Genomic DNA, 113781 nt, shown 5'->3' with positions numbered 1-113781 from the left:
CCGACACCCGTACTCACCGAGGATCGGGAGTGACAGGGTGGGCACCGGCCGTTCTACGAGAGAGGCGGGGCGGCTCAGCTCGCGGGAGCGTCGGAACTTCCGCCTGCGAAGAGCTGGAGGAGGATGGTCAGGAGGTCACCGAGTTCAGCAGACATACGAAATGCTCCTTGTTCGAGGGGAATTGTGCGCAGATCGGAAGTGACGGGCGTCACTCGATTACCTCTGCAAGAAGATTTCTACCCGAGCCGGTAACAATTTGTGGATGTATTCACGAGAAAAGTCGAATATCTTGGTGCGCTATCACAAACCGGTCACGGAACCGGCGAAGTCGCGGCCGCCCCCCGACGGCGACCGCGACAGTGACGGACGACTAAGCGGCGCTACCGGACGTCAACACGCCGACGATCTGATCGACGATCGCGTCGACGATGCCGTCGTACACGCCGGATGCGATGTCGGAAATGAACTGCGCTGCTGAACCCATGGGATCTCCTGATGCTCGTGTTCACGTACAGCCGTAGGTGGTACGACCTCCCTCGTTCCTACCGCACGCGCACCTCCGGTGCAGCACCCGGTACCAACTCGAGACACGGAAGAGGCCGCACCGCAAGGAATCACCGGTGACACGACCGAGTTCGCACCGAAAACTATTCGCCGATCACGTCTTTGGCGCGGCCGACGAGCAACGGGTCGGTTTCGCCGACGATTTCGGGATCCTTGTTCGCGTAGTCGAACTTGTTGAGCACGAAGCGCATCGCATTGATGCGAGCCCGTTTCTTGTCGTTGCTCTTGACGACCGTCCACGGTGCGACGTCGGTGTCGGTGGCGCGGAAGTTCTCTTCCTTCGCCGCGGTGTAGGCATCCCACTTGTCCAGCGAAGCAAGGTCCATGGGCGAGAGCTTCCACTGCCGCACCGGGTCGACCTGCCGGATGGCGAAGCGGGTGCGCTGCTCGTGCTGCGACACCGAGAACCAGAACTTGGTCAAGCTGATGCCCTCGTCGACCAGCATCTGCTCGAACAGCGGTGCCTGCCGAACGAACTGCGCGTGCTGCTCGTCGGTGCAGAAGCCCATGACCCGCTCGACGCCTGCCCGGTTGTACCAGGACCTGTCGAACATGACGATCTCCCCGGCCGCGGGCAGATGTGCGATGTAGCGCTGGAAGTACCACTCGGTCGACTCCCGAGCAGACGGCTTCTCCAACGCGACGACACTGGCACCGCGCGGGTTGAGGTGTTCCATGAATCGCTTGATCGTGCCGCCCTTACCGGCGGCATCTCGGCCCTCGAAGATGATGACGTGACGTCGTCCGGTCTCCTTGGTCCACATCTGCAACTTGAGAAGTTCGATCTGCAGGAGACGCTTCTCCAGGTCGTACTCGGCACGCGTCATGCGCTCGTCGTACGGGTAGTTCTCGCGCCAGGTGTCGACGACGTGCCCGTCGGGAACGGTCAGCAGGACAGGGTCGTCGTCATCGGAGTCGTCGACGACGAAGCCCGAGGTGTCGGCAAGATCGACCGCCTTGGTGATGTCGAGCAAGTCGCTCAGGTTCGTACGTGGAGCCTCACCGTTGCGGAGATCGTTGTCGGTCATGTGCCGAAAGTTAGTGCTCATCGGTGACCGATCGATGGCGATTCGGTGAACACCCGATGCATCCGGTGTCACAGCAGGCGCTACCCGGTCCGCAAGGGGGACGGACCGGGTAGCGCCGTTGTGCACTCGCCGATCGGTTGCGACGGTAGCGGCCCACGCAGCGGTAGGTCCAGGGCTCGGTTCGGAAAAGTCGACGATCTCGTTCGAGCGCCGATTTCGGACCGTTCGTTTGTCGGGGTCGATATGGGTGAAATCCCCGATGCGCCGAAAGGAGTTGCCGATGCAGACTTTTCAGCATGACATTCGAGAGCGGTTCCCCCAGAGAGTTCACCCGGTCCAGTTCACAGAAGATGATCGGAGGTGTATGCGGCGGAGTAGCCGAATATTTCGGCTGGGACGTCAACATCGTCCGACTCGCGACGGTTGCCGGCACGGTCCTGACCGGCGGCACCGTCGTACTGATCTACCTAGCGGCGTTGATGTTGATGCCGCTCCGATGAAGCCCGAACGCGACGAAGCCCCGGACCTCGACAACAGATCCGGGGCCCCGCGACCGACTACTCGGCGACGCTGGAGAGCCCTTCGGCGCTTCCGGTGAACAGCTCGGAGATCGCGTCGGAGATACCTGCGGCGATGCCGTCGGTGATGATTCCGCCGAGGCCGCCGCCTTCGGTGCCGCCGCCGAGCAGACCGGTGATGAGATCGAGAAGCATGGGGTGAGCACCTTTCGGAGAAACGACGAGGCCTGGTTGAAGATTGGACCAGGCGGCAGAAATATAGCGCGCCCGTTCTGTCCGATCCGCCGTTTGGCCGAAAAAGTCCTGCTCCCTGTTTGTTACCCGAAAAAACTCTCGAGTGCCCGCGAGTGAGCTACTCCTTCCCGGTGATCAACCAACCACACGGTCCTGCGAGCTCGTCGGCCTCGGCTGGTCCCATCGACCCGGGCGCGTAACTCTTCACCTCGGGCGGATCGCTCAGCAAGGGAGCGGCGACGTCCCAGACGTGCGCCAGGCCGTCGGGCCTGGTGAACAACGACCGGTCCCCGCTGAGCACATCGAGGATCAAGCGCGCATACGGGCTCAGCGGCTCGGCGTCGGGCACCGACTTCAACGGCAGCGCCAGATGTCCGACGGACAGATCGAAATCCGGGCCCGGCTCCTTGACCGTCATGGCGATATCGATGCTGCCGTCGCCCGACAGGTCGAACGAGAGCACTGCACCGTCGTCGGGCAGCTCGGTGAGCGGACTGTCGGCCGGCTTGCGGAACACCAACGAGACACGCTGCTGGCTCACGCCCAACATCTTTCCGGTGCGCAGCAGGAACGGAACCCCGCGCCAGCGGTCGGTGTCGACCCACAACGTGGCCGCGACGAACGTGTCGACCTTCGAATTCTCGTCGACACCCTCGACGTCGCGGTAGCCGTCGTATTGACCGAGAACCACTTCGGCGGTGTCGAGCGGCCGGAACTGTCCGATCACCGTCTCGCGAGCCGATTGCAGATCCTCGGCCTTCAATGACGCAGGCGGTTCCATCGCCACCTCGGCGGCAACCTGGAACAGATGCGTGACGAGCATGTCCAACACGGCACCGGTCTCGTCGTAGAACTCGGCGCGGTCGTCGATGTCGAGTGTTTCCGGGACGTCGATCTGCACCTGCGCCACGTGCTCGGAGTTCCAGATGCCACTGATCATCCCGTTCGCGAACCGCAGCACGTGCAGGTTCTGCGTCGCTTCCTTGCCCAGGAAGTGGTCGATCCGATAGACCTGCTCTTCTTCGATGACCTCGTGCACGGCTTTGTCGAGTTCCTCGAAGTTCTTCTGCGAGGTACCGAACGGCTTCTCGTAGACCACGCGGGAACCCTCGGCAAGATCGTGTGCACCCAGGGCCTTCGTGTAATCGACGAAGGTGCTCGGCGGCAGAGCGATGTAGTGCACCAGCTGGGCGTCGTCGCCGACGTCCTTCTTCACCTCGGCGATGACCTCGGGCAACTTACCGGGATCGTCGACGGTGAAGCCGTTCCCCGCGAAACGAATTCGCTCGGAGAACGCCGACCAATCGCCGTCGTCCACGTTCTCGGCGAACTCGTCGAGGACGCTGCGGACGTGATCGCGGAACTCGTCGTCGGAGGAGTCCTTGCGGCCGTTGCCGATCAGGACCCATTTCTCGGGGAGCAGACCTTCGAGGTGGAGTTGGTAGAACGACGGCAGGACCATTCGCTTCGCGAGGTCTCCGGTTGCGCCGAAAAGGACGAATACAGTGGGTTGCGAGGACGCCATGACCTCCACTATGCACCGCCCAGTTTGGCAGCGCACAGTGCCGACGAGGTGAGGGTGCATGATGAACAGATCACGGTTTCACGGTGAGATCTACGGGGTAGGTACAACGTCCGGTGTGCGGATCGTCGTCGGCCACTGGACTCGATCGCCGCTCGGGGAATTCACCGACGTCATGGTCCAGTTCGCGGACGGGCGACGCCTGCTTCTCGCACCCAACGGGGACGTACGCGACTTCGTCACCGCCACATACACCTTCGACTCCACCGAGATCGTGCCGGTGACATTCGCTGCGGAACCCGATGAATGGCGGTCGGTGCGAGCGGGTGACCTCACGGTCAGAATTCGAGTCGCCGGGCCAACGGTCCTGGGAAGAGCATTGAGCCTCGTTCCCGACGCGGTGTCCACGGCACCGTGGTTCTGCGCGATCAGCGACCCCATTGCCCGAGTGATACTGCAGGGAGTGCGCACCCGCGGCAGCGCCGGAGGCGGTCGACGCGAGTACTACGGTGCGCGAGGGCAACATCGCGTCACCGACGTCTCGGCATCGTGGCGGGGCGAGGATCTCGGATCGCTCACCCCCGTCACTCCCCCGGTGACCTTCGGCTTCGGCAGCACCCCGGCGGCGCCGTCGGTCACATCCATCACCACGACGATCGACAGTTAGACCACCACTGCGCCGGACGCCCGCAGATCGTCGAGGGCAGCCGCGGAGGTCTCGGGTGCAACTCCCGCAACGAGGTCGGTGAGAACGCGGACGTCGAGCTTCTCGGTCACCGCGTCTTTCGCCGACGCCAGAACGCAGTAGTCGGTCGCAAGTCCGACGACGTCGATGGCGGTGACCTCGTTGGCGCTGAGTACTTCCGCGAGCGGTGTTCCGTCCTCGGTGACACCCTCGAACGCCGAGTACGACGGCTTGCCCTGCCCCTTGTAGACGTGGACGTCCACGGAACCGGTCGCGTAATCGGGGTGATACTCGGCACCGACCGTGCCTGCGACGCAATGCACCGGCCACGTGGTGACGAAATCCGGTGCGGCCTCGGTGGCGAAATGTCCGCCGTTGTCGCCCACCGCGTCGTGCCAATCACGCGAGGACACCACGAGGTCGTACTCGTCGCCGTGGCGCGCCAGGTACGCACTGATCCTGCGCGCGACATCCGCACCGCCGGCCACCGCAAGCGCGCCGCCCTCGGTGAAATCGTTCTGCACATCCACAACCAACAGAGCACGAGTCATGGATCCCAGTATCCTCGACGGGTGCGCGTGTCGTCTCTGGTGACCTACCCCGTCAAGGGATGCGCAGGCTCGACGCTGCATTCGGCTCACGTGAGAGCCACCGGCCTCGAACACGATCGAGCATTCATGATCGTCGACTCCGACGGCGCATTCCGCAGTCAACGTAGCGACCCCGTTCTCGCGGTCGTTCGATGCTCGGTGACGGACGGGGCGCTGACCCTCACACACGCGTCGACCGGTTCGGTGACCGTGTCGGTCGACCGCGACTCCGAAGCGCGCGACATCACGATGTTCCGCGCGCCGATGCGCGGAATCGATCAGGGCGACGACGTCGCTGCCTGGCTCACCGACGTCATCGGAGAACCGTCGAGGCTGGTCGCCGCACCGCGCGACCTCGGCCGCATCACCGATGGAATCTCGCCCGGGTCAGCTCAATTCGCCGACAGCTCCGCCGTGCACATACTCTCGACCGCCTCGCTGGCCGACCTCAACTCCCGCCTCGACGTACCACTGCCGATGGATCGCTTTCGACCCAACATCGTCGTCGACGGCTGGGACTCCCCACACCGGGAAGACGAGGTGCGGGACGTGACCATCGGCTCCACCCGCCTCGCGTACAGCAAACTCGCCATCCGCTGCGCCGTCACCACCGTCGAACAGACAACCGGCGTGCGCACCGGCCCGGAGCCGCTGCGCACACTCGGCGACTACCGCCGCGGTCGACAGAAGGGCGTCGCCTTCGGCTCGAAATTCTCCGTGCTGCAAGACGGCACGGTGACCGTCGGCGACGAACTACACGTCGAGACCTGGGGCGAGTCGGAGCTGTAGCTCGTCAGTAGTGCGGTGGTTGTCCACTATTTGCCTCCGCAGACGCTTTCCTGCCTATGCGAAGGAATTGTGGACAACCACGTCAGTACTGCCTGATGCTATGAGCGCCGCCAACTGGATACGTGCCTGCCCCGCTCGCAGTTCCCGCGAGAACACCGCACCCGCATCGACCAGATCGTGACCACCCCCGCCGCCGCCGTACGTCGGCGAGGTCTCACCGAACGGCACCCGCGTCGTGACGACCACGTGCACCCCGGCAGCCACTGCTTCTTTCACCGCATGCACGACGCGGGCGTTGGTGTTGCCCGAGCCCAGCGCCTGAAGCACGATGCCCGACGCCCCGGCCTCGCGGCACGCATCGACCTGCAGGCCGTCGGCCCCGGGATACAGGGCGACGATATCGACCCGAATCCCGGCAACGGGCTTCCACTGCAACGGTTTCGGTCGCGGCAGCGCGGCAGACCGGAACGCGTCGAGCTCGGAGGTGTGCTTCTTGATCGCACCGCGCGCAGGCAGCAACCGTCCGCCGAAGGCAATCACCACACCGCGCTCGGACTGCGCCGCAGCCACTGCTGCAGCAATGTTGCCGGGGCCGTCCGGATCGGAATGATCGGCTGTGCGCTGCGCACCGGTGAACACCACCGGACGCTCGTCGTCGTGGAACAGATCGACGTACAACGCCGACTCCTCCATGGTGTCGGTACCGTGCAGCACCACCACTCCGACGCAGCCGTCCTCGGCGAGCGCGTCGACCACCGCGGTACGGATGGTGTCGAGATCCGCGAAGTCCAACGCCGAGCTGTCCTTCGACATCACCTCGCGCACCTCGACGCCGTCGACATCGATCCCCAGACCGGCCACCGGCCGAGACACCCCGTGCTCGTCGCGACTGCTGGCAATCGTGCCACCGGTGGTCAACAACGCGACGTGCTCAGTGCTCTCCGGCCGTTCCTGCAGGCCCCACTCTTCAGTCACTGCGCGCCGCCACCTCTCGAATTCTGTTGCGGCACAAGAACCAACCACCGATCAGCATCGGCGCGATGAGCAGGATCGACGCCACCGTCCAGGTACCGACCGGTTTGTCGAAGGCCATCAGCACGAGTACACACGCCAGGAAGCCTAGCGTTGCGTATCCGGTGTACGGAGCGCCGAACAGCTTGAACGCAGGTCGGGTGACCGCACCGGTCTTGGACAGCGACCAGAACTTGAGCTGACACGCGACGATGACGGCCCAGGCGCTGATGATGCCGAGAGCGGCGAGGTTGAGGACGATCTCGAATGCCTGCGCCGGTACCACTGCGTTGAGCACGACACCGAGCAGCGTCACCACCGACGTCAGTGCGATGCCGCCGTACGGCACACCCGACTTGTTCATCCGTGCAGCGAATGCGGGTGCCGAGCCGGCGACCGCCATGGAGTGCAGAATGCGCCCGGTGGAGTAGAGCCCGGCGTTGAGTGAGGACAGCGCCGCGGTGAGGACCACGAGGTTCATGATCGCGTCGGCGCCCTCGACGTCGATGGCTCCGAAGAACGTCACGAACGGACTCTCGCCGGCTTGATAGGCGGTGTACGGCAACAGCAACGAGAGCAACAGCACCGAGCCGACGTAGAACACGACGATGCGAACGATGACGGTGTTGATCGCCTTGGGGATGACCTTCTCCGGATTCTGGGTCTCCCCGGCAGCGGTACCGACCAGCTCGATCGAGGCGTAGGCGAACACCACGCCCTGGATCACCACGATCGCAGGCAACAGTCCGTTGGGAATCAACCCGCCGTTGTCGGTCAGCACGCTCAGCCCCGGCTCCTGGCCGTCGATGGGAGTGCCGAAGATGACGAAGTAGGTACCGATCACCAGAAACGTCACCAGCGCAACGACTTTGATGAGTGCGAACCAGAACTCGAGCTCGCCGAACACCTTGACCGACACCAGATTCAAGCCGAGCACGAGCAGCAGGCCCGCGAGTGCGAACACCCACTGGTCGATGTCACCGAGCGGAGCCCAGTACTTCTTGAAGAAGTTCATGTACAACGCCACGGCCGTCACGTCGACCACCGCCGTCATCGCCCAGTTCATCCAGTACAGCCAGCCGGCCGCGAAAGCGACCTTCTCGCCGAAGAATTCGCGCGAGTACGAGACGAACGATCCCGAGGTCGGCCGGTGCATCACCAGTTCGCCCAGTGCCCGCAGGATCAGGAAGGCGAAGAATCCACACAGTGCGTACACCAATACCAGCGCCGGGCCCGCGTCGCGCAGTCGGCCGCCGGCTCCCATGAAGAGGCCCGTGCCGATCGCGCCGCCGATGGCGATCATCTGAATCTGGCGCGGGGCCAGCTCTTTTCGATAGCCGGGGTCTTCTTCGGTGAAGGCCTTGCGGGTATCGACACTCCGATTCTCGGTGCTCATCGTGTCACCTCGTCGACGTTTCAGGAGCATCCGCATGCTCGACCGGAGCCACCCGCAGGTTGGCCAGATGCTCGGGGCTCAGGAGCCGATCGAGCTCGTCCCGGGCCAGCAGCCCCTTCTCGAGTACGAGGTCGACGACGTTGCGGCCACTGACCAACGCTTCCTGCGCAATCGCCGTCGATTCGACGTATCCGAGATACGGGCTCAGCGCGGTGATCAGGCCGATGGAGTTCTCGACACGCTCACGCAGCAGGTCCACATTGGCGGTGATGCCGTCCACGCAGCGATGCGCGACGGTACGGCATGCGGCGCTCAGATGCGCCATGCCGTCGGACAGGGATTTGACGATGATGGGCTCGAATGCGTTGAGCTGCAACTGTCCTGCCTCGGCCGCCATCGTGATCGTGACGTCGTGGCCGATCACCTCGTAGGCGACCTGGTTCAGTACCTCGGGGATGACGGGGTTGACCTTGCCGGGCATGATCGACGAACCGGCCTGCATCGGAGGCAGATTGATCTCGTTGAAGCCGGCCCGCGGACCGGACGACAGCAGCCGGAGGTCGTTGCAGATCTTCGACAGTTTCACTGCGACGCGCTTGAGCACACCGGACAGGTGCACGAACTGACCGACGTCCTGCGTTGCCTCGATCAGGTCTGTCGCAGTCACCAGCGGCAGACCGGTGATGGTGCGCAGATGTGCGACGGCCGATTCGGTGTAGCCGGCGGGGGCGTTGAGTCCGGTGCCGATGGCGGTGGCTCCGAGGTTGATCTCGTGCACCAGCAGCGCCGCTTCTTCGAGTCGCGAGCAGTCCTCGTCGATCATGATCGCGTAGGTACCGAACTCCTGACCGAGAGTCATCGGCACCGCGTCCTGTAGCTGCGTGCGGCCCATCTTGACGACGGTGGCGAACTCGCTCGCTTTGCGGCCGAACGAATCTCGCAACACCTTCATCGAGGCGATGAGCTCGTGCACGGCGAAGATGGTCGCGATGTTCACCGACGTCGGGTACACGTCGTTGGTGGACTGCGATGCGTTCACGTGCTCGTTGGGGTGCAGCATGCTGTACTCGCCGTGTGCGTGGCCGAGGATCTCCAGCGCGCGGTTCGCGATGACCTCGTTGGCGTTCATGTTGGTCGAGGTGCCCGCGCCGCCCTGAATGACGTCGACGACAAACTCCTCGTGCCACTGGCCGTCGAGAATTTCCTGGCACGCCGTGCGGATCGCTTCCCCGCGGGTGGCGTCGAGGATCCCGAGATCCTGGTTGGCCGACGCAGCTGCCCACTTCACCGCTGCGAGTCCGCGAACGAGGTGCGCATTGGTGGAGATCGGACGCCCGGTGATGGGGAAATTCTCGAGAGCGCGCAGGGTGTGGATCCCCCAGTACGCACTCGTCGGGATGTCGCGTTCGCCGAGAAGATCCTTCTCGATGCGGGTATCGGCCACGGTTGCGCTCCTTCAGGGGGTGTCCAGCTGTCCGGCTGTCTGACAGGTAGAGTGTGGCGCAGAACACCCCATCGGTCAACCCCAGGCTAGGATTGCTCCATGAACCTGTCGGACAGCTGGGCAGTCAGTGCGCCCACGAATGCCCGCATGAGCGCAGCCGAGGCGGTGTTCGCCGACCTCCGTTCGGCGATCGCGTCGGGCGATCTACCCGTCGGACAGAAATTGCCGTCCGAGGCCGCGCTCGCCACCCGGCACAGCGTCAGCCGCTCCGTCATCCGCGAGGCGCTGCGTTCCTGCCATGCCCTCGGCCTGACCGAAACCAAAACGGGGCTGGGCACTTTCGTCATTCGCGACCGTGTCGGAAACGACCTCGACATCGGCAACTACGCAGCCCGCGAACTCATGGAGGCCCGCCCTCACGTGGAGATCCCCGCAGCCGGCTGGGCCGCAGAGCGTCGTACCGACGAGGAGTTGACGGTGCTCGCCGGCCTGGCCGACGAGATGCGTTCCGAGGACGACCACGAGGCCTGGGTACTACTGGACGCGCAGTTCCACACAGCGATCGCGCGAGCGAGCAAGAACCGCGTGTTCGAGTCGATCATCGTCGACATCCGCGACGCGTTGACGCGACAGTCGGAGACCCTCAACCTCGTCGCGCACCGGCAACAGCAATCCAACCTCGAACACGACGCCATCGTCGACGGCATCCGATCCGGCGAGTACGACGCGGCTGCACGCGCCATGACCGCGCACCTCGATGCGGTCCGGAATGCAGTGGAGTCGCTCGCCGATCGGCCCAGCTGACCGTACGACTGGGCCGGGAGTGGAGCCTGCGGAACGCCCCCCGTCAGGCCGGGAGTGGAGCCTGAGGAACGACCCCTACTAGGCTGCTGCCGTGACGAAGGTATTGAACTCTCTCCCGGTCGGCGAACGAATCGGCATTGCATTCTCCGGCGGCCTCGACACCTCGGTGGCCGTGGCATGGATGCGCGAGCACGGCGCGGTGCCGTATGCGTACACCGCCGACATCGGTCAGTACGACGAGCCGGATCTGTCCGATGTGCCCGAGCGTGGCCTGGCCTACGGGGCCGAGCAGGCGCGGCTCATCGACTGCCGCGAACCGCTCGTCGAGGAGGGTTTGGCTGCACTGACCTGCGGCGCGTTCCACATCCGCTCGTCGTTGCAGACGTACTTCAACACCACCCCGCTCGGCCGCGCGGTCACCGGCACCATGCTGGTCCGCGCGATGCAGGAGGACGGAGTCTCGATCTGGGGCGACGGATCCACCTACAAGGGCAACGACATCGAGCGGTTCTACCGTTACGGCCTGCTCGCCAATCCGCAGCTGCGGATCTACAAGCCCTGGCTCGACGAGGCGTTCGTCGCCGAGCTCGGCGGTCGGCACGAGATGTCGCAGTGGCTCACCCAGCGCACCCTCCCCTACCGGGACTCGGCCGAGAAGGCCTACTCCACCGACGCCAACATCTGGGGCGCCACCCACGAGGCGAAGAAGCTCGAATACCTCGACACCTCGCTCGAGATCGTCAGCCCCATCATGGGCGTGAGGTTCTGGGACCCCGAGGTCGAGATCGCGCCGGAGGAGGTCACCGTCGAGTTCGAGCGCGGCCGCCCGGTGCGCATCAACGGCAAGAGCTTCGACAGCGCCGTCGACCTCGTCATGGAAGCCAACGCCATCGGTGGACGCCACGGCCTGGGCATGAGCGACCAGATCGAGAACCGCATCATCGAAGCCAAGAGCCGCGGCATCTACGAGGCTCCCGGCATGGCGTTGCTGCACATCACCTACGAGCGCCTCGTCAACGCCATCCACAACGAGGACACCGTCGCCTCGTACCACAACGAGGGCCGTCGACTCGGCCGTCTGCTGTACGAGGGACGCTGGTTCGATCCGCAGGCGCTGATGCTGCGTGAGGGCTTGCAGCGCTGGGTGGGCAACGTCGTCAGCGGCAGCGTGACACTGCGTCTGCGCCGCGGCCAGGACTTCACGATCGTCGACACCCAGGGCAGCAACTTCAGCTACCACCCCGAGAAGCTCTCCATGGAACGTAGCCAGGGCCAGGCGTTCTTCCCCGGCGACCGCATCGGCCAACTCACGATGCGCAACCTCGACATCGCCGATTCACGCAGCAAGCTCGAGCAGTACGCCGCGCAGAACCAACTCACGGCCTGGGGCGAACTGATCGGGGAACTGCCCGCAGGCGGAGCCGACGCCATCGCGGCCAGCGGCCCCGACGGTTCCGTGGACTCCTCGGCACTCGACCACGCCGCCATCGAGTCCGGCACCGACTGATCTCTGGTTGCCGAACTCGAAGTTATGGACGGATTTCAGCCGATTTCCGTACATAACTTCGAGTTCGGCTACTCCTCGGGTTCCGTCAAGCCCTGATGCTCGTCGCGCTCCGCCCACTCGAGTAACTCGTCGATCGCGAACACCGCATCGTCGATGCCCGCGTGCAGGTCACCCAAGTCGGCGAATCGGGCGGGCACCGTGAACATCGTGAACTCGCGCGGATCGACGTCGGCAACCTCGCCCCAGGAGATCGGCGTCGACACCGTCGCCTGCTGATTTCCCCGCACCGAATAGGCGCTGGCGATGGTGTGATCGCGGGCGTTCTGGTTGTAGTCGACGAACAGCTTCGACGGGTCGCGATCCTTGCGCCACCAGGTGGTCGTCACGTCCTCGGGTGCCCGACGCTCCACCTCACGCGCGAAAGCCAGTGCGGCCCTTCGTAAGTCCTTGAAGCCGTAGGCCGGGTCGATGCGTACGTAGATGTGCAGACCGTGGCCGCCGGAGGTCTTGGGCCAGCCGACGGCCCCGAGATCACTCAGCACCTCCTGAACCACCCCGGCGACGCGTCGTACCCGGTCGAAGGGGCAGTCGGGCATCGGATCGAGGTCGATGCGCCACTCGTCGGGCATCTCGACGTCGGCGCGGCGGCTGTTCCACGGATGGAACTCGACGGTCGACATCTGGACCGCCCAGGCCACGTGCGCCAGTTCGGTCACGCACAGCTCGTCGGCAGTGCGGTTGTAGCGGGGGAAGGTCACCTGCACCGTCTCGAGCCACGGCGGCGCACCGTTGGGCACGCGCTTCTGGTGCACCTTGTCGCCGGCGAGGCCCTTGGGGAAGCGATGCATCATGCACGGCCGCTCCCGCAGCGCCCGGACGATGCCGTCGCCGACGCTCAGGTAGTAGTTCACCAAATCCAGCTTGGTGGCTCCGCTTTCGGGGAAGTACACGCGCTCGGGGTTGGAGATCCGGACGCTGCGCTCGCCCACCGGAATCTCGATCGACGGTGAGCTACTGGCCATGAGGTCGAGAGTAGGCGATCAGGAACGAAGCTGTTCAGGAACGAAGCGTGATGCCGTATCGGTCGCGTTTGCGGTAGATGGTCGCGCGGCTCATCCCCAGTTCCTCGACCGCGTCGTTCATCGTGACGCCGGGGCGAGAGAGCACGCGGATCATCTCGTCGCGCTCGAACGTCTCGATGCGGGTGAGCCGGTGGGTGGTGCGCGAGAGCACCTCCGGCGGCAGATGATGGACCCCGATGACGTCCGCGCGGACGGCTGCCTTGTGCATCACCGTGGCCAGCTCGCCGACGTTGCCCGGCCATGGATGTTCGCGCAACGCTCGCTCGGCAGCGGGGGTGAGCGTGACCCGTCGGCCCCGCACCCGCCCGGCCAGATGGAGGGCGAGCGGGGCGATGTCTTCGGGCCTGTTGCGCAGCGGCGGTACCTCGACCACGGTGCGCAGCAGTCCCGCGAGTGCCGGGGGCACGTCGTCGTAGTTCGACGCCGTGACGGTGACGGGTACCCCGTGGCCGGCGCGACGGATCAGTTCGGCGAGCGCATCGGCCGCACGCGCGGGAAGCCGGTCGACATCACGAATGACCACTGCCGTATCGGGTTTCGGCAGCTCGGGCGTCCAGAGGTCGAGCCAGGCGTCGACGTCCCGGGCGGCCGGTGCTCCAGCACTGAGGATGCGGCCGCGTGGGCGTGCTGCGCGCAGTGCGCGAGCGAGCACGGTGGCCCGGCCCGATCCCGGCTCACCGACCATGAGAATCGAACCATGTTCGGCCAGAGCAGCTTCCGCAGACCCGAGTGCGCTACGCCAACCCGGAGAAAGATCGTCGAGGATGCCGGATCCCGGCCCGCTGTGCGCGGTTTCGACCCGGAACAACTCACCGCGCGGGGCCGGCCGCGGATGCTGGCCCTGCGACCGCGCGAGCATCATCGCCGAGGTGTTCCCCGCAGCCGACTGGGCAAGGGCCAGAAGCAGATCCGAGGACGACTCCGACCAGGTGGTCAGATTGACGCAGCCCTCCACCCGGCCGGTGAGTGGATCGAGAACCGGGGCTGCCGCGCACGTGTACCCGGCGAGCGAGAGCGAGTAGTGCTCGTCCGCCTTCACCACCGCGGGCACCTGATCCGCGAGCGCCAGCGCGAGGCCGTTGGTACCGGCCTGGTCCTCCGCGTACGAGAAGCCGGGTGCCAGATGCACGCGGTCGAGCGCAGCCAGCAGTTCGCGGTCGGCGCTGACCCTGTCCAACACGAGACCATCGGCATCGGTGAGCATCATCGACACCGGTTCGTTCGCCAACGTGTCGCGCAACCCGTTCAGCACCTCGCGGCCGCAACGATAGAACAGGGACTCGTCGTCGTAGGTTCCCGAGAACACCGGAGCAACCTCGTCGAGCGACACCCCGTACCGCTGGCTTCGGTGCCACGACGCGAGAAGGCGATGCGAGACGGCAGCGAGGGGCTCCGAATGGAGTCGGGCCCGCGAGAGACCCCCGGAATCTGCCATGTGATCCAGGTTACATTCGCATGTCGCCATCGTTGCCGGGACAGCGTCTCGAATTGAGACGCCGAGGCCGAGACGGCGGCTCGTCGCGGACCTACCGTCGTTCCCATGACGACGTGACGCACGTCACGTATCGCAACACCCGGGAGGCACACCGCATGTACACCAAGAACGGCGAGAACTTCTTCATCGTCGACGCCCACGTCGCACTGTGGGACGCGCGAGAGCAGAACCAACGCAACATCCACGGCAAGCAGTTCATCGACTGCTTCTACGACTACCACCGCAACCTCTCCCCCGAGAGCGAGCTGTGGACGTACGACGAGTACCTCTACCAGGGCGGCGAGCGCCTGATGCACGACCTGTTCGAGATCGGGTACGTCGATCACGCCATCTTCCAGCCCGCCCACCTCGGCGAGTTCTACAACAACGGGTTCGGGCAGACCGAGGAGGCGTCGGCGCTGGCCGCGGCGCACCCGGACAAGCTGACCTACAACCACCACTTCGATCCGCGCAACGGCGAACGCGGCCTCGACCAATTGCGGGCCGACGCAGAACGCTTCGGGCTGAAAGGCGTCAAGCTCTACACCGCCGAATGGCACGGCGACTCCCGCGGCTACAAGCTCGACGACGACTGGACGCGGCGCTACCTCGAGGTGTGCCGCGAGGTCGGCATCAAGAACATTCACGTGCACAAGGGGCCGACCATTCGTCCGCTCGACCGCGATGCGTTCGATGTCGCGGATGTCGACCACGTGGCGACCGACTTCACCGATCTGAACTTCGTCGTCGAACACTGCGGCCTGCCGCGCCTGGAAGACTTCTGCTGGATCGCCACCCAGGAGCCCAACGTGTATGCCGGCCTCGCCGTGGCCATTCCGTTCATGCACACGCGGCCGAAGTACTTCGGTCAGATCATGGGTGAGCTGCTGTACTGGCTGGGTGAGGACCGCATCTTCTTCTCCTCCGATTACGCATTGTGGACGCCCAAGTGGCTGGTCGAAGGATTCGTCGACTTCCAGATCCACGAGTCCCTCGACGAATACGCACCCATCACGCTCGAGCAGAAGAAAAAGGTGCTCGGACTCAACGCCGCCAAGCTCTACGACATCCCGGTCCCGGCAGAACTGCAGTTGCCCGACGCCGACGAGACCGAGACCGGACCGCGTCAGCCCGAGCGCGCCGATCTTGCGGCGGTGTGAGATGACGGTCGTTTCAACCCTGTCGAGGCACGACGAGGCCTACGCCGCGCTCGGCGTCGTCCTGGATCCCGAATTGGACGAGCCCATCACCGATCTCGGCTTCGTACGATCTCTCGAGGTCGACGACGGAACAGTGCACGTTCATCTTCGACTGCCGACGTCGTTCTGTTCGCCGAACTTCGCGTATCTGATGGCGGGAGACTCCAAGGACGTGCTGACGGCGTTGCCGTGGACCGAGCGGGTGCTGGTCGAACTCGACGATCACCACGACTCGGACAAGATCAATGCCGGCCTCGCCGCCGACGCCGGCTACCGCGGCACCTTCGGACACGAGGCCGAGGAGGATCTCGAGGAATTACGCGCGACGTTTCGGCGCAAGGCCTATGTGGCGGCGATGGAACGCTCGCTCATGGCATGGTTGCGCGCCAATCCCGACTCGACCGAGAACGACTTGGCCGCAGTGGTTCTCGGAGACCTTCCGGACGATCGCACCTCGACCGCACTGCTTCGTCGTCGAGAGGCGCTGGGCCTGAGGATCGATCCGGCCGCTCCCGCTCTGGTCGATCACACCGGCCGACCACACACCGGAGATCTGACGATGGTGATGCGGCGCGCCCGCGCCACCCGCGTCTCGATCGACGGCAACGCCCACTTCTGCCGCGGATTGCTGCAGACCCGCTACCCGGGGTCGGAGGAGCAGCAGGTACCGCGCGTCGAAGGCGCGTTCATCCCCCTCACCACTCTCACCGTCCAGCACAGCACTACACAGGAGTCACGATGAGCACGATGCGCGCCGTCCAGGTGGTCGGCTACCACAAGAATCTGGAGATGACCGAGGTACCGATTCCCGAGGTTCGAGGCCCTCTCGACGTGATCGTCAAGATCGGCGGCGCGGGCGTGTGCCGTACCGATCTGCACATCCTCGAAGGACAGTGGGCCGAGAAGTCCGGCGTCACACTGCCGTACACGATCGGGCACGAGAACGCCGGGTGGGTGCACGCGGTCGGCTCGGCCGTCACCAACGTCCGCGAGGGCGACAAGGTGATCCTGCATCCGCTGGTGACGTGCGGGTTGTGCCGGGCCTGCCGGTCCGGTGACGACGTGCATTGCGAGACGAGTGACTTCCCCGGCATCGACACCAACGGTGGGTACGCAGACTATCTGCGGACCAACGCCAGGACAGTCGTGAAGATCGACGACTCACTCGAACCGTCCGCGGTGGCCGCACTCGCGGATGCCGGCCTGACCGCTTATCACGCCGCAGCCAAAGCAGCCCGACGGCTGACTCCACGCGACAAGTGCGTCGTCATCGGTGCAGGCGGTCTCGGCCACATCGGTATCCAGGTGCTCGAGGCACTGTCGCCCGCGGAGCTCATCGTCATCGACCGCAACGCCGACGCCGTCAAGCTCGCCCTCACCCTTGGCGCCGATCACGCGGTGGTCGCCGACGGCAGTCAGGTCGATCAGGTCATGGAACTCACCGGCGGATTCGGTGCCGAGGTGGTACTCGACTTCGTCGGCGAAAATGGCTCCACCGCAGAGGGATTGGCGATGACCAGACGGGCCGGGGACTACCACGTGATCGGCTACGGCGAGAACGTCGACGTGCCGACCATCGACCTGGTGTCGGCGGAGAAGAACATCGTCGGCAACCTCGTCGGGTCCTACAACGACCTGTGCGATCTCATGTCTCTCGCCGCGCGCGGTGCCGTGAACCTGCATACGCAGACCTACGCACTGGACGACTTTCAGAGTGCCATCGACGACCTCGACAACGGACGGGTTCGCGGCCGCGCGATTCTCGTACCCTGAAATCGGGTAGTAACCACCGACACAACCCCAACAACGAGGAGCAACGTTGATCTTCATCACCGCCAAGTTCAAGGTCAAGCCCGAGCACGCCGACAACTGGCCCGAGATCTCACGCGACTTCACCGAGGCATGCCAGGCCGAGGAGGGATGCCTCTGGTACTTCTGGTCGCGCACCCTCGACGACCCCACCGAGTACGTCCTGGTGGAGGCTTTCAAGGATCCCGACGCCGGTGCCGCCCATGTGAATTCGGATCACTTCAAGCAGGCCCAGAAGGATCTCCCGCCGTACCTGCAGGAGACCCCGAAGATCATCAGCCAAGAGGTCGACGGCACCGACTGGAACGAACTGGGCGAGCTCGCAGTCGACTAGATCGTTCGTCTAGCCCCTTTCGCGATCCCGGACCACCTGGCCCAGCGTCACGACGGCGTCGGCGAACTGCCCGGGTAATTCCTGAGGCGGGTTGTGGCCGCAATCGACCTGACGAACGTCGATCAGGTCGGTGAAATGCGCCGCGTGGTCCGGGGTGCCGTACAGCGAGGCGACGGTGTCCTCGGTCGGATCGATCACGACCGTGGGCACCGTGATCCTCGGTTGCTGCGTCAGCAACTCCTGGGTGGCTGCATAGGCCGCGTCCCCTGACTCGAGACCGTATCGATGCCGGTAGGAATGCACGGACACGTCCACGAAGTCGGGGTTGTTGAACGACGGTGCGGTGGCCGCGAATTCAGAATCGCCGAACCTCCAGGTCGGCGACCAATCCGTCCACAGTGTCTGCGCGATCTCCGTGCGGTAGGCCGCGAGCCCGGCGCGGCCCCGCTCGGAGTGCAGGTAGTACTGATACCAGTACCGCTTCTCGAGGTGCGGCAGCACGGGCGTGGATACCGCCGCGGCGATGTTCTGCATCAGATATCCGGACACGCTCACCAGGCCGGACACCAACTCGGGCCACAGCGCGGCGACGACACACGCCGCTCGCCCGCCCCAGTCGTAGCCGGCGACGATGGGTTGGTCCAGTTCCAGCGCGAGGATCAACTCGCGCAGGTCGTGGCCGATCGCGGCCTGCTCACCGGAGCGCATCGTGTCCGCGTCGACGAACCGGGTGGGTCCGAAGCCGCGTAGGTACGGCACCACCACGTCGTAGCCGGATTCGGCGAGCAGCCTGCCGACGTCGTCATAACCGCGCGGGTCGTACGGAAACCCGTGCATCAGCACCACCGAACGACCGGACGGGTCACCGACGCGGTCGTAGGCCACATCCAGCACCCCTGCACGAATCATCATGGGTCCATGTTCGCATTGCGGCACCCGGGCTCGCCGAGGGTCAGCTGCTCAGCACATCCTGCATACCGGGAGCGAGGACATCCGAGAGATCCGACCACGGCACGGTGATCGTGATGAGGCCGATGCTGTAGGAACCCACCTGGTAGTCCCCGAAGTGAATCTTCATTCCCTCCGGCGATGCGGTCCAGTTCGCGAAGTTGGCCACCGTCGGCTCGATACCCGAGCGCTCGAAACTCTCGCCTGCGCGGGTGGTCGGAAGAATTGCCGCTGCTCGGTCCGACAGCCGGGCCAGGCCCGCGTCGAGATCGGTGAAAGCATCACCGAGGGAGATCGGCTGTGCGGTGTCGGCGTCGATCGTCACGGTCGCAATCAGTGAATTACCGTGCGCTCCTGGCGGCACGGCGATCCAACCGGTGATCTGTTCGGCACTGATCACGCGCCGCCCGACGTAGGTCGTACCCGTCGAGTAGCCGTCGCTGAGGGCGAAGTCGTTCCCGTAGTCACCATCGATCTGATCCTGGAGCGCGGCGCGCATCGACTCGTTGAACTCCGCCGTCACGGCGGGATTCCCGCCACTGAGCTGCGGAATCGCGACGTCGTAGGTCGCACGCACGGTTGATCCGGTGACTCGAGTGCTGCCGACGACGTACGGCTCGACGGCACTCGAGGTAGTGGTTGGCGTTGTAGGCGTCGGCTCGGCGCGCTGAGTGGTGACCGTGACCTCGGTGGTCGTCGGTGCCGACGCCGGCGTGGCGGTTCCCGAGGTGGAGCAGCCCGCCAAGGCCGCGGTCACGGCAAGTGCGGCGGCCATCGAGCGGATACGAGTCATGACCGACCCTAACCACTGCGCGGCGCCTCACTCAATAGGAAACAGCTGCGGAGCACAGACGCCGCAGCTACCGTCGAACCGTCCGGTTCGTGTCGACCGGCCACGTTTCGGAGGGAGTTCGATGAGAACGAGAAGCATCATCACTAATCTGCGCGTGCCGAACGTGGACGCGGCCAAGTCGTTCTACTCCGAGTTTCTCGGTCTGCGTTCGGAGGAGTTCGATATGGGGTGGGTTGCGCGGCTGACGTCGCCCGATCGCCCGGTCAGCGTTCAGCTGGTCACCCGCGACGAGAGCGCACCGGAGGATTCTGTGATGTCGGTGCACACCGACGATGTCGAGGGCGCGTACGCCGAAGCGCAGAAGCTCGGCTACGAGATCGTGTATCCGTTGACCACCGAGCCGTGGGGCGTGCGCCGCTTCTTCGTTCGCGCTCCCGACGGCAACGTCATCAACATCGCGTATCACCGGGACTGACTGCTTCGGAATCGGGTGCAGCTGACCGCGCCCAGCGCGGCCCACTGCACCGGATTCGAACACGAAAAAGCCCGACCCCCTCGAAAGGGAGTCGGGCTTGTTCAGCGAGGGGGTGGACTCAGAAGTCCATGCCGCCCATGCCACCGGTCGGATCGCCTGCGGGCGCTCCGGCCTTCTCGGGCTTGTCGGCGACGACGGCCTCGGTGGTGAGGAACAGAGCCGCGATGGACGCTGCGTTCTGCAGTGCCGAGCGGGTGACCTTGACCGGGTCGTTGATGCCTGCAGCGAGCAGATCCTCGTACTCGTTGGTCGCGGCGTTGAGGCCGTGACCTGCGGGCAGGTTCGAGACCTTGTCCGCAACGACGCCGGGCTCGAGGCCTGCGTTGAATGCGATCTGCTTGAGCGGGGCGGACAGTGCGACGCGAACGATATTCACGCCGGTTGCCTCGTCACCGTCGAGCTTGAGGTTGTCGAGTGCGGGCGCTGCCTGGAGCAGTGCCACGCCGCCACCGGCGACGATGCCTTCTTCGACGGCTGCCTTGGCGTTACGCACGGCATCTTCGATGCGGTGCTTGCGCTCCTTGAGCTCGACCTCGGTTGCCGCTCCGGCCTTGATGACTGCAACGCCACCGGCCAGCTTGGCCAGGCGCTCCTGCAGCTTCTCGCGGTCGTAGTCGGAATCGGAGTTCTCGATCTCGGCGCGGATCTGGTTGACGCGACCGGCGATGGCGTCGGAATCTCCCGAGCCCTCGACGATGGTGGTCTCGTCCTTGGTGATGACGACCTTGCGTGCCTGACCGAGCAGCTCGAGTCCGGCGGTCTCCAGGGAGAGGCCGACCTCTTCGCTGATGACCTCGCCACCGGTGAGGATGGCGATGTCGGCGAGCTGCGCCTTGCGACGGTCACCGAATCCGGGAGCCTTGACGGCGACGGACTTGAAGGTGCCACGGATCTTGTTCACCACGAGGGTGGAGAGAGCTTCGCCCTCGACGTCCTCGGCGATGATGACGAGCGGCTTGCCGGACTGGATGACCTTCTCCAGCAGGGGCAGCAGGTCCTTGACGGTGCTGATCTTGGAGCTGACGAGCAGGATGTACGCGTCTTCGAGGACGGCTTCCTGGCGCTCTGCATCGGTGGCGAAGTACGCCGAGATGTAGCCCTTGTCGAAGCGCATGCCCTCGGTGAGCTCGAGCTGCAGGCCGAAGGTGTTGGACTCCTCGACCGTGATGACGCCTTCCTTGCCGACCTTGTCCATTGCCTCGGCGATGAGCTCGCCGATGGACGGGTCGCCTGCGGAGATGCCAGCGGTAGCAGCGATCTGCTCCTTGGTGTCGATCTCCTTGGCGGACGCGAGCAGCGACTCGGTGACGGCTGCAACAGCCTTCTCGATGCCGCGCTTGAGGCCGAGCGGGTTCGCGCCGGCTGCGACGTTGCGCAGGCCTTCACGGACGAGTGCCTGAGCGAGAACGGTAGCGGTGGTGGTGCCGTCGCCTGCGACGTCGTCGGTCTTCTTGGCGACCTCCTTGACGAGCTCGGCACCGATCTTCTCGTAGGGATCTTCGAGCTCGATCTCCTTGGCGATGGAAACACCATCGTTGGTGATCGTGGGAGCTCCCCACTTCTTCTCGAGTACGACGTTGCGACCCTTGGGGCCCAACGTCACCTTTACTGCGTCGGCGAGGGCATTGAGGCCTCGCTCGAGGCCACGGCGTGCCTCTTCGTCGAACGCGATGATCTTGGCCATTGCGAAGTGATCCTCCGGATTGGGGGTGACACATTGCTGGCCGAGCTCGGTGCCCGCGACGGACGACCAGGGGTGTCGTTGATTCCCCGGCCTCACCGTGTCCCGACCTGGCACTCACGTGTCGAGAGTGCCAACTGCATTTCTAGCACTCGACCATGGCGAGTGCAAGGTCGGCCACCGGTGCCGACCGAGGGGTGAACCACGACTACACCCATTCCCGACGCCACCGCCCGAAGCACGCCTCGAGCAGATGCTCGGCCGAGACGCCATTCGTCACGCACTGTTCACACCCGTACGCGTTGTTAACATCCGAATACTGTGCATCGAACCATCGACGCCAATACCGTTGAGTGACAACAGCTTCGACGCCAAAAAATTCGGACAAAACCCTACAAATCCGACAGTAAGGATCGAAACATGTCCGATACGGTCGACACTTCGTACGACAACTCGGCGATGGACCACGAGGAAGAGGGCTACCACAAGGGCCTCAAACCTCGTCAGTTGCAGATGATCGCGATCGGCGGTGCCATCGGCACCGGCCTGTTCCTCGGAGCGGGCGGACGACTCGCCAGTGCCGGGCCCGGCCTCTTCCTCGCCTACGCCCTCTGTGGAATCTTCGTCTTCTTCATCCTGCGCGCACTCGGCGAGCTGGTGCTGCACCGCCCGTCCTCGGGCAGCTTCGTCTCGTACGCACGCGAGTTCTTCGGCGAGAAAGCAGCGTTCGTCGCGGGCTGGATGTACTTCCTGAACTGGGCGATGACCGCGATCGTCGACGTGACGGCCATCGCGACGTACATGCACTACTGGGGCAGCTTCGAGGTGATTCCGCAATGGGTCATCGCGTTGATCGCCCTCGTCATCGTCATGAGCCTGAACCTCGTGTCGGTCAAGTGGTTCGGTGAGATGGAGTTCTGGGCGGCGATCATCAAGGTCATCGCGTTGGTGACGTTCCTGATCGTGGGCGTGGTGTTCCTCGCGGGCCGCATCCCCGTCGGTACCCAGATGCCGGGCATCAGTCTCATCACCGACAACGGCGGCCTGTTCCCGTCGGGCGCGTGGCCGTTGGTCATCGTCATCTCGGGTGTCGTTTTCGCCTACGCCGCAGTGGAATTGGTGGGCACCGCCGCCGGCGAGACCGAGAACCCGGAGAAGATCATGCCGCGGGCGATCAACTCGGTCATCGCACGTATCGCACTGTTCTACGTCGGCTCGCTCGTACTGCTCGCCCTGCTGATGCCGTACACCGCATACCAGTCCGGCACCTCCCCGTTCGTGACGTTCTTCTCGAGCATCGGCCTCGGCGGCGCGGGCACCATCATGAACATCGTGGTGCTCACGGCGGCACTGTCTTCCCTGAACGCCGGGCTGTACTCGACCGGCCGCATCCTGCGGTCGATGGCGATGAACGGCAGTGCGCCGGACTTCACCAAGAAGATGACCAAGGGCGGAGTGCCGTTCGGCGGCATTCTGCTCACCTGCTTCATCACGCTGTTCGGTGTCGCGCTCAACGCCATCGCCCCCGGCGAAGCGTTCGAGATCGTGCTGAACATGTCCGCACTGGGCATCATCGCCAGCTGGGCCACCATCGTGTTGTGCCAGATCCAGCTGTACCGCTGGTCCAAGAAGGGCATCGTGGAGCGGCCCAAGTTCCGCCTGTTCGGAGCGCCGTACACCAGCTACGCGACGCTGGTGTTCCTGTTCGGCGTGCTGGTGCTGATGGCCTTCGACGCCCCGATCGGCTCGTGGACCATCGCCACTCTGGTCGTCATCATCCCGGCACTGATCGGCGGCTGGTTCCTGGTGCGCACCAAGGTGCTCACCGTCGCCGAGGAACGCCTCGGCTACACCGGCCAGTACCCGGTGGTGGCCAACCGCCCGACCGAACCGGAGGAGTAGCCCCCACGCGTGACGGGGCCCGAACACCGGTGCCCCGTCACGCGTTCAGGAAAATTTGAGCCAGCGCGACCTCGTGAACGGCGACCGCCGCGGCGGCGGTTCCGGAACTCCTGCGGCCACCGCTGCCGCCACCGCGTCGCTGAGTGCGACGCAGTTCTCGAAACGATCCGATGGGTCCTTCGCCAACGCCCGCGCGACCACCGCGTCGAGCCCCCGCGGCAACGAGCGTCGACGACGCGTGACCGACGGCGGCTCGGCCGTGAGATGCGCTGCGGTGATGGCCAACGGCGTGGCCAGTGGATACGGCGTCCGGCCGGTCGCCAGTTCGACCAGCGTCGCCCCCAGGCCGTAGACGTCGGTCTGCGCACTCAACACTCCCCCGCGAAGCAGTTCCGGTGCCGCGTACGGGATGGATGCCAGCACCGTCCCGCCTGCAGCGAGCGGGGTCGAATCACCCAGCAGGCGCGCAATTCCCCAGTCCGACAACAACACCTGCTCGTAACCGTCGATTCGCTCTGTGGAGATGAGGATGTTCGCGGGCTTGACGTCCCGATGCACGACGCCCTGCGAGTGGGCGTAGTCGAGCCCCTTGGCCACCTCGGCGACGATGCGCGCCACCCGGGAGACGTCGAGCGCGATCTGGCCGCGGGCGACGAGCCGCGCGGCGCTGTAGCCGTCCACGTAGTGCATGGACATCCACAGTTGGTGCTCGAACTCACCGTGCTCGTGCACCGACACGATGTTCGGGTGCACCAATTGGGTGGCGACGGTCGCTTCCATCCGAAACTTGTTGCGCAACCTCGGTGATCGCGACGCCTCCCGGTCCAGGATCTTGAGGGCCTCGAGCCGATCGTGGCCGCGCCCGAGAACCAGATACACCTCGCTCATACCGCCGACCCCGAGGCGGCGCTGAACCCGAAAGCCGGCGAACTCCGAACCCGGCTGCAATCGACTGGTCACCGAATCACCTGCCGCACAACATTGTTCACGCCACGAAATACGAGGGGTGACACAACCGGACATGTCCGCAGCATCGGCAGAACTGTAGTCCGTTCGACCGTTCGGGGCGACTCGGCAGAAACCACACGTTCGCCCGTTTCCCAGTTCGGCGGCCCTCACACGTTTCGCCACCTGCACCGATGTCGTTTATGGTGATTACCGGTACTTGACCGAAACAAGAGAAAAAGAACGGCAAACCGATAGTGGTCAGCCGATTACGGTGACTCGAGTTGTAAGGAAGTCAAGTAAGTGAAAGCAATAAAAGAAGCCTGGGGAGGCCTGCTCAAACCGGTTTTCGTCCCCGCATCGATCATCATCTTCGTGATGATCGCCTTCTCCGTGGTCTACGCGAGCACGGCGGCGGATTCGTTCGAGAAACTGAACGAGGCCATCACCGCAGGCGTCGGCTGGTGGTACATCCTGGCCGCGACCGGTTTTGTGCTGTTCGCCCTGTACTGCGGATTGAGCCGAGTGGGCAACATCCGCCTCGGCCGAGACGACGAGAAGCCCGAGTTCGGCGTCCTGTCCTGGTTCGCCATGCTGTTCAGCGCCGGCATGGGCATCGGCCTGGTGTTCTACGGCGTCGCCGAGCCGCTCTCGCACTACGTGACGCCGCCCGAAGCCGGTGGCATCCCCGGCAGCACCGACGCCTCCGCGCGTCAGGCGATGGAACTCACACTGTTCCACTGGGGCCTGCACGCATGGGCGATCTACGTCGTCGTCGGACTCGGCATGGCGTACATGACCTACCGCAAGGGTCGTCCGCTGACCGTCCGCTGGTTGCTCGAGCCGCTGCTCGGCCGCAAGCGCATCGAGGGTCCGATCGGTCACACCATCGACACCGTCGCCATCGTCGGCACCCTGTTCGGCGTCGCGACCTCGCTCGGGTTCGGCGTCCAGCAGATCTCGGCCGGGCTGGAGTATCTCGGCTGGGTCGAGACCACCAACTGGTTCGTCATCGTGCTCATTGCCGCGATCACCGGCATCGCCACCTTCTCTGTGGTCAGTGGCGTTTCCAAGGGACTGAAGTGGCTCTCCAACATCAACATGGGCCTCGCGGCTGCGCTGGCCCTGTTCGTACTGCTCCTGGGTCCGACGCTGTTCCTGATGCAGTCCTGGGTGCAGAACCTCGGCGGCTACGTTCAGGCGCTGCCCGAGCTCGCGCTGCGCACCTCACCGTTCTCCGACGACGGGTGGGCCGGCGGCTGGACCATCTTCTACTGGGGTTGGTGGATGAGCTGGGCACCGTTCGTCGGCATGTTCATCGCTCGCATCTCCCGTGGCCGCACCATCCGTGAATTCGTGTTCGGCGTGCTGCTGGCTCCGACCATCGTCGGGTCGCTGTGGTTCACCATCTTCGGCGACACCGGCATCCTCCGGCAGCGCAACGAGGGAGATCTGCTCGACGCCGAGGGCGCGGTGAACACCAACACCAGCCTGTTCCAGGTGCTCGACGGCCTCCCGATCGCCGCGATCACCAGCGTCATCGCCATCGCGGTCATCGTGTTCTTCTTCGTGACGTCCTCGGACTCGGGATCGTTGGTCATCGACATTCTCTCGACCGGCGGCGAACTGGAAACGCCGAAGATCACCCGGGTCTACTGGGCCGTACTGCAAGGCATCGCCGCGGCAGTGCTGCTGCTCGTCGGTGGAACGAGTTCACTGACGGCGTTGCAGACGATGTCGATAGCCACGGCCGTGCCGTTCTCGGTGGTGTTGGTACTCGCCTGTGTGTCGATGCTCAAGGCTTTCCGCTACGACGTTGCCACCACACCGCGGTACGTACGCGTGACCACCACCTCGGACGTCGCAGGCGACGAACCGACGGTTGCCACGCCTGCCGCGCCTCGAAAGCGAGCGACGGCCGGGATCTCGACGACGTTCTCCGGACTGGCACCCTCACGGGAGGGACTGACGTCCTCGCGCTCCGACGGAAGCGTCGTACTCGCGGTGCACGAGGTCTCCACCGAACAGCTCGAGGTTCATCCCGAGACCGGTGCAGTCGAGTACTCCGGAGACAACGCTCCGGTCGACCCACTCGGCGGCGAAGTGTTCGACACCCAGGAGTTCGCCGACTCGGCCGAGGGGCAGAACCAGAACAACCCCGGCTGACCCGTCTCCACCACTCTCTGACCCTCGCGAGCCTCTCGCGGGGGTCAGAGGTTTTTCGAGGACCACTCGGTCAGCGCCTGCAGTGACGGCAGCAGCGCCTCGCCGGATCGCGTCAGGCTGTATTCCACCGAGATGGGCGGCCCGTCGTCGACGGTGCGCGCCACCAGCCCTGCCTTGGCGAGTTCTCCGAGTCGATCGGACAACACCGAATCGCTGATACCACCGACGGCACGACGCAGGTCCGAGAATCCCATCGGCCCGTTCATCAGCGTCGCAAGAAGGATTCCGTTCCACCTCTTGCCGAGGAAGCCGAAGGCCTTCGTCAATGCTCCGTCGCAGGCACGCGGATCATCGATCTCTCCATTCGTTGCCATGGCTCCACCCTACCGAGGGTGCTACAGTCCGACTCGCTGCTTCTGAATTACTAGTGGCCTCAGAAATGAAAGCGGGACTCATGTTCATCGCAACCGTCATCGTCTCGGTGTTGCTCGCCGTGACACTCACGTTCTCCGCTATCGGGAAACTGACGAAGAACCCATCCGTCGTCCCGATGCTCGAGCAGGTCGGCGTTCCCGCCGAGAAGATTCCGTGGCTCGCCTACGCGGAACTACTCGGAGCCGTCGGCCTCCTGGTCGGCCTGTACGTCTGGCCCATCGGCGTCGCCGCTGCCGTCGGCGTCATCCTCTACTTCGTCGGTGCCGTCGCCGCGCACGTGCGGATCAAGGACAAGGAATTCGCGCCTGCCGCAGGCCTGGCCGTGTTCGCCGTCGTCGCCCTGGTCCTACGGGTGCTCAGCGCCTGACCAGTCGTAGTCCATCTGGCCCGCGGTGGCGAGAGCGTGATCCGCTCCCGCCCACCGCGCGACCAGATGCAACGCCAGATCCAGACCGGCACTGATTCCGGCGGACGTCGCCAGATCACCGTGGTCGACGTAACGAACACCCTCGTGCACGGTGAGCGCAGGCCATCGTTCCCGTAGCAATTCCAGGTCTTCCCAGTGCGTGGTGACGGGTCGAGCATCGAGCAGCCCGGCCGCCGCCAGTACGAAAACACCGGTGCACACCGACGCCACCAACTCGGCGTCGGACCGAAGTCGCTTCAACCACTGCAGAACACGACTGTCGACCGAGACCGCATCGACGACACCGCCCGGCACCACGACGACGTCGTATCCCCGCGGATCGTCGACCGTGGTGTCGACGCCGATCCTCATTCCGCCCCGAGCAACGACCGCCCTGTCGTCGATTCCGACGAGCGTCACCTCGAAAGGCGCAGCGCCACCGGCGCGTTCGGCCACCCGATTGGCAACCGAGAACACCTCGAACGGACCGCACGCGTCGAGTACCTCGACATCGTCGAACAAGAGAATTGCAACGCTTCTACTCATGACCTGGCCTTCAGCTGCTCGTGGTCGACACGATGACGGGCACCATCACCGCGGCCATCACCGCGGCGTTCACATCCGAGACGGCCTTGCGCACAGCCGCGCCGGCCCACTCTCCTTCGGCGATCTGCTTCGCGCGGTGCTTCAGCTGCTTCTTGTCCGCGTCCACGATCACCTTGTGCGTCAGATCGACCGCCGAGATCAACGAGATCAACGCGGCCGTGTGGGGCGACGGCGTCGTCCCGTCGACCAGCGCGCTGCGCAGGGCATCTCGCAACACCTTCTCGTGCGAGGTGTCACGAGCAGGCCACGTCGTCGTCGGGAACAATCCCCACACCTTGTCCTTCTTCTCGGTCACGAAGCCCTGTGCGACGAGACGCGCAGCCAGTTCCTTCGCCACATTCTTCTGCGATTTCTCGATCACCTTCTGGGGCTTCATCGGCCGCGACGCCGACGCGACGAGATCGAACACCCGACGCAACGCCGGGTCACTCGGAGATTCGGTCGTGGAGCCTGCGACGACCACATGGTCCTTCTTGATCTCCTCGTCGGGACCGGTGATGCGCAGCGATCCGCTCATCGCGAGCTCGACCACCAACGCACCCGCCAGTACCCGCGGCAACTTCGTGCTGTCGGCCAGCGGCCTGCCCGAGTCGTCGTCGAGCAACAACAGCAGCAGGTCCTCCGCGATCACGGTCATGACGCGAGGTTACCCAGTATGTACGGGTAGTTGTATGCCACCAGTTGCTCGAGAATCGCTATGTCCACATCGGCGAGCTTGTTCACGTACAGGCAACCTGCTCCTCGCTTGTGTTTTCCCAGCTGTTCGAGCAAGACGTCCGATTCGGGGGCGTACGTCGTGCCGTACAGCGACAGACTCGCCTTTCGCGGAGAGAACCCGACGACAAAACACTCGCCCCGACGACCACTGTCCGTGGCGTACCGGTAGGAACCGAAACCCACCATCGTCGGCCCCCACATCACTGCCGGCTCCCCGGTCACCCGACCCATCATCTCCGCAAGAACGAGACCGTCCGCACGGCGAACCGGGTGCTCCACAGCGGCGAGGAAATCCTCGGCCGACACCTCGGTGGGTCGCGTCAGGTTCGCGTTCAATTGATCAGACTCTGCCAGTTCGACGGTACCCGCTCACGCGGACCGGGAACGGTCTGATCGAGTGGATGATGTTGCGGTGGAGCCAATTCCGGCCCGTCGTACATCTGCTCGTCGGCGTAGTTGTAGAACCACTCCTCGCCGGGCTCGTAGCTCCGCACGAACTGGTGCCGGGTGGACTCGGCATGTTTGCTGGCGTGCTGGGACGGCGAGGAATCACAACATCCGATGTGCCCGCACTGCGCGCACCGTCTCAGATGCACCCACCAACCCTGCGTCTGCGTGCACTCCACGCACCCCGGGCCCGACGGTGGTACCTGCGGATCGATGCCTTCGATGGTCATGATGCCTCCTCTGTCGCCGGGTTGACGGGTAGCCGCACGATGAATCGCGTGTCACCGGGTTCGGACACCACTCGCAGCTCACCCTGATGCTTGTTCACCACGATGCGCCACGAGATGTCCAGGCCGAGACCGGTGCCTTCGCCGACCGGCTTGGTCGTGAAGAACGGCTCGAAAATGCGCGACCGAATCTCCTGCGGCACACCGGGTCCGGTATCACAAATCTCGATCTGGACCTGATCCTCGTCCAACGATGTACGCACCGTCAACGTGCCCTTCGCGCCCATGGCCTGCACCGCGTTGTCGATCAGGTTCGTCCACACCTGATTGAGCTCGGCGGCGTAGACCGGGATGGGCGGCACTGCGGGGTCGTAATCCTTCACCACCCGGATGTCGTCACCGATCTTGCGGCCCAACATGATCAGCGTGCTGTCGAGCAGTTCGCGCACATCCACCGTTCGGTACGGCGCACGATCCATCTGCGAATACTGCTTCGCGGCACCGACGAGCGTGGAGATCCGGGTGGTCGAATCTGCGATCTCGTTCATCAACAACTCGGTTTCGACGGTGTAGTTGAGCCACCGGATCGCACCCTCGAGCATCGTCGGATCGTCGACCGTCGCCGCGACCCGGTCGAGCCACGGAACATCGAGACCGGCCGAGACGAACGTCGGAGCCAGATCCCAACCGTCGCCGATGCCCTTGTCCTCGAACCATTCTCCGAGTTCGTCCTCGCGGTCCGACGCCTCCATCGCGGTCAGCTTCGGAGCCTTGGCCACCAGCTCCACGGCCTCGTTCTGCAGTCCGACCAGATGCGCCATGCTGCCGCGATCGAGAGTGCCGCCGGCGATCATCGCCAACTTCTGCCGCATGTGCGCCACCCGATCACGCAACGCCGATGTCGCCCGCACCGCAGCCGCCGCCGGATTGTTCAGCTCGTGCGTCAACCCGGCCGACAGAGAACCCAACGCCAACAAGCGTTCTCGCTGTTCGACTATCTGCTTGGTGTTCTGATTGCCGAAGAACAATCCCTCGAGCAGGTGCAGCGCCATCGGGAACCACTCCCGCACGATGGACGCGAAGCACTCGGCGTCGAGCACGAAGAACCGGGAGCGTTCGGTCACCCGCATCGAACCCTGGTACGTCTGCGGCACCCGATCACCCAGGTAGGCCTGCCACGCACCCGCGTACACCCCGCGCTGCGAGGTGCGATTGACCACCAGATCCTCCCCGCCCGAGAGCTTCGAGAGCACCACGGCTCCGTCCATCAGAACGTAGAAGCACGTAGCCGGATCACCCTCCGAGTACACCGGCCCCGGCTCGATCGTCTCGATACGCCCGTCTCGACAGAGTTCCGCCAACTGCGCGTCGGTGAGCTGCTCGAACAGGAACAGCGTCCGCAATTCCTCCGGATCACATATGGGTGTATTCACGGGTTCGCCAGATATCTGTGCACCAGCATCACGGCCATCGCTCCCTCTCCCACTGCCGACGCGACGCGTTTGGCCGAGTCGGACCGTACGTCACCGGCAGCGAACACACCGGGCACACTCGTCTCGAGGTGGTGTGGGAGCCGAGTGGGCGTCCACCCGGCAGGCCCACGACCGTCGACGACGAGATCCGGCCCGGTGACCACAAATCCATGGTCGTCCCTCACGAGCACTCCGTCGAGCCACTCGGTGCGCGGTGCCGCCCCGATGAACAGGAACAGATACTGCGCGTCGACGGTCGAGGTCTCGTCGGTTGCCCGGTTGCGCAGCGTGATCGACTCGAGGTGACCGTCGCCCGACACACCCACGACCTCGGTGCACGGCCGAACGCTGATCTTCGGATTCTCTTCGATCTGTTTGATGAGGTAGTACGACATCGACGCCTCGAGGGAAGACGCCCTGATCAGAATGGTCACCGACTTGGCCCCGCGCGAGAGATACACCGCCGCCTGACCCGCCGAGTTCGCGCCGCCCACGATGTAGACGTCCTGCTCGGCGCACCGCGCCGCCTCGGTCATCGCCGACCCGTAGAACACGCCTCGGCCGGTGAAGTCGTCGATTCCGGGTGCGTCCAGCCGGCGATAGGCGACACCGGTGGACAGGATGATCGTCTGCGCACTGATGCTGCGGCCGTCGGCGAACCGCACGGTTCTCGCGGCACCGTTGGTTTCCAGACCGACGACGTCCTGGGTGGTGACCACCTCGGCACCGAACTTCAACGCCTGCCGCCGAGCCCGCTCGGCGAGCTGCGCGCCCGACACCCCGTCGGGAAAGCCCAGGTAGTTCTCGATTCGAGAACTCTGACCGGCCTGGCCGCCGGTGGCGGTCCGTTCGATCAGGGTCGTCCGCAGACCCTCGGACGCGCCGTAGAGCGCAGCTCCGAGTCCCGCCGGTCCGCCGCCGATGACAACCAGGTCGTAGAACTCCTCGGACGGGGACACCGTCAACCCGAGCCGATTGCCCAGCTCGGCATCGGACGGTTCGATCAACGCATCGCCCTCGGTGGTGATGACCACCGGCAAGCGGCTTCCGTCCACGCCGGCGGCCGCCAGCAGCCGTGCACCCTCGGACTCGTCGGACATGTACCAGCGATACGGCAGCTGATTGCGAGCAAGAAACTCACGGATCTCCGACGAGCGCGCGGACCAACGATGGCCGATGATCTTGGTGTCCTCGACGGCCCGGTGGTCGTACGCACACCAGGCCTCGAGTTGGGCGTCGAGCACGGGGTAGAGCTTTTCCTCGGGCGGATCCCACGGCTTGAGCAGGTAGTAGTCGAGATCGATGACGTTGATCGCGTCGATCGCGGCGTCGGTGTCCGCGTATGCGGTGAGGAGGATGCGACGGGCCGTCGGGAAGATGTCCATGGCCTGCTCGAGAAATTCCATGCCGCTCATCTGCGGCATGCGGTAGTCGGCCAACAGAATGGCGACCGGGGTGCCGCGCAGCGCGAGTTCCTTCAGGGCGTCGAGCGCCCCGGCACCGGACTCGGCGCGCACGATGCGGTACTGCTCACCGTAGCGACGACGCAGATCGCGGGCGACCGATCTCGACACTCCGGGATCGTCGTCGACGCTGAGAATGACCGGTTTCATGACCCTCCAGGACTGGTGCTCGTCAACCCTTCGAGCATGCCACCACCGGGCCGGTTATGGGAGGCCAGTGGTGGCGTCGAGCCTGGGAACAGCGGGGTCAGATTCGGCCGCGTCGAATCAGATCGATTTCTTGCGGGGTGAGCAGCCGCTCGAGCTTCTCGGCCGGCCAGGTACGCGGGCTGCCACTCATCCTGGCGGTCTTCAACAGGGGCAGATCACTGCTGGTACGACGCATTATCGACTGTAATTTCACGGTGGATCACTCCGAACAATTTCTTCGTTGGTCCCGACACTCCGCTTGCTACATCGATCAGTGTCCGCCCGGTGTTAACGCCGCGGTGGGATCTCGTGCGGCGTTTTGCCGCGCGAGACAGTTTCCTCGGCCTACGGTCGGGGTAAACGGCTGCCCAATCTACTGATCGGGGAACGTTCGTGAACACGTCGGGAAATTCTGTGGCCAGTTCCGTGCAGAACAACGGAGCATTCGAGAAAGCTGCGCGAGGCGGCCACTTCGTCAGTGGAGTGCTGCACATCCTCATCGGCTACATCGCCATCCGGTTGGCGTTCGGTCAGGCAGGCAACGCAGACCAGTCCGGTGCACTCGCCGAGCTGGCCGAGAAGCCGGGCGGAAAGATCGCGCTCTGGGTGGCGGTGGTCGCCTTCGTGGCGCTGGCACTGTGGCGCATCGTCGAGGCGATCGTCGGCAAGAAATCCGACGCCGACGCCGGGAGTGCGATGGACCGTCTCAAAGCGGCCGCACTGGCCGTCGTCTACATCGCGTTCGCGTTCTCGACCTACGGATTCGCCACCGGCTCGGGCAAGTCCAGCGGACAACAGAACGCCGGCTGGTCCGCGCGACTGATGGAATCGGGCGGCGGCAAGCTCGTGCTCATCGCCATCGCGCTCGTGGTCATCGGAGTCGGTGGATATCACGTCTACAAGGGTGTTTCGAAGAACTTCCTCGACGATCTCGAAGGGCACCAGAGCGGGGCCGTCGTCAAACTCGGCATCGCCGGATACGCCGCCAAGGGCACTGCCCTGGTCGGAGCCGGACTCCTCGTCGTGGTGGCCGTTCTGCAATCCGATCCGTCGAAGGCAACCGGCATCGACGGTGCTCTCAAGACCCTCGGCTCGCAGCCCTACGGACAGGTTCTGCTGATCCTCGCCGGAGTGGGCATCGCGCTCTACGGGCTGTACGCGTTCGTCCTGGCTCGCTTCGCTCGCATGTGAGCGGGAGTGGAGCCTGCGGAACGACCCAATTGAGCGGGAGTGGAGCCTGGTCAATTGTGTCCGTTGACACATAGGATGCGCACGATTGAGTGTGACAGTCAGTTGCATTTACCTCACTACCTGGAGGCCCACGTTGAGCAAGACCCTCGAAGCCACGATCGACATCGCCGCGAGCCCCGAGACCGTGTGGTCCATCGTCTCGGACCTGCAGCGCATGGGTGAGTGGAGCCCGCAGTGCAAGAAGATGAAGGTCTTCGGCGGACCGATCGGCAAGGGCACCAAGACGCTCAACATCAATCGCAAGGGGATGCTCGTCTGGCCGACCACCTCCAAGGTCGTCACCTTCGAGCCCAACCGACAACTCGCTTTCCGCGTCGTCGAGAACAAGACGATCTGGTCCTACACCCTCACCCCCACCGCGACCGGAACGACCGTCGTCGAGAAGCGGGAAGCCCCCAGCGGCACGTCGGCGGTGTCGTCGTTGTTGGTCAAGCGGGTCCTCGGCGGAATCGACGAGTTCGATGTCGAGTTGATCGACGGTATGAACAAGACTCTGCGTCGCATCAAGACGGAAAGTGAAAAGTCCCGCTAAAAAATTTTTCTCAGGAATGTTTCAGGTTTGTTTCTCTCGGGCATCCGGCTGTTCGAACAGACCCGTTCAACAAACACGGAAAGAGGGGGCCCAACATGACACCCACACTCGGCTGGATTGCTTGGATCATCATCGGTGGACTCGCCGGCTGGATCGGCAGCAAGATCATGAAGACCGATGCGCAGATGGGCATCATCCTGAACATCGTCGTCGGTATCATCGGTGGATTGCTCGGCGGATTCCTGCTCAGCGCTGTCGGTGTCGACGTTGCAGGCGGTGGCCTGATCTTCAGCTTCATCACCTGCCTCATCGGCGCGTGCATCCTGCTGTTCCTGGTCAAGCTCGTGACGGGACGCAGCCGCGTCTGATCGACTCGCACCTCTCGTCTGCCGGGGCACCTCACGTACGCTGTGAGGGCCTCGGCAGTCGTGCGTTCGACGCATGATTCGCTTTCAGCACCATGAACTGCCAGCACCCGTTATTGCCGACAAGTACAGTCGCCGACAGTTAGAGGAGACCGTGGCACGCCGTCCCGCCCCGATTGGTCAACCGCCCCGCACCGGAGTGGCTCACATCGTCGATTTGGTTCGTGAAACGGTTCCACCGCTACACCCCGCAGGCCTGCCGTTCGTCGGCGGTCCGCTCGCCGTCGCAGTTCTCGGCCGCCGCTCCAAGTGGGTCCGCAACGCCGGTCTCGTCGCCGCCGGAGCCTGCGCCACCTTCTTCCGCCACCCGTCGCGAGTGCCGCCGAATCGCCCCGGCGTCGTCGTCGCTCCCGCCGACGGTCTGGTCACGCTCGTCGACACCGCCGTGCCGCCTGCCGAGCTCGATCTGGGCTCGCAGCCGGTCCCGCGCGTGAGCATTTTCCTCTCGGTCCTCGACGTCCACGTGCAGCGCGTTCCCGTTGCCGGTCGAGTGGTCGAGGTCGTACACCGCCGTGGCCAGTTCAAATCCGCGGACCTGGCCGAGGCCAGCGAGGTCAACGAGCGCAACAGCATGCACATCAGGACCGACTCGGGACACGACGTCGCCGTCGTGCAGATCGCCGGCCTCATCGCTCGACGCATCATCAACAACGCGAAGGTCGGCGACGCACTGTCGATCGGCGACACCTACGGACTGATCCGATTCGGGTCCCGCGTGGACACCTACTTCCCCGCAGGCACCACACTGCTGGTCGAACGCGGCCAACGTGCGGTCGGTGCCGAGACGGTCCTCGCCGAGCTTCCGCAGTAGAAGCCGACATGATCACCAGACGCGCCAAGCCGCCCGCTGCCATCCGTCTGCTGCCGTCCGTCGTCACGATCCTCGCGTTGTGCTCCGGCCTGTCCGCGGTCAAGTTCGCTCTCGACGGCCAGCTCGGCACCGCGCTCGCCATGATCGGTGCCGCGGCGATCCTCGACGCGTTGGACGGTCGCATCGCCCGATTGCTCGACGCCACCAGCAAGATCGGTGCCGAACTGGACTCGCTGTCCGACGCCATCTCGTTCGGTGTGGCCCCGGCACTGGTGCTGTACGTGACGCTGCTCGAGGGCAGCAGCGGCGGCTGGATCGTGGCGTTGGTCTACGCGGTGAGCATCGTGCTGCGCCTCGCGCGCTTCAACACTCTGCTCGACGAGGACGACACTCCTGCCTACGCGCGCGAGTACTTCACCGGAGTTCCCGCCCCCGCCGGTGCGCTCATCGCCATGGCACCGATCGCGGGCTTCGAGCAATTCGGTGACGGCTGGTGGGCCTCGTTCTACGTCGTTGCCGGTTGGGCGATCCTCACCGCCGGTCTGATCGTCAGCCGCATCCCCACGTTGGCGCTCAAGACCGTCTCGGTGCCGCCGCGGCTGGCCGCGATCCTGCTGGTGCTGGTTGCGCTGCTCGCTGCCGCGCTCATCACCTTCCCGCTGATTCTGCTGATGGGCTTGGTGCTGGCCTACCTGGTGCACATCCCGTTCGCGGTGCGCTCGCAGCGTTGGACCGCCGCGCGCCCATACACGTGGGACGCCAAGCCGGCCGAGCGCCGCGCCGAGCGTCGGGCCATCCGCCGCGCGCCGGGTAACAATCGCCGATCGCAGGCTCGTCTGGGACTGCGTCGACCTCGCAGTTAGTGTCTCGCCGCTACTGTTGACCGTGTGACCGAATCTCGCTCGACGACGCCTGAGCTCGTTCTCACTGCACGCCTCAACACCTCAGCGGCCGATGCCCGACGCGGCGTCGTGCGCCTGCATCCGGAAGTGCTCGCGGCTCTGGGCCTGAGGGAGTGGGATGCGGTGTCGCTCATCGGTTCTCGTCGCACGGCCGCCGTCGTCGCCGCGGCTCCCGACGGGTCACCTCAGGGCACCGCATTACTGGACGACGTGACCCTCTCCAACACCGGACTTCGCGAAAATGCTTCTGTCGCAGTCGGACCCGTCACGGTCTACGGGGCAAGGACCGTCACGGTGACAGGCTCGTCGCTCGCCACCGGTTCCATCTCCGACGCCACCCTGCGGCAAGCGTTGCTGGGCAAGGTGCTGACGGTGGGCGACACGGTCTCGCTCCTCCCCCGCGACCTCGGGCCCGGCACCTCGACCACTTCGGCGACGCAGGCTCTGTCGAGGACGTTCGGGGTTGCCTGGACCACCGAGTTGCTGACGGTCTCGGCCGTCGATCCGTCGGGTGGGCCGGTGAGTGTGCAGCCCAATTCGGCGGTCGGGTGGGGCAGCGGCACCGTCACCGCTGTCCAGGCACCGGCAGCGTCGGTTCCCGCGCCGAAGACCTCGGCACCACCGGTGAGCGTGGCCGATCTGGTGGGAGTCAGCGCCCAACAGTCCAAGCTCACCGAGTGGCTACGGCTGGCGTTGGACGAGTCGGAGTTGTTGGCGACGCTCGGCGCATCGCCGCATCTCGGGGTGTTGATCACCGGACCGGGCGGGGTCGGCAAGGCGACGTTGGCGCGGGCGGTCGTCGGCGAACGCGCATGCGTCGTGCTGGACGGACCGTCGATCGGTGCGCTCGAGGCGTCGGCCCGGGTCGATCGGGTCACCGCGGCCGTCGACCAGCTTGCGGGTTCGGGAGTTCTGCTCATCACCGATGTCGACGCGTTGCTGCCCTCCGAGCCCGAACCGGCGTCCACGTTCGTCCTCGACGTACTGCGCCGGGCCGTCGACACTCCCGGCCTGGCCCTGATCGCGACGACGGCTCATCCGGAGGCAACCGATCCCAGACTGCGCGGTCAGGACCTGTGCGATCGTGAGCTCACCCTGACCTTGCCCGACGCGGCGGGCCGCAAGGGATTGCTCGAGCACCTGCTGCGTAAGGTTCCGCAGGGCGACGTCGATCTGGGCGAGATCGCTTCACGGACACCGGGTTTTGTGGTCGCCGATCTGGCCGCACTGACGCGGGAGGCGGCGCTGCGAGCGGCGGCGCGCGCATCGAACGATTCGGCCGCGGCCTCGTTGACGCAGGAAGATCTGGTGGGCGCCCTTCAGGTGATCCGCCCACTGTCACGTTCGGGGAGCGAAGAACTGGCCATCGGCAGTCTCACGCTCGAGGACGTCGGCGACATGGTCGAAACCAAGCAGGCACTGACCGAGGCGGTGCTGTGGCCGCTGCGGCACCCGGATTCGTTCGCGCGCTTGGGAATCGAGCCGCCGCGAGGAGTTCTGCTGTACGGTCCGCCCGGCTGCGGCAAGACGTTCCTCGTACGGGCACTCGCCAGTTCCGGGCAGCTCAGCGTGCACTCGGTCAAGGGCGCAGAACTGATGGACAAGTGGGTCGGCTCCTCGGAAAAGGCTGTCCGAGAACTCTTTCAACGTGCCCGCGATTCCGCTCCGTCGCTGATCTTCCTCGACGAGGTGGATGCGCTCGTGCCCCGACGCGGCCAGAGTTCGGATTCCGGCGTCGGCGATCGGGTCGTCGCGGCGCTGCTGACCGAACTCGACGGCGTCGAACCGTTGCGCGACGTCGTCGTACTCGGGGCAACCAACCGACCCGATCTGATCGATCCCGCACTGCTCCGGCCCGGCCGACTCGAGCGCCTGGTGTTCGTGCCACCGCCGGATTCCGATGCCCGCGTGGACATCCTGAAGGCGTCGGGCAAATCCGTCCCGCTCGCCGAAGACGTGGATCTGGAGTCGTTGGCGCGCGATCTCGAGGGCTACTCCGCGGCCGATTGCGCAGCACTGCTGCGCGAGGCCGCGTTGACGGCGATGCGTCGGTCGATGGATGCAGCCGACGTCACCGCCGCCGATGTCGCCGCCGCTCGGGCGACGGTGAAGCCGTCACTCGATCCCGAGCAGGTGGCGCATCTGCAGGCCTACGGGAGTGCCTAGCGGCTCACTTCCAGCGGCCGAGGATCTCCTCTGCCCGCTTGGCCAGCTCCATCTGGAAGATCGGCCCGAAGCTGATACGTCCGACGCCGAGGGATGCGAAGTGCGACAGGTCGCCCTCGGCCGGGTTGGCGATGGCGTTGATGGGCAGTGGGAGTTCCTCGGCGAGACGCTTGTAGTCGGCGTCGTTGTGGAATCCGACGGGGTAGAGCGAGTCGGCTCCGGCTGCGGCGCACAGCTTCAGACGTGCGATGGCGCGCTCGACGCGGTCGCTCTCGTCGCCGATGGCCTTGACGAACAGGTCGGTGCGGGCGTTGATGACCACGTGCACGTCGGTGGCGTCGGATGCGGCGCGCAGTGCTCCGACGAAGTCGGCATGTTCCTGCGCTTCGCGGAGGCGTCCGCCTTCGCTGTGCACGGTGTCCTCGATGTTGAGGCCGACGGCTCCGACGGAGACGAGGCCGTCGATCAGTCGCTTGGGGTCCTCGCCGTAGCCGGATTCGATGTCGACCGACAGCGGCACGTCGACGGCTGCGGAAATCTGCGAGATGCGGGCGAGCAGTTCGTCGAAGGTCATGCCTTCGTTGTCGGGCTTGCCGATGGAATCGGCGACGGGGTGGCTTCCGACGGTCAGCGCGGTGAAGCCTGCGGACACTGCCAGGTTGGCGGACCAGGCGTCCCAGACGGTCGGCAGGACGACCGGGTTTCCGGGCTGGTGCAGCTCGAGCAGGGTGGTGGCTTTCTGGGACAGGTTCGTCATAGAGGACTCCTTCGCGGTGGCTGTGGAGAACGTACGTTCTCTCAACAACCAACATACGCGCTTCAGTCGATCAAATCGAGTGCTTTCATCCGGTCGAACACCATCAGCGATCCCGGAGCGACGTCGGACATGGCCGCGTACTCGTCGCGGGTGAAGTACCTGATCTCTGCGATTTCATTGGTCGGCGACGGCTCGTTCGCCAGGTCGGCGAGGAAACAGGTGATCTCGAGCGGGGTATTCGGTGGGTGCCCCCATGCCTGACACTCGAACACCCCGAGCAGCCGGACGTCCGTCACCGCCGCATCGAGCTCTTCTCTGATCTCTCGGTGCAGTGCCTGCTCGGGTGTCTCGCCGGGGTCGATCTTGCCGCCCGCCATGTAGAACGCGGATTTGCCGGCCGATCGCGTCTGGATCATTCGACGATCCCGGACGTAGGCCAATCCGGCGGTACGAATGAGCCTCGAATCGGTCACCGATGCGCTCCCCTCACTCACGGACTCGCAGCGTTCTGTACCGCTTGGCACGCCGCCTACCTCGCAAAGTAGGATGGAAACAGACAACTGGCGCGCTGCCGTTCGGCAGCCGCTTCGTTATTTCACAAAGACATACATCGAATTTCACACCGATTTCCAGACCCTACTCATCGCCGCCCAACGACCACCGCTCGGCCCAGTCGCCGACGCGACCGAGACGACGGAGTGATTCTTGCTCGCCATTCTTCTTGCGCACACCGCAGCCGCGCTGCTCGCGCCGCTGTTCGTCCGGTGGTGGGGTCGCAATGCTTTCTTCCCGCTCGCTCTCGTACCCCTGCTCAGCCTGATCTGGGTGTTCGGCAACTGGGGAACCGACCAGAAGCTGAACATCGAATGGGTCCCCGGGTTGTCGATGAACATCGACATGCGGTTCGACTCACTCGCCGCCATCATGTCGCTGCTGGTGTTGGGCATCGGCGCCCTGATTCTGCTCTACTGTGCGCGTTACTTCGAGGACGACGAGCCCCGGCTCGGATTGTTCGCCGCCGAAATGGTCGCGTTCTCCGGTGCGATGTTCGGCCTCATCACCAGCGACAACATGCTGGTGCTCTACATCTTCTGGGAAATCACGACGGTCCTGTCGTTCCTGCTCGTCGGCCACTACGCCGAGAGAGCGTCGAGCCGACGCGCGGCCACCCAGGCACTGCTCGTCACCACTGCGGGCGGCCTGGCGATGCTGGTCGGCATCATCATTCTGGGCCAGGTGTCCGGCACCTACAACCTCTCCGAGCTGGTCGCGAACGCGCCCGGCGGCTGGTTGCCCGGTGTCGCAATCGTGCTGGTTCTCATCGGCGCACTGAGCAAGTCGGCCATCGTGCCGCTTCACTTCTGGCTCCCCGGGGCCATGGCCGCCCCGACGCCGGTCAGTGGTTACCTCCATGCCGCGGCGATGGTCAAAGCAGGCATCTACCTGGTGGCGCGCCTGGCCCCTGGGTTCGCCGATTCCGGCCCGTGGCGCGCCACCGTGATCAGTCTCGGACTGCTGTCGATGATCCTGGCCGGCTGGCGAGCTCTGCGCGCATTCGACCTCAAGCTGATCCTCGCGTTCGGAACGGTCAGCCAGCTCGGCTTCCTCATGGTCCTGGTCGGCATCGGGTCGGAGAAGGCGATGCTCGCCGGCCTGACGATGGTGATCGCACACGCGATGTTCAAGGCGACCCTGTTCATGGTGGTCGGCATCATCGATCACACCACCGGCACCCGCGACATCCGCAAACTCGCCCACCTGGGCAAGAAGGCTCCCTGGCTCGCCGCGATAGCGGCGCTGGCCGCGGCCAGCATGGCCGGACTACCGCCGATGCTCGGCTTCGTCGGCAAGGAGACGGCGTTGTCGGCAGTGATCAGCACGCCGACACTCGATCCCACGGTCGCAGCCTTCGTCGTCGCAGGCCTGGTGATCGGCTCGATCCTCACCGTCACCTACAGCATCCGGTTCGTGTGGGGTGCATTCGCGCGCAAGCAGCTCAAGCGGGCGAGTCCGTCGGTCAAGGCGATGCACGCGCCGTCCGCACTGTTCCTGGCGGCACCCGCATTCCTGGCGGTGCTCGGCCTGGTCGCGGGGTTCGGATCCTCGGTCGTCGACCACATCGTCAGCCCGTACGCGCGCACCCTGCCGTCGTACGGCCAGGAGCCCTACCACCTGGCTCTCTGGCACGGTTTCAACCTTCCGCTCGCGCTCACGGTCGTCGTCGTCACCGGCGGTGTCGGGCTGTTCATCGCCCACCGGGTCGTCAACCGGCTCAAGTTCGAGCATCCGCCGCTCGGCAATGCCGACCGCATCTACGACAACGTCCTCAAGTACATGGATGCCCTGTCCATCCGCCTGACCGGCACCACGCAGCGTGGTTCGCTCCCCCTCACCCAGGGCACCATCCTGCTGACATTGGTGCTGCTACCGATGATCGTGTTGCTCGTCGGCCAGGATTCCGGCCTGGACTACACCCTGTGGAACTCCCCGTTGCAGTTGATCATCGGGGTGATCATGATCGCGGGCGGTCTCGGAGCCACGGTGATGCGCAACCGCCTGGCCAGCGTCATCCTCGTCGGGCTCACCGGCTACGGCTGCGGCGTCATCTTCGCCATCCACGGCGCACCGGACCTGGCACTGACACAGTTCCTGGTCGAGACCCTCACCCTCGTGGTGTTCGTGTTGGTGCTGCGCAAGCTGCCTGCCGAGGTCGACGATCGAGGCTCGGCCGGCTCCCGCGGACCACGCGCCGTTCTGGCCGTCGCCGTCGGAGCGACCGTCAGTGTGTTGGGCGCATTCGCGATGAACGCCCGCAACACGGCCCCGGTGTCGTTGCTCCTGCCGGACGCCGCATACGAACTCGGCGACGGCAAGAACGTCATCAACGTGATCCTCGTGGACATCCGAGCCTGGGACACCCTCGGCGAGATCTGCGTCCTGCTCGTCGCGGCGACGGGAGTGGCGAGCCTGGTCTTCCGCAACCGCCGGTTCGGCAGTGCTCCAAGGGTGTCCGACGCCCCCGCATCGAACGCCTCCTCGTCGAACTCGGACGCGAATTTCTCTGCGGAGACGACGTGGCTGCTCGGCGGCGATCTGATCGATCCGCGGCATCGGTCGTTGATCCTGGAGGTCACCACGCGATTGATCTTCCCGACGATCATGGTGCTGTCGATCTACTTCTTCTTCTCCGGCCACAACGCCCCGGGCGGCGGTTTCGCCGGTGGGCTCACCGCCGGACTGGCGCTGGTGCTGCGGTACCTGGCCGGTGGCCGCTACGAGCTCGGTGAAGCAGTGCCGATCGACGCCGGAAAGATCCTCGGACTCGGATTGATCTTCGCGGCCGGAACCGCAGTGGCGTCGATGTTCCTCGGAGCACCGGCGTTGTCCTCGGCCACGTTGGAGGTGACGTTGCCGATTCTCGGCGACATCAAGTTGGTCACCGCATTGTTCTTCGACCTCGGTGTGTATCTCATCGTGGTCGGGTTGGTACTCGACGTGCTCCGTAGCCTCGGTGCCCGTCTCGACGCACAGGTGGAAATGCAGAGCCAAGGCCGAGTGAGCGCCCCATGACCGCAGATCTCGGAATGCTGATCATCACCGGCGTCCTCGTCGCATCGGGTGTGTACCTGTTGCTCGAACGCAGTATCACCAAGATGCTGCTCGGACTGCTGCTGTTCGGTAACGGCGTCAACCTGCTGTTGCTCACGGTCGGCGGCCCCGCGGGAGCTCCGCCCATCGTGGGCCGCGACAACGCGGTCAACCAACAGATGGCGGATCCGCTGGCCCAGGCAGTGATCCTCACGGCAATCGTCATCACGATGGGAATCGCGGCGTTCGTGCTGGCCCTGGCGTACCGGTCGTTCACTCTCAACACCAAGGACGACGTCGAGAACGACCCCGAGGACACCAAGGTCTCGCGGCGTCGCTCGATGGCCGAGGCCCCCGACCGAGATCGTTCGGACGACCCGGTGACGGGTGAGCCGAGCTTCGGCGGCGACGCGTTCGACTCGAAGGGCAACCCGATTCCGATCGAACAACTCGTCAATCGCGAGGATCTCGAGTGCTACGAGGACCTGCACGACGGCGATTTCGACAACGACGACGACAACCCGCAGCTGCGCGGGCTGGACGGACTCGACACCGCCGAGAAGGACGACAGCCGACCAGATGAGAAGGGAGACCACGCATGACGATCTCCCCCGCAGTGATCGACGTTCTGACTCCGCTGCCGGTGCTGATTCCGATGCTCGCGGCGGCGTTGACCCTGGTGCTGGGACGACGGCCCCGCGCGCAGCGATTCATCACCCTCGTCGCGCTCACCGCGGTGGTCGCGATCTCGTCGATGATGCTCTACCTCGCCGACCGCGACGGCACCAGCGCGCTGCAGGTCGGTGGTTGGGACTCGCCGCTCGGCATATCCCTCGTGGTGGATCGCCTGTCGGCGATGATGCTCGTCGTCTCGTCCATCGTGCTGCTCGCGGTCATGGTGTACTCCATCGGCCAGGGCATCCGCGACGGCAGCGAGAACCAGCCCGTCTCGATCTTCCTGCCGACCTATCTCGCATTGACCGCAGGCGTCTGCAACGCGTTCCTCGCAGGCGACCTGTTCAATCTGTTCGTCGGCTTCGAGGTGTTGCTCGCCGCCTCGTTCGTGCTGCTGACGCTCGGTGCGAGTGCGGACCGGGTACGCGCGGGCGTGTCGTACGTGATGGTGTCGATGGTGTCCTCGCTGATCTTCCTGATCGGCATCGCGCTGGTCTACGGCGCAACCGGGACGCTGAACCTGGCCCACATCGCGGTACGGATGGACGACATCAACTCCGGAACCAGAACCGCGATCTTCGCGGTCCTGCTGGTCGCGTTCGGCATCAAGGCCGCGGTGTTCCCGCTCTCGACGTGGCTACCCGACTCCTACCCCACCGCCCCGGCACCGGTCACCGCCGTGTTCGCCGGCCTGCTGACGAAAGTCGGTGTGTACGCGATCATCCGCGCCCACACCCTGCTCTTCCCCGACGGCTCGCTCGACAACGTCCTGATGGTCTGTGGCCTACTGACGATGCTCGTCGGCATCCTCGGCTCCATCGCACAGAGCGACATCAAGCGACTGCTCTCGTTCACCCTCGTCAGCCACATCGGCTACATGATCTTCGGTGTCGCGTTGTCGACACAATCGGGATTGTCCGGCTCGATCTACTACGTCGCCCACCACATTCTGGTGCAGACGACGCTGTTCCTCGTCGTCGGTCTCATCGAGCGTCAGGCCGGTTCGTCCTCGCTTCGACGCCTCGGTGGATTGGCTGCGGCCAGCCCGGTTCTCGCGATCGTGTTCCTGGTGCCTGCCCTCAATCTCGGTGGCATTCCTCCGTTCTCGGGCTTCATCGGCAAGGTCGCACTGCTGCAGGCCGGTAGCGAACAGGGCAGTGTGTTGGCCTGGTTGCTCGTCGCAGGCGGAACCGTCACCAGCTTGCTGACGCTGTACGTGGTGGCTCGGGTGTGGACCAAGGCGTTCTGGCGCGCCCGCGCCGATGCGCCCGAGGGCGACCTGGCCGACAACAGCCCGTCCGCTCTTCTCGACGACTCGTCCGACATCCAGTTCGGTGACCGCGAGGACGTGGGCCGGATGCCCGCCTTCATGTTGCTCCCGACCATCGGGCTCGTTGCCGTCGGCTTGGCCATGACGGTGTTCGCAGGCCCCATCATCGACATCAGCGACCGCGCTGCGGCAGACCTTCGCGATCGTTCGGTGTACATCGATGCGGTGCGCGGTGCCGAATGGGTCGGCGATCAGGCCTACGAGCAGTCGCGCACGAACGAGGAGGGCACCCGATGAAGATGAACCGCTCCGTTCTGCTGCGCCTGTGGACGCTGGCGTGGCTGACGGCGATCTGGGTACTGCTGTGGGGCAACGTCTCTGCGGCGAACGTTCTCGGTGGAATAGCGGTGGGACTGCTCATCATGGTGCTGCTGCCGTTGCCTCGTGTTCCGGTCGAGGGCCGCATCCACGGGTTCTCGCTCGTCAAACTCGCCGTCGTATTTCTCTACTACGCAGGGGAATCCAGCGTCAGCGTGGCCTGGTTGGCGATCCGCCCGAAAGCACCGCCGGTCACCGGAGTGCTGCGCTGCCGCATCGCGATCAAATCCGATCTGGTGCTCACGCTGTTCGTCGACGCGATGAACCTCGTTCCCGGCACCATGGTTCTCGAGATCGACCGAACCAGACGGTTGCTCTACGTACACGTACTGGACATGGGCACTCAGAAGGCCGTCGACGGCTTCTACGCCTACGTCCGAAACCTGGAGAAGCTGTTCATCGCGGCATTCGAGCGAGATTCGGACTGGAAGCCCAGCCCCCTGCACTACCAGGAGTACGAGCAGTATCACGGGGTGCTCGGCGACGATCCTGCCGCACAGGATCCCGACACCCCTCGAGACGACAAGAAGACCGACGACAAGAGGAAGGGGGACTGGTCGTGACCGTCGTTCTCGCCATCGCCGGTGCCCTCCTGTTGGCCGCTGCAATCCTGACCGCGTACCGGCTGCTCGACGGCCCGAGCACGCTCGACCGTCTCGTCGCGATGGACACGATCCTCGCGGTCTCGATGTGCGGTCTCGGGGTATGGGCCGTCTACAGCCGAGACACCACCCTCGTACCGGCCATCGTTGCGCTGTCCCTGGTCAGCTTCGTCGGATCGGTCAGCATCGCACGCTTCAGAGTGAGGGACGAATGAGCACCGTAGCCCAGGTCATCGCATCCGTCTTCATCCTGTTGGGGGCATTGCTGGCGTTCACTGCCGCTGTCGGCATCGTGCGCTTCCCCGACACCCTGTCGCGGATGCACGCGGCCACCAAGCCACAGGTCGTCGGCTTGATCATGGTTCTGATCGGAGCCGTCATCAGCCTTCGCGGCAACGTCGACATCTGGATGCTCGTGTTGGTGGGTATCTTCACCCTGGTGACCGCCCCGGTGATCGCGCACACCGTCGGCCGCGTCGCCTACCGGGAGCAGCGCGGCCGCGACGGACTGCTGATCGTCAACGAGATGGAACCGAACGAAGCGGATCAGTAGCGCACGCGAATCAGGATCGAAGGTCGGTGACCAGCGATTCGACGACGGCTCGCAGGTCACCGTCGGATTTCGCGGCCACTATCCGTTGACGCTGGTACGACGCCCCGAGCCGAGGGATGTCGGCCACCGCTGCCAACTCGTCGACGCAACCGAGTCGCACCGCCGTCGGCGTCAGCTTCTCGAGCAGGTCGTTCAGATCGTCGGTGACCAGACGTTCGTTGCTGTCGGAGTCGAGAATGATCTCGGCGTCCAGTCCGTATCGAGCGGCCCGCCACTTGTTCTCCTGCACGTGCCACGGCGGTATCGACGGCAGGGTCTCCCCCGCTTCGAGACGTTCGTCGAGATGGACGATGAGGCAGTGTGTCAACGCGACGAGAGCCGCGAGCTCCCGCTTGGTCGACGCCCCGTCGCACACCCGGACCTCGATCGTTCCCCACTTCGGTGCAGGCCTGATGTCCCAGTGCATGCCGCCGAGTTGTTCGATGACGCCGGTCTTGAGCTGGTCACGGACGAATCCCTCGAACTGTGGCCAGTTCTCGAACTGGAACGGTAGACCGGCCGTCGGCAGCTGCTGGAACATCAGCGCCCGATTGCTGGCGTAGCCGGTGTCGTTGCCCGCCCAGATCGGTGAGGACGCCGAGAGCGCCAACAGGTGCGGGTACTGCAGCAGCAGCGAGTTGAGAATGGGAAAGACCTTGTCGGGAGACGACACTCCCACGTGCACGTGGACACCCCAGATCAGCATCTGCCGACCCCACCACTGCGTACGAGCGATCAACTCGTCGTAGCTCGGCGAACTGGTGAGCTGCTGGGTGGACCACTCGGCGAACGGATGGGTGCCCGCAGAGAACAGATCGATTCCCAGCGGATCCGCGGCACGCTCGACGAGCGAGAGCGACTCACCGAGGTCTGCCATCGCCTCACCGACGTTCTCGCACACTCCGGTGACGAGTTCGACGGTGTTGCGCAGCAGTTCCTTGGTCACCCGCGGGGTGTCCCCGGCCAGGTCGCGGACGCCGTCCATGACCGCCTCGGCGGAGTTGACCAGGTCCCGCGTGTTCTTGTCGACCAGCGCGATCTCCCACTCGACGCCGAGCGTCGGGCGCGGTGAACTCGCGAAGTCGATCCGGGGAGCGCTCAAACTACTGCAGTACCGCGCATGCCGCCCGCGAGCCGGCGTCGCCGGTCATCAGAGTCGTCATGTCCGGGACAGCGGCACCGTCGGGCAGGGTGTACCGCGGCGGGATGTTGGCGAAGTTGTCGGCACCCTCGTGCACGATCACCGAGGTTCCGGCACCGTCCGCACGCAGATCGTCGAGTGTGATCGCGTCGGTGGTCGTCATCAGCATCCCGGTGCCGTCCTCGCCGACCTGGATGGACGTCAGGTCGCCGCTGGCCGGGTGTTCGGTGCGGCCGTCGACCTGCAGGTGACCGCCTGCGGACAGGAACGCGCCCGGATCTCCACCGGTCGGTGCAACGGAGTTCGGCTCGCAGGCGGCGACGGCATGCACGTGGAAACCGTGGAAGCCGGGGGTCATGCCCTCGACCTCGGCCGTGACGGTGAGCTTGTCGCCCTCGGACGCGAAGGACACCGTGCCCACCTCGGCGCCGGAAGCGTCGCGCAGTGTGCCCTCGATGGTGTCGCCGGAGCCCGACTCGGCCGGGCTGTCACCTGCGACGGCTTCTGCCGACGGATCGGCCTCGCCGGTCCACACCGGCGGGACGGTGCCGGGGACATCGGACGGGACCTCGCCGTTGCTGCAGGCGGAGAGCCCGAGCGCTGCGATCGCGAGGACCGGGGCCACGTAACGCAATGAGCGGGTCGCAGCAGTGCGTCGCTTGAACATGTCCATCGGAAATCGCTCCTCTTTCAGGCAGTTTCGCCGGGCTCGGAAATGATAACGTGCCGACCGATTCAACCGAATCGGGCACGGAGGTCGACGCTGTGGGACTGGCCGCTGCAGGACTATTGGGTCACGATGACGACGACGCCTGCCGTGGATTCGAGCGAGGTCGGCTTCGGCTCGGCCGGGACGCCGAGCTGCGTGGCGATCGTCTGTGCGGCCTGTTCCTCGCCTGCCGTCGTGCCGTAGTACACCGCGGTCTGCGCGAACTGGGCTTCGCTGAAGTTGCCCGTCTCGGCGACGTTCCACCCCTCGGCGGTCAGCGTGCTCGCGGTACCGGCCGCCAGGCCGGAGACGTTGGAGTTGTTGAGTACCCGCACTTCGACGTCGGCGGGGGCACCCGAGGTGGTGGTGGCTGCAGAACCGGTCGACGCGTCGGCGGCCGGTGCCTGCGCTGCAGGGGCCTGCGCGGTCGGGGCGACTGCGGCCGGTGCACTCGTCGTCTCGGCGGCGGGCTCGGCGGCCGCCTCGTCGGAATCGGAACCCGTCAGCGACAACGCGCCGATCGCTGCGAACAGAATCGCGAGCGAGATCAACACCATGGCCAGGGCACGGAGAGGTGGCCCGGTCTGCTCCGGGTTCGGGCTGCTCACGTACTCGACCCTATCCGACCGTCGACGGCGACTCGGCACACGGAACGCAAGGACCTGCTCAGACGTCGAAACCCAGCCGACGCGCCGCACGCGCCTTCTGTCGGCTCGCACGCAACCGACGCAGGCGCTTGACCAACATCGGATCCGCAGCGAGTGCCTCGGGACGATCGACCAACGCGTTCAGAATCTGGTAGTAGCGGGTTGCCGACATGGAGAAGAGTTCCTTGATGGCCTCTTCCTTGGCACCGGCGTACTTCCACCACTGCCGTTCGAAGGACAGGATGTCGTGCTCTCGTCGACTCAGTCCGTCCGCACCGACCTCGTTCGGATCCTGAGAGCCGTCCGAACTTCCCGGTTGCTGAGACTGGTTCGAGTCACGCGCTGCTGCGCCGTCCATCCCACTCCTCGACTTCTCGACTCCCCAGGGTCTGCAGGATCACCTACCCCGAGAAATCTGCTTCCCCCAGCACTGCCGGTACCCGTAGGAGCACCGACCGAATTACACAGTTGTACTTCGGGAATCATTCAACCATGCTCGACGCCTCGAGCACGGCTCCCGCGAGGTACCGGCGCGTGGCGTGTTCCCCGCACCCGGCCACACGCACCAGGCCCTTGGGCCGTTCCGCAGGCTCCACTCCCGGCCCCCTTGGGTCGTTCCGCAGGCTCCACTCCCGGCCCCCTTGGGCCGTTCCGCAGGCTCCACTCCCGGCCCCCTTGGGTCGTTCCGCAGGCTCCACTCCCGGCCCACTATCCTTGTCGACCATGGCAATTCTTCCCATCCGGATCGTCGGCGATCCGGTGCTGCACACCGCAACCGCTCCCGTCACCGAGTCACCCGCCGAGCTGGCCGAGCTGATCGCCGACATGTACGAGACGTTGGCCGCCGCGAACGGCGTCGGCCTCGCCGCGAATCAGGTCGGAGTCGGTAAGCGCCTGTTCATCTACGACTGCCCCGATCAAGGCGAGGACGGCAAGATCTTCCGTCGCCGCGGCGAGGTCGTCAACCCGGTGCTCGAGACGTCGGAAATTCCGGAGACGATGCCCGACCCGGACGACGACGACGAGGGCTGCCTCTCCGTCCCCGGCGAGCAACACCCCACCGGGCGCGCCGAGTGGGCCCGAGTGACCGGTACCGACGCCAAGGGCGATCCCGTCGACATCGAGGGCCACGGCTTCTTCGCCCGGATGCTCCAGCACGAGGTGGGTCACCTCGACGGCTTCCTCTACACCGACGTGCTCATCGGGCGACATGCGCGGGCCGCGAAGAAGGCCATCAAGCGCGCCGGGTGGGGCGTGCCGGGGCTGAGCTGGACGCCCGGCACCGTCGACGACCCGTTCGGGCACGACGACGAGGACGAGGACTGACCGTCCCGGTGGGTACACGGGTGATGCTGCGCTACCGGCTGCCACCCGGCCACACCCACCCGATGACGGACGTGATCGGCGAACTGGTGGCCATCGACGCCGGTGCGGTCTCTGTGCGCGGCAGAGACGGCGCGCTGGTACAGGTCGCCGCCGAACGAGTCGTGGCGTTGAAACCCTTGGGCCCCAAGCCGATTCGAACGTCGGAGATCCGCTCGCTCGAGGCCGCTGCCGCCGACGGTTGGCCGGGCGTCGAGCGGGAATGGATCGACGGTTGGCAACTGCGGTTCGGTCACGGGTTCACCGGACGCGCCAACTCGGCGGCACCGCTCGAGCCGGGAGCGTCGATGACGGCCGAGACTCTGGCGGAGATCGTCGACCGATACGCCGCTCGCGGACTACCGCCGACGCTGTCGCTCCCCGACCGTCTCGGCAGCGCCCCGGCCGGCTGGTTGACCTACAACGAGAGCGCCGTCATGGCTGCGGACATCTCGAATCTCGCTCTACGCGATGGTGATTCGGCCATCGCCGTGACCGAGGAGCCGACGGCCGAGTGGTTGACTTCCCTCCACTACCAGGGCGGCAAGGCACCCGCGGGCGCAGCGGAGGTGGCCGCCGCAGTCCGGGGAGGAACCCTCGGTTTCGGCATGATCGGCGCTCGCTCGTCGTCGGCAGCCGTCGGTCGCGCGGCCGTCACCACCGCCCCGGACGGTCGTTGCTGGGTGGGACTGACCTCGCTCTGGGTCTCCCCGGATCATCGACGCAACGGCCTCGGCGCCCTGATGTGCGGCGAGTTGGTGCGATGGGGACGCGAGCACGGCGCGACACACGCGTACCTGCAAGTGGCCGTGGACAACACCCACGCCGTCGGCCTCTATCGAGATCTCGGTTTCGTCGACCACCACCACTATCGCTACGCCCGGCCCGAGAACGCGATCGGTCCGAACCCTGTCGGAGGCGTTCGATAGGGTTCCTTCCCGTGCGCTTGGCTACTTGGAATGTGAACTCCGTCCGCTCTCGTCAGGATCGAATCGTCGATTGGCTGCAGCGATCCGATGTCGATGTCCTGGCGATGCAGGAAACCAAGTGCAAGGACGCGCAGTTTCCGTACGAGCGGTTCACCGACATCGGGTACGAGGTCGCCCACGTCGGGCTGAGCCAGTGGAACGGCGTCGCGATCGCGTCTCGCGTCGGATTGGACGACGTGCAGGTCGGGTTCGAGGATCAGCCCGGGTTCAGCAAGGATCCCGAGGTCGATCCCGCTCAGGAGGCCCGCGCCATCGGCGCCACGTGCGCCGGGGTCCGCGTCTGGAGCCTGTACGTGCCGAACGGCCGCGAACTCGCAGATCCGCACTACACCTACAAGCTCGAGTGGCTCGCAGCACTGAAGGCCGACGCACAGGCGTGGGTGGCGGCGGATCCGCAGGCGCAGATCGCGCTCGTGGGCGACTGGAACATCGCGCCCACCGACGACGACGTCTGGGATCCCGCACTGTTCGAGGGCAAGACCCACACCTCGCAGCCCGAGCGTGATGCCTTCACCGCGTTCGGCGACGCCGGCTTCACCGAGGTGACGCGGCAGTTCACCCCCGAGCCCAGGACGTACACCTACTGGGACTACACGCAGTTGCGGTTCCCGAAGAAGCAGGGCCTGCGTATCGACATGGCGTTGACCTCACCTGCCCTGGCGGCTCGGGTGACCGGTGCGTCCATCGACCGCGAGGAGCGCAAGGGCAAGGGAGCCAGCGATCACGCTCCGGTGATCGTGGAGATCGGCTGAGCGGTCACTCGACGACGAGGTCCATGAACTCCTCGTGCTGCGCCAGGTATCGCCGGACGTAGGTGCAGATCGGCACGATGCGCCACTGCCGATCACGAGCGGTGTTCAGCGACGCCCTCACCAGCACGCCCGCCCACCCGCGGTCGCCGTACTCCTCCTTGACGACGGTGTGCATGAGCGCGACGACCGGGCCGACGCCGCCGTCGTCGCCCTCACCGAAGCGATACCCGAGAATGCCGACGAGTTCGTCGTCGACGAAAAGATCGAACCTGTTGTGATCGACGTCGTCCTCGATGCGAACGACGGGACGGTCGACCGGAGCGGGCCCATGGACCCGTCGTGGAAGTATGTGACTCATGTCACTCATGAGACCAGTGTTGTCCATGTGACGCGGGGAGAGTGCACCGATCGTCGCCGAGTCGTGCCCTTAATGTGACCGGGCGACGCTTGCAGGAAACAGAGGTCAGAGCGCGACGAGCATGTCGTTGTACTCCGGATTGGCCGCGGCGAAACGCTGCACATAGGTGCAGACCGGCTTGACCTTCCAGCCGTAGGACCGAGCACTGTCGAGTGCGCGCCGCACCAGAATGCCGGCCAGACCCTGATGACCGAAATCCTCGGTGACGACCGTGTGCATGAAGGACACGACATGAGTTCGCGTCGCACGCTTGCCGTTTCCCTCGACCTCGTAGAAGCCGACGATCCCGACGAGATCGCCGTTCAATCGAAGCTCGAACCGGTTCTGATCCTTGTTGATCGAGACATCAGCGCTAGGAGAACTTGCAAGCATGGGACGCCTCCTTCGCTGTGTGTGGAGTGGTGAACGAATGAAATCTTTTGTGACGTGCACCACTATTAAACATGCGCACGGTGGGTCTGTCACCTTTTCTACCAACAAACCTTCGGATGCGTAGGTTCGTCCGCCGAACCCGACTCGAATGCTGGTACGGATCATAAGTGACCCTGTTCGGCGTTGTGATACAACAACATTCAAGGCCCGCTCATGTTTTCGCCACGTACTCGGCATTCCGTTTCACCGGCAGCGACCCCCGTCTCCGCGCACGCCGGTACTGTCTTCTCTCGTGAAGTTCCTACCGCTCACGCCCAACGGCGAGACTCCTGTCCGCGCGCTGACCATCGCCGGAACCGACTCCGGTGGCGGTGCCGGAATCCAGGCGGACAGCCGAACGATGGCCCTGCTGGGCGTCCACGCCTGCGTTGCTGTCGCTGCGGTCACGGTCCAGAACACCGTCGGCGTGACGGGCTTCCACGAGATTCCGCCGGACGTCGTCGCAGCGCAGGTTCGCTCCGTCGTCTCCGACATCGGCGTCGGCGCAGCGAAGACCGGAATGTTGGCCTCCACCGCGATCATCGAAGCGGTCACGGCCGTCTGCACCGAGGTGGGCATCGGCCGAGATCAGCCGGTTCCCCTGGTCGTGGATCCGGTGTGCGCGTCGATGCACGGGGATCCGCTACTGCACGCCGAAGCCCTCGACGCCATCCGGCACACCCTGTTTCCCATCGCCTCGCTGGTGACCCCCAACCTCGACGAGGTTCGGCTCATCACTGGCATCGACGTCATCGACGACTCCAGCGCGCACCGCGCCGCCGAGGCCCTGCACGGATTGGGCGCGCAGTGGGCCCTGGTCAAGGGCGGTCACCTTCGGACGTCCACACACAGCACCGATCTGCTGTTCGACGGCGACACCTTCCTCGAATTCACCAGCGAACGCATCGACACCGGCAACGACCACGGCGGTGGCGACACCCTCGCCGCATCGATCGCCTCGGCCCTGGCGAACGGCTACTCCATGCCCGACGCGGTGGCGTTCGGCAAGGAGTGGGTCACTCGCTGTCTGGCCGCGTCCTACGACCTGGGCGCGGGCCACGGACCGGTGTCACCGCTGTGGCGACTGCACGAGTCGGAGGATGCGTAGGTCGTCGGGTGCGCCCTTGATCTTCGGAGCGAAGAAGCTGCGGCGATAGGGCTTGGACACCACGTGCAAGGCGTCGAGCACCTCCGGCGGGACCCCCTCGAGGGCCGCCGCGGAGATCATGATGTTGCCGTTGCCGCCGGTCTGCATCACCCGGGCGGCGACGGTGACGTCGACGCCCAGCCAGTCCGATCCCACCTGACGCGGGCTGCCGGTGTGGATGCCGACGCGCATCGTCGGGGTGTAACCGTCGACGTCGACACCCTTCAGTGCCTCGCGGGCCGCGAAGACCGCGTCGACTGCTTTGCCCGCATCGGCGAACACCGCCATGATGCCGTCGCCCAGTCTCTTGACGACGTGGCCGCCGCGGAACACGACCTCGGGTTCGACCGCTTTGGAGACCTTGCGGAGCAGCGTCAGGGTGGCGGTGTCGCCGGCGCGCAGCGACCACGACGAGAACCCGACGAGGTCGGTGAAGACGATGGTGACGTCCTGTTCGCCGCGCCCCCGGCCCGTCCTCTCGAGGATCGCCTGCCACACCTGCAAGGCACCGAGGCCGACTTCACGGGATGCGCCCGGCTCGTCGTCGAGTCCGTTGGCAACCAGAAAGCGATCGGCGACGCGGGCAACGGCCAAGGCTCGCCCCGGCCCGTCGATCGACAGGGGATCACCGAACGTGGGGTCGCCGGGTAGTGCGCGACGCACACGTCGTACCGCCCCGACCACCTTGGGCGCTCGGTTGGTGGTGCGAACCCACTCCACCACCGAGTCCACGACTGCGTTCACAGCATCGAGCGTAACTCACAGTTACACATACTCGCCCTTATCCTTCGGCGCGCGCGGCCTCGCGCTCGGCACCCACCGGAACCCCGTTGGGGCCCTCCACCGACTGCGCGTAGACGCCGATGCCGTAGGCCACTGCCGCACCGTTCTTCGCCAGTGCGGCGCGGTCGACGTTCGCCAGGGTGTCCTGGTCGGTGTGGTAGTTCTCGTCGAAGGTCTGATCGGCGGTGCCGCCCCACTTCTCGGCCTGCGCGGCGGTCTTGTTCTCGTCCGCTCCGCTGAACACACCACCGGCGGGGATACCCACCTCGATGAACGGGCCGTAGTCCGAGCGACCGTCGAAATCGGTACCGTCGACGGCTACGTCCTCGGCTGCCAGGTGCTCGACGAAAGTGCGCTCGATGGCGTCGGATCCGGCCGGGCCTGCGGGCTCACCCACCTGGTCGGAGTCGTCTCCGTCGTAGGCGAGGTAGCCGGCGTTGTGCGAGCCGATCATGTCGAAGTTCAGGTACAGCGCGATGTTCTGCTTGTCCTCGTCGGACAGGCCTTCGACGTACTTGGTGGAACCGACGAGTCCGTTCTCCTCGGCACCCCAGAACGCGAAACGCACCGCGTTGGTGACCTCGGGTGCACTGCCCATCTGCAGTGCGGTCTCGAGTACTGCCGCCGTGCCGGTTCCGTTGTCGTTGATGCCGGGGCCCTCGGGAACGCTGTCGAGATGCGCACCGGTGACCACCACGTTCTCGGTGGAACCGGTGGTGGTCTGCGCAATGATGTTGCGACTGGTGGTCGTTTCGGTTTCGGTGACGAGTGTCAGCGTCACCTCGGGTGCGGCCAGAACGGCCGCACCGTCCTCCTGGCTGACGCCGCCGGTCGGAATCCGGGCAGTGTCGGCGTCGCCGAGGGTGCCCGAATCGAGCGGCCCGGGTTCGTTGTTGACGATGATCGCGGCGGCCGCTCCCAGTTCTGCGGCAACGGTCTGCTTCACACCGAAGGCGCACACTCCTCGCGGCACGACCGCGACGGCTCCGGCCAGGTCGAGGCCGGTGTAATCGGTCGCCTCACAGCCGTCTGCACCGGCGGGAGCGCCGACGACGCGTGCGGTGATTCCCTCGGCGGTGGTGGTGGGCGAGTAACTGAGCGCGAACACCGGGATCTCCGTGCCCGCAAGCGACAGAGTTTGGGTCTGCGCCTCGAAGGTCTCGAATTCGAATTCCGGGGTGGTGACCTCGAACCCGGCCGATTCGAGTTGCGAGACAACATAATCGACACTCGCGTCATAACCGGCGGTGCCGGCAGCGCGATTTCCGTCGTTCTCGGCGGCGATGGCTTCCAATTGTTCGAGGTGCCCCACCAACGCGTCCTCGGTGACCGCGGCAGAGAGCCCCGGCCCGTCGGGTGTCGCGAAAACTCTGGCCGGTTCCTCGTCCGAGGTGGACGAGCAACCGGCCAGAATCAAGACAGTGACAGCGCTACCTGCAAGTAGGGAAATCCGCATAGCGGACACCCTACCGGCGAGCGGCGTCAGGCGTCCCGACGATTGACGACGAACACTGCCGCTCCGAAGATCACCGCGGTGAAGGCGACGAAGTAGATCAATCCGCCGATCGGACCCCAGTGGAAGTCGACACCGCCGCTGGATCCGAGGAAGTGATTGGCGTTGAGGAAGGGCAGGAACGGCTGGATCTTCTCGCCGACCGTCGGAATCACCCCGACGAGGTTCTCGATGAGCAGTGGCCACAGAAGCAGGATGGCGATTGCTCCGGCGGACTGCCGCATGAGAGCGCCGACGCCGATGGCCAGAACGACCTGGACGAACGCCAGGATGGCGGTCCCGTACAGGACGCGCCAGGTTCCATCGATGTCGAAGCCGAGCAGCGCACCTGCCTGCTCACCGGCGAGCGCCTTGGCGAGGTAGAGCCCGATGACGGCGAGCACGAACGACAGGATCGCACCGTAGACACCGACCAGCAGGGCCTTGGCCGCCAGTACCGATCCTCGGTTGGTCACGGCCTGGAACGTGGTTCGGATCAGACCGAACCGGTATTCGCTGGTCACGGTCAACGCGGCCAGGATCATCAAGACCATCGAACCGAAGGTTCCGACGCCGAGTCCTACGACGTCGGCTGCCGTCGTGGGCGGAATGCCCTCGGGCGCATCGGTTTCGGTGGCCAACTGAGCGGCCCAGCCCAGTATCGACGCGAATCCGAGACCGAGCACCACGATGATCGCGCTGCACCACCACGGCGATTTGGTCGAGGTGAACTTGATTCTTTCTGCTGCCAGTACGCCCATCAGAGTGAACCGCCCATCGCTTGCTGAGTGTTGGGGTTTTCGGCTCCCGCGCCGTGGTATTGCACTGTGTCTCCGGTGAGTTTCATGAAGGCTTCCTCGAGCGATCCTCGTTGAGAGGCCAACTCGTGCAAAGTGATTCCGGCTCGACCGGCGATGTCGCCGATCGTGTCGGTCGTGGAGTTCAGCACCACGAGCGAGGGCTGAAGTTCATCGGTCTTGTCCGGCTCGCGCACGGTGAGACCGGCCGTCGTCAACGCCTGACGCAGACCGTCGAGCTGCGGGCTGCGCACGCGCACCGATGCTTCGGAAGCGTGGTCGATGAATTCCTGCACCGAGGAATCCGAGATCAGCTTGCCGCGTCCGATGACGATGAGATGCTCCGCCGTCTGAGCCATCTCCGAGAGGAGGTGGCTCGAGACCAGCACCGTGCGCCCCTCGGCTGCCAAGCGCTGCATGAACTTTCGTATCCAGACGATGCCCTCGGGATCGAGTCCGTTGACCGGCTCGTCGAACAGCAACACCTTGGGGTCGCCCAGCAAAGCGCCGGCGAGTCCCAGCCGCTGCGACATACCGAGCGAGAAGCCACCGGCATTCTTCTTGGCGACCTCGGACAGGCCCACCAGACGCAGCACCTCGTCGACTCGCGACTTGGGGATGCCGTTGGAGGCAGCCATCCACTCGAGGTGTGCACGAGCCGATCGGTTGGGGTGCACCCACTTGGCGTCGAGCAGGGCGCCGACGGTACGCAGTGGTTGCTTCAGGTGGCTGTAGCTCTTGCCCTCGATGGTCGCCGTGCCCGAGGTGGGTCGGTCGAGCCCGAGGATCATCCGCATGGTGGTCGACTTGCCTGCGCCGTTGGGGCCGAGGAAGCCGGTCACGATGCCGGGTTTGATGGTGAAGGTGAGGTTGTCGACCGCCGTCACCGCGCCGTATTGCTTGGTCAGTCCTGTCACTTCGATCATGGGTACAACTGTCCCCCATCGACAGCGTCCGCACATCGACCCACAGTCGACTCTTCCATCATCCTTTCGGATGACACACACCCTGAGACAGTCGGTCACATGGGCGGCGTGGGGTCACACGGGCGCGGCCGCAAATGCGCGCGCGTTTGCCAGATGCGCGCGGAATCGCCTCGCATTCGCCACAATTCTGCGCGCGTTTCACAAATGCGCGCGCGTTTGCCGGATGCGCAGCACCACAGGCAAGGCAGCCGGTCACATGGGCGAGCTGGCCTGCGCCCAGAATCGTTTCGGAATTCGGCCGGCGTGCCGGGCCTGGTACCCCGCGGCAACAGCATGACGCATCGCCGACGCCATCAGCGCCGGATCCTTTGCCCTGGTCACCGCGGTCGCGAGCAGCACCGCATCGCAGCCGAGTTCCATCGCGAGGGTGGCGTCGCTGGCGGTGCCGATGCCCGCGTCGAGGATCACCGGAACCGAGGCGGCGTCGACGATCATCTCGATGTTGTGGGGGTTGGAGATGCCGAGCCCGGTGCCGATGGGCGAGCCGAGCGGCATGACGGCCACGCAGCCGATGTCCTCGAGTCGCTTCGCCAGTACCGGGTCGTCGGTGGTGTACGGCAGCACCTGGAAGCCGTCGTCCACGAGTTGTTCTGCGGCCTTGACCAATTCGATGGCGTCGGGCAGCAGGGTTCGCTCGTCGGCGATCACTTCGAGTTTGACCCAGTCGGTCTCGAGCGCCTCGCGGGCCAGTTGCGCGGTGAGCACGGCTTCGGCCGAGCCGCGGCAGCCCGCGGTGTTCGGCAGCGGCGCGATGTTCAATCGGCGCAGCAGATCCAGCACTCCCGTCCCACCTGCGGCGTCGACGCGGCGCATCGCGACGGTGGTCAATTCGGTTCCCGACGCGACGAGGGCCTCCTCGAGTACCGCGAGATTGGCCGCTCCCCCGGTGCCGGTGATGAGGCGGGAGGTGAAGGTGCGACCGGCGATGACCAGACCTGTCGTGACCTCAACCACCCTGAACCGCCGTGAGGACGTCGATGGTCCAACCCTTTTCGACGCTGGTGGTGTCCCAGCGACTCTTGGGCAGCACCGCTCCGTCGACGGCGACGGCGATGCCCTTCTCGGGCAGCCCCAGGAATTCGAGCAGCCGACGCATGGTCATGTCCTCGGTGAGCAGGTGGTCTTCACCGTTGACGGTGATACCGATCGCGACCTGTGTCATGGTGTCCTCTCTATGTGCGAAAAGCGTTCGGGTGTGGCGGCTTTCGCGTCCGGTAGCGCCTCGCCGGAGATGAGTGCGGCGACTGCGTCGGCGGTGATGGGCGCGAGCAGGATGCCGTTGCGGCCGTGGCCGGTGGCAACGATCACCTGGGGAGACAGCCTGCCGATGATCGGCAGTCCGTCCGGGCTCATGGGCCGCAGTCCGGCAGCGGTTTCGTACAGTTCGTATTCGCCGATGCTCGGCATGAGCCGTTCGGCGTCGGCGATGAGGTCTCGTACCCCGGCGACGGTGACCTGAGTGTCCTGGCCGGATTCGTATTGGGTTGCGCCGACGACCAATCCGTCGCCGCGCGGTACCAGGTAGATCGCGCGCCCGTGCACGGTTCCGCGAACGGTCCGGTTCGGCGGCGGCGCGGCACTCGGTCGACGACGCAGCCGCAGGATTTCGCCCTTGACCGGTCGGACCGGAAGGGTGGGCCACAATGCCGCCGACTGCGCCCCGGCGGCCAGGACCACCTGATCGGCGTCGGGAATGGTGTCGACCGACTCCGTGGAGAACTCCACTCCCGCATCCAGGCATCCCTGCTCGAGTGCGGCGATCAGCACCCGATTGTCCACCGACAACTCGGTCGGAGCCAGCAGGCCGAGTCGAATGTTCTGTGCCAGAGCAGGTTCGAGCTCGCGCAGCTGCACCCGTCCCAGAATCTCGAGCTCGTGCCCCTGTTCGCCGACCCATTCGGCGATGGTTCGTAGATCAGCGGCATCGGCGGAGTCGAGGGCAACCGTCACCGATCCCGCTGCGGAGAACACCGAGGGGCCGGGGAGGCGTCGGGCAAATTCCGGCCACCGCGCCAACGACGCAGCGCCCAGGTGCAGCAGTTCGTGTTCGCCGGGCCAGCCCTCGGACAACGGTGCCAGCATTCCGCCCGCGACCCAGGATGCGCCCTTGCCCAGAGCGGGATCGTGAACGACGACCCGGTGACCGTCCCGGCTCAGGCGCAGCGCCGTCGACAGCCCGATGACGCCTCCGCCGATAACGACGATGTGCACGCGATTCACGTCCTCACTCCCTGCGCCCGCATGATCGGGTTCAGGTATTGACGGTAAGGGCGGCGAACCCACTCTCAGCCCCACGATCCTCGGGACTCCCGCGATATCTCGGCCACTCCGTCGTCGGTGGCGGCCACCATGAGAATACAGTTCGCTTTGTGCATCCATCTCAGACCGCCCGCAACCAGACTCCCCGTGAGCGTCTTGCGTCCGCTCGCCTGTACCTGTGTACCGATGCCAGGCGCGACAAGGGCGACCTCGCGCAGTTCGCCGAGGCCGCGTTGTCCGGTGGCGTCGACATCATCCAGCTGCGCGACAAGAACTCCGCCGGCGAGCGCGAGTTCGGTCCCCTCGAAGCCAAGGACGAGCTCGCTGCGCTGGCGATTCTGCTCGCTGCCACCAAGCGGCACGGTGCGCTGCTCGCGGTCAACGATCGCGCGGATCTGGCGTTGGCCTCGGGCGCGGACGTACTGCATCTCGGCCAGGGCGATCTGCCGGTGCACTACGCGCGGCAGATTCTGGGACCGGACGTGGTGATCGGGCGCTCGACGCAGAACCGCGCTCAGTCCTCGCTCGCCGCGATCGAGGACGGCGTCGACTACTTCGCCGTCGGGCCGGTGTGGCCGACACCCACCAAGCCCAATCGCAAGGCCGCGGGGCTCGAGACTCTGCGAGCGACGGCGGACTCGCTCCCGGAGCGGCCGTGGTTCGCCATCGGCGGCGTCGACGCGACCAACGTCGATCAGGTCAGGGCAGCAGGTGCCGATCGCATCGTCGTGGTCCGCGCCATCACCGAGGCCAGGGACCCGCAGGCGGCCGCCCGTTCACTGGTGCAGGCGCTTCAGCCCTAGAACCCTGGAGCCCTAGAGCCCTAGAGCCACGACAAAACCGTGGACGGCGTCAGGACCTGCACCGAGGTGGGCAGCCGATTCTGCAGTCCGCGATCGGCGGTGACCAGCGCCGTCAGGTCCCCATCGAGGTCGGCCTGCTCGGCCAGGGTGTCGTCGCCACTGCCGTCGGCGAGAATCGTCCGGGTCCGCGGGTCGTCGACGACCGCGTCCCTGGCCTGGCCTTCGAGGACGGCTTCGATGCGGGTGAGCCAGCCGTACTGACCGCTGGGCAGTTCGACGGTGCGCGGCAGCGTCTCGGCGAGCGAGGTCAGCAGTGCGCCGGTGGATCCGGCACGGTCCTTCCACCATCCGTTCGGTCGCGAGCCCAGCACGTTGGCGGTATCGAGCAGCACTCGAAGCGGCACGGTGCGCAGCGACGGCCAGCTGGACGCGAAACCCGGGTGCAGCGGGAGTTCGTCGACGATCGACTCCGGCACCCAGCGCAGCTCGGTGCTCTCCCCGTTGGGCACGGTGGTCAACGGATGATCGGTATCGGCGACGACGGTGGTGTAAGACCAGCCGCTCTCGACGCTCGCGGTGACGCGCTCGCTGCGCACACTGACCTGTTCGGCCGAGATACCGGCTTCTTCGTGGGCCTCACGCACCGCCGCGTGCGCGGTGCTCTCGTGGGAATCGCGGGCTCCGCCCGGTAGCGCCCAGGTTCCGCCCTGGTGACTCCACAGGGCACGGTGCTGGAGCAGCACCACCGGTTCGCCGGCGTTCGACGGTGCACGCAGCAACAGTCCGGCGGCACCGTGCTTTCCCCAGTGCCGAGTGCCGTTCTCGCCGATCACCCAGCCGTCCCCGTCACCACGCATGCTCACCACCCTAGGTGAATCACCTGCCTGTAGTGGCTGCAGTACCGTCCGCCTACTTATATGCTCGGGTGCGTGATCGCGGCCGGTATTACCCCCTCCGCTGCCGTCCCCCCGACAACGGCTACGCACGTCGGTGTCGCTGCAGGCAAGCCACCGGTTCGATACACGATGCGTTCGACGCCTGCGCGGTTGGTCGCGATGGGAACCGCGCTGGTGGTGCTCGCGTTGACGGTCGGAAATCTCGCGTCAACGGCAGTGACCGATCGAGTCGACACCCTGGGCACCCTGTTGGTGCGCACCGAGCCGTTCGCGAACTCGGCACAGAATCTGTATGGGGCGCTGTCGGTGGCCGACGCGGCTGCGGCCACCGCGTTCATCGCCGGCGGTCTCGAGCCGCCCGAGGTGCGCGAGCGCTACTCGCAGGCGCTCGGCGAGGCGTCGTCCGAGCTGATCGCGGCCTCGGCCGGGGTGACCGAGAACGACGCGGCCACCAGCGCGGTGCTCACCCAGATCGCCGCCGGGTTGCCGGTGTACAGCGGCCTGGTCGAGACGGCGCGAGCCAACAACCGCAGCGGAAATCCGGTGGGCGCGGCGTACCTCGGCGAGGCGTCGACGATGATGCAGACGAGCCTGCTGCCGCTGGCCGAGAAGTTGTACACCGAGCAGGCGTCGCGGGTGTCGGCCGATCAGGAACGGTTCACCAGTCCTCCACTGTTCGCGATCGGCTCGCTGGTGTTCCTGTTGCTGATGACCGGCCTGGCCCAGTGGTACCTGTCGCGGACCACTCGCCGGACGTTGAACGTCGGATTCCTCACTGCCACAGTCGCTGTCGCCGGGCTGCTCGGCTGGATGCTGGTGGTGGGACTGGTTTCCTCGATCGCCACCGATCGCGCGATCGACCGCGGAGTGTCTCCGCTGAAGTCCTACACGACGGGTTTCATTCTGGCGCAACAGGCCAGAGCAGACGAGACACTCGACCTCGCCCGCCGCGGCGGCGGTCAGGATTACGGAGAATCGTTCGACGCCAACGTCTCTCGACTCACCGAGATGTTCCAGGGCGACACCGCGGTGATCGATGCACTGAACACGTGGTCGGTCTCGCACTCGAGGATCGATTCCGCACTCGAGGTCGGCGATTTCAACGGCGCGGTCTCCATTGCCACCGGCACCGGCGAGTCCGATTCGGCGGCCGCGTTCACCGCGCTGGACAGTGTCCTGGTCGACGGAATCGAGAATGCGCGAAGCGAACTGCGGTCCAACATCGACCGATCGGTGTGGGTGCTGTCCGGACTGCCGGACGGCGCGTACGTGCTCACCGTCTTCGCATCGGTCGCCTTCGGTGTCGGCCTGTTCCCGAGGCTGCGGGAGTACCTGTGAAACGTCTACTCGCCGTCGGCATCCTGGTCACCGCCCTGTTGGTCGGCTGTTCGCCGCCGGAGAACTCTGCGCCGCAGGTCGACACGACATTCACCGAACCGCCACTACCGGAAGGCGCGTCCGTCGCCGCTCGCCCCACCGAGAGCCCCGCCGACGACGAGTGCGCCCGCCCCACCGCCAGCCTGCGACCACTGCCGACAGGCACCGATGCTCCGCCACCGCCACAACCGACCATCGACGCACTGCGCGCCAAGGGCCGGTTGGTTGTCGGGTTGGACACGGGCAGCAACCTTTTCAGCTTCCGCGATCCGATGACCGGTCAACTGGTCGGGTTCGATGTCGACATCGCGCGGGAAGTCTCACGAGATCTGTTCGGCGATCCGAACCGGTTGGACTTTCGCATCCTCACCTCCGCACAGCGGCTCGAAGCTCTGCAGGATTCTTCGGTGGACATGGTGGTCAAGACGATGACCATCACGTGCGCTCGCCGCAAGGACGTCCAGTTCTCCACCGTGTACTTCCAAGCGCAGCACCGTGTTCTGGTGGTGCAGGGTTCGGGCATCCGCGGAGTCGAGGACCTGGCGAACAAGCGAGTGTGCGCCGTGGAGGGCACCACCTCGCTGCGACGCCTCCAACGCGTCCAGCCTGCCGCGACCGTGGTGACGGTACCGATGTGGTCGGATTGTCTTGTGGTGCTGCAGCAACGGCAGGTCGACGCCATCAGCACCGACGACGCGATCCTGGCCGGTCTCGCAGCACAGGATCCGTACCTCGAGATCGTCGGTGACAGCCTGAGCCCGGAGCCGTACGGGGTGGGAATCAACAAGGACAACGAGGATCTGGTCCGCTTCGTCAACGGCACGTTGGCACGCATTCGCTCCGACGGCACGTGGAACCGCATCTACAACCGGTGGCTGACCGTGCTCGGCCCCTCCCCCGGTCCGCCCAGCGCGACGTACAGCGATTAGGGACGCCGACATGGACGACGACGAACAGCAGCAGACGGCCCCGGCGGAGCGAACGCAGGCGGTCTCGCGCACCGACGACAGCGAGCGCACCCGGGCTGTGTCGAGAACACCGGCCGGATCGAACACGGACGGCGTCTCGGGAACGGACGGCATCGAGCGCACCCAGGCCGTCTCACGGTCACCGGTCGACGATCGGACCCCGACATCCGCTCCGTCACACCCTGCTTCCACCCGCTCCAAGACGGGTCGGTCGAGATCCGGTCGATCGCGCAGCACCGGCATTCGGCGGCGACTCGGCGGCGGTCTGGTGGATGTGCCACGCGTCGAACCGATCGATCCTGCCACCGCAGTGATGTCGGATCCGTCGGTGCCGCAGCACAAACGGTTCTGCTGGAAGTGCAATGCCAAGGTCGGCCGCAGTGAACCGGGCGGTCCCGACGTGGAGATGGGCATCTGCCCGCACTGCGGCGCAACGTTCGACTTCACGCCGTTGCTGGAACCGGGCGATCGCGTGGTCGGTCAATACGACGTGCAGGGCTGCATCGCGCACGGCGGACTCGGCTGGATCTACCTCGCCATCGACCGCAACGTCAGCGACCGCTGGGTGGTACTCAAGGGACTGCTGCACTTCGGTGACGAAGAGGCACACGCCGTCGCGGTCGCCGAGCGGCAATTCCTCGCCGAGGTCGCCCATCCCGGTGTGGTCAAGATCTACAACTTCGTCGAGCAACCCCGCAGCGACGGCTCGACCGTCGGCTTCATCGTCATGGAATACGTCGGCGGCCGCTCACTGCGCGACATCCTCACCGCGTGCGGTGACGGCACCCGGCTGCCCGTCGAACAGGCACTCGCCTACGTCCTCGAAGTGCTTCCGGCACTTGGCTACCTGCATTCGATCGGACTTGTCTACAACGACCTCAAGCCGGAAAACATCATGGTCTCCGACGACCAGATCAAACTCATCGACCTCGGTGCGGTCGCAGGTATCGAGGACTACGGCTACCTGTACGGCACGGTGGGCTACCAGGCACCGGAGATCGTCAAGACGGGACCGACGGTGGCGTCGGACATCTTCACGGTCGGCCGCACGCTCGCGGTGTTGACGCTGAACATGCCGTCGAAGAACGGCAAGTACCTCGACGGCCTGCCTTCGGCCGAGGAATCCGAAGTACTGCAACAGTTTCCGTCGCTGCACCGGCTGTTGCTGCGCGCGACGCACGAGGACCCCACTCGGCGATTCCGATCCGCGGACGAATTCGCCGGGCAGGCCACCGGCGTGTTGCGCGAGATCCTGGCCATCAGAACAGGCGTCGAGCGGCCGGGACTGTCGACGGTATTCAGCCCGCCGCGTACCACTTTCGGCACCGAGCATTCGGTGGGACGCACCGACACCTACGTGGACGGTACGGTACGCCACGAACGAATGACCGCAGCCGAAGTGGTTGCTGCGCTTCCGGTTCCGTTGGTGGACCCCAACGACCCGAGCGCCCCGCTGCTGGCGGCCGCCGTGCACGTCGAACCTCGACAGACCCTGGACTCGCTGCAGCACGCCAAACGCAACGGCATCGAACGCGTCACCTCGGGAGCCGAATCGAGCCGTTCCGGGGGCTCCTCCAGTCCCGTGGAACTGAGTCTCGAGATCACTCTCGCCGAGGTCAAAGCCCATCTGGATCTCGGGAACGTCGTCGAAGCAACCGACATTCTGGCCAAGGTGCAGTCGACCGACCACACCGCGGACCCGTGGCGAGTGCAGTGGTACGCGGGACTGATCGCACTGCTGCATCACGAATACGATTCTGCGTTCACCGATTTCGACAACGTGCTCGGCGCGATGCCCGGTGAACTCGCACCCAAGCTCGCACTCGGAGCCACCTCCGAACTGCTCGGGCATGTGGCCGCAGGCAACGGCGAGGAAGCCGAGAAGTGGCGCGCCCGCGCCGAGGGTCTGTACCGCGCGGTGTGGCGAACCAATCGTGGCATCGTCAGCTCGGCATTCGGCCTGGCCAGGCAGTTGCAGCGCCGCGGCGATCAGACCGGGGCCATCGCCGCGCTGGATCAGGTGCCGATCAGTTCGCGGCACTACTCCATGGCCCGCATGACGAGTGTGTTGACGTTGCTGATGGACCGCTCGCGAGCCGAGCTGTCCGAGTCCGATTTCCGTTCTGCTGCCCGGCGAGTGGCGTTGCTACCCAAGGCCGAGAGCCGGGCGCTGCAGATGCGGACGCTGGTGCTGGCGATGGCCCTGGACTGGATCGTCTCCGGCCACGCCGCCACCGCCGAGCGGGAGCCCATTCTCAGCGTGCCGTTCACCGAGGACGGGTTGCGGCGCGGCACCGAGAAGGGCCTTCGCGCACTGGCCCGCAACGCCACCGATCGCGCCCACCGCTTCTCGCTGGTGGATCTGGCGAACGCGATCAGGCCGCGTTCGTTGTTCTAGGCGACTTCTCTGACCAGGTCGTCCGCCGCACGCGCGATCGCCAGTTCCTCGTCGGTCGGCACCACCAACACCGTGACGGTGGACGAGTCGGTCGAGATCACCCGAGCCTGCTTGCTGCGCACCGCATTACGCTCGGCGTCGATCTCGATGCCGAAGCCCTCGAGATTCGCGAGGGCGTCCGCGCGCACCGCTGCGGCGTTCTCGCCGACACCGGCGGTGAACGTGATGGCGTCCAGCCGTCCCAGCCCGATCATGTACGCACCGATGTACTTGCGCAGACGGTGGATGTAGACGTCGTAGGCCAAGCGTGCGGAGGCGTCGCCGTCGTCGATCCGCTGCTGCAATTGCCTGAAGTCGTTGACCCCGCACAGTCCGATCAACCCGGAGCGACGGTTGAGCAGGGCGTCGATGTCGTCGACGCTCATGCCCGCACTGCGCCGCAGGTGCATGATCACGCCGGGGTCGATATCCCCACTGCGCGTACCCATCACAAGACCTTCGAGGGGAGTCAGTCCCATCGAGGTGTCGACCGCCTTGCCGCCGGCGACGGCCGAGGCCGAGGCACCGTTGCCCAGATGCAGCACGATCTGGTCGATGTCGGCGAGGTCGCGGCCGAGAAACTGCGCCACCTGCTCGGACACGTAACGATGCGAGGTGCCGTGGAAGCCGTACCGTCGGATGTCGTGCTCGGCAGCGACGGTCGCGTCGATGGCGTAGGTCGCGGCCGCGTCGGGCAGGGAATGAAAGAAGGCAGTATCGAACACTGCCACATGAGGCACGTTCGGCAGTTGCTTCCTGGCGACCTCGATGCCCAGCACGTTCGGCGGATTGTGCAGTGGTGCAAGGTTGCTCAGATCGGAGATCTGTTGCACGACGGAGTCGTCGATGATCGTCGGACGGTAGAAGACGGTCCCGCCGTGGACGACGCGATGCCCGACCGCGGTGACCGATTCCAATTCGACGCCTGCGTCGGCGAGCATCTCGAAGGCCAGGGCCAGACCGGCACCGTGGTCGTCGATGTGCTGGATGCGCTCGACACTCTCGCCCCGGTGGTCGAGTTCGACTCGACCGTCGGATTCACCGATGCGCTCGACGAGCCCACTGGCCACGGATTCCCCCGAGCCCGGGTCGACGAGTTGGAACTTGACCGAGGACGAACCGGAGTTGACGACGAGAATGCTCACTTGCCCTCCTGATCGGCTGCGTTGGCAATGCCCTGCGCCTGAATCGCCGTGATGGCGACGGTGTTGACGATGTCCTCGACCAGCGCACCGCGCGAGAGATCGTTGACGGGCTTACGTAGGCCCTGCAGAACAGGTCCGACGGCAACCGCGCCGGCGCTGCGCTGGACGGCCTTGTAGGTGTTGTTGCCGGTGTTGAGGTCCGGGAAGATGAACACCGTCGCTCGGCCCGCGACGTCGGAATCGGGCAGCTTCGACGCGGCGACGGACGGTTCGATCGCCGCGTCGTACTGAATCGGACCCTCCACGAGCAGTTCCGGATTACGTTCGCGCACAAGCGCTGTGGCTTGCCGCACCTTGTCGACGTCGGCTCCGGAACCGGACTCGCCGGTGGAGTACGACAGCATGGCCACCCGCGGCTCGATACCGAATTGGGCCGAGGTCTGCGCCGAGGAGACGGCGATGTCGGCCAACTGCTCGGCCGTCGGGTCGGGTACGACGGCGCAGTCACCGTAGGCGAGAACACGATCGGACAGGCACATCAGGAAGATCGACGACACCGTCGACACACCCTCGGTGGTCTTGATGATCTCGAACGACGGCTTGATGGTGTGCGCGGTGGTGTGCGCCGCGCCCGAGACCATGCCGTCGGCAATCCCCTTGTGCACCATCATCGTTCCGAAGTACGAGATGTCGGCCATGATCTCGCGGGCGCGGTCGATCGTCATCCCCTTGTGCTTGCGCAGCTCGGTGTACTCGGCCGCGAAGTCCTCGGCGTAGTCGCAGTTCTTGGGGTCGAGAACCGTGGCACTGTCGAGGTCGACGCCCAGTTCCGACGCGCGTCGTCGGATGGGACCTTCCTCGCCGAGGATCGTCAGGTCCGCGACCTGCCGCTGCAGCAGACGTCCGGCAGCCCGCAGGATGCGATCGTCGCCGCCCTCGGGGAGCACGATGTGCTTGCGGTCGGCGCGTGCCCGGTGGATCAGCTGGTACTCGAACATCTGCGGGGTCGTGATCGTGGGAATGGCGATGTCGAGACGACCAAGAAGGGTTTTCGCATCGACCCGCTGTTCCATCAGGCCGAGTGCGGTGTCCACCTTGCGCTGCGAACCCACCGCCACCCGGCCGCGCGTCTGCGCTGCAGCCGAGGCGGTGTCGAAGGTACCGAGCTCGGTGGTCAGGATCGGCAACCGGGGGCCGAGACCCGCCACCAGACGAGCGATCGCCGGATGGGGCTCGATGCCGCCGTTCATGATGATGCCGGCCAGGGACGGAAAGCCCTCCGCCTCATGGGCATTGACGAGGGCGAGCAACACGTCGGATCGGTCTGCGGGTGCGATGACGACGACACCCTCGGTCAGGCGTTCGAGGATGTGCTCGGCCGTCATGCCACCGACCATGACCCGCAACGCTTCTCGCTGCAGCAACGACGAGTCACCGGAGTACAGTGTGCCGTCCACCGCCTCGAGCAGTTCCGCCATCGTCGGCGCGACGAGGAGCGGAATCTCCGGCAGAGACCACGCAGGCACACCCACCGACGCCAATGCGTCGGTGACCGCATCGAGATCCTCGGGCGCGCAACGGTTCGCCACGATCGCAGCCAAGTGGGCGTGGTGCTGACGCAGCTCGCCCTGGCACAGAGTGGCCAACTGTGCGATCTCGTCGGGCGTACGACCGGACCCGCGCAGCGCAAGCAGCACGGGGGCACCGAGATTGACCGCGATGCGAGCGTTGAAGCCGAGTTCGCTGGGGCTGCCGACGTCGGTGTAATCGCTGCCCACGATCACCACGGCGTCGCACTGAGAAGCCACCTCGTGATACCGATCGACGATCTTGCTGAGCGCGGCATCCTGATCGGCGTGCACCTGCTCGTACGTGACACCGAGAGACTGCTCGTAGGTCAGATCAGCGGTGGTGTGCTCGACGAGCAACTCGAGGATGTAATCGGGCTCGTCGGTCGATCGGGCGATGGGACGGAACACCCCCACCCGGGCCGCGGACGCGGCGAGCATCTGCAAAACCCCGAGCGCGATGGTCGACTTCCCGGTATCCCCTTCCGGTGACGCGATGTAGATGCTCGAGGGATACATGTCCGACGCGTCGGTGCCGCTGGGCTCAGCCATGCCCGCCAGCCTAGTAGGGGTCGTTCCGCAGGCTCCACTCCTGCCTGATACGGGTCGTTCCGCAGGCTCCACTCCTGCTGGTAAGGGTCGTTCCGCAGGCTCCACTCCTGCCCAATGGTTCAGGTGTTGACACCGGGCGCGGTCGGGTTGTCCCATGAACCATGGCCGAATCACCGTTCCCGGATGTGCGCTGGGGCAGCGAAACCTCGTTCATCCGCAAGCCCGCCGTGAAGTTCGCGTCGACGAAGCCCGGTTCGTGGGTCATCCGGAACCTCGCAGGCGTCGACCGGTGGTTGCTGACCAAGTCCGACGGCCGTTTCACCGTCCTCGGACCGATCGCGGCTCCGGTGGTGTTGCTGACCACCACCGGCCGCAAATCCGGCAAACCCAGGACCAGCCCGCTGCTGTACTACCGGGAGGACGACAAGATCTACGTCGTCGGCTCCAACTTCGGTCAGCAGCACCACCCGGCGTGGACGTCGAACCTGCTCGCCGACCCGAAGGCCGTGGTGGCCATCGGCGGCAAGAAGATCCCGGTGCTCGCCACCCGCATCACCGGAGACGAGAAGGCTCGCATCTACCGGCAGTTCGACGCGATGGTCGAGGTGTACGGCGAGTACGAGACCCGGACCGACCGCGACATGCGATTGTTCGCACTCACGGCCGATCTCGGTGGTCCTTCGTAACTACCCGAGCTTGCGCAGGCGCGGTGCGAGGTCCTTCTCGAAGAGTTCGAGGAACCGCTTCTGATCGTGGCCCGGGGCGTGGAACACCAGGTGATTCAGGCCGGCATCGGTGTACTGCTTGACCTTCTCCACTGCCTCGTCCGGGTCCGATGCGACGATCCAGCGCTTGGCGACCTGCTCGATCGGCAGCTCGTCGGCGGCCTTCTCCATCTCGATCGGATCGTCGATCGAGTGCTTCTGCTCCGGCGTCAGCGACAACGGAGCCCAGAAGCGGCAATTCTCCAGCGCCAGTTCGGGATCGGTGTCGTAGCTGATCTTGATCTCGATCATCTTGTCGATCTCACCGGCGTCGCGCTCGGCCTTGCCCGCGCCCTCTTCCACGGCCGGAAGCAGCTTGTCGGTGTAGAGCTCCATGCCCTTGCCCGAGGTGCAGATGAAACCGTCGCCTGCGCGTCCTGCGTACCGCGCCACCACGGGACCACCGGCGGCGATGTAGACCGGGATGCCACCCTCGGGAACGTCGTAGATCGACGCGCCCTTGGTCGTGTAGTACTCGCCCTCGAAGTCGACGCGGTCGCCGAGCCACAGCTCGCGCATCAACCGCACCGACTCACGCAGGCGCGCGAATCGTTCCTTGAACTCCGGCCATTCGCCGGTGAATCCGGTCGCGATCTCGTTGAGCGCTTCGCCGGTACCGACACCGAGCATGATGCGTCCGGGGTACAGGCAGCCCATCGTCGCGAACGCCTGAGCGATGACCGACGGGTTGTAACGGAAGGTCGGTGTCAGCACAGAGGTGCCGAGCTGAATCGTGTTCGTCCGCTCGCCGACAGCCGTCATCCAGGCAAGCGAGAACGGCGCGTGCCCGCCCTCGTGCCGCCACGGCTGGAAGTGATCACTGACCGTCGCCGAATCCATACCGTGCTGCTCGGCGAGCACACCGAGCTCGACCAACTCCCGCGGTCCGAACTGCTCCGCCGATGCCTTGTACCCCAGCTTGAGACCCTGCGCCACGCCGAACTCCTGTCGTTGGTCGTCCTAGTTCTTCGATTGTGCACCTGTGGTGGTTCACGGCGTACCCCAAGGGTCGTTCCGCAGGCTCCACTCCGCCTCGAGGGTCGTTCCGCAGGCTCCACTCCTGGCCTGCTACTGGATCCCCAGAACCGTGACCACTGCAGCCAGCACCGCCACTGCACCGATACCGATCGCGAAGATCCACAGATCTCGTGATTCGGGCATCGGTGTACCGCTTTCGAGGGCATCTCGAACGCGCATCCACCGTCGCAGACCGATGATCGGTGCTGCTGCCGCGAGACCGATCAGAACCAGACCGAGGGTCGTCCGAACCCACCCGGTACTGAAATCGGGAACCAGGTGGACGATCGCAATTCCGCCGGCGAGCAGGCCGAGCGACGTCCGCAGCCAGGCGAGAAAGGTGCGCTCACTGGCGAGCGTGAACCGCTCGTCGGGGCGCGTCACGCGTGTGCGGTCATGCGCTCGCGAATCAGATGGGCAACCAGCTCAGGATCGTCGGGGGTGAATACCGGCGAGATGCGGCGGATGGTGAGCACCACTGCAGTGTCCTTCTTGGGACGCATCACGTCCAGCGGAAGCCACTGATCGATCCACGACGCACCCCACAGCCGCCACCGCCCGTTCCAATTGCCGAGGACGGCGGTGTCGACGGCGCGAATCCGGTCGTAGGGGACGAACTTCTTCGTGGCGACGGGAAAGTAGTAGTACCTCAGCGTGACGCCGGCTTCGTCGAGAAGGACCAGTCCATCGTCGTAGATGACGTCGCCATTTATTCGCATAGGTAACGGTATGTCTTCGAGCTCGGAGCACGCAACAGCGGATTCCGGAACTCATCTCGAGCTCGGCGCAGGCGTACGGACCAACGTCAGGTGCGAGGTTCGACGCAACTCGAATCCGATGGAGAGGTAGAGCTCGATGGCGCGCACGTTCGCGTCCGACGCATGCAGGAACGGCTCCTCACCGCGGGCCCGAATACCGTGACCGACCGCGCGAACCAGGTCGGTGGCCAGCCCTTGCCCGCGGGACGCCGGGTCGGTACACACGGCACTGATCTCCGTCCAGCCAGTGGGGTGCATACGCTCGCCCGCCATCGCGACCAGCGCGCCATCGCGTCGAACACCGAGGTACGTGCCGAGTTCGATGGTGCGGGGCAGGAACGGCCCGGGCTCGGTGCGACCGACCAGATCGAGCATCTCGGGGACGTCCGCTGCAGTCAGCTCGACCGCCTCGGCGAAGGGCCGCGTCTCGAGGTGCGTGCCGACGAGCTGCACCAGGCCGAAGGTCTCCAGGTGCGACCAGCCCTCGGGCAGTTCGCGTTCGGGGCCGGCGAGCCCGACGACGGTCCGCGACCCGAACAGGACCGCGATGTCGTCCCAGTCCTGGGACTCGAGAACATCGGGGTGCACCAGGAACGGAGACACCTCGGGATCGGCACGGATGATCCGTCCGCGCCGGACCGCGAACCGCGAGAGCGAGCCCTCGAGGGAATTACGAACGGGGTCGTCGAGAGGGTGAGCAGACACGACAGACAGCGTCGCACGAACCGACTCACGCCCCTGCGCACAGTCGGACTCGACACCAATACTTATACCGGTATCGTTGTTCGTCATACGGCGAAAGGCACCACATGATCGAGATTCTTCCCCCCACCAAGATCCCCCTCGCGCGCGAATCCGGCGCACTGGTGGCCGGGATTCTTCGGACCGTCCGCGAACGCGCCACAGTCGGCACCAATCTCCTGGAGATCGATCAGTGGACCAAGGAGATCATCGAGGGAGCCGGGGCGACGTCCTGCTACGTCGACTACGCGCCGTCCTTCGGCCGCGGTCCGTTCGGTCACTACATCTGCACCTCCGTCAACGATGCTGTGCTACACGGCCTTCCACACGACTACGCGCTGGCCGACGGCGATCTGCTGACGCTGGACCTGGCCGTGATCCTCGGCGGCGTCGCAGCGGATTCGGCCATCAGTTTTGTCGTCGGTGAGAACAAGCCAGCCCAGGCTCTCGCGATGATCGACGCCACCGAACGGGCGCTGGCCGCGGGAATCGATGCGGCTAGACCGGGCAACAAGATCGGCGATATCTCCCACGCCATCGGCACGGTGCTCAGCGCTGCCGGTTACCCGATCAACATGCAGTTCGGCGGCCACGGCATCGGCTCGACGATGCACCAGGATCCCCACGTCTCCAACTCCGGACGGCCCGGCCGCGGTTACCGCCTACGCCCGGGCTTGATGTTGGCACTCGAGCCGTGGGTCATGGAGGACACCGCCGAACTCGTCACCGACCCCGACGGCTGGACCCTACGAAGCACGACGGGCTGCCTCACCGCGCACAGCGAGCACACCGTGATCATCACCGACGACGGTGCCGAGATAATGACGTTGCCCGCGTAACTACAGCCGTTTCTCGAAGGTGTTCGAGAAGGGCAGCACCTCGTAGGGCGGGAACACCGGAATTCGGGTGTAGCCGCTCTTCTCGTACAGACGAACTGCGTCGGGCTGTCGGTCTCCGGTCTGCAGAATCAGCCGCGACAGGCCCTGATCACGAGCAGCGTTCTCCGACGCCACCAGCAGAGCGGTAGATACACCCGAGCCGCGATGGTCGGGGTGTACGAACATGCGCTTCAGCTCGAGGTCCGCCCCGTTCCACCGCAACGCTGCATGTCCGACGGCCTGTTCCGCACCCTCCTGGTCACGGCGATACACGAGGAACGTCCGGTGCACAGAGCTCTCGTCGACGGCGTTGGCCTGGGTCTTGGACATCAGAGCGGCCCGGTCGGCGTAACGGGGACCCACCTCGGCGGCCATCGACGCACGAAGGGCTTCGGCGTCGGGATGATCCCAGTCGACGCTGCGGATCGTGAGTTCGGTTCGTGGTCGGCATACATCGGTCACGCCCGATCGCAACAAGCCGAGGATCGTCGGGTCAACAGTTGCGCTCACGGTGAGCCGATCCATGGCGAACCTTCGATTCGTCGTCGACCATGTGACTGTGAACGAGAACTGTCGCTGCCACCACTGACCGATCGCCCCAGTATCTGCAGCACCATTGTCCCAGGAGTTCTCCAGCCATGACCACCGAAGCCACCGTCGTTGTCCGTATCTCCGATTCCGGAACGTCATCCCTACAGGGGTTGACCCGACCGCAGCTGCACGCACTGGCCGAGTCGCTCCGCAGCGCCGCCAAAAGCTATGCCCCGCATGCGAAAATCCTCACGCGATTCGATGTGAGGGTCAACGAACTGAACGCACCACTGGTCATCGATATCCCGGCCCGCGACGTGATCCTCGGCGGCAGGAGCGTCCGTCTCTCCCACACCGAGTTCGAGATCTTCGCCTACCTGGCGCGGCGCCCTCGGGTCGTGGTCGGACGATCCGAACTCAGCACCTCCGACGGCGGACGCAGTGTCGACGTCCACCTCTCCCGAGTGCGCACCAAACTCGGTCAGTTCGGTCGATTGATCACCACGGTCCGAGGAACCGGCTATCGCTTCGACCCGGAACCGGGAATCCGGGTCATCACGCACCCGACGGTATTGCGTAGCGCCTGACCGTTACTGCGACAGAGCAGCAGTTCTGCGGCGACGGTTTCGACGCACCACCACGAATGCCAGCAGAGCGACCAGAACCACGGCGATGATCGCACCCAGTGCGGTGGCACCGCGGAAGCCCGGCGCACTGGTATCGAGGGTGCGTTGGCCGGCATGAGCCGCGTTACTGGTCCCGAGGACGATGGTGAGGGTCAACAGGTTCGGAATCGCCGTGACGACGGCCAGGATCACCGACCCGATGGCGAGCTGCTTGCCCGCCCTGCCCTTCCGAACCGACCAGGCGCTCCAGAAGAACACCAGCGGCGCGAACGTGCAGACGATGCCGAACAGCAGGCCCCACAGAATGCCCTTGGTGAACGTGCGGTCGGCCAGGGTCTCCACCCGCAGACTCCACCAGCGCGGAAGGAACGCTGCCAAGATGAAGTAGGCGATCAACAGCAGGACGATGCCGGCTCCGACGAGAATGCCCCGCCTCTTCCAGTTCGCCGAGCTGGTCGACGGTGCGGGCGTAGTCGGATCGGCAGTCATGAGGACATCGTAGATCGTGTGTGGCCGTACCCCACTCGAGTCGAGACCCGATCGTTAGCTTCCATTGTCGACGCGCGTCTCGACGGCTCCGTGTGCGTGCCGAGTTCGAATCACGATGAGCCTAACCATTTTGCTTCGGTCGCCGAAGGGCCATCGTCGAAATTTATGACAACCAGCACTATTCGAACGTCCGTCGTTCCCTTCGTGATCAATGCCAGCGGTACCGGAGTTGCCCAGCACCTCGTCGCCGAGGGCGATGCAGGCCACCGCTTCGACACCGATGCCTATCCCGCATTCGGCGGTAAGGACGAGGCACCCAGCCCGTTGTTCTACGCGCTCGGTGCGTTGACCTCGTGCAACCAGGTGACGGCCGCCCTCGTCGCCAAGGACTTGGGAATCACACTCGGCGAGTTCACGTTTCGCATCCAAGGCGACCTCGACACCGCAGTGCTCGTGAACGGTGACGAAGGAAATGCGAACTTCGACGCCGTGAAGGTCGAGGCCACGGTTCAGACCGACGCCGACCAGGAGACCTTCGACAAGTTCGTCTCCGAGGTCGCTCGCCGTTGCCCGGTGACCCAGCTCTTCGTTCGCAGCGGCCTGGAATTCGTGAACGAATGGACACGCGCAGACCTCAGCTGAGCGCGGTCCGTATTCCGATCTGCTCGTAGGGCGCTTGGACGCGCCCTACGAGGCCTGGACCTGTGCCGACGCGGGCTCCTCGTCGAGACCGAGGTGCCCGCGCAACGTCGTCACCGTGTAGTCGGTGCGATATCCCCTCGCTCGTGACGAGCCGAGACCAGCTTGTCCAGGTCAATTCACGCTGACGTTACGAATGCATCATCAGCCGCGGATACCGAAGTCGACGGCCGCGTGGGTACACGCGGGCTGTGCTCCGAGACGATCGAGGATCGCTGCTACTCGTGCTTTCAGCCAGGTCATGGACCCGACGTTAGGCTCGACGCCCAGATTTGGCACCGGTTGAAATCACGCTGATTCGAACGACCCGAATTGGGATCATCGGCCGGAAGAGCATGTGCGTAGTTGCGCCCGAACAGTCAGGGAATCAGGACGAACTTTCCGCGCGGATGCGTCGATTGCAGTTCAGCGTGTGCCACGGCAGCCTCGGCGAGCGGGAAGGTCTTTGCGACCGTCACCTCGAACACTCCCGCACCGGCCTGCTCCAACAGCACCGGAGATGCGAGGCGTCGACGCTCCATGCTCGCCGGCCCACCTACGGTCGAAAATCCATCCGTCGAAGCCCGCCCGAAGGCTGCCGTGCTGACCAATCTCGATCTGTCCGTGAGTAATTCGAGCGATACGTCGACGGCCTCGTCGGTGCCCACCGTATCGATTGCCGCATCGATACCGTTCGGTGCGGCTGCTCGGACCCGGTCGATCAGTCCGTCGCCGTATTCGACGGGCTCGGCACCGTACGTCCGCAATGCATCGTGATTCTGTCGGCGCGCGGTCCCGATGACGGTTGCACCGCGCTCCAGGGCGAGCTGAGCCACCACGGACCCGACGCCGCCTGCCGCTCCGTGCACGAGAACAGTGTCTCCACTCTTGATTCTGACGGACTCCAGTGCGTCGTACGCAGTTCCAGCCACGGCGAGTACACCCGCAGCAACGTTCCAGCCCAAGGCTTCCGGCTTCGGAAACACGAACCGTGCGGGAACCAGAATCCGTTCGGCGTACGTGCCGTTCCGGCCGGACACGACAACCTCGTCGCCGACGGCGATCGGCCCGACCGGGCCCTCGACGGCTCCGCCGACCGCAACCACGGTTCCCGATGCCTCGCTACCCAACGCAATCGGGAGTTTGGATTCGTCGGTGCCGAACGCACCGCTGTAGCTCTTGTAGTCGAAAGGGTTGACGCCGATTGCCCTGACCTCGACCAGAACTTCGCCTTCGGACGGTTCGGGCAGATTTCGTTCGACGATCTCGATGGCGTCCGGTCCACCGTAGGACGCTGCAACTGCAACTCGTGTCATGCGCGGTACAACGGTCACCACGACGCGAATGTTCCGCTCAGACCCGCAGGCGCGGGAGTCCCCATTCCTTACCGAGCAATTCGTACGAGCGCAGCCGGTCCGTGTGGTCGTGCGTGGCCGAGGTGATCACCACTTCGTCCGCGCCGGTTGCTTCCTGCAGCGCCTCCAACTTGTCCGATGCCGTTGCCGCGGATCCGACGATCTGGGTGTCCACTCGATCAGCGACGAGCTCGTATTGCTCGCCGGTCAGCGGTGCCACGTTCTTCGGATCCGGGTACTCGATCGCGCCATGACCGCTGCGAATGCTGTGTACCCATTGCGGGTAAGACGCTGCCAGCTCTCGCGCCTGCGAATCCGTTTCTGCAACAACCACATCGGCCGACACCGCCACGTACGGCGAGGACAGCCGAGCCGACGGCACAAAAGCACGGCGATACTCGTCGATCGCTTCGAGAGTCGTCCCCGGGCTGAAGTGATAGCTCGCCGCGAACGGCAGACCGCGGGCACCGGCCTCACGGGCCGTCGGCCCTGCACTGCTGCCGAACAGCCACAGCGCCACGTCGGCCCCGACACCTGGGCGTGCCGTCAGAGCAATCCCGTCGTGCTCGTAGCTACCGGAAAGGAGCGCAGCAAGGTCGTCGAGCTGATCGTGGAAATCCGGGGCCTGAGCGTGCGGCTGCTGCAGCGCAGCCAAAGACGCAGCCAGCAGCGGGGTCTTCCGCGGGGCCGCCGCAGCGGGGGCCACTGGGAACAGTCCACCGGGCTCCGGAGACACCGCGCGCTCGGATCCAGCCTGCTGCGCGTCGGCCAGGTCTGCTGCTCTGCGCTGCCCGGACCTACCGACACCCAGATCGATGCGTCCCGGATACAGGGCGTCGACTGTCCCGAAGGATTCGACGACGGCAGCAGCTGTAGTGAATCCCAGCTGGACCGCAGCCGATCCAACGCGAATCCGGTTGGTGGCAGCGGCAATCAGACCGATCAACACTGCGGGTGACGAACTGGCCGCCGCCACGAAGTGGTGCTCGGCCACCCAATAGCGCTCGTAACCCCACTCCTCGGTCTGGCGCGCAAGGTCGACCGTGTTTCGCAGCGCCTGCTGGACGGTCGACCCCTCGCTGATCGGGGACAGATCGAGAACCGACAACGGAACTCGCGTCATCTCGGGTTCTTCTCCCCTGCCTCGACGGCGAAAGTCAGCCTGTTCTCAGCAGGCGCGACGGGGCACGTCGCGTAGTCGGTGAACGCACACGGAAGGTTGGAAGCGCGGTTGAAATCGAGAACGACGGTGCCGTCTACGGGAGCGGGCACTGCCAGGATCCGCGCAGCCGGATAGGTGGTCACCCCGCTCGTGGCATCGGTGAACAGGACCTTCAGACCGTTGCCGATGCCGCCGAACGCAATCAGCTGCTGCGCGGTGCCGGCCAACTCGAAGTCGAGAGTGCCCACCGCCGTGTGATGGTGTTCGAGTCCTTCCACCACGGCTCCGGTCGTGACGGTGACCGGCGAGTCGTACGGGGTGAACCTCCCGGTGACAACGAACTTCTTGCTCGGCTCGTAGGCGGGGATACCGTTGTAGGACTGGAGGGTCTGCGCTTTCGGGTCGTGTACCCGCAGCGCGACCGAACCGGTCCGCCGGATCACCTCGATACGCCGATCTCCGTCCTCGACCAGGATGCCGGGTGCGCCCTCCACAGGATTGAGCGTCGTCACGCCGTCGAACCCCTGGACAGTCACCGAATCGGCATCGGCCTTCCAACGGCCGGGAAGATCCGCGATGGTCTCGAATTCGTCCGTCAGCCAATACAAACCGGTCAACGACACCCAACCCAGAGGATCACCGTAGGACGCCTCTCGGTCGGCATGCCATTGCTTCCAGTCCTGCTCGAAATCGCTCATGATGCTCGCACTCCTTCACGCTGTTCGTACGGGTGCCGCAGACCGAGGTGGTCGCGCAAGGTGGTTCCGGCGTATTCGGTGCGGAAGCTGCCGCGGTCCTGAAGTTCCGGGATCACCTTGTCGACGAATTCATCGAGGCCTGCTGGGGTGATGTGCGGGACGAGGATGAAGCCGTCGCTTGCGTTGTTCTGCACGTAGCTGTCGATTTCCTCGGCCACCTGCGCAGGGGTTCCGACGAACTGCTGCCGCGTCGTCATCGCGATGATCAGTTCACGAATGCTCAGGTTGTCTGCTTCGGCGCGCTCGCGGTACTGCTGGGCAATGGTTCTGGGGTCGCCGTGTCGCGCACGACCACGGGTGATGGATACGTCGCCGCTGGGTTCTATATCCGGCAACGGACCGTCCGGGTCGTACGCGGACAAGTCCTGTCCCCACACCTGTTCGAGGAACGAAATAGCTGTCTTACCGCTGACCTGCTGATGCCGGATGTGGTCCGCCTTGTCGACCGCGTCCTGCGCAGAATCGCCGAGCACGAACGTCGCCGCGGGCAGTACCTTCAGGTCGTCGTGCTCGCGGCCGTACTTGGCGAGCCGACCCTTCACGTCAGAGTAGAACTTCTGTCCGTCCTCGAGCGTCCCGTGGATGGTGAAGATGGCGTCGGCCTTCGCTGCACCGAACTCTCGGCCCTCGTCGGAATCGCCCGCCTGCAGCAGAACCGGATGCCCCTGCGGACTGCGCGGCAGTGTGAAGCGACCCTGCACATCGAATTGCAAACCCGAATGCGAGACTGCGCGGATCTCGGACTCACGGCCGAAGATTCCCCGCTCCCGATCGACGACGAGCGCGTCGGACTGCCAAGAGTCCCAGAACTTTCGCGCGACGTCGATGATTTCGTTGGCACGCACGTACCGGTCGGCACGATCGAGATAGCCGCCTCGCCTGAAGTTCTCGCCGGTGAATGCATCCGAGGACGTCACCATGTTCCATGCCGCCCTACCGTCGGACAGGTGGTCCAGCGACGAGAACTGTTTGGCGAGCTCGAACGGTTCGTTGAACGTGGTGTTGATCGTCCCTGCCAGTCCGAGCTTGGTCGTCACCGACGCAAGCGCATTGAGGACGGTGAGCGTATCCGGTCGACCGACCACATCGAGATCGTGAATCCGGTTGCGATGCTCACGCAGTCGCAGCCCTTCGGCGAGGAAGAAGAAGTCGAACAGACCGCGCTCGGCCGATTCGGCAAGGTGCACGAACGAGTCGAACTCGATCTGGCTCTTCGATTCCGGATCGGCCCAGACAGTGGTGTTGTTGACGCCGGGGAAATGGGCACCCAGATGTATCTGCTTCTTCGTCACAGGCTCTTCCCTTCGAGTGCATAGCGATTGACGGGACGCGTCAGGCCGAGACGCTCGCGCAGAGTCGATCCGCTGCGGGTGTCGGTGGCCGGCAATGATCGGATTCCCGACGGCAACGCGAGCGGCACCAGCGTGACCCCGTCGAGGCCGGCCGCTTCGATCGATCCGAGCAGGAGATGCAGGCTCGAGAGATTACCGATATGCGACACGCTCTCAGCGGCTCTGACGTGGCCCGCCCAGTTGTCGAGCTGCGCGAGTTCTTGAGCGGCAGAATCGGATACCAAGGTCTCCACGTCCAGCAGGACGAACACCTCGGCCGGGTCCCGGCCTTCGGCAACGACGGCCCGTCGAATGCGGGCGGCGGTCGTTGCCGCCTCCTCGACCGTGTCGGCGACGATTCGGACGATGTCGGCACGCGCGGCGGCCACCGATACGGACTCCGCGGAGTTGCCGCGAATCACGACGAGCGACTGCCCCTGAGGAGATCTCGGGGTGATCGACGGGCCCTTGACCGAGAAGTTCTCGCCCTCGAAGTCGATGTAGTGCAGCTTGTCTCGGTCGATGAACCGCCCCGACTCGACATCGCGGATCTCTGCGTCGTCCTCCCAGCTGTCCCACAGCCTGGTGACGACCTCGATCGCCTCGTCCGCCTCACGCCACAGGCTTCCTTTGTCCTGCTCCGCTTTCCGACCGAACAGCGCTGCCTGCTCGGCACCCGAACTCACTTCGACCTGCCAACCGGCCCGGCCGCGAGAAGCGAAATCGAGACTCGCGATCTGCTTCGAGATGTGGAACGGCTCGGTGTGCGTAACGGTGATCGTGGGCACCAGCCCGATCTTCTCGGTGAGGGCGGCTGCCCGTGCCGCGACGGCTGCGGCCTCGAGCGTCCGGCTGGCGAACGAATCGCCCAGAAACGCGAGATCGATACCCGCTCGGTCTGCGGTCTGGAGCTGGTCGATCCAGAACCCTGCTGTGAACAGGTCTTCGGCGCGAGAGTCAGGCCGACGCCAGGCCTGCGGATGGGCGCCGGTGCCTTTCAGCTCTATCGCGGTCAGGAACAGCTTGTCAGACACTGGTACTCGCTTTCTCGTGCGCGCTTCCGGGAATGGCCCCGAGTAGCTCGCGGGTGTAATCCTGCTGTGGATTGTCGAACAGTGCTGCGGTGTCGCCGTATTCCACGATGACGCCGGATTGCATGACGGCCACGGTGTCGCTGATCTGCCGGACCACGGCCAGATCGTGCGAGATGAACAAGTAGCTCAGACCCAGCTCGGACTGCAGATCGTCGAGAAGCGTCAGGATCTGCGCTTGGACCGATACGTCGAGGGCCGAGACCGGCTCGTCGAGCACCACCAGTTCCGGTGCGAGAGCCAACGCGCGGGCGATGGCGACGCGTTGGCGCTGCCCACCCGAGAGCTCGGCCGGGCGTCTGGACAGATAGTCGCTGGTGAGTGCCACCTGATCCAGCAGCGTCCGGGCACGCTCGGAACGCTCGCGCGAGGAGCCGACCGTGAACGCGTCCAACGGTTCTCGCACGATCTCGCCGACGCGCAACTTCGGGTTCAGCGACGCGTACGGGTTCTGATCGACGATTTGAACACGCCGCCGCAGCTCACGCCTGGCCTTGCCACGCAGACCGGTGATGTCCACACCGTCGAACGTGACCGAACCCGACGACGCGGTCTCGAGACCGATCGCGATGCGCGCCAACGTGGACTTGCCGGACCCGGACTCGCCGACGAGCGACACCGTCCGCCCACGTTCGACGGTCAACGTGGCTCCCTTGACCGCATCGAGGTGGACGCCGCGGCCTATGGTGAACCGCTTCGAAACGTCACTGACCGTCAGGATGGGATCGGCTGCCGTCGTGCGCGCGGGTCGTACGGCCGTATTCAGCGACGGTGCCGCGGCCAACAGTTGACGCGTATATGCGTGCGTCGGATTCGCCAGTACCTCTGCGGTGGGGCCGGTTTCGACGATCCGCCCCGCGCTCATGACGATCAGGCGATCGGCTCTGTCCGCAGCCACGCCCAGGTCATGAGTGATCAGCAGGACAGCAGCACCGGTTTCGGCGATCCTGGCGTCGAGATGGTCGAGGATGCGTCGCTGCACGGTGACGTCAAGGGCGCTGGTCGGCTCGTCGGCGATCACCAGTTCCGGGCGGCACGCGAGAGCGATTCCGATCAACACGCGCTGACGCTGCCCACCGGACAGGTCCTGCGGATACTGCCGCGCCCGCACCTCGGGGTTGTCCAGACCGGCTTCGGTGAGGATGCGAATTGCCTCGACCTTCGCGGAGCGGCGATCTGCGAGGCCGTGCACCCGCAGCACCTCGGCAACCTGATCGCCGACGCGAACCACCGGGTTCAGCGAGGTGGTCGGGTCCTGCGGAACGAGCCCGATGTGACGGCCGCGCAACCGGTTCAACGTCTTGTCCGAGGCCGTGTCGAGCCGCTGTCCGTCGAACGTCACCGATCCGCCCACGATGCGGCCGGAACCCGAGAGCAGACCGATGAGGGCGTGGGCAGTCGTCGACTTTCCGGAGCCCGACTCACCGACCACGGCTACCACTTCACCGCGGTCGACGGTGAACCCGATGCCGGAGACGGCGGTCGTCTCACCGTAATTCACGTGCAAATTCTCTACTTCGAGAATGGGGCTCATTGTGATCGCCTCTCGAGTGCGTGCCCTAGGCGGTGCGCGGACACGACGACGGCCACGATCACCAATCCCGGCAGTGTGGTCATCCACCAGGCGGTGGCCAGGAAGTTGCGGCCCTCGGAAATCAGCGATCCCCACTCCGGGGTGGGCGGAGCAGCACCGAAACCGAGGAAGCTCAGCGCCGATACCGCAAGCACTGCCATACCGAATTCGACTGCAGCGAGCGCGATCACAGGGCCGTACGAGTTTCTCAGGATGTGTCTGCGGAAGACATCGAACCACCGCACACCCGAGGCGTAAGCCGCTTCGACGTACAGCGATCTGCGCACCCGCAGCACCTCCGAGCGCATCACTCTGGCGAAATTCGCGATCAATGTGACACCGACGGCGATAGCGACGTTGACGGTGCCGAAGCCCAGAGCGGTCACCAGCGCCAGCGAGAGCAACAGCGTCGGAATCGACAGCAGCACATCGACGATGCGCATCAGCACCGCGTCGACTACTCCGCCGACGGCCCCCGAGACCAGACCGATGATCGAGCCGACCACCAGGGCGATGCCGACTGCCAACAGCGTCGCCGTCAGAGACAGTCCGGAACCGTGGACCACTCGGGTGAAGACATCGCGGCCGATGTTGTCGGTGCCGAACCAGTGCGACGCGCTGGGTGCCTGGAGCTTGTCCGCCGGTGTACCGACCAGCGGGTCGCCGCTGGCGAAGACGGACGGGAACAGCGCGAACCCGAGAGCCAGCAACAGCACGACCACGGAGGCACCGAGCCAGATGTGTTTCAGCACGTCTCGGGGACCCCGGCGCCGCCTGGATGCCGGTGCTTCTTCGACTACCGGGGGAACTGCCGAATGGACGGCGGTCTCGCGAATCAGGATGTCAGACATGAGCTTTCTCCGGTTCTGCACTGGCCTGCACGGGCCGGTATTCGCGCACGATGCGCGGATCGATCAGCGGATAGAGCAGGTCGACTGCGAGATTGACCAGGACGAAGACCAGCGAGGTCAGAACGACGATGCCCTGCACAACCGGAATATCCTGGGCCAGCACCGATGTCTGGGTCAGCCTTCCGACTCCAGCGCGCGAGAACACCGTCTCGACCACCACCGATCCGGCCAGCAGTGTGCCCACCAAGACTCCGGCAATCGTGAAGGCGGGGATCGAGGACAGTCGCAGGACGTGTCGCGTCTGCACCCGAAGGCGTGAGACCCCCTTGGCGCGAGCCACATCCACGAACGCTTGCTTCCACGTGGTGGCCATGCTGGTAGCCAGGACCTGAGCGATGACAGCACCGGTCGGCAATGCCAGTGTCACCGCAGGCAGCACCAACGACGCTGCGCCTGCGTCACCGAACGCCGGGAACCAGCGTAGTCGGAACGAGAACAGTTGTAGCAGCAGTAGTCCTACCCAGAACGTCGGCACCGCCACCCCGAGTGGTGGGAGCGCGAGCAGCAGGTTCTTCAGCCATACGATCTGGGTGTACGTGGCGGCGTAGGCAACCGCGGATCCGAACACGACGGCCAGCACCAGAGCAGTCCCCGCCAAACCGAGTGTGCTGGGCACCGCGTCGAGAATGGCCGTCGTCACCGGCTGGCCGGTGGCGATGGACAATCCGAAGTCGCCCTGCACGGCCCCGACCAGCGAGTGCCAATACTGCACCAACACCGGCTGATCGAGACCGTAGCGGGCCTGCAGTTCAGCGATGGCCGCAGCGTCGGCCGGGGTACCCGAGCCTGCCGAGTCCACTGCGAGACTGACCGGGTCCGCGGGAAGGAGGAAGAGCACGATGAACGAGATGGTGAATGCAGCCCACAGCACTGCCAATGCCTGCAGTACTCGCTGTCCGATGTAGCGGGTCATCGCTCTACTGCCCGCTCAGCCAGGTGTCGAAGAACTGCAGGCGAGCGGAGGCCTCGAACTTCAGATCCTGCACTGTCGACGCCGCGCCGACGGCCTGCGAGAGTTCGATCGTGGGAATCCACAATCCGTTGTCCAACACCTGCTGCTGGGCGGTTGCGAGGATCTCGTTGCGCGCCTCGACGTCGGTGGTCGAGAGCTGCTCCGTCAACGATGCATCCAGATCCGGAATCGGGCCGCGCGCGTTCAAGTTCCGACCGTCCACGGCAAATGAGGTGCGCAGAATGTCACCGTCGGCGCGGGTGCTGTTGTAGTACGTCGCGTCGTAGTCCCTGGTGCCTTGCCGTGCCGTCGCCTCCGAATTGGGCACCAGTTCGAGCTGTAGGTCGACGCCGACGGCGCGCAACTGCTGCTGGGTCAGCTCCAGAATCGCCTGGTTACCGGCGAACACGGCCGAGTACATGACTTTGAAACTCAGCTTCTGCCCGTCCTTTTCACGGACCCCATCGGCACCGGGAACCCAGCCGGCCGCGTCGAGCAGCGACTTCGACTTCTCGGGATCGTAGGTGACATCGGCGAGTTCGACGTACCCCGGCGTGGCGCTGGCCAACGTGCTTGTCGCCGTGCGAAAGTCCGGTCCCAGCACCGTGTCGACGAGTTCCTGACGGTTGATCGCCGGTACGAGGGCGTTCCGGACGGCCGGGTCCTGTAGCGCACCACGAGTGACGTTGGGCTGAATGCCGAACGGAACGCCCGGGTTGGATGCCGTCAGGATCCGGCCACCGGTCGACTCGATCTGTGGCGCATCCTGCGGTAGCGCGTCGCTCACCGCGTCGAGCTGGTCGGAGGAAAGACTGCCGGTGCGTACACCCGATTCGGGCACGATGGTGAACTCGATGCGGTCCAGGTACGCCTCGCCCTGGTGACCGAATACCGCAGAGCCCCAGTTGTATCCGGTTCGCCTGGCCAAGGTGACGGAGCGGTCCTGTTGATAGTCCGCGTAGGTGAACGGTCCCGATCCGATGTTGGTACCCAAGCACCGCGACTCGGCCGACTGCGCCGAGGTCGCAACGGCCTGGATACCGAGCTGAGGCGTCGAACTCGCCTGCAGGAACTGCGCATTGGGTGCCGAGAAGTCGATGCGGACGGTGAGCGGATCGACCACCGTGGCACCGTCGTACCCGGTCAGGTAACTGGCGGCCAGCGGTGCCTTGGCGGCACCGAGAGTGCCGGTGATGGCGTCGAAATTCGCCTTGACGGCAGCGGCATCGAGCGGGGTGCCGTCACTGAACGTCACGCCGTCTTTCAGCTGGAAAGTGAACGACCTCGCGTCGGCACCGACTTCCCAGCTTTCGGCCAACCACGGCTCGATCGCCCCGGTTTCCGGGTTCTGATCGGTGAGCGAGTCGACCACTTGACGGGTGACGTAGATCGTCTGATTGGTGCCGGATTGTGCCGGGTCGGAGCAGGTGGGAGCCCCGGACAGGCCGTAGCGCAGCGTCCCTCCGGACTGCGGGGGTCCGGCGTCGGCGGCCGAGATGGGGGCGCTACCTGCGCACCCGGCGAGCAGTGTGGCGGTGGCGGCGATTACTCCGGCCACCAAAAGTACAGGGCGAGTGGACACGTGGGTGTCTCCGGTATCTGGTCGATCGCACGCGAACTCCCGCGTCCGAGCCATGTGTGCCCAGGAAGGAGTTCGTGCAGATGATGAGGTGTGGTGTCGAAAAGTACGGTGCCGAAATGTCAGCTAAGACAGGTCGAACCGTTCAGACGGCACAGATCGACATGAATCCGACGGCATCCGTCGACGAAACCTGAGGCGACTCGGGTGTTCACGTGCATTCCTCCATCGGTCCCGGCGGTAGCACCCTCACCCGACAAGCGGGGGGTTGCTGCGACGTCATAGAGCCAGGTCTCTCGGTCGCTCTGGATGGTCCTACGGATTCCGATACTACGAGAGGGTCGGCGCACTTGCCAACCGGGGTAGGGATCGTCGCGGAATTCGAGAGTGCAATCCCGCACCGATATGAGACCGTGAACCGATGAACGACGAGACCGGGGCGCCGCTGGAGGGAGGCAACCGAACCGTCGTGCATCGGGTAGGCGAGACTGCGCGTCGCGCAACGGGAGACCACTCCGCCGCCGTGCATGTACTCCTGAAACATCTCGAGCGCAAAGGTTTTCCCTGCGCTCCGCGATTCTTGGGAACAGACGATCAGGGCCGAGAAATACTGACGTATCGACATGGGATTGCCGGCAACTATCCGATGCCCGCCGCCGTTCGCAGCGTCGAAGCTCTGGAGAGCGCTACCCGGATCCTCCGCCGATTGCACGACCTCACCATCGGTCTGCGGTTGCCGGACGGCCATGCCCGACACCTACCCGACGACGTCGAACCCGAGGTGATCTGCCACTGGGATGCAGCTCCGTACAACTTCGTCTTCGAGGGTTCGGCAGCCGTCGCATTGATCGATTTCGACGAGGCCGGCCCGGGGCGACGCATCGACGACCTGGCCTATTTCGCCTATCGATTCGCACCACTCTGCAGTGCCGACAACTTCTCCGACGGAGGATGGTCCCCGGACGTCGATCGATGGGACAGGCTGCGCCGAATCTTCGGGATCTATCCCGACCCTCGGGCCACCGAACTCCCTGACATCATCATCGCGAGGCTCAGGGCAATGGAACTCGCGGTCGAGGCCGGTCCGAACCACGAGCATGCTGCCCTGTATTCACGCGATCAACTGTTCATCGATCGACATCGAGACGCAATTTCGCATGCTGTCTACCACCGGTTCCCGGCGAACAGCGTGAGCCGTATCTGACTCAGACGGCCATCGGCAGTTCAGAACTTTCGATGTCACAGCGGCCCGAATCCGCATGCTTTCGAGCAGCTTTCGACCCGTGGACATCCATGCGGTGCACCCAATAACCGATCGTGTCCTCGGCGGCGAATCGATCGAGTACTTCGATACACAGCCACGTCGCGACAGAAAGGTCCTCTTCCTCACCATCGAGACCGACGAGGGCAACTTCGTCGCCCACCGCGAGCAACGCACGGTCGACGTCCGAACTGCTGATCTTCAGCCATTCCAAGGCGCGACGGAGGAATCTCCAATCCGATTGGGGCACAGTCTCGGAGGCCGATTGTCTGCACAGTTCCGCCGTCGCAACGAGTGCGTCCACAACCGGTGCCGACAGTGCACAATCGAGTTCGACGAGCATGCCCCGATCGGAATCGATCAGGTCGGCCATGTAACCCCAACGGGCCGCGAGGGACGCATCCTCTGGCCACAGGTCCGTGGTACCGAACTGAAGCCGAGTGATCAGTTCCTTCGGCGATTTGCACGAAACGGCGAAGCGAAATGCGTCGTTCATGTCGATCATCCCCACTGGGTCAACACAACATTGGACACCGGCTCGACACTCGAGTTCGGAGATACAGCCAAGCAGTGGCTTTCGTCACCGACGCAAGCAACGCTGCTGCGGTCGTTCCGTCCGCCTTGGGGGATATTGAACGCCCCCACCAGCATCTACGCGACTCATCGTTACGTAAAATCGACAACGTCACACTTATGAGCAATGTGTAATCCGCCACACAGTTGACCGCTCCGACCACGACCAAGCTTTTCGACCTCCGATCACAGATGGGAACGTGTGTTCGAGAACTTGTCGGTGGGTCGCGATAGATTCTGTTCATGCTTTCGGGGGACGGCGGATCAGGGGTGGACGGCATCGAGACGGTGCCGCCTGCCCCTGAGGTGTCCGATCCGGAGTTGTCGTTGTTGGTGTATCGGGTCGAGTCCGCGGTGGCGGAGTTGGCGGGGCAGGCGTCGGTGTCGTGGACGAACGCCGACCGGCGTGCGGTGATCGAACGGATGGAAACTCTGACCCGGTCGCTGACGGCGTACTCGTATAACTGGCTCAACGAACTCATCGCTCAACACGGTCTCGATGTGTATGCGGGTTCGGTGCCGTCGTCGGTGGCGTGGATGCTGCGGATCACCCCACACGCCGCGGGTGCTCGGGTGCGTCTGGCTGCGGAATTGGGTGACCGCACTTCCTTCTCGGGCGAAGTTCTGCCGCCGTTGCTGCCGCACACCGCTGCTGCCTTGCGGGCGGGGTTGCTCGACGCCAAGCATGTGCAGATGATCCGGGAGTTCTTCCGCCATCTGCCCTCGAGTGTCGACCCGCAGACGCGGGAGCGAGCCGAAGAGCAATTGGTGGGTTTCGCCTCGACCAGACGGCCCGACGACTTCGCACCGTTGGTGGCAAACCTGGATTCGATCCTCAACCCCGACGGCGACCACGACGACGACGAAGACGAGGACGGGAAGCCGAGGCCGCGGAAGCGACGGGATGCGTTCTTCTACCTCGGCGAGCAAGGTGCCGACGGGATGTCGGAAGGAAAATTCTGCGTCGACCCCGAACTACGCGCCTACCTCGAAGCCCTGTTCTCCAAAGCCGCGAAACCCGGAGTGAACAACCCCGCCGACCCGACATCGGTCGTCCACGACGATGAACGTGACGACGAAACCGATGGCGACGACAACGATGGCGAGGACAACGGCGGCGACGGCAGCGCCACTGCGCCGCAACCCGAGTCGACGCCCAGCGATGCCGGGTCCAATGATGCAGGCCTGTGGGATGGAACGGACTGCAACAGTGACGACGGCTGCGATGACGACGACTGCGGTGACGGGACCGACTGTGGTTGCGGCACACAGTCAAACGACCCCGACGACCCCGACGACCCCGACGACACTGCAGGCGCTACTGAACCCGTCGGGCACTTCGGATCCGATACCGGCGACGACACCGCGGACAAGACAGCAGCGCGGGAGGCTGCAGTTGCTCGGGATCTCCGCACCCAACGTGAACGTCACCACGACGCCCTGAAACTGGCGCTGCGGCACACCCTTGCCTCCGGGACCCTCGGCACCCACCGAGGCCTGCCTGTCACCGCCATCGTCACCATGACCCTGAAAGATCTCGAAGCCGGCTGCGGATACGCCATGACCGGCACCGGATCCCGCGTCTCGATCCGCGACGCGATCCGCATGGCCTCCCACGCCCACCACTACCTCACGATCTTCGACGACAACGGCAGAGCGTTGTACCTCGGCCGCTCCAAACGCATCGCCTCCGCCGACCAACGCATCGTGCTGATCGCCCGAGACCGCGGCTGCAGCTTCCCCTCCTGCACCCGCCCCGCCACCTGGTGCCAAGCCCACCACCTCACCGACTGGATCGACGGCGGCACCACCGACATCGACGGACTCACCTTCGGCTGCGACATGCACCACGCACTCGTCGGCGACGGACCCGGCAAATGGTCCACCACCAAAACCGGAGCAGGACATCGCTATCCGGGCCGCACCCTCTGGCTCCCACCGACAGGGATGGACCCACGCAGGCGCGGGCTGATCAACCACGCACACCACCCCGAAGAAGTGCTGTACCCACCCGACCAGCACGACGACACCGGGGACGAGGAACCACGACAACCCGCATGACGACCCACGCAAGCGTCAGGGCACAGCTCTGCCTGCCGCACGTGCATGTCCGGCAACGATCTTCAGGCGAGCGCCTCCCAGACGAGCCGATCCCCTTCGACATAGGGCTGATACCGGTTCCAGCCCGACAACCGCATCGACATCGTCGTATTTCGCTCGAGTGCGAATGCCAGATCTTCCAGCATCGCACTCAGCGATCGCCATATCGGAGGCCGGCGCGCCACGTCCGCATCCGGCCACAAGTTGACGCAGCCATGAAACGGACCGGAACGCGCGTCCACGAACAAGGTGTCGGCATCGTCGTTGGCGAAAGGAATGAACCCGGGAAGCATCGCGCCGACAGCAGTTCCGGCCGGTTTGGCCATCTCGGCTTCTACGTCGATCGGACTTCCGAACGCAGGGTTCCTGGTCGCCTCGGCCCAGAATTCGTGCCGCTTCTCGACCTGCGCAACAGACAGCAACTCGAACTGTGGGGGCAGAAGCAGCATTCCTCTGCGCTGGTCGGCTCGCTCGACGCATCGGTACAGCTCTCGAAGTTCCGCGGGCCACCGACCCATCGAAGCCTCGGCCGCTGCGATTGCCTCGTCGCTCGCACCGAAGTACTCGACGCCCAGGTTTGCAGTGAATATCGAGGACAACCGACCCCATTGGCGCGTAACCGAACTCGGACGAGTCGCCTTGATCAATCGCTTGACCTCGGCTGCGCCGTAACCCGGAAGTAGATTCTTGATCTCGGCGGGATCGAGGTCGGCCTTCGTCACACGGCCAGTATGCCGAACCACGACCGAACAGCCCCGAAGCCAGATCCCATCCGTCCTCGAATCACGCTGATTCGAAGCGTTGTGCGCACTCGGGAATCCGGTGACGATCGGACGATGTCGAGGAACACCGCAATTGCCATGATCGAGCGCGGGATCTCCCCTGCCGTCGAATCCTGGGACTGGCAGGTCGACGCACTGTGCCGCGGGCAGGACTCGGAGATATTTTTCTCCCCGTCCGGCGAGGGCCGCTCCGCACGCCGCGCACGCGAGGACCGTGCGAAGCAGGTGTGTGCAGACTGCGGGGTCATCGAGGCGTGCCGAAAATTCGCTCTGGCCGCCAACGAACCGTTCGGAGTCTGGGGTGGGATGACCGTCCGGGAACGAGTGGTGCACCGCGCGAATGCGCGGCGTGCCGAAGAGCGGCAGGCGAGTTAGCGGCAGGAGTCAAGCCGGCGGAACGACCCGATAGTTCAGAGTGAAGCCGGCGGAACGACCCGATAGTTCGGTAGTCGAGCCTGCGGCGCGACCGGGTAGTTCACAATGGAGGGGTGAGCGAAACCGAGAAGCCTCAGCAGTGGACGTACCTGATGGACATGGACGGCGTGCTCGTCCACGAGGATCACTTGATTCCCGGTGCCGACACGTTCCTCGCCGAGCTGCAGGCCAACGAGATTCCGTTCATCGTGTTGACGAACAATTCGATTCGTACTCCACGTGACCTGCGGGCCCGCTTGGCGTTCACCGGTCTGGACATTCCGGAGAAGTCGATCTGGACCTCCGCTCTCGCCACCGCGACGTTCCTCGGCAATCAGCGGCCCGGCGGTAGCGCCTACGTCGTCGGCGAGTCGGGTCTGACCACCGCCCTGCACGACATCGGCTACACGCTCACCGACTCGAGCCCGGATTACGTGGTGCTCGGCGAGACCCGCACGTACTCGTTCGAGGCCATCACTACCGCTATTCGCCTGGTCGAGAAGGGCTCGCGCTTCATCGCCACCAACCCCGACGCCACCGGACCGTCCCGTGAAGGCTCGCTGCCGGCCACCGGTTCGGTGGCCGCTCTGATCACCAAGGCCACCGGCAAGGAGCCGTACTACGTGGGCAAGCCCAACGCGTTGATGATGCGTTCGGCGCTGCGCGCGATCGGCGGGCACTCGGAGAACACGCTGATGATCGGCGACCGAATGGACACCGACGTGCTCTCGGGTCTCGAAGCCGGACTGCAGACCATCCTGGTTCTCACCGGAATCTCGACGGTCCAATCCGTCGAGCAGTATCCGTACCGGCCGACCAAGGTTCTCGATTCCGTTGCAGACCTGGTGGGCCGCACGCAGAACCCGTTCTGATGACACTCGAATTCGTTCTCTCCCGGCAGGATCACCACGTTGTCGGGCGGGGTGTCCGGCACGCTTTTCCCGATATCGCCGACGCCGTGGCCGCGGTGCGGGAAGGCCGAAACGTGGTCGGCGCACTCCCGTTCGACATGTCGGACGCCACCGCCCTCATCGAGCCGGAGGAGTTCTATCGACTCGACGGGCCGTGGGCAACGGTCGATACTCTCCCTCCTCTGCCGACCGTCACCGTTGCGCGCCAGATACCCGACCCGGACGTTCACGTGCAGCGGGTGCGCGATGTCGTCGAGCAGTTGAAAGCCGGTGTGGCCGAGAAGATCGTGCTCGCGCGGGCCATCGAGGTGACCGCGGATTCGCCGATCGAACCTGTCTCGGTGTTGAGCGCGTTGGTCTCCCGCGATCCGATGGGCAACGGTTTTCTGGCGGACCTGTCCCCCACCGCGCCTGCCGGTCGACACATCGTCGGTTCGAGCCCGGAACTGTTGGTTCGTAAGCGCGGCAACATTGTCAGCTGTCATCCGTTCGCGGGGACGGCAGCGCGATCCACCGATCCCGACGAAGAAGCGCGTATTTCCGCGGCACTGGCGGCGAGTGCGAAGGATCAGGCCGAACATCGCTTTGTCGTCGACGAGATCCGGACTGCGCTGGCACCGTTCTGCGAGACGCTGGACGTACCCGACTCACCCCAGCTCAGCAGCACTCCGCAGCTGTGGCACCTGTCGACGCCCATCGTCGGAACCCTGGCCGATCCCGCGACCTCGGCGCTCGACCTCGCGCTGGCACTCCATCCCACCGCTGCCGTCGCCGGCGTTCCGCGAGCCGCGGCCATGGCTGCGATCGCAGACGTCGAGGGCTCCCGCGGCTTCTATGCCGGAGCCGTCGGATGGACCGACGGCAGCGGCGACGGCGAATGGATGGTGACCATTCGCTGCATCGAGCTCTCCGCGGATGGGCTGACCGGAACGGCGACTGCCGGCGGCGGCATCGTGGCAAATTCCGACCCCGACGCCGAGCTGGACGAAACCACGGCCAAGTTCCGCACGGTGCTCAGCGTCTTCGAGCACTGACCCTGCTACTTCAGTGCCTGGTCCAGGTCTCCGATCAGATCCTCGGTGTCCTCCAGGCCGATCGAGATGCGCACGACGCCGTCGGTGATGCCCACTGCTGCACGACCTTCCGGACCCATCGCGCGGTGCGTGGTGGTGGCCGGATGGGTGATCAGTGTCTTCGAGTCGCCCAGGTTGTTGGAGATGTCGACGATGCGCAATGCGTCGAGCACCTCGAAGGCGCGCTTCTTGCCCTCACCCCCGGGAGCGTCGAGCTCGAACGTGACGACGGTGCCTCCGCCCGACATCTGCGACTTCGCCAGCTCGTACTGCGGATGTGATTGCAGGAAGGGATATTTCACCCAGCGCACCGCCGGATGGCCTTCGAGGAACTCGGCGATCTGCAGCGCGGAGTTCACCGAATGCCGCACTCGCACCGGCATCGTCTCCAAGCCCTTGAGCAGCGTCCAGGCGTTGAACGGGCTCAGCGCCGGGCCGGTATGCCGCATCAAAGTCTGCACCGGTCCTTCGATGTACTCCTTCGATCCGAGGATCGCACCGCCGAGAACCCGACCCTGGCCGTCGATGTGCTTGGTGCCGGAGTACACGACCACGTCGGCACCGAGTTCGAGGCTGCGCTGCAGCAGTGGCGTCGCGAACACGTTGTCCAGCACCACCGTTGCGCCGGCCGCATGTGCCAGCTCGGAGACGCGTCGAACATCGACCAACGACTGCATCGGGTTGGACGGGGTCTCGAAGAACACCGCCGTCGTCGGCACCGACAGCGCCTGCTCCCACTGCTCCAGGTCCTCGCCGTCGACGAAGACGGTCTCGACGCCCCAGCGCGGCAGAATCTCATTGCAGACGACAAAGCAGGAACCGAAAAGGCTACGCGCAGCAACCAATCGGTCACCGGCCTTCAACAGTGCACCGAGCGCGGTGAACACCGCGGACATTCCGCTCGAGGTACCGAAGCATGCCTCGGCCCCCTCGATCAGGCGCAGCCGCTCCTCGAACATCTTGACCGTCGGGTTGCCGTAACGCGAGTAGACGAAATGGTCGATGTCCCCGGTGAACGCCTGTTCGGCAGCGCCGGCACTCTCGTACACGAAACCCGAAGAGAGATAGAGCGCTTCGGCGTTCTCGTCGAAGCCCGATCGCATCAGGCCGCCGCGAACTCCCAGCGTTGCCTGACCCACCCCCTCGGGCAAGGGCTTGTCGAATCCGCCGCCTTTGGGAATGTTCGTCACGACTGCCTCCAGGGCAACCCGACCGCACGCCAACCCACGGCTCCGCGATGGCCGTCGGCGTCGGTGGCACCTTCGAAGCCGTCGAGCACGTTGTAGGACGGGCCGATTCCCGCAGCCGTCGCGGCTTCGGCAGCACCGATGGATCGCTGACCGGAGCGGCACAGGAACACCACGGGCCGATCGCCGTCCACGCCTGCGGCTTTCAGGTCGTCGACGAAGTTGGTGTTCCGGGCACCGTCGGGGAAGCTGACCCACTCGATCAGGTGTGTCGGGCGTTCGATACCGGAGGTGTCGGGAACTCCGACGTACTGCCACTCGGCGCGCGTCCGAACATCCACGAGCACCGCCTCGGGGTTGCTCTGCAGCAACTCCCAGGCAGCTTCCGGGGTTATGTCACCTGCGTAGGTCACTGGATCAGCCTTCCGTCGCTTGCCGTTACGTCACACATACCAAGATCAGACATTGCACACCAGCCACTTGTCGTCCACGCGAACGAACTTCCACACGTCGTCGGTCTGCACTCCGGATTTCTCTTCCTTCAGTGGCACCGTGACCATTCCGCGGTCGCCGTTGACCTGGTACTCGGACGGCACACCGTCGATGGACGTCTCGCCGTTGCGCTCGACCTCGCCTGCTCGATCGGTTCGGTACTGCGCATCGTCACCGGGAATCAGACGCTCGACCTGATCGAAACAGGTGTTCTGGCGCAGCAGGTCCGCGTCGCCGGTGTTCTGCGCTTCGAGGAATCCGTCGAGGCTGTCGGTGAGCAACTGGGCCTGCGTCACGTTGTCCTCCGCGGGGGCGAACTTCGAGGCTGCGAAGATTCCGACGAGCAGAACGACGACGATGCCCGCGGCGATGATGAACGGCCACGCATTGGGCGGACGCTGCTCACCGGAGTCTGCGGCCGCTTGGGACGCGTTGTTGCGCGCTTCCTCACGACTGTCGACCCACTGCTGCCTACGTTCACTCCACGACGCCATGCGGCCAATCTTCCTCGATCCGACGGGCCCGGCACTATCGGGGTCCGACGGGAATGTCTCCTCGCAACGTGATGCGGTGCATCTTGCGGTGCTCGGTGCCGTAGTCGCGGTTGGCGTAGTGGGAGGTGCTGCGGTTGTCCCACAGCACCAGGTCGCCCAGCCGCCAGCGGTGCCGCACGATGTGTTCGGGTTTGGTCAGGTGCGCGTACAGCAGGTCCAGGATTCCCCGGCTCTCGGCTTCCGACACCCCCACGATGTGGGAGGTGAACCCCGGATTGACGAACAACCCCTTGCGGCCGGTTTCCGGATGGACCCGGACGACGGGATGTTCGACGGGGACCAGCGCGGTGACTTCCTTGCCGTCCCACACGTTGCCTTTTCCGCCGCGCTTCTGCGCGAGGTAATAGCCGAATTCGCGGTTGCCGTCGTGGATGGCCGTGAGTCCGTCGATCATTCGGCGGACCGGCGCGGACAGTGACTCGTAGGCGAGCTGACTGTCGGCCCAGTTGGTGTCGCCGCCGTGCGGGGGCAGGACGACGGGACGCAGGATCGAGCCCATCGGCGGCCGTTCCATGAACGTGACGTCGGTGTGCCAGACGTCGGCGAATCCGTTGTCCTGGCTGTCGAGCGCGTAGACCTCGGGGGCGACGTGGCCGCTGTCGTGTACCGGGTGACCGGCGGTGAGGTCACCGAGACGACGGCCGAATTCGACGTGTGCCGCGTCGTCGAGCGTCTGCCCGCGCAACACCAGAACCTTGTGTTCGACGAGGGCCAGGCGCACGGCATGGATCTGCGCGTCGGACGCCGAGGCGACATCGAGGCCGATGACCTCGGCACCGAACGATGGGCCGAGCTTGTCGACAGTGAGCGTGGAGGTCTGTTCCAGAGTGGTCATGTGTCCTCGAATCTGTGCACGGCCGGGCGCTGATCTTCGGCAACGCTGCCGTCGAGAGAGGGGTCCCGTCCTGCTGGAGGAGGGGAAGGGCGTCGGGTCTTGTCACCGACAACACATGTTGGTGCAGGTACGACAGAAGTCGACGGTGAACCGTCGGACCAGGTATGTCGTCTGCACAGAGCAATTCCTACCGGAAACCGGGAAATACGGCAAGTTGCCCTCTGCCCCAGCTCAGGTTGTCCTTAATTTATGCTGGGGTGTCCGCACTTCCCTCGAAGAAGGTAGCTCGCTGCACATGACCGATCAGACTCGTCCACTCCGCGTCGCCATCGTCGGTGCCGGACCGGCAGGCATCTACGCCGCCGACGCGCTCATGAAGTCCGACCACAATGTCAGCGGACCGGGCGTCAGCATCGACCTCTTCGAGCGCATGCCCGCGCCGTTCGGGCTGATCCGCTACGGCGTGGCCCCCGATCATCCGCGCATCAAGGGCATCATCACCGCCCTGCACAAGGTGCTCGACAAGCCCCAGGTTCGCCTGCTCGGCAACATCGACTACGGCACCGACATCACGTTGGACGACCTGCGCCGCTTCTACGACGCCGTCATCTTCTCCACCGGTGCCAACGCGGACCGCGCCCTGAACATCCCCGGAATCGACCTCGAGGGCAGCTACGGCGCCGCCGACTTCGTCTCCTGGTACGACGGCCACCCGGACGTCCCGCGCACCTGGCCCCTGGAGGCGGAGAAGGTCGCCGTCCTGGGCGTCGGAAACGTCGCTCTCGACGTCGCACGCGTCCTCGCCAAGACCGGTGACGAACTGCTCCCCACCGAGATCCCGGCCAACGTCTACGAGGGCCTCAAGGCCAACAAGGCGATCGAGGTGCACGTCTTCGGCCGTCGCGGACCGGCTCAGGCCAAGTTCACTCCGCTCGAGCTGCGCGAGCTCGACCATTCGCCGAACATCGAGGTCATCGTCTCCCCCGAGGACATCGACTACGACGAGGGCTCCGAGCAGGCCCGCCGCAGCTCCAAGCAGATCGACATGGTCGCCAACACCCTGCAGGACTGGGCCATCCGTGACGTCGGCGCTCGCCCGCACAAGCTGTTCCTGCACTTCTTCGAGTCCCCGCACGAGGTACTCGGCGCGGACGGCAAGGTCGTCGGTCTGCGCACCGAGCGCACCGAGCTCGACGGCACCGGCAACGTCAAGGGCACCGGCAAGTACAACGACTGGGACGTCCAGGCCGTCTACCGCGCCGTGGGCTACCTCAGCCAGAACATCAGCCAGCTCCCCTTCGACGAGCAGGCAGGCACCATCCCCAACGAGGCCGGACGCGTCGTCGAGTCCCCGCACTCGACCACACCTGTTCCCGCCACCTACGTCACGGGCTGGATCAAGCGCGGACCCGTCGGTCTCATAGGTCACACGAAGGGCGACGCCAACGAAACCGTCGCCAATCTGCTCGAGGATGCGCCCAGCTTCGTCGGCGCGGCCGAGCCCGATCTCGATGCCGTCACCTCGTTCCTCGAAGGCAAGCAGGTTCCCTTCACCACGTGGGACGGCTGGTACCGCCTCGACGCGCACGAGCGTTCACTCGGTGAGCCCGAGGGCCGCGAGCGCGTCAAGGTCGTCGAGCGCGAGGACATGCTGAAGGCTTCCGAGCCCGACAAGGCCTGAGTGCCTGCGGCAGTGGTGTGGTTGCGCCTGCGGGTCGTTCCGCAGGCTCCACTCCCGTGTGCCCTCTGCGGCACCTGACCACACCACTGCGCGAAGCGCTCTACACCCGCACTGCCAGCAGCTTTCCTTCGGTTTCGATTTTGCGCTGATGCTCGTTGAAATCAGGTGCAGCGCAGACGAACAGCGTCCGGCCGTCGGATCCGCCGAGTCCGCAGGCGAAGACCCCGAGATCGAAATCGAGCTGCTGAAGAATCTCCCCGCCCGGCGCCACGTGCAGCACTCGCTGCCCCAGCGCGTCGGCGATCCACATCGTGCCGTCGGTGTCGATGCAGCATCCGTCGGCGGCAACCTTCACCTCGCCGATGGCCGTAGCCATGTCCGTCGACGTCGGCAGTTCGCCGAATTTCGCCCAGTCACGCCGCTCCCCCAGGGATCCGTCCTCGGCGATGTCGAAGGCACTGACCCTGTTTCCGACCGTTTCGTCCACCAGCAGTTGGCCCGAAGCCGTGAACGCCATCCCGTTGGGGAAGTACAGATCCGACGCGACGACGTGCGCGGAACCGTCCGGGTCGACGCGAATCAGGTCGGCCGTCTCGACGGGCGCGAAGTTCATCAGATCGAAGCCGAAGTTTCCGATGTACGCGCGGCCCTGCGCGTCGACGAGCATGTCGTTGAGGTTCGCCTTCACGTACGTCGACAGATCGGCGTGCACGGTCAGCGAGCCGTCGTGCTCACGCAGTAGCAGCTTGTAGTCGCGCATCGACACGATCAGCAGCCGCCCGTCGGGCAACCAGCCCAGGCCCGACGGCTGATTGGGCACCTCGGCTTCGACTCGTACGTCGGAGCCGTCCTCGAGGGCGGACACGACGCGATGGGAGTAGAAGTCCGATACCCAGATCCTCCCCTCGTGCCATCTCGGACATTCGAAGTAGGTGTATCCATCGAGAACGACTGTGGTCTCCGGTTTCATGTTTCGAATTCAAACACCACGAACGGTGGCCGCGACGCCGAATGCGTGAGCTGGCATGCTGGGGACCGTGTTCGACGCCCACCTACACATCATCGACCCGAAGTTTCCGCTCATCGAGAACCACGGTTTCCTGCCCGATCCGTACACCGTCTCGAACTACCTCTACGACGTCGACGGGCTCGGTATCACCGGCGGCGCGGTGGTGACGGGATCGTTCCAGGGCTTCGATCAGAGTTTCCTGCTCGCTGCGTTGGAGACCCTCGGGCGCGGCTGGGTGGGCGTCACCCAGATCGATCCCGAATGTTCCGACGAGGACATCGTCGCGCTGAACGACGCGGGCGTGCGCGGTATGCGGTTCAATCTCAAACGCGGCGAGACGGATCTACAGATGCTCACCACCCAGGCGCGTCGTGTCCACGAACTGGTGGGCTGGCACGCCGAGCTGTACGTCGATGCCTCCCTGCTGCTCTCGCTCGAGCCGATCCTCGCGAAACTGCCCGCCGTGAGCATCGACCACCTGGGCCTCTCGACGCAGGGCCTGCCGTATCTGCTCGATCTCGTCGATCGCGGAGTACGCGTCAAGGCAACGGGATTCGGCCGGGTGGACCTCGACATCATCGACACTCTGCAGCAGATTCATCGCGTGAATCCGGCGGCGTTGATGTTCGGCACCGATCTGCCGGGCACCCGTGCCCCTCGTCCGTTCTCGGAGACCGACATCGACATCATTTCTCACGCCGTCGGTGGCGATCTCCCGGCGGTGCTCGACGGCAATGCCCGGGCTTGGTATCGCGTCCCTTAGACGAGTAGCGCTCCGCCGAGCCACACCGCCGAGGCGAGCAGGGCACCGAACAGCTCCACCAGAATGGACAACCCGGCAGCCTTGGTGGCGTGCACGGTGGATCTCCATGCCTCGGAATGGTTTCGATGCCTGGGCACTTCGGCGACATAGACGCCGGCGATGAAGCCGATGAACAGTCCGACGACGGGGATGACGAAGAACCCCACGATGCCGAGCAGTCCGCCGATCATCAGCGATCGCGTCGGCACGCCTGCCTCCCGCATGCGCCGCCCGGGCCAGGTGTATTTCACGACGCCACTGATCACCAGCAGCACCGTCGCGATCGCGAAGACCGTCCACGCGGCGGCTCCGCCGGTGACCCACGCCCACACTGCGACGGCCGCGAAGATCAAGATGGTGCCCGGCAGAATCGGGACGACGATACCGACGAGGCCGACCAGAATCACCAGGCCGACCAGGACTTCTCCGAGCGCGCTCATGAGCTCAGTGTGCCCTGTGTCGGGTCAGACGACAGGACGAACCTTGCCTGCTGCCTCGCGTGCCCGGCTCCGCGCCGTCTCGATGTCCGGCGCGGTCGACACCGCAACGCCCATCCGGCGCCGGACGAAACTCGTCGGCTTGCCGAACAGACGAAGATCGGTCTCGGGGACGGCCAGCGCATCGGCGACACCGTCGAAGTGGATGCCGTCCGCATCGACGCCGCCGTAGATCACCGCCGACGCACCGGGCGAGAGCAGCGTCGTGTCGATCGGCAGACCCAGAACGGCGCGGGCATGCAGCTCGAACTCCGAGAACCGTTGCGTCCGTAGCGTCACCAGACCCGTATCGTGCGGCCGAGGACTGACCTCGGAGAAGTAGACGTTGTCGCCCTGCACGAACAGTTCGACGCCGAACAACCCGCGGCCACCGAGTGCCGTCGTGATCCGCTCGGCAACGTCGCGCGCACCGGCGAGGGCCGCGTCGGACATCGGTTGTGGTTGCCAGGATTCGATGTAGTCGCCGGATTCCTGCAGGTGCCCGATCGGCTCGCAGAACGACGTTCCGCCGGTCGCCCGGACGGTGAGAAGCGTTATCTCGTAATCGAAATCGACGAATCCCTCGACGATGACGCGACCGAGATCGACGCGGCCACCCTTCAGTGCGTAGTCCCACGCCGCTTCGACATCGGCCTCGGTGCGAACGACGGACTGTCCCTTGCCCGACGAGGACATGACGGGCTTGATGACGGCGGGAAAGCCGATGGTGGACAATGCTTCTCGCACATCTTCGAGTGAATCGGCGAACGCGTACGGTGACGTCGGCAGCCCGAGCTCCTCGGCCGCGAGACGCCTGATGCCCTCGCGGTTCATGGTCAACTGCGTCGCACGAGCCGTCGGGATCACCACACTCCGACCCCGCGCTTCGACCTCGGCCAGGGCATCGGTCGCGATGGCCTCGATCTCCGGCACCACATAATCCGGCTGCTGCGAATCGATCAGCGCCAGTAGTTCTTCGGGGTTGCTCATGTCAATCGTGAACGCGTGATGGGCCACCTGATGGCCAGGGGCGTTGTCGTAGCGATCGACGGCGATCACCTCGACGCCGAGGCGCTGGAACGCGATGATCACCTCTTTGCCCAGCTCACCCGAGCCGAGCAGCATCACCCGGGTGGCCCCGGGAGTGAGCGGAGTACCGATACGGACGGGATCTGGGGCAGTCACAGCCCTATTATCCACACCCCGATCGGTTGGACGACCTAGTACAAGTTAGTCTCCATTCACATTCGCAGCTGACGAGTCGGAACGAGGCAAATAACGTGTCGAACACTGGTGGACCACTCGCAGGGCTCCGAGTAGTCGAACTCGCAGGAATCGGGCCCGGCCCACACGCCGCACTGCTGCTGGCCGACCTCGGCGCAGACGTCGTACGCGTCCAGCGCGCCGGGCAGATCTCCCCCCACGACCACCAGCTGCGCAGCCGCACCATCGTCGAGGCGAACCTCAAGGATCCGGCCGACATCGAGAAGGTCCTCGGCCTGATCGAGCGCGCCGACGTGCTGATCGAAGGGTTCCGCCCCGGCGTCACCGAACGCCTCGGCCTCGGACCCGACGACGCTCTCGCCCGCAACCCGCGCCTCGTCTACGGCCGCATGACCGGCTGGGGCCAGGAAGGTCCATGGGCGCAGACCGCAGGCCACGACATCAACTACATCTCCGTCACCGGCGTCCTGAACGCCATCGGCCGCGAGGGCGAGCGGCCCGTGCCGCCCCTGAACATGGTCGGCGATTTCGGCGGCGGCTCGATGTTCCTCGTCTTCGGCATCATGGCGGCGCTCTACGAGCGCCAGAGCTCCGGGCAGGGCCAGGTGGTCGACGCGGCCATGGTCGACGGCACCGCCGCGCTCTCGCACATGATCTGGTCCTGGCGTGGCGTCGGAGCCTGGAGCGACGACCGCGGCACCAACCTGCTCGACACCGGCGCGCCCTTCTACGACACCTACGAGACCTCCGACGGCCAGTACATGGCCGTCGGCTCGCTCGAGCCCCAGTTCTACGCCCAGCTGCTCACCGGATTGGGCCTCGCCTATGCGGACCTGCCGCCGCAGATGGACAAGTCGCGCTGGCCCGAGCTGCGCGAGAAGTTCACCGCGACATTCCTGTCCAAGACCCGCGACGAATGGGCCGCGATATTCGACGGCACCGACGCCTGCGTATCGCCGGTCCTCACCTTTGCCGAAGCCCCGAACCACCCGCACATGAAGGATCGCGACTCCCTCATCGACATCGGTGGAGTCACCCAGCACCGCCCGGCACCGCGGTTCTCCCGCACCGAGAACGGAGTCCCGACGCCACCGCCCGCCACGGCAACCGACATCGCGTCGGTCTGGAGCTGACGTGTGCCGAACTCGAAGCTGTGGACGCTTTTCGGCTGATTTCCGTCCATAACTTCGAGTTCGCGGTCAGAACACAGCCGCTCAGAACACCAGGGCCGGCTGTTCCGATTCGGCGCTGGGAGCGAGTGCGCGATACGCCGCAGCCGTGGCCATCACCGCGGCCCGAAGCTCTTGCGGCTCACGGGTGTACGGCAACCTGAGGTAGCGCTCGAACGCACCCTCGACGCCGAATCGCGGGCCTGCCGCCAGCACTGCCCCGAATGCAGGCGCGGTGGCGGCCAGCGCACTCGACACCGGTGCGGGCAGCTGCAACCACAGCGACATGCCGCCCTCGGAGCGGCGGTAGCGCCAGTCCGGAAGATGTTCTGCCAGAGCGTCTTCGAGCACCTCACGACGCTCACGTAGCTGCGATCGACGGAGCTCGAGCGCCGGTTCCGCGTCCTGCAGCAGGAACGACGACGCCAGCTGATCCATGATCGAGGTGCCGAGGTCGTGCGCTGCCCGCGAGCCTGCCAGCTGCGAGACGAGCGACGGATGCGCCCTGATCCATCCGATGCGCAGGCCGCCCCAGAACGATTTGGATGCCGAGCCGATCGTGACGATGTCGGACCCCGAGACCCGCCCGAACGACGCGACCGGCGGTGGCGGAGGGGCGTCGAGCCACAGGTCCACCATGGTTTCATCGACGATGAGCGTCATCCGGGTGTCGCGGGTGATGCGTGCGAGCTCGGCCCGGCCCTCGGCACCCAACACCTGCCCGGTGGGGTTGTGGAAGTCCGGAATCAGATACGCGACCTTGGCGGCCGTTTGCCTTGCGGCGCTGCGGATCCCGTCGAGATCCCAGTCGCCGTCGGCCGGGCGCACGGGTACCGGCACCGGCCGGGCACCCACCCGCCGGATGGCTTCGAGTGCGTTGGGGTAGGTGGGGTGATCGATCAGCACCCGGTCACCGGGCGAGGTCAGTGTGCCCAGCAGTAGCCGAACTGCCTGCTGTGCACCGGAAGTCACCATGATCTGATCGGCGGTCGTCGGCAGGCCACGCTCGACGAAGCGTTGCGCGATGGCCTCCCGCAGCACCGCCAGACCGATGGGCTCCATACCGTGCGTCGGTAGATACGTCGGAAGTGCCTGCAGCGCAGACTCGTACGCCGCGGTCATAGTGCCGTCCGCCGCGGCCATCGCTGCGTGAGACATGTCCACGACCGGACCCGAGGGCGATGTCGACTGAATCAACATTCCGTTGGGGGTGGGTGCAGCGGGGAGGGCAACGGTGCTGCGCGATCCCTGCTTGCTGATCAGATAGCCCTCGTCTCGTAGCACCGAGTACGAGGACGTGATGGTGGTACGACTGAGATCGAGGGCCGCCGACAGATCGCGCTCACTGGGCAGCCCGACACCGAGCGGAATGCGGCCGTCGTGAATCAGCAGTCGGACGCCATCTGCCAACGCGCGATACGTTGGACGCGACGCCTTGCGCCTACCGGATCCATCCGAGGACGCGTCGCCGCGCCAGCTGCCGAGATCGCGGGCCAGTGACGTTGCATTGAGGACTCTCGAAGCCATGCTCACCAGTATTCGCCCACTGGCCTTCAACTTTCAAGTCCATTGGGCTTTTCACTGGACTGCCGGCTGGGGTCAGGTGGATACTGGACCGATGCCGACCAGCACTGTCTTCGACACCGCCATCGGCCTGTGCGGCATCGCGTGGACCGACGACGGAGTGGTCGCCGTCGCCCTGCCCGAGCCGTCGGCCGAGGCGATGTTGGACTACCTGGCCGGCTTCGGTGCGACGAGGGGGCCTCTAGACGCGCTCGCGGCCGACGCGACCGAGCGAATCGTCGCCATGCTCGATGGACGGACTGTCGACATGAGGCCAATTCCCCTGGTCCTGGACGTCTCGGAGTTCGATGCCTCGGTCTACACCGTGTGTAGCGGGATTCCCCGGGGCTCGACTCTCACGTACGGCGACATCGCCCGCAGACTCGGCCACCCCGGTGCGGCCCAGGCCGTAGGCGGTGCGTTGGGACGTAACCCCGTGCCGATCATCGTTCCGTGCCATCGAGTGCTCGGCGCAGGCACGGAAGTCGGCGGCTTCTCGGCACCGGGTGGTACGAATACCAAACAAAAAATACTCGGTATCGAGGGAGTCCCGGGATTCGACGAGCCGACTTTGTTCTGAATTGACGCACAATTGATCGAAACTGCTCGTCCGAATAAACCTCCCGAAACAGGGAGTGAGTCCGGATTTTAGGCAGATATGCCGAGAGGCGCGATAGGAGCATCGACCGCTGACACCAATACAGCTTCCGGTCCTGGGCTCACATCGGATTCCTCCGAACGACCGCCGATCGTGAATGCACCCACATCGGGCAGCCACCCGATAGCGCCGCGTTGAAAGAGGTTGTATCGACCCGATCCGGTGGGCGTCGGGCGCTCGTTGCTGATCGGATACCCAAGTGCGCCATAGGGTCCCCCGTGACCGAGGTACCAGTCGAGGATCGGACCGTGCACTTCGTGCGCGCCGCCTTCGGGAAGAGCGAACACGGTGGCGTGCGTGAATTCGAGCATTCCCCCGCCCTCGGGACCGAGCATGAATTCACCGGCCTGAGCGCCGATCCAAGGATGTTCGTATGCGAAGCGATCGAATTGGTAGCTGAAAACTTCCAATCCGTTGTAATTTTCAGTCATCGCCCGACCTTTCGTCGCCCAACCTGGTCGCAATTATCCACGCCGACGACCAGCGGCGCCCTCCAATTTCGACATATATGTGAAAGAGCTAATTCAGGAGCGCGAGAATGTCGGCCGGAATTCGATCGGTGGCCGCCGGATCGATCACCGACCGCGACCACGAACCGCCGGCGCTGTCGAGACGAACGAGCTGATCGGGCCCGAGCAACCACAGCTGATCTCCCGCCGACCAGTTCACGCCGTAGCCATATGCGTCACTGGACGTGGCGGGACCGCTGTACTGGACTGCTCCGGTGGCGTCGACGATCTGCAGAGTAGGAGCGCCGTCGCTGTCGACGACCCGGGCAGACGACGCACCCGACGGGGAAGTCACCGGGGCGAGCAGAACCGCCGGAGCCGGCGGGATGGTCGTGGTGGTCGGTGGGACAGTCGTTGTTGTCGTTGCAGGAGGAACAGTCGTCGCCGGAACCTCGACCGGCGGCGGAACCGGGGACTCATCGGTGCGCGCGGGATCCGTTGTGGTGGGCACCGGTGCGAGTGTCGACTCCGGAACAATCGGCGACGTCATCGTGGGGGCCTGAGTTGTGGTTCCAGGAACGATCGCTCTCGGGGCGCTGCGAGCGGCAGCGGCGGTGCCTCCGCAACGAGCACTGGCAGCCAGGCCGAGAAGTAGACCGTTGCTCATGGTTATGTTCACGGTGGGACTCGGCTGTGAAAATCTGGTGCCCGATTTGGTTCGGATCGATGCGGTGTAGACGCCGTCGAGCACCGGAGCCAGGGGTAGCGGCAGCAATTCCAGGAGGGCTCCGTTTTCCACTGCTTGAGTTATGACTACCCCGGTAGCAGCGATCCCGGCTACCGCGAACTCACGGTCGTTCTCACCGGCCTTCTTCAATGTCAACTGGTAGGTGTACTGCGCCCCCCGCGATGGGAAGGTGAGATTCACGAAGCGAATAGCACCGAGAAGCCCCCGCTCGGCATTCGTACAAGTCAGTGAAAGCGGTGCTGGAATCGGCAAGGCCGTGGTGATGGTGCCGCTGAGGGCCGTTGCCGTATCTTGTCCCGCAGCAAGGGTTGTCGGAGTGTTCGAGGCACTGATGCCCACGGCCGAGATGGCAGCCAACGCGAGCACCACACCGAGGGTGGGCGTCCCGCGCCCTTGGGCGCTGTGCCGCCCACTGGGCGGTTCCTGCAGTCGATCGTCGTCGTCGGGCTGCGCAGGGGACTCCACAGCGGACCTGCGAAATCCGAACGCGGTCATGAGAAGTGCGCCGACGGCGATGCCGCCGATGAATACAGCGACAGGACCACTGAGCCAGGTGACCGCGTAACCGAGTTTCCCGACGCTGAAGAACACACGATCGGCCTCGGACACCACGTAGCTCTCGGCATCGGGCTCGGCGTTCGCGTCACCCTGAAGGAACAGCTGCGCGCTATCGGTTCCGACTGCCCCGATCTCGACCACGCGGTGGGTGATTCCCGTTCCCGACGCATTGGTGACCTTGACGATGTCACCGATCTCGATGTCCCCGACCGGAGTCGTCTTGCTCAACGCCAGAGCGCCGGTGTCGATGGCCGGGGCCATGGACCCGGAACGAAAGATCAAGGGAGTGATACCGAAGAACACGGCTGCGAGCGCAAACATCACGCAGATGACACCGGCGACAGCGCCGACGGTCAGAGCAATTTCGCGAAGCAGACGCGAGCGAGATCGGACGCGGGTAGCGGAGGCGGAGTGGGTAGCGGACATGATCTACGCCGACGTCGCGGTGATGGTGTAGGTGATGGTGCCGGTCGCGGCGGGGTTCGGCTGAGCCGTCCCGGTCGGCATCGTCACGCTGATGCACAGTTGGTCGCTGCCGTTGACGGCGAGCGGACGATTCAGAGCGGGGAACGGCTTCGAGGTTCCGAGGCCGGTGACCGTGCTGACGGGAGAGCCTGCGCACGCCACGCCGGATGATGGAGCACCGGTGTGCACCGACGAATTCAGCAGGTTCCCCAGCGCAGCGTTACTGGCCACCACGGAGATGGTGTACGTGTTGGCTACGGAACCGGCCGCGTTGGAGACCAGCAGTCCGGCAGCGACGGTGTCACCGGGAAAGATCGCAGTGTTGGTCAGCGTCGTGGTGAAGGCCGGCGGGTTGTTGTCGACCGCAGGGTTGCCCACTTTGATGTCGAGCCGTCCGGTGGTGAACACACCCGACGTCGCAGTCGCCGTATCCGACCATGCGGCAAGGGTTCCCACGGCACCGAGGCCGAGGACGATCCCGATCGACATGATCGCCCGAGCTCGTGCGCTGATCAGCGCGGAGCCTGTTCGGCGGAGAACCGCCCTCGGACCGGCGGTGTCACTGTGACGCGACATCAGGGCTGCGCCCCTTCCATATCCGTCCGCGCACCCGATGATTCCGGGCACTCGGCGCTGTTACTGTTGTCCCACTGCACAACGAGATCGACTGCAGCAGAGGACGAGCGGGTGTCGTTTCCGGCCGCTTCGGCCATCGCGATCGTGGCGTCGATGCGCTTCTTCTGTCCGGCCCCTAGGTCGATCCACGCACACGATTCGACCGGCTCGCCGCCGCCGATGGAGACGCTCAGGGCTCGCAGGAACGCCGGGTTGTCACTGTCGAAGGTCAGCCGAAGACGCCCGTCCCGGTCGGTGTCGTTGAACACGTGGAACCGCGATTCACGCGAGTCGCCTGGAACCCAACGAATATCGTTGTCGAAGAATGTGCTTCGAAAGCTCGTCGCCCAATTCTTCCCGTCGTCGCTGTACTTGACTGTGTGCACTCGGGGAGATCCAGCACCGAGGAACAACACCACTGCGACACCGGCGAAGATGGCCGTACAGGCGACAAAAGTGCTGTGCCTCAAGGCGACTCCTCCCTTCGGCTCCGGTAGCGATCGATGCCGGCACCGACGAACATCACCAGTGCGTAACCGAACAGGCCGATCACGATCACCGCGACCGTGATCTTGCGTTGTTCACCGTTGAGCCAGTTGTTGACGTAGCCCATGCACGGCACCGAGTACCAGACTTTTCCGCGAATCTGCCCGATCTGCACCGGGTTCTCGTCGTCGGACCCGTTGTTGTCCCCGCGAGTGACATAGGTGGTGATACCTCGTCCGCTCTGCCTGGTCGCCACGATGCGGTGAGTCACCACTTCGGGCTCACCCGATCGGATTTGATAGGTGATCGCAGTTCCGACTTCGAGCTCGTCCGCGGCTGCCGGCTTGACGACAACCAGACTTCCCGGTGGGTACGTCGGCTTCATCGAGCTGGTGAGAATCGTGTACGGCGTCGAACCGGTGACTTTCGGAATCACGACGGTCACCCCGAGAACGAACAACATCGCTGCCAGCAGTGTGTACGACGCGATCCGGCTCACCCACCACCAGACACCGGACCGGTTCTCCTCGGACATGTCAGTCACGGTTTCGATCGCTTCCGTGTCGTCGTCGGCGTTCATGTCTGGTCCGCCCGGAACGAGAACGTCACCGTCGACGACGCGCTCTGCGGTGGAGTGGCGCCGACGGCGAGCCGAAAGCACCACACTTCGCGGGCACCTGGGGCCAACAGCCTTGCCGCCGGTGGCACCGGAGCTTGCGCACCTCCGGCGTTTCCGCTGTACAACAGTGACGTCGTCCCTGTCGGCATCCCTGTCGCCGGGCAATTGTCCTCGGCCACAACAGTTGTCGCAGTCAGGAACAGAGGGACCGTTCCGGTCGCGGTGGTGCCCTGCAGCCGAAAGTTGAACGGCACGTTGCCGGAGTTTCGAATCGACAGCGGTGCCTGCGAGAAACCGTTCGGTCCGAGATCGGCCGAACCGAGCGCAGCGAGAACGTAATCGTTCACTTCTGCTCCGTTCGGGCCGACCTTGATGTCCAAGGTGCCGGAGTTGATGGTTCCGCCTCCGACGACCTCGTCGTCACGCCACAGCGCGCCCGTCGACTGTGCTGATCCGAAGACCACCACGACGACGGACGCGGCTGCGAGCGCCCAATAACGACCGTGCTTGTTCGTCACTGCTACCGGTCAGGGACGAACCTGGTCGAGCGTGAGGGTGAAGTCGTTGAGGTCGACGCTCTCGTTCTGTGCGATGAGATCCGCAGTCGCTTCATCGAAAGTGATGGTCACCTCGACGGAGATGGTTTGAGGCGATGTGGTCAACGGTAGGTCCACGGCCGAACCGTTCGGAAGGGACGTTCCACCGTTGACCGACACCTCGGTGTCGAGAGCGGCAGCAAGGTCGGCGTCGCCGGCGACATTGGTGAAGTCCGCGGTGATCGAAGCGCGAAGATTGTCTCCTGCCCAATTGACGGTGTACTGGGTCGAGTACTCGAGGACATCACCCGGCACGATGAGGAAGCCAGACGGGTCGGCTCCGAGAGGCGCATTCGGAGTGACCGACGTTTCGGTCCAGTTCGCCGTGCCGGCAATCGGAGCGAAATTCAGTTCGCCGGAGTTGATCTCGCCACCGGTGACCGTTTCGGTGTCACTCCACAGAGCGTAGGATCCCAAACCGCCGAGCAGCAGTACAGCTGCCGCCCCCGCGGCTATGGCGCCCTTGGTTGCCTTGTTCATACGTTGTCGCTTTCTTCGGTGGCCTTGTTCGTGAGGCCGAGGGGGAGGTGACCCGGGTTGGGTCGGTCGGCCGGAAGATGGGCCTCCGCAACTGGGTGCGATGTCCATTGTTTCGGCACGACTTCCTCACCTGTTACCCAAGTGATGGTAAAAGTCCGAGGGAATGTTCAGCCGCCTGATTCGTACTTTTGGTTTACACATGAACATGGTGTGTAAAGCTACTTTGATTACGGAAACCGCAGCTTTGTGGCGAATTTCCCCAGGTGGCCCCTCCGGTTACAGCGAACGCAGTGGTTATTCGCTCACTTATCCTGAACATTCCGCTGTTTTTGTTTTTGAGGACAATCGATTGTCGACGGCAGATCCGGACACGAAAAAGCCCCGAGGCCGTGGGCCTCGGGGCTTCGATTTTCGCGGAACCGTCTACCGCAGGATGTCTCGCCGAACGATGGTTTCGTCGCGGCCCGGTCCGACTCCGATGCACGACATGTACGCGCCCGAGAGCTCTTCGAGACGCAGGACGTAGTTCTGCGCGTTGATGGGCAGTTCCTCGAACGTGCGGGCACCGGAGATGTCTTCCCACCAACCGGGCATCTCCTCGTAGATCGGCTTCGCGTGATGGAAGCCGGTCTGCGTCATGGGCATCTCGTCGTGGCGGACGCCGTCGACGTCGTACGCAACGCAGATGGGCACCGTGTCCAGGCTGGAGAGCACGTCGAGCTTGGTCAGGAAGTAGTCGGTGATGCCGTTGACGCGGGTGGCGTACCGCGCGATGACAGCGTCGAACCAGCCGGTTCGCCGTGCACGCCCGGTGGTGACGCCCACCTCGCCGCCTTGCTTGGCCAGGTATTCACCGTGATTGTCGAACAGCTCCGTCGGGAACGGGCCCGAGCCGACACGCGTCGTGTAGGCCTTCAGGATGCCGAGGACGGTCCCGATCTTGTTGGGGCCGATACCGGAACCGACCGACGCGCCGCCCGCCGTCGGGTTCGAGGACGTGACGTACGGGTAGGTGCCGTGGTCGACGTCGAGCAAGGTGCCCTGCGACCCCTCGAGCAGAATCGTGTCGCCGCGCTCGAGTGCCAGGTTGAGCTGCAGCCTGGTGTCGGTGATGCGGTGCTTGAAACCCTCGGCCTGCGCGAGCACCTCGTCGACGACCTGCTGAGAATCCAGAGCCCGCCGGTTGTAGATCTTCGAGAGCACCTGGTTCTTGAATTCCAGTGCAGCCTCGACCTTTTGGGTCAGGATCTTCTCGTCGAGCACATCGGCAGCGCGGACGCCGACGCGAGCGAGCTTGTCCTGATAGCACGGCCCGATGCCACGGCCGGTGGTCCCGATCTTCTTGGCACCGAGGAAGCGTTCGGTCACCTTGTCGATGGCCACGTGGTACGGCATGATCAGGTGCGCATCGGCGCTGAGCAGCAGGTTCGTGGTGTCGACGTCACGCTTCTCGAGGCCGTCCAGCTCGGTGAGCAGCACACCCGGGTCGACGACGACGCCGTTGCCGATGACATTCTTCACGCCGGGCGTGAGAATTCCCGACGGGATGAGATGCAGCGCGAACTTGTCGCCGTTCGGAAGAACCACGGTGTGGCCGGCGTTGTTGCCGCCCTGGTAGCGAACGACCCACTGGAGGCGTTCGCCGAATAGGTCGGTGGCTTTGCCTTTGCCCTCGTCGCCCCACTGGGCGCCGATCAGGACTATCGCCGGCATGTGCTCTCCTACGTTGCTTTCGTGCGAGGACGTGCTGCAGATATTGCTCGATCGAACGCAGCCGTCACCATTTGTCGCAGGCGCGACAGTGGCCGGGGGAACAGTCTAGCCGAGGCGGTGAGCTGGCCCGCATGCCGCTACGGTGGAGCCGAAACGAAGGCACTATGGTCGTTCGAGGGTTCACCCAAGATCTAGGAGCGCCGTGACACCGTTCGTTCTGCACTGCGGAAACCCGCCGTTGCCGATCACGCTGACCGACGTCCCACTGCGCAACGCCGATGCCGTTCCGACCGACGACGACTGCAGCGCGTTGTTCGCCGACATCGAATCCGCCCCCGCACCACGCATCATCGTGCTGGGCGACGACGCCTCGCTGGCCGCCGTTCTCACCAGGCTGATGCGCACCGACCGTCTGCACGTCGAAGTCGCGTTCGTACCGGATACCGCGACCGCTGCCGCCCACATCTACAAACTCGGGACCGGATCCCGCGCGGCCAAGGTCGCACTGACAGGAAAGGCGTCGAGCACTCCCCTCATTCGCGACGACGCGGGCAAGGCCGTTGTCGGTCGGGCGCTGCTCGGCG

119 protein-coding genes and 1 riboswitch (1 of these 120 running past the window's edge) are annotated in these 113781 nt (G+C 65.0%); of the genes, 47 read left to right on the top strand and 72 right to left on the bottom strand.

All coding sequences use genetic code 11. The annotated features are described in order from the left end of the window. Positions 1 to 647: 647 nt before the first annotated feature. Positions 648 to 1592 (bottom strand): polyphosphate kinase 2, encoded by a 945-nt coding sequence (gene ppk2 / locus CH271_RS03390; RefSeq protein ID WP_170945901.1) that lies wholly within the window; start codon positions 1590 to 1592, stop codon positions 648 to 650. A gap of 296 nt (positions 1593 to 1888) precedes the next feature. On the opposite strand from ppk2, the gene CH271_RS03385 reads away from it, so the two are divergent. After that, a complete protein-coding gene (locus CH271_RS03385) occupies positions 1889 to 2092 on the top strand; it encodes a PspC domain-containing protein (RefSeq protein ID WP_037186789.1) in 204 nt (67 codons plus the stop codon). A 57-nt stretch (positions 2093 to 2149) separates the two neighbouring features. On the opposite strand, the gene CH271_RS28670 is transcribed toward CH271_RS03385, so the two are convergent. Next, positions 2150 to 2305 carry a hypothetical protein gene (locus CH271_RS28670; RefSeq protein WP_155292866.1) on the bottom strand — a complete coding sequence of 52 codons (156 nt, stop codon included), beginning with the start codon at positions 2303 to 2305 and terminating at the stop codon, positions 2150 to 2152. A 157-nt stretch (positions 2306 to 2462) separates the two neighbouring features. After that, positions 2463 to 3869, bottom strand: a complete 1407-nt coding sequence (locus tag CH271_RS03380) for a glucose-6-phosphate dehydrogenase (protein WP_094632758.1) — start codon at positions 3867 to 3869, stop codon at positions 2463 to 2465. 61 nt (positions 3870 to 3930) lie between these two features. Between CH271_RS03380 and CH271_RS03375 the strand changes: the two genes are divergently transcribed. Continuing rightward, complete coding sequence (locus CH271_RS03375; RefSeq protein ID WP_094632757.1) at positions 3931 to 4533, top strand: hypothetical protein; 603 nt, start codon at positions 3931 to 3933, stop codon at positions 4531 to 4533. On the opposite strand, the gene CH271_RS03370 is transcribed toward CH271_RS03375, so the two are convergent. Then, positions 4530 to 5102, bottom strand: a complete 573-nt coding sequence (locus tag CH271_RS03370) for an isochorismatase family protein (protein ID WP_094632647.1) — start codon at positions 5100 to 5102, stop codon at positions 4530 to 4532. The genes CH271_RS03375 and CH271_RS03370 overlap by 4 nt on opposite strands. A gap of 21 nt (positions 5103 to 5123) precedes the next feature. Between CH271_RS03370 and CH271_RS03365 the strand changes: the two genes are divergently transcribed. Beyond that, entirely contained in the window at positions 5124 to 5930 is an 807-nt protein-coding gene (locus CH271_RS03365) for an MOSC domain-containing protein (RefSeq protein WP_094632646.1), read from the top strand. Positions 5931 to 5984: 54 nt separating this feature from the next. On the opposite strand, the gene CH271_RS03360 is transcribed toward CH271_RS03365, so the two are convergent. Genes CH271_RS03360 through aspA form a run of 3 tightly spaced genes read right to left on the bottom strand, consistent with a single transcriptional unit; the run spans position 5985 to position 9781 of the window. Continuing rightward, a complete protein-coding gene (locus tag CH271_RS03360) occupies positions 5985 to 6905 on the bottom strand; it encodes an asparaginase (RefSeq protein ID WP_256986171.1) in 921 nt (306 codons plus the stop codon). Next, a complete protein-coding gene (locus CH271_RS03355) occupies positions 6898 to 8337 on the bottom strand; it encodes an amino acid permease (protein WP_037186784.1) in 1440 nt (479 codons plus the stop codon). Before CH271_RS03355 ends, CH271_RS03360 begins: the two co-directional genes overlap by 8 nt. Before the next feature lie 4 nt (positions 8338 to 8341). Further along, positions 8342 to 9781, bottom strand: a complete 1440-nt coding sequence (aspA, locus tag CH271_RS03350; protein WP_037186782.1) for an aspartate ammonia-lyase — start codon at positions 9779 to 9781, stop codon at positions 8342 to 8344. 99 nt (positions 9782 to 9880) lie between these two features. Here aspA and CH271_RS03345 point away from each other — a divergent pair, with 99 nt between their 5' ends. Together CH271_RS03345 and argG are read left to right on the top strand one after the other, a co-directional pair. Further along, a complete protein-coding gene (locus CH271_RS03345) occupies positions 9881 to 10585 on the top strand; it encodes a FadR/GntR family transcriptional regulator (RefSeq protein ID WP_037186779.1) in 705 nt (234 codons plus the stop codon). A gap of 91 nt (positions 10586 to 10676) precedes the next feature. Then, positions 10677 to 12092, top strand: coding sequence for an argininosuccinate synthase (gene argG / locus CH271_RS03340; RefSeq protein ID WP_037186777.1), 1416 nt, complete (start codon positions 10677 to 10679; stop codon positions 12090 to 12092). A 68-nt stretch (positions 12093 to 12160) separates the two neighbouring features. Here the strand turns inward: argG and ligD are convergent, their stop codons facing one another. Next, complete coding sequence (ligD, locus tag CH271_RS03335) at positions 12161 to 13114, bottom strand: non-homologous end-joining DNA ligase (protein WP_094632645.1); 954 nt, start codon at positions 13112 to 13114, stop codon at positions 12161 to 12163. Between the two features lie 34 nt (positions 13115 to 13148). Next, entirely contained in the window at positions 13149 to 14609 is a 1461-nt protein-coding gene (locus tag CH271_RS03330) for a GAF domain-containing protein (protein ID WP_094632644.1), read from the bottom strand. A gap of 155 nt (positions 14610 to 14764) precedes the next feature. On the opposite strand from CH271_RS03330, the gene CH271_RS03325 reads away from it, so the two are divergent. From CH271_RS03325 to CH271_RS03310, 4 genes are read left to right on the top strand one after another with little or no spacing between them, the layout of a single operon-like run. Continuing rightward, positions 14765 to 15808 (top strand): amidohydrolase family protein, encoded by a 1044-nt coding sequence (locus CH271_RS03325; RefSeq protein WP_037148819.1) that lies wholly within the window; start codon positions 14765 to 14767, stop codon positions 15806 to 15808. Between the two features lies 1 nt (position 15809). Next, positions 15810 to 16589 (top strand): iron-sulfur cluster assembly protein, encoded by a 780-nt coding sequence (locus CH271_RS03320; protein WP_094632643.1) that lies wholly within the window; start codon positions 15810 to 15812, stop codon positions 16587 to 16589. Between the two features lie 5 nt (positions 16590 to 16594). After that, complete coding sequence (locus tag CH271_RS03315) at positions 16595 to 17620, top strand: NAD(P)-dependent alcohol dehydrogenase (protein ID WP_094632755.1); 1026 nt, start codon at positions 16595 to 16597, stop codon at positions 17618 to 17620. Between the two features lie 46 nt (positions 17621 to 17666). Next, on the top strand, positions 17667 to 17990 hold the full coding sequence (locus CH271_RS03310; RefSeq protein WP_032382260.1) for a putative quinol monooxygenase: 324 nt from the start codon (positions 17667 to 17669) through the stop codon (positions 17988 to 17990). A 9-nt stretch (positions 17991 to 17999) separates the two neighbouring features. On the opposite strand, the gene CH271_RS03305 is transcribed toward CH271_RS03310, so the two are convergent. Together CH271_RS03305 and CH271_RS03300 are read right to left on the bottom strand one after the other, a co-directional pair. After that, positions 18000 to 18902: an alpha/beta fold hydrolase gene (locus CH271_RS03305; RefSeq protein ID WP_094632642.1), complete on the bottom strand. Its 903-nt coding sequence runs from the start codon at positions 18900 to 18902 to the stop codon at positions 18000 to 18002. A 40-nt stretch (positions 18903 to 18942) separates the two neighbouring features. Further along, on the bottom strand, positions 18943 to 19731 hold the full coding sequence (locus tag CH271_RS03300; protein WP_094632641.1) for an RsiV family protein: 789 nt from the start codon (positions 19729 to 19731) through the stop codon (positions 18943 to 18945). Positions 19732 to 19852: 121 nt separating this feature from the next. Here CH271_RS03300 and CH271_RS03295 point away from each other — a divergent pair, with 121 nt between their 5' ends. Beyond that, positions 19853 to 20206, top strand: a complete 354-nt coding sequence (locus CH271_RS03295; protein WP_094632640.1) for a VOC family protein — start codon at positions 19853 to 19855, stop codon at positions 20204 to 20206. A gap of 118 nt (positions 20207 to 20324) precedes the next feature. Here the strand turns inward: CH271_RS03295 and groL are convergent, their stop codons facing one another. After that, complete coding sequence (gene groL / locus CH271_RS03290; RefSeq protein ID WP_008713461.1) at positions 20325 to 21950, bottom strand: chaperonin GroEL; 1626 nt, start codon at positions 21948 to 21950, stop codon at positions 20325 to 20327. Between the two features lie 417 nt (positions 21951 to 22367). On the opposite strand from groL, the gene CH271_RS03285 reads away from it, so the two are divergent. Then, a complete protein-coding gene (locus tag CH271_RS03285) occupies positions 22368 to 23849 on the top strand; it encodes an amino acid permease (protein ID WP_037186771.1) in 1482 nt (493 codons plus the stop codon). 45 nt (positions 23850 to 23894) lie between these two features. On the opposite strand, the gene CH271_RS03280 is transcribed toward CH271_RS03285, so the two are convergent. Continuing rightward, positions 23895 to 24809: a serine/threonine-protein kinase gene (locus tag CH271_RS03280; RefSeq protein WP_256986170.1), complete on the bottom strand. Its 915-nt coding sequence runs from the start codon at positions 24807 to 24809 to the stop codon at positions 23895 to 23897. A gap of 288 nt (positions 24810 to 25097) precedes the next feature. On the opposite strand from CH271_RS03280, the gene CH271_RS03275 reads away from it, so the two are divergent. Further along, complete coding sequence (locus CH271_RS03275; RefSeq protein WP_179274744.1) at positions 25098 to 26960, top strand: BCCT family transporter; 1863 nt, start codon at positions 25098 to 25100, stop codon at positions 26958 to 26960. A 44-nt stretch (positions 26961 to 27004) separates the two neighbouring features. On the opposite strand, the gene CH271_RS03270 is transcribed toward CH271_RS03275, so the two are convergent. Beyond that, entirely contained in the window at positions 27005 to 27334 is a 330-nt protein-coding gene (locus CH271_RS03270) for a winged helix-turn-helix transcriptional regulator (RefSeq protein WP_094632638.1), read from the bottom strand. Positions 27335 to 27414: 80 nt separating this feature from the next. On the opposite strand from CH271_RS03270, the gene CH271_RS03265 reads away from it, so the two are divergent. After that, the gene (locus CH271_RS03265; RefSeq protein WP_094632753.1) at positions 27415 to 27762 is read left to right on the top strand and encodes a DoxX family protein; all 348 of its coding nucleotides are present in this window, start codon (positions 27415 to 27417) and stop codon (positions 27760 to 27762) included. On the opposite strand, the gene CH271_RS03260 is transcribed toward CH271_RS03265, so the two are convergent. The 7 genes from CH271_RS03260 to CH271_RS28665 form a co-directional block, all read right to left on the bottom strand. Continuing rightward, positions 27742 to 28347, bottom strand: a complete 606-nt coding sequence (locus CH271_RS03260) for a DJ-1/PfpI family protein (protein WP_094632637.1) — start codon at positions 28345 to 28347, stop codon at positions 27742 to 27744. The two genes, CH271_RS03265 and CH271_RS03260, sit on opposite strands and share 21 nt — an antisense overlap. 10 nt (positions 28348 to 28357) lie before the next feature. Further along, positions 28358 to 29044, bottom strand: a complete 687-nt coding sequence (locus CH271_RS03255; protein WP_094632636.1) for a GOLPH3/VPS74 family protein — start codon at positions 29042 to 29044, stop codon at positions 28358 to 28360. After that, positions 29041 to 29460, bottom strand: a complete 420-nt coding sequence (locus tag CH271_RS03250) for a DUF1801 domain-containing protein (protein WP_094632635.1) — start codon at positions 29458 to 29460, stop codon at positions 29041 to 29043. Before CH271_RS03250 ends, CH271_RS03255 begins: the two co-directional genes overlap by 4 nt. Next, on the bottom strand, positions 29457 to 29801 hold the full coding sequence (locus CH271_RS03245) for a UBP-type zinc finger domain-containing protein (RefSeq protein ID WP_032380273.1): 345 nt from the start codon (positions 29799 to 29801) through the stop codon (positions 29457 to 29459). The genes CH271_RS03250 and CH271_RS03245 overlap by 4 nt, the downstream gene beginning before the upstream one ends. Further along, positions 29798 to 31231 (bottom strand): ATP-binding protein, encoded by a 1434-nt coding sequence (locus CH271_RS29480; RefSeq protein ID WP_094632634.1) that lies wholly within the window; start codon positions 31229 to 31231, stop codon positions 29798 to 29800. Before CH271_RS29480 ends, CH271_RS03245 begins: the two co-directional genes overlap by 4 nt. Further along, positions 31228 to 32883 carry an FAD-dependent oxidoreductase gene (locus CH271_RS03235; protein ID WP_094632633.1) on the bottom strand — a complete coding sequence of 552 codons (1656 nt, stop codon included), beginning with the start codon at positions 32881 to 32883 and terminating at the stop codon, positions 31228 to 31230. The genes CH271_RS29480 and CH271_RS03235 overlap by 4 nt, the downstream gene beginning before the upstream one ends. Positions 32884 to 32980: 97 nt before the next feature. Next, the gene (locus CH271_RS28665) at positions 32981 to 33118 is read right to left on the bottom strand and encodes a hypothetical protein (protein WP_155288428.1); all 138 of its coding nucleotides are present in this window, start codon (positions 33116 to 33118) and stop codon (positions 32981 to 32983) included. 197 nt (positions 33119 to 33315) lie between these two features. On the opposite strand from CH271_RS28665, the gene CH271_RS03230 reads away from it, so the two are divergent. The 6 genes from CH271_RS03230 (at position 33316) to CH271_RS03205 (ending at position 39009) form a co-directional block, all read left to right on the top strand. Next, positions 33316 to 34113, top strand: a complete 798-nt coding sequence (locus tag CH271_RS03230; RefSeq protein ID WP_037186744.1) for a DUF1206 domain-containing protein — start codon at positions 33316 to 33318, stop codon at positions 34111 to 34113. Between the two features lie 133 nt (positions 34114 to 34246). After that, positions 34247 to 34705, top strand: coding sequence for an SRPBCC family protein (locus CH271_RS03225; RefSeq protein ID WP_094632632.1), 459 nt, complete (start codon positions 34247 to 34249; stop codon positions 34703 to 34705). Positions 34706 to 34800: 95 nt separating this feature from the next. Then, positions 34801 to 35073, top strand: coding sequence for a GlsB/YeaQ/YmgE family stress response membrane protein (locus tag CH271_RS03220; protein ID WP_094632631.1), 273 nt, complete (start codon positions 34801 to 34803; stop codon positions 35071 to 35073). A gap of 151 nt (positions 35074 to 35224) precedes the next feature. Next, complete coding sequence (locus tag CH271_RS03215; RefSeq protein WP_037188588.1) at positions 35225 to 35941, top strand: phosphatidylserine decarboxylase; 717 nt, start codon at positions 35225 to 35227, stop codon at positions 35939 to 35941. An 8-nt stretch (positions 35942 to 35949) separates the two neighbouring features. Continuing rightward, positions 35950 to 36804: a CDP-diacylglycerol--serine O-phosphatidyltransferase gene (pssA, locus tag CH271_RS03210; protein ID WP_037186737.1), complete on the top strand. Its 855-nt coding sequence runs from the start codon at positions 35950 to 35952 to the stop codon at positions 36802 to 36804. Between the two features lie 24 nt (positions 36805 to 36828). Next, the gene (locus CH271_RS03205) at positions 36829 to 39009 is read left to right on the top strand and encodes an AAA family ATPase (RefSeq protein WP_094632630.1); all 2181 of its coding nucleotides are present in this window, start codon (positions 36829 to 36831) and stop codon (positions 39007 to 39009) included. A gap of 4 nt (positions 39010 to 39013) precedes the next feature. Here CH271_RS03205 and CH271_RS03200 read toward each other — a convergent pair whose 3' ends face one another. Both CH271_RS03200 and CH271_RS03195 read right to left on the bottom strand, forming a co-directional pair. Then, a complete protein-coding gene (locus tag CH271_RS03200) occupies positions 39014 to 39766 on the bottom strand; it encodes an isocitrate lyase/PEP mutase family protein (protein ID WP_094632629.1) in 753 nt (250 codons plus the stop codon). A gap of 62 nt (positions 39767 to 39828) precedes the next feature. Continuing rightward, positions 39829 to 40239: an NUDIX hydrolase gene (locus CH271_RS03195; RefSeq protein ID WP_353955473.1), complete on the bottom strand. Its 411-nt coding sequence runs from the start codon at positions 40237 to 40239 to the stop codon at positions 39829 to 39831. Positions 40240 to 40471: 232 nt separating this feature from the next. Here CH271_RS03195 and CH271_RS03185 point away from each other — a divergent pair, with 232 nt between their 5' ends. Genes CH271_RS03185 through mnhG form a run of 6 tightly spaced genes read left to right on the top strand, consistent with a single transcriptional unit; the run spans position 40472 to position 46832 of the window. Beyond that, positions 40472 to 43336, top strand: a complete 2865-nt coding sequence (locus tag CH271_RS03185; protein ID WP_037186730.1) for a Na+/H+ antiporter subunit A — start codon at positions 40472 to 40474, stop codon at positions 43334 to 43336. Beyond that, a complete protein-coding gene (locus CH271_RS03180; protein ID WP_037186728.1) occupies positions 43333 to 43956 on the top strand; it encodes a Na(+)/H(+) antiporter subunit C in 624 nt (207 codons plus the stop codon). Before CH271_RS03185 ends, CH271_RS03180 begins: the two co-directional genes overlap by 4 nt. Beyond that, positions 43953 to 45596, top strand: a complete 1644-nt coding sequence (locus tag CH271_RS03175; RefSeq protein WP_037186727.1) for a Na+/H+ antiporter subunit D — start codon at positions 43953 to 43955, stop codon at positions 45594 to 45596. The genes CH271_RS03180 and CH271_RS03175 overlap by 4 nt, the downstream gene beginning before the upstream one ends. A gap of 2 nt (positions 45597 to 45598) precedes the next feature. Further along, complete coding sequence (locus CH271_RS03170) at positions 45599 to 46240, top strand: Na+/H+ antiporter subunit E (protein ID WP_306437403.1); 642 nt, start codon at positions 45599 to 45601, stop codon at positions 46238 to 46240. Next, positions 46237 to 46494, top strand: a complete 258-nt coding sequence (locus CH271_RS03165; RefSeq protein WP_037186722.1) for a monovalent cation/H+ antiporter complex subunit F — start codon at positions 46237 to 46239, stop codon at positions 46492 to 46494. Before CH271_RS03170 ends, CH271_RS03165 begins: the two co-directional genes overlap by 4 nt. Further along, positions 46491 to 46832, top strand: coding sequence for a monovalent cation/H(+) antiporter subunit G (mnhG, locus tag CH271_RS03160; RefSeq protein ID WP_094632626.1), 342 nt, complete (start codon positions 46491 to 46493; stop codon positions 46830 to 46832). The genes CH271_RS03165 and mnhG overlap by 4 nt, the downstream gene beginning before the upstream one ends. A gap of 10 nt (positions 46833 to 46842) precedes the next feature. On the opposite strand, the gene CH271_RS03155 is transcribed toward mnhG, so the two are convergent. From CH271_RS03155 to CH271_RS03140, 4 genes are all read right to left on the bottom strand, one after another. Beyond that, on the bottom strand, positions 46843 to 47973 hold the full coding sequence (locus CH271_RS03155) for a glutamate--cysteine ligase (protein ID WP_230596122.1): 1131 nt from the start codon (positions 47971 to 47973) through the stop codon (positions 46843 to 46845). Between the two features lies 1 nt (position 47974). After that, on the bottom strand, positions 47975 to 48685 hold the full coding sequence (sodC, locus tag CH271_RS03150) for a superoxide dismutase[Cu-Zn] (protein WP_052047257.1): 711 nt from the start codon (positions 48683 to 48685) through the stop codon (positions 47975 to 47977). 113 nt (positions 48686 to 48798) lie between these two features. Beyond that, positions 48799 to 49329 carry a LytR C-terminal domain-containing protein gene (locus tag CH271_RS03145; protein ID WP_170945899.1) on the bottom strand — a complete coding sequence of 177 codons (531 nt, stop codon included), beginning with the start codon at positions 49327 to 49329 and terminating at the stop codon, positions 48799 to 48801. A 58-nt stretch (positions 49330 to 49387) separates the two neighbouring features. Beyond that, positions 49388 to 49726 carry a DUF3263 domain-containing protein gene (locus CH271_RS03140; protein ID WP_032393769.1) on the bottom strand — a complete coding sequence of 113 codons (339 nt, stop codon included), beginning with the start codon at positions 49724 to 49726 and terminating at the stop codon, positions 49388 to 49390. Between the two features lie 365 nt (positions 49727 to 50091). On the opposite strand from CH271_RS03140, the gene CH271_RS03135 reads away from it, so the two are divergent. The 3 genes from CH271_RS03135 to CH271_RS03125 are packed head-to-tail and all read left to right on the top strand — an operon-like array spanning position 50092 to position 52471. Then, entirely contained in the window at positions 50092 to 50694 is a 603-nt protein-coding gene (locus CH271_RS03135; protein ID WP_094632625.1) for a peptide deformylase, read from the top strand. 8 nt (positions 50695 to 50702) lie between these two features. Then, positions 50703 to 51659, top strand: coding sequence for an N-acetylglutamate synthase, CG3035 family (locus tag CH271_RS03130; RefSeq protein WP_094632624.1), 957 nt, complete (start codon positions 50703 to 50705; stop codon positions 51657 to 51659). Positions 51660 to 51670: 11 nt separating this feature from the next. Continuing rightward, a complete protein-coding gene (locus tag CH271_RS03125; protein ID WP_094632623.1) occupies positions 51671 to 52471 on the top strand; it encodes an exodeoxyribonuclease III in 801 nt (266 codons plus the stop codon). 4 nt (positions 52472 to 52475) lie between these two features. Here CH271_RS03125 and CH271_RS03120 read toward each other — a convergent pair whose 3' ends face one another. Together CH271_RS03120 and CH271_RS03115 are read right to left on the bottom strand one after the other, a co-directional pair. Next, positions 52476 to 52829 carry a GNAT family N-acetyltransferase gene (locus tag CH271_RS03120; RefSeq protein WP_256986238.1) on the bottom strand — a complete coding sequence of 118 codons (354 nt, stop codon included), beginning with the start codon at positions 52827 to 52829 and terminating at the stop codon, positions 52476 to 52478. 105 nt (positions 52830 to 52934) lie between these two features. Next, complete coding sequence (locus CH271_RS03115; protein ID WP_037186711.1) at positions 52935 to 53261, bottom strand: GNAT family N-acetyltransferase; 327 nt, start codon at positions 53259 to 53261, stop codon at positions 52935 to 52937. A 292-nt stretch (positions 53262 to 53553) separates the two neighbouring features. Between CH271_RS03115 and thiD the strand changes: the two genes are divergently transcribed. After that, positions 53554 to 54408, top strand: coding sequence for a bifunctional hydroxymethylpyrimidine kinase/phosphomethylpyrimidine kinase (thiD, locus tag CH271_RS03110; protein ID WP_094632622.1), 855 nt, complete (start codon positions 53554 to 53556; stop codon positions 54406 to 54408). On the opposite strand, the gene CH271_RS03105 is transcribed toward thiD, so the two are convergent. The 7 genes from CH271_RS03105 to thiO all read right to left on the bottom strand — a co-directional run bounded on the left by CH271_RS03105 (position 54370) and on the right by thiO (position 60716). Then, complete coding sequence (locus CH271_RS03105) at positions 54370 to 55191, bottom strand: adenylate/guanylate cyclase domain-containing protein (RefSeq protein WP_094632621.1); 822 nt, start codon at positions 55189 to 55191, stop codon at positions 54370 to 54372. The genes thiD and CH271_RS03105 overlap by 39 nt on opposite strands. 37 nt (positions 55192 to 55228) lie before the next feature. Continuing rightward, on the bottom strand, positions 55229 to 56686 hold the full coding sequence (locus CH271_RS03100) for a M28 family peptidase (RefSeq protein ID WP_094632620.1): 1458 nt from the start codon (positions 56684 to 56686) through the stop codon (positions 55229 to 55231). Positions 56687 to 56712: 26 nt separating this feature from the next. Further along, positions 56713 to 57483: an ABC transporter permease gene (locus CH271_RS03095; protein WP_037186706.1), complete on the bottom strand. Its 771-nt coding sequence runs from the start codon at positions 57481 to 57483 to the stop codon at positions 56713 to 56715. Beyond that, complete coding sequence (locus tag CH271_RS03090; protein ID WP_037186705.1) at positions 57483 to 58445, bottom strand: ABC transporter ATP-binding protein; 963 nt, start codon at positions 58443 to 58445, stop codon at positions 57483 to 57485. The genes CH271_RS03095 and CH271_RS03090 overlap by 1 nt, the downstream gene beginning before the upstream one ends. A 252-nt stretch (positions 58446 to 58697) precedes the next feature. After that, a complete protein-coding gene (locus CH271_RS03085; protein ID WP_094632619.1) occupies positions 58698 to 59459 on the bottom strand; it encodes a thiazole synthase in 762 nt (253 codons plus the stop codon). Further along, positions 59452 to 59667, bottom strand: coding sequence for a sulfur carrier protein ThiS (thiS, locus tag CH271_RS03080; RefSeq protein WP_037186702.1), 216 nt, complete (start codon positions 59665 to 59667; stop codon positions 59452 to 59454). The genes CH271_RS03085 and thiS overlap by 8 nt, the downstream gene beginning before the upstream one ends. After that, entirely contained in the window at positions 59664 to 60716 is a 1053-nt protein-coding gene (gene thiO, locus CH271_RS03075; RefSeq protein ID WP_256986237.1) for a glycine oxidase ThiO, read from the bottom strand. The genes thiS and thiO overlap by 4 nt, the downstream gene beginning before the upstream one ends. A gap of 158 nt (positions 60717 to 60874) precedes the next feature. Between thiO and thiE the strand changes: the two genes are divergently transcribed. After that, a complete protein-coding gene (thiE, locus tag CH271_RS03070; RefSeq protein ID WP_094632618.1) occupies positions 60875 to 61567 on the top strand; it encodes a thiamine phosphate synthase in 693 nt (230 codons plus the stop codon). 20 nt (positions 61568 to 61587) lie between these two features. Here thiE and CH271_RS03065 read toward each other — a convergent pair whose 3' ends face one another. Then, the gene (locus CH271_RS03065; protein ID WP_037188572.1) at positions 61588 to 62424 is read right to left on the bottom strand and encodes an NUDIX hydrolase; all 837 of its coding nucleotides are present in this window, start codon (positions 62422 to 62424) and stop codon (positions 61588 to 61590) included. A gap of 72 nt (positions 62425 to 62496) precedes the next feature. Here CH271_RS03065 and CH271_RS03060 point away from each other — a divergent pair, with 72 nt between their 5' ends. From CH271_RS03060 to CH271_RS03050, 3 genes are read left to right on the top strand one after another with little or no spacing between them, the layout of a single operon-like run. Further along, complete coding sequence (locus CH271_RS03060) at positions 62497 to 63801, top strand: hypothetical protein (RefSeq protein ID WP_037188570.1); 1305 nt, start codon at positions 62497 to 62499, stop codon at positions 63799 to 63801. After that, complete coding sequence (locus tag CH271_RS03055; protein ID WP_094632617.1) at positions 63798 to 64769, top strand: glutamate ABC transporter substrate-binding protein; 972 nt, start codon at positions 63798 to 63800, stop codon at positions 64767 to 64769. The genes CH271_RS03060 and CH271_RS03055 overlap by 4 nt, the downstream gene beginning before the upstream one ends. A 10-nt stretch (positions 64770 to 64779) precedes the next feature. Next, on the top strand, positions 64780 to 67206 hold the full coding sequence (locus CH271_RS03050; protein WP_179274743.1) for a serine/threonine-protein kinase: 2427 nt from the start codon (positions 64780 to 64782) through the stop codon (positions 67204 to 67206). Here the strand turns inward: CH271_RS03050 and CH271_RS03045 are convergent. Continuing rightward, complete coding sequence (locus CH271_RS03045; RefSeq protein WP_037186695.1) at positions 67203 to 68390, bottom strand: acetate kinase; 1188 nt, start codon at positions 68388 to 68390, stop codon at positions 67203 to 67205. The genes CH271_RS03050 and CH271_RS03045 overlap by 4 nt on opposite strands. Continuing rightward, the gene (gene pta, locus CH271_RS03040; RefSeq protein WP_170945898.1) at positions 68387 to 70510 is read right to left on the bottom strand and encodes a phosphate acetyltransferase; all 2124 of its coding nucleotides are present in this window, start codon (positions 70508 to 70510) and stop codon (positions 68387 to 68389) included. Before pta ends, CH271_RS03045 begins: the two co-directional genes overlap by 4 nt. Positions 70511 to 70671: 161 nt before the next feature. Between pta and CH271_RS03035 the strand changes: the two genes are divergently transcribed. Further along, entirely contained in the window at positions 70672 to 71196 is a 525-nt protein-coding gene (locus tag CH271_RS03035) for a nitroreductase/quinone reductase family protein (protein ID WP_037186693.1), read from the top strand. Here CH271_RS03035 and fgd read toward each other — a convergent pair whose 3' ends face one another. The 4 genes from fgd to CH271_RS03015 form a co-directional block, all read right to left on the bottom strand. After that, positions 71197 to 72210, bottom strand: coding sequence for a glucose-6-phosphate dehydrogenase (coenzyme-F420) (gene fgd / locus CH271_RS03030; RefSeq protein WP_032401751.1), 1014 nt, complete (start codon positions 72208 to 72210; stop codon positions 71197 to 71199). A 132-nt stretch (positions 72211 to 72342) separates the two neighbouring features. Next, complete coding sequence (locus tag CH271_RS03025; RefSeq protein ID WP_094632616.1) at positions 72343 to 72675, bottom strand: YidH family protein; 333 nt, start codon at positions 72673 to 72675, stop codon at positions 72343 to 72345. Further along, the gene (locus CH271_RS03020; RefSeq protein ID WP_037186688.1) at positions 72672 to 73010 is read right to left on the bottom strand and encodes a hypothetical protein; all 339 of its coding nucleotides are present in this window, start codon (positions 73008 to 73010) and stop codon (positions 72672 to 72674) included. The genes CH271_RS03025 and CH271_RS03020 overlap by 4 nt, the downstream gene beginning before the upstream one ends. A 51-nt stretch (positions 73011 to 73061) precedes the next feature. Next, positions 73062 to 73754, bottom strand: coding sequence for a GNAT family N-acetyltransferase (locus CH271_RS03015; RefSeq protein WP_094632748.1), 693 nt, complete (start codon positions 73752 to 73754; stop codon positions 73062 to 73064). 104 nt (positions 73755 to 73858) lie between these two features. On the opposite strand from CH271_RS03015, the gene map reads away from it, so the two are divergent. Next, positions 73859 to 74629: a type I methionyl aminopeptidase gene (gene map / locus CH271_RS03010; RefSeq protein ID WP_037186686.1), complete on the top strand. Its 771-nt coding sequence runs from the start codon at positions 73859 to 73861 to the stop codon at positions 74627 to 74629. Here map and CH271_RS03005 read toward each other — a convergent pair whose 3' ends face one another. Next, positions 74630 to 75043, bottom strand: a complete 414-nt coding sequence (locus CH271_RS03005; protein ID WP_256986234.1) for a GNAT family N-acetyltransferase — start codon at positions 75041 to 75043, stop codon at positions 74630 to 74632. It lies immediately after the preceding gene. 263 nt (positions 75044 to 75306) lie between these two features. Between CH271_RS03005 and CH271_RS03000 the strand changes: the two genes are divergently transcribed. Beyond that, a complete protein-coding gene (locus CH271_RS03000) occupies positions 75307 to 75786 on the top strand; it encodes a winged helix-turn-helix domain-containing protein (protein WP_094632614.1) in 480 nt (159 codons plus the stop codon). Between the two features lie 3 nt (positions 75787 to 75789). Here the strand turns inward: CH271_RS03000 and CH271_RS02995 are convergent, their stop codons facing one another. After that, a complete protein-coding gene (locus tag CH271_RS02995; protein ID WP_094632613.1) occupies positions 75790 to 76314 on the bottom strand; it encodes a permease in 525 nt (174 codons plus the stop codon). A 165-nt stretch (positions 76315 to 76479) separates the two neighbouring features. Here CH271_RS02995 and CH271_RS02990 point away from each other — a divergent pair, with 165 nt between their 5' ends. Continuing rightward, complete coding sequence (locus CH271_RS02990) at positions 76480 to 76956, top strand: OsmC family protein (protein WP_094632612.1); 477 nt, start codon at positions 76480 to 76482, stop codon at positions 76954 to 76956. Positions 76957 to 77372: 416 nt separating this feature from the next. Here the strand turns inward: CH271_RS02990 and CH271_RS02985 are convergent, their stop codons facing one another. From CH271_RS02985 to CH271_RS02945, 9 genes are read right to left on the bottom strand one after another with little or no spacing between them, the layout of a single operon-like run. After that, positions 77373 to 78308 (bottom strand): NADP-dependent oxidoreductase, encoded by a 936-nt coding sequence (locus CH271_RS02985; RefSeq protein ID WP_094632611.1) that lies wholly within the window; start codon positions 78306 to 78308, stop codon positions 77373 to 77375. Positions 78309 to 78345: 37 nt separating this feature from the next. After that, a complete protein-coding gene (locus tag CH271_RS02980; protein WP_094632610.1) occupies positions 78346 to 79470 on the bottom strand; it encodes an LLM class flavin-dependent oxidoreductase in 1125 nt (374 codons plus the stop codon). Next, positions 79467 to 80207, bottom strand: coding sequence for a DUF1684 domain-containing protein (locus tag CH271_RS02975; protein ID WP_094632609.1), 741 nt, complete (start codon positions 80205 to 80207; stop codon positions 79467 to 79469). Before CH271_RS02975 ends, CH271_RS02980 begins: the two co-directional genes overlap by 4 nt. Continuing rightward, a complete protein-coding gene (locus CH271_RS02970) occupies positions 80204 to 81559 on the bottom strand; it encodes an NtaA/DmoA family FMN-dependent monooxygenase (protein ID WP_094632608.1) in 1356 nt (451 codons plus the stop codon). The genes CH271_RS02975 and CH271_RS02970 overlap by 4 nt, the downstream gene beginning before the upstream one ends. After that, positions 81556 to 82632 carry an LLM class flavin-dependent oxidoreductase gene (locus CH271_RS02965; protein ID WP_094632607.1) on the bottom strand — a complete coding sequence of 359 codons (1077 nt, stop codon included), beginning with the start codon at positions 82630 to 82632 and terminating at the stop codon, positions 81556 to 81558. The genes CH271_RS02970 and CH271_RS02965 overlap by 4 nt, the downstream gene beginning before the upstream one ends. Further along, positions 82625 to 84223 carry a dipeptide ABC transporter ATP-binding protein gene (locus tag CH271_RS02960; protein WP_094632606.1) on the bottom strand — a complete coding sequence of 533 codons (1599 nt, stop codon included), beginning with the start codon at positions 84221 to 84223 and terminating at the stop codon, positions 82625 to 82627. Before CH271_RS02960 ends, CH271_RS02965 begins: the two co-directional genes overlap by 8 nt. Further along, positions 84220 to 85113 carry an ABC transporter permease gene (locus CH271_RS02955; RefSeq protein ID WP_094632605.1) on the bottom strand — a complete coding sequence of 298 codons (894 nt, stop codon included), beginning with the start codon at positions 85111 to 85113 and terminating at the stop codon, positions 84220 to 84222. Before CH271_RS02955 ends, CH271_RS02960 begins: the two co-directional genes overlap by 4 nt. Continuing rightward, positions 85106 to 86086, bottom strand: coding sequence for an ABC transporter permease (locus tag CH271_RS02950; RefSeq protein ID WP_094632604.1), 981 nt, complete (start codon positions 86084 to 86086; stop codon positions 85106 to 85108). Before CH271_RS02950 ends, CH271_RS02955 begins: the two co-directional genes overlap by 8 nt. 4 nt (positions 86087 to 86090) lie before the next feature. Next, on the bottom strand, positions 86091 to 87707 hold the full coding sequence (locus CH271_RS02945; RefSeq protein ID WP_373453589.1) for an ABC transporter substrate-binding protein: 1617 nt from the start codon (positions 87705 to 87707) through the stop codon (positions 86091 to 86093). Positions 87708 to 87926: 219 nt separating this feature from the next. Next, positions 87927 to 88020, bottom strand: a riboswitch (SAM riboswitch). A 105-nt stretch (positions 88021 to 88125) separates the two neighbouring features. Here CH271_RS02945 and CH271_RS02940 point away from each other — a divergent pair. Continuing rightward, complete coding sequence (locus CH271_RS02940; protein ID WP_094632602.1) at positions 88126 to 88908, top strand: phosphotransferase; 783 nt, start codon at positions 88126 to 88128, stop codon at positions 88906 to 88908. A gap of 1 nt (position 88909) precedes the next feature. Here the strand turns inward: CH271_RS02940 and CH271_RS02935 are convergent, their stop codons facing one another. Continuing rightward, complete coding sequence (locus tag CH271_RS02935; RefSeq protein WP_143545998.1) at positions 88910 to 89461, bottom strand: hypothetical protein; 552 nt, start codon at positions 89459 to 89461, stop codon at positions 88910 to 88912. A 320-nt stretch (positions 89462 to 89781) separates the two neighbouring features. Here CH271_RS02935 and CH271_RS02930 point away from each other — a divergent pair, with 320 nt between their 5' ends. Next, entirely contained in the window at positions 89782 to 91599 is a 1818-nt protein-coding gene (locus CH271_RS02930; protein ID WP_094632600.1) for an HNH endonuclease signature motif containing protein, read from the top strand. Positions 91600 to 91661: 62 nt separating this feature from the next. Here CH271_RS02930 and CH271_RS02925 read toward each other — a convergent pair whose 3' ends face one another. Further along, positions 91662 to 92360 carry an SMI1/KNR4 family protein gene (locus CH271_RS02925; RefSeq protein ID WP_094632599.1) on the bottom strand — a complete coding sequence of 233 codons (699 nt, stop codon included), beginning with the start codon at positions 92358 to 92360 and terminating at the stop codon, positions 91662 to 91664. A gap of 114 nt (positions 92361 to 92474) precedes the next feature. On the opposite strand from CH271_RS02925, the gene CH271_RS02920 reads away from it, so the two are divergent. From CH271_RS02920 to CH271_RS02910, 3 genes are all read left to right on the top strand, one after another. Continuing rightward, positions 92475 to 92795: a WhiB family transcriptional regulator gene (locus CH271_RS02920; RefSeq protein WP_306437402.1), complete on the top strand. Its 321-nt coding sequence runs from the start codon at positions 92475 to 92477 to the stop codon at positions 92793 to 92795. 152 nt (positions 92796 to 92947) lie between these two features. Beyond that, positions 92948 to 93706, top strand: coding sequence for an HAD-IIA family hydrolase (locus tag CH271_RS02915; protein WP_068053998.1), 759 nt, complete (start codon positions 92948 to 92950; stop codon positions 93704 to 93706). Further along, complete coding sequence (locus CH271_RS02910) at positions 93706 to 94779, top strand: isochorismate synthase (RefSeq protein WP_094632597.1); 1074 nt, start codon at positions 93706 to 93708, stop codon at positions 94777 to 94779. Before CH271_RS02915 ends, CH271_RS02910 begins: the two co-directional genes overlap by 1 nt. A 5-nt stretch (positions 94780 to 94784) precedes the next feature. Here CH271_RS02910 and CH271_RS02905 read toward each other — a convergent pair whose 3' ends face one another. The 4 genes from CH271_RS02905 to CH271_RS02890 are packed head-to-tail and all read right to left on the bottom strand — an operon-like array spanning position 94785 to position 97886. Continuing rightward, complete coding sequence (locus CH271_RS02905; protein WP_179274742.1) at positions 94785 to 96008, bottom strand: O-succinylhomoserine sulfhydrylase; 1224 nt, start codon at positions 96006 to 96008, stop codon at positions 94785 to 94787. After that, a complete protein-coding gene (locus tag CH271_RS02900; protein WP_094632596.1) occupies positions 96005 to 96418 on the bottom strand; it encodes a rhodanese-like domain-containing protein in 414 nt (137 codons plus the stop codon). Before CH271_RS02900 ends, CH271_RS02905 begins: the two co-directional genes overlap by 4 nt. A gap of 45 nt (positions 96419 to 96463) precedes the next feature. Then, entirely contained in the window at positions 96464 to 96991 is a 528-nt protein-coding gene (locus CH271_RS02895) for an Rv0361 family membrane protein (RefSeq protein WP_037190431.1), read from the bottom strand. Between the two features lie 34 nt (positions 96992 to 97025). Beyond that, positions 97026 to 97886: a TauD/TfdA dioxygenase family protein gene (locus CH271_RS02890; RefSeq protein ID WP_094632595.1), complete on the bottom strand. Its 861-nt coding sequence runs from the start codon at positions 97884 to 97886 to the stop codon at positions 97026 to 97028. 295 nt (positions 97887 to 98181) lie between these two features. Here CH271_RS02890 and CH271_RS02885 point away from each other — a divergent pair, with 295 nt between their 5' ends. After that, positions 98182 to 99567, top strand: a complete 1386-nt coding sequence (locus CH271_RS02885; RefSeq protein WP_094632594.1) for an FAD-dependent oxidoreductase — start codon at positions 98182 to 98184, stop codon at positions 99565 to 99567. A 100-nt stretch (positions 99568 to 99667) separates the two neighbouring features. On the opposite strand, the gene CH271_RS02880 is transcribed toward CH271_RS02885, so the two are convergent. Next, positions 99668 to 100537, bottom strand: coding sequence for an SMP-30/gluconolactonase/LRE family protein (locus tag CH271_RS02880; protein ID WP_170945897.1), 870 nt, complete (start codon positions 100535 to 100537; stop codon positions 99668 to 99670). Positions 100538 to 100592: 55 nt separating this feature from the next. On the opposite strand from CH271_RS02880, the gene CH271_RS02875 reads away from it, so the two are divergent. Continuing rightward, complete coding sequence (locus CH271_RS02875; protein ID WP_094632592.1) at positions 100593 to 101339, top strand: amidohydrolase family protein; 747 nt, start codon at positions 100593 to 100595, stop codon at positions 101337 to 101339. On the opposite strand, the gene CH271_RS02870 is transcribed toward CH271_RS02875, so the two are convergent. Both CH271_RS02870 and purT read right to left on the bottom strand, forming a co-directional pair. Continuing rightward, a complete protein-coding gene (locus CH271_RS02870) occupies positions 101336 to 101818 on the bottom strand; it encodes a DUF456 domain-containing protein (protein ID WP_094632591.1) in 483 nt (160 codons plus the stop codon). The genes CH271_RS02875 and CH271_RS02870 overlap by 4 nt on opposite strands. A 24-nt stretch (positions 101819 to 101842) precedes the next feature. Further along, complete coding sequence (gene purT / locus CH271_RS02865) at positions 101843 to 103039, bottom strand: formate-dependent phosphoribosylglycinamide formyltransferase (protein WP_094632590.1); 1197 nt, start codon at positions 103037 to 103039, stop codon at positions 101843 to 101845. 95 nt (positions 103040 to 103134) lie between these two features. Here purT and CH271_RS02860 point away from each other — a divergent pair, with 95 nt between their 5' ends. Then, positions 103135 to 104211 carry a CaiB/BaiF CoA transferase family protein gene (locus tag CH271_RS02860; protein WP_094632589.1) on the top strand — a complete coding sequence of 359 codons (1077 nt, stop codon included), beginning with the start codon at positions 103135 to 103137 and terminating at the stop codon, positions 104209 to 104211. 81 nt (positions 104212 to 104292) lie between these two features. On the opposite strand, the gene yczR is transcribed toward CH271_RS02860, so the two are convergent. Beyond that, entirely contained in the window at positions 104293 to 105774 is a 1482-nt protein-coding gene (gene yczR / locus CH271_RS02855; protein ID WP_037190444.1) for a MocR-like transcription factor YczR, read from the bottom strand. Positions 105775 to 105865: 91 nt separating this feature from the next. Between yczR and CH271_RS02850 the strand changes: the two genes are divergently transcribed. Beyond that, positions 105866 to 106390, top strand: coding sequence for a methylated-DNA--[protein]-cysteine S-methyltransferase (locus CH271_RS02850; protein ID WP_094632746.1), 525 nt, complete (start codon positions 105866 to 105868; stop codon positions 106388 to 106390). A 68-nt stretch (positions 106391 to 106458) separates the two neighbouring features. Here the strand turns inward: CH271_RS02850 and CH271_RS02845 are convergent, their stop codons facing one another. From CH271_RS02845 to CH271_RS02810, 8 genes are all read right to left on the bottom strand, one after another. Next, on the bottom strand, positions 106459 to 106899 hold the full coding sequence (locus CH271_RS02845; protein ID WP_037190445.1) for an LGFP repeat-containing protein: 441 nt from the start codon (positions 106897 to 106899) through the stop codon (positions 106459 to 106461). Positions 106900 to 106987: 88 nt separating this feature from the next. Further along, entirely contained in the window at positions 106988 to 108649 is a 1662-nt protein-coding gene (locus CH271_RS02840; RefSeq protein WP_094632588.1) for a hypothetical protein, read from the bottom strand. A gap of 3 nt (positions 108650 to 108652) precedes the next feature. Continuing rightward, the gene (locus tag CH271_RS02835; RefSeq protein WP_037190446.1) at positions 108653 to 109264 is read right to left on the bottom strand and encodes a SipW-dependent-type signal peptide-containing protein; all 612 of its coding nucleotides are present in this window, start codon (positions 109262 to 109264) and stop codon (positions 108653 to 108655) included. Further along, the gene (locus CH271_RS02830; protein WP_094632587.1) at positions 109264 to 109773 is read right to left on the bottom strand and encodes a hypothetical protein; all 510 of its coding nucleotides are present in this window, start codon (positions 109771 to 109773) and stop codon (positions 109264 to 109266) included. The genes CH271_RS02835 and CH271_RS02830 overlap by 1 nt, the downstream gene beginning before the upstream one ends. Next, complete coding sequence (locus CH271_RS02825) at positions 109770 to 110324, bottom strand: signal peptidase I (protein WP_256986162.1); 555 nt, start codon at positions 110322 to 110324, stop codon at positions 109770 to 109772. The genes CH271_RS02830 and CH271_RS02825 overlap by 4 nt, the downstream gene beginning before the upstream one ends. A 41-nt stretch (positions 110325 to 110365) precedes the next feature. Then, the gene (locus CH271_RS02820; RefSeq protein ID WP_094632585.1) at positions 110366 to 110926 is read right to left on the bottom strand and encodes a hypothetical protein; all 561 of its coding nucleotides are present in this window, start codon (positions 110924 to 110926) and stop codon (positions 110366 to 110368) included. Between the two features lie 9 nt (positions 110927 to 110935). After that, the gene (locus tag CH271_RS02815) at positions 110936 to 111484 is read right to left on the bottom strand and encodes an alternate-type signal peptide domain-containing protein (RefSeq protein WP_094632584.1); all 549 of its coding nucleotides are present in this window, start codon (positions 111482 to 111484) and stop codon (positions 110936 to 110938) included. Between the two features lie 423 nt (positions 111485 to 111907). Beyond that, a complete protein-coding gene (locus tag CH271_RS02810) occupies positions 111908 to 113197 on the bottom strand; it encodes an adenylosuccinate synthase (RefSeq protein ID WP_094632583.1) in 1290 nt (429 codons plus the stop codon). Positions 113198 to 113399: 202 nt separating this feature from the next. On the opposite strand from CH271_RS02810, the gene CH271_RS02805 reads away from it, so the two are divergent. Further along, on the top strand, positions 113400 to 113781 hold the 5' portion of the coding sequence (locus CH271_RS02805; RefSeq protein ID WP_037190452.1) for a hypothetical protein. Its footprint extends 284 nt past the window's final position; the window shows 382 of its 666 coding nt (coding positions 1-382); it begins with the start codon at positions 113400 to 113402; its stop codon lies beyond the right edge, outside the window.

Source organism: Rhodococcus sp. 05-340-2, from assembly GCF_002258915.1.
Taxonomy (GTDB): Bacteria; Actinomycetota; Actinomycetes; order Mycobacteriales; family Mycobacteriaceae; genus Rhodococcoides.
The sequence above is the reverse complement of the archived record's forward strand: the minus strand, read 5'-3'. Positions and strand labels throughout refer to the sequence as shown.

Excerpts from the sequence above, each read along its gene's own strand:
- ppk2 (WP_170945901.1), bottom strand. The coding sequence starts at position 1,592 with ATGACCGACAACGATCTCCGCAACGGTGAGGCTCCACGTACGAACCTG.
- CH271_RS03385 (WP_037186789.1), top strand. The coding sequence starts at position 1,889 with ATGACATTCGAGAGCGGTTCCCCCAGAGAGTTCACCCGGTCCAGTTCA.
- CH271_RS28670 (WP_155292866.1), bottom strand. The coding sequence starts at position 2,305 with ATGCTTCTCGATCTCATCACCGGTCTGCTCGGCGGCGGCACCGAAGGC.
- CH271_RS03380 (WP_094632758.1), bottom strand. The coding sequence starts at position 3,869 with ATGGCGTCCTCGCAACCCACTGTATTCGTCCTTTTCGGCGCAACCGGA.
- CH271_RS03375 (WP_094632757.1), top strand. The coding sequence starts at position 3,931 with ATGAACAGATCACGGTTTCACGGTGAGATCTACGGGGTAGGTACAACG.
- CH271_RS03370 (WP_094632647.1), bottom strand. The coding sequence starts at position 5,102 with ATGACTCGTGCTCTGTTGGTTGTGGATGTGCAGAACGATTTCACCGAG.
- CH271_RS03355 (WP_037186784.1), bottom strand. The coding sequence starts at position 8,337 with ATGAGCACCGAGAATCGGAGTGTCGATACCCGCAAGGCCTTCACCGAA.
- CH271_RS03345 (WP_037186779.1), top strand. The coding sequence starts at position 9,881 with ATGAACCTGTCGGACAGCTGGGCAGTCAGTGCGCCCACGAATGCCCGC.
- ligD (WP_094632645.1), bottom strand. The coding sequence starts at position 13,114 with ATGGCCAGTAGCTCACCGTCGATCGAGATTCCGGTGGGCGAGCGCAGC.
- CH271_RS03330 (WP_094632644.1), bottom strand. The coding sequence starts at position 14,609 with ATGGCAGATTCCGGGGGTCTCTCGCGGGCCCGACTCCATTCGGAGCCC.
- CH271_RS03325 (WP_037148819.1), top strand. The coding sequence starts at position 14,765 with ATGTACACCAAGAACGGCGAGAACTTCTTCATCGTCGACGCCCACGTC.
- CH271_RS03320 (WP_094632643.1), top strand. The coding sequence starts at position 15,810 with ATGACGGTCGTTTCAACCCTGTCGAGGCACGACGAGGCCTACGCCGCG.
- CH271_RS03315 (WP_094632755.1), top strand. The coding sequence starts at position 16,595 with ATGCGCGCCGTCCAGGTGGTCGGCTACCACAAGAATCTGGAGATGACC.
- CH271_RS03305 (WP_094632642.1), bottom strand. The coding sequence starts at position 18,902 with ATGATGATTCGTGCAGGGGTGCTGGATGTGGCCTACGACCGCGTCGGT.
- CH271_RS03300 (WP_094632641.1), bottom strand. The coding sequence starts at position 19,731 with ATGACTCGTATCCGCTCGATGGCCGCCGCACTTGCCGTGACCGCGGCC.
- CH271_RS03295 (WP_094632640.1), top strand. The coding sequence starts at position 19,853 with ATGAGAACGAGAAGCATCATCACTAATCTGCGCGTGCCGAACGTGGAC.
- groL (WP_008713461.1), bottom strand. The coding sequence starts at position 21,950 with ATGGCCAAGATCATCGCGTTCGACGAAGAGGCACGCCGTGGCCTCGAG.
- CH271_RS03285 (WP_037186771.1), top strand. The coding sequence starts at position 22,368 with ATGTCCGATACGGTCGACACTTCGTACGACAACTCGGCGATGGACCAC.
- CH271_RS03270 (WP_094632638.1), bottom strand. The coding sequence starts at position 27,334 with ATGGCAACGAATGGAGAGATCGATGATCCGCGTGCCTGCGACGGAGCA.
- CH271_RS03265 (WP_094632753.1), top strand. The coding sequence starts at position 27,415 with ATGTTCATCGCAACCGTCATCGTCTCGGTGTTGCTCGCCGTGACACTC.
- CH271_RS03260 (WP_094632637.1), bottom strand. The coding sequence starts at position 28,347 with ATGAGTAGAAGCGTTGCAATTCTCTTGTTCGACGATGTCGAGGTACTC.
- CH271_RS03255 (WP_094632636.1), bottom strand. The coding sequence starts at position 29,044 with ATGACCGTGATCGCGGAGGACCTGCTGCTGTTGTTGCTCGACGACGAC.
- CH271_RS03245 (WP_032380273.1), bottom strand. The coding sequence starts at position 29,801 with ATGACCATCGAAGGCATCGATCCGCAGGTACCACCGTCGGGCCCGGGG.
- CH271_RS03235 (WP_094632633.1), bottom strand. The coding sequence starts at position 32,883 with ATGAAACCGGTCATTCTCAGCGTCGACGACGATCCCGGAGTGTCGAGA.
- CH271_RS28665 (WP_155288428.1), bottom strand. The coding sequence starts at position 33,118 with ATGCGTCGTACCAGCAGTGATCTGCCCCTGTTGAAGACCGCCAGGATG.
- CH271_RS03220 (WP_094632631.1), top strand. The coding sequence starts at position 34,801 with ATGACACCCACACTCGGCTGGATTGCTTGGATCATCATCGGTGGACTC.
- pssA (WP_037186737.1), top strand. The coding sequence starts at position 35,950 with ATGATCACCAGACGCGCCAAGCCGCCCGCTGCCATCCGTCTGCTGCCG.
- CH271_RS03200 (WP_094632629.1), bottom strand. The coding sequence starts at position 39,766 with ATGACGAACCTGTCCCAGAAAGCCACCACCCTGCTCGAGCTGCACCAG.
- CH271_RS03180 (WP_037186728.1), top strand. The coding sequence starts at position 43,333 with ATGACCGCAGATCTCGGAATGCTGATCATCACCGGCGTCCTCGTCGCA.
- CH271_RS03175 (WP_037186727.1), top strand. The coding sequence starts at position 43,953 with ATGACGATCTCCCCCGCAGTGATCGACGTTCTGACTCCGCTGCCGGTG.
- CH271_RS03170 (WP_306437403.1), top strand. The coding sequence starts at position 45,599 with ATGAACCGCTCCGTTCTGCTGCGCCTGTGGACGCTGGCGTGGCTGACG.
- mnhG (WP_094632626.1), top strand. The coding sequence starts at position 46,491 with ATGAGCACCGTAGCCCAGGTCATCGCATCCGTCTTCATCCTGTTGGGG.
- sodC (WP_052047257.1), bottom strand. The coding sequence starts at position 48,685 with ATGGACATGTTCAAGCGACGCACTGCTGCGACCCGCTCATTGCGTTAC.
- CH271_RS03140 (WP_032393769.1), bottom strand. The coding sequence starts at position 49,726 with ATGGACGGCGCAGCAGCGCGTGACTCGAACCAGTCTCAGCAACCGGGA.
- CH271_RS03135 (WP_094632625.1), top strand. The coding sequence starts at position 50,092 with ATGGCAATTCTTCCCATCCGGATCGTCGGCGATCCGGTGCTGCACACC.
- CH271_RS03120 (WP_256986238.1), bottom strand. The coding sequence starts at position 52,829 with ATGAGTCACATACTTCCACGACGGGTCCATGGGCCCGCTCCGGTCGAC.
- CH271_RS03115 (WP_037186711.1), bottom strand. The coding sequence starts at position 53,261 with ATGCTTGCAAGTTCTCCTAGCGCTGATGTCTCGATCAACAAGGATCAG.
- CH271_RS03100 (WP_094632620.1), bottom strand. The coding sequence starts at position 56,686 with ATGCGGATTTCCCTACTTGCAGGTAGCGCTGTCACTGTCTTGATTCTG.
- CH271_RS03095 (WP_037186706.1), bottom strand. The coding sequence starts at position 57,483 with ATGGGCGTACTGGCAGCAGAAAGAATCAAGTTCACCTCGACCAAATCG.
- CH271_RS03090 (WP_037186705.1), bottom strand. The coding sequence starts at position 58,445 with ATGATCGAAGTGACAGGACTGACCAAGCAATACGGCGCGGTGACGGCG.
- thiS (WP_037186702.1), bottom strand. The coding sequence starts at position 59,667 with ATGACACAGGTCGCGATCGGTATCACCGTCAACGGTGAAGACCACCTG.
- CH271_RS03065 (WP_037188572.1), bottom strand. The coding sequence starts at position 62,424 with ATGCGTGGTGACGGGGACGGCTGGGTGATCGGCGAGAACGGCACTCGG.
- CH271_RS03050 (WP_179274743.1), top strand. The coding sequence starts at position 64,780 with ATGGACGACGACGAACAGCAGCAGACGGCCCCGGCGGAGCGAACGCAG.
- pta (WP_170945898.1), bottom strand. The coding sequence starts at position 70,510 with ATGGCTGAGCCCAGCGGCACCGACGCGTCGGACATGTATCCCTCGAGC.
- CH271_RS03035 (WP_037186693.1), top strand. The coding sequence starts at position 70,672 with ATGGCCGAATCACCGTTCCCGGATGTGCGCTGGGGCAGCGAAACCTCG.
- CH271_RS03020 (WP_037186688.1), bottom strand. The coding sequence starts at position 73,010 with ATGCGAATAAATGGCGACGTCATCTACGACGATGGACTGGTCCTTCTC.
- map (WP_037186686.1), top strand. The coding sequence starts at position 73,859 with ATGATCGAGATTCTTCCCCCCACCAAGATCCCCCTCGCGCGCGAATCC.
- CH271_RS03005 (WP_256986234.1), bottom strand. The coding sequence starts at position 75,043 with ATGGCCGCCGAGGTGGGTCCCCGTTACGCCGACCGGGCCGCTCTGATG.
- CH271_RS03000 (WP_094632614.1), top strand. The coding sequence starts at position 75,307 with ATGACCACCGAAGCCACCGTCGTTGTCCGTATCTCCGATTCCGGAACG.
- CH271_RS02995 (WP_094632613.1), bottom strand. The coding sequence starts at position 76,314 with ATGACTGCCGATCCGACTACGCCCGCACCGTCGACCAGCTCGGCGAAC.
- CH271_RS02990 (WP_094632612.1), top strand. The coding sequence starts at position 76,480 with ATGACAACCAGCACTATTCGAACGTCCGTCGTTCCCTTCGTGATCAAT.
- CH271_RS02985 (WP_094632611.1), bottom strand. The coding sequence starts at position 78,308 with ATGACACGAGTTGCAGTTGCAGCGTCCTACGGTGGACCGGACGCCATC.
- CH271_RS02980 (WP_094632610.1), bottom strand. The coding sequence starts at position 79,470 with ATGACGCGAGTTCCGTTGTCGGTTCTCGATCTGTCCCCGATCAGCGAG.
- CH271_RS02975 (WP_094632609.1), bottom strand. The coding sequence starts at position 80,207 with ATGAGCGATTTCGAGCAGGACTGGAAGCAATGGCATGCCGACCGAGAG.
- CH271_RS02960 (WP_094632606.1), bottom strand. The coding sequence starts at position 84,223 with ATGAGCCCCATTCTCGAAGTAGAGAATTTGCACGTGAATTACGGTGAG.
- CH271_RS02955 (WP_094632605.1), bottom strand. The coding sequence starts at position 85,113 with ATGTCTGACATCCTGATTCGCGAGACCGCCGTCCATTCGGCAGTTCCC.
- CH271_RS02950 (WP_094632604.1), bottom strand. The coding sequence starts at position 86,086 with ATGACCCGCTACATCGGACAGCGAGTACTGCAGGCATTGGCAGTGCTG.
- CH271_RS02940 (WP_094632602.1), top strand. The coding sequence starts at position 88,126 with ATGAACGACGAGACCGGGGCGCCGCTGGAGGGAGGCAACCGAACCGTC.
- CH271_RS02935 (WP_143545998.1), bottom strand. The coding sequence starts at position 89,461 with ATGAACGACGCATTTCGCTTCGCCGTTTCGTGCAAATCGCCGAAGGAA.
- CH271_RS02930 (WP_094632600.1), top strand. The coding sequence starts at position 89,782 with ATGCTTTCGGGGGACGGCGGATCAGGGGTGGACGGCATCGAGACGGTG.
- CH271_RS02920 (WP_306437402.1), top strand. The coding sequence starts at position 92,475 with ATGTCGAGGAACACCGCAATTGCCATGATCGAGCGCGGGATCTCCCCT.
- CH271_RS02915 (WP_068053998.1), top strand. The coding sequence starts at position 92,948 with ATGGACATGGACGGCGTGCTCGTCCACGAGGATCACTTGATTCCCGGT.
- CH271_RS02910 (WP_094632597.1), top strand. The coding sequence starts at position 93,706 with ATGACACTCGAATTCGTTCTCTCCCGGCAGGATCACCACGTTGTCGGG.
- CH271_RS02895 (WP_037190431.1), bottom strand. The coding sequence starts at position 96,991 with ATGGCGTCGTGGAGTGAACGTAGGCAGCAGTGGGTCGACAGTCGTGAG.
- CH271_RS02890 (WP_094632595.1), bottom strand. The coding sequence starts at position 97,886 with ATGACCACTCTGGAACAGACCTCCACGCTCACTGTCGACAAGCTCGGC.
- CH271_RS02885 (WP_094632594.1), top strand. The coding sequence starts at position 98,182 with ATGACCGATCAGACTCGTCCACTCCGCGTCGCCATCGTCGGTGCCGGA.
- CH271_RS02880 (WP_170945897.1), bottom strand. The coding sequence starts at position 100,537 with ATGAAACCGGAGACCACAGTCGTTCTCGATGGATACACCTACTTCGAA.
- CH271_RS02875 (WP_094632592.1), top strand. The coding sequence starts at position 100,593 with ATGCTGGGGACCGTGTTCGACGCCCACCTACACATCATCGACCCGAAG.
- CH271_RS02870 (WP_094632591.1), bottom strand. The coding sequence starts at position 101,818 with ATGAGCGCGCTCGGAGAAGTCCTGGTCGGCCTGGTGATTCTGGTCGGC.
- yczR (WP_037190444.1), bottom strand. The coding sequence starts at position 105,774 with ATGGCTTCGAGAGTCCTCAATGCAACGTCACTGGCCCGCGATCTCGGC.
- CH271_RS02850 (WP_094632746.1), top strand. The coding sequence starts at position 105,866 with ATGCCGACCAGCACTGTCTTCGACACCGCCATCGGCCTGTGCGGCATC.
- CH271_RS02845 (WP_037190445.1), bottom strand. The coding sequence starts at position 106,899 with ATGACTGAAAATTACAACGGATTGGAAGTTTTCAGCTACCAATTCGAT.
- CH271_RS02840 (WP_094632588.1), bottom strand. The coding sequence starts at position 108,649 with ATGTCCGCTACCCACTCCGCCTCCGCTACCCGCGTCCGATCTCGCTCG.
- CH271_RS02835 (WP_037190446.1), bottom strand. The coding sequence starts at position 109,264 with ATGTCGCGTCACAGTGACACCGCCGGTCCGAGGGCGGTTCTCCGCCGA.
- CH271_RS02825 (WP_256986162.1), bottom strand. The coding sequence starts at position 110,324 with ATGTCCGAGGAGAACCGGTCCGGTGTCTGGTGGTGGGTGAGCCGGATC.
- CH271_RS02815 (WP_094632584.1), bottom strand. The coding sequence starts at position 111,484 with ATGAACAAGGCAACCAAGGGCGCCATAGCCGCGGGGGCGGCAGCTGTA.
- CH271_RS02810 (WP_094632583.1), bottom strand. The coding sequence starts at position 113,197 with ATGCCGGCGATAGTCCTGATCGGCGCCCAGTGGGGCGACGAGGGCAAA.